Source organism: Kosakonia oryzae (assembly GCF_001658025.2).
Lineage (GTDB): Bacteria > Pseudomonadota > Gammaproteobacteria > Enterobacterales > Enterobacteriaceae > Kosakonia > Kosakonia oryzae.
In genome coordinates this window covers 4,994,655-5,109,997 of the sequence record NZ_CP014007.2, presented here as the reverse complement: position 1 = coordinate 5,109,997, position 115,343 = coordinate 4,994,655, and the positions used below count along the sequence as shown (strand labels likewise).

General features: G+C 54.5%; 102 protein-coding genes and 1 riboswitch (1 of these 103 only partly in view). Of the genes, 68 read left to right on the top strand and 34 right to left on the bottom strand.

All coding sequences use genetic code 11. The annotated features are described in order from the left end of the window. Positions 1–247 carry the 3' portion of an isocitrate lyase gene (aceA, locus tag AWR26_RS24200; protein ID WP_043955757.1) on the top strand. Its footprint begins 1,058 nt before the window's first position, so only the last 247 of its 1,305 coding nucleotides appear in the window; its start codon lies beyond the left edge, outside the window; the stop codon is at positions 245–247. Positions 248–338: 91 nt separating this feature from the next. Further along, a complete protein-coding gene (gene aceK, locus AWR26_RS24195) occupies positions 339–2,087 on the top strand; it encodes a bifunctional isocitrate dehydrogenase kinase/phosphatase (RefSeq protein ID WP_064568835.1) in 1,749 nt (582 codons plus the stop codon). Positions 2,088–2,091: 4 nt separating this feature from the next. On the opposite strand, the gene AWR26_RS24190 is transcribed toward aceK, so the two are convergent. Together AWR26_RS24190 and iclR are read right to left on the bottom strand one after the other, a co-directional pair. After that, positions 2,092–3,114 (bottom strand): hypothetical protein, encoded by a 1,023-nt coding sequence (locus AWR26_RS24190; RefSeq protein ID WP_139227937.1) that lies wholly within the window; start codon positions 3,112–3,114, stop codon positions 2,092–2,094. A 174-nt stretch (positions 3,115–3,288) separates the two neighbouring features. After that, positions 3,289–4,113 carry a glyoxylate bypass operon transcriptional repressor IclR gene (gene iclR / locus AWR26_RS24185; RefSeq protein WP_043955751.1) on the bottom strand — a complete coding sequence of 275 codons (825 nt, stop codon included), beginning with the start codon at positions 4,111–4,113 and terminating at the stop codon, positions 3,289–3,291. Positions 4,114–4,308: 195 nt separating this feature from the next. Between iclR and metH the strand changes: the two genes are divergently transcribed. The 5 genes from metH to rluF all read left to right on the top strand — a co-directional run bounded on the left by metH (position 4,309) and on the right by rluF (position 12,303). Then, positions 4,309–7,995, top strand: a complete 3,687-nt coding sequence (gene metH / locus AWR26_RS24180) for a methionine synthase (RefSeq protein ID WP_064568833.1) — start codon at positions 4,309–4,311, stop codon at positions 7,993–7,995. A gap of 241 nt (positions 7,996–8,236) precedes the next feature. Continuing rightward, entirely contained in the window at positions 8,237–9,046 is an 810-nt protein-coding gene (locus AWR26_RS24175) for a hypothetical protein (protein ID WP_007372396.1), read from the top strand. After that, positions 9,030–9,497: a hypothetical protein gene (locus AWR26_RS24170; protein WP_064568832.1), complete on the top strand. Its 468-nt coding sequence runs from the start codon at positions 9,030–9,032 to the stop codon at positions 9,495–9,497. The genes AWR26_RS24175 and AWR26_RS24170 overlap by 17 nt, the downstream gene beginning before the upstream one ends. A gap of 173 nt (positions 9,498–9,670) precedes the next feature. Next, positions 9,671–11,302, top strand: coding sequence for a Na/Pi cotransporter family protein (locus AWR26_RS24165; RefSeq protein WP_064568831.1), 1,632 nt, complete (start codon positions 9,671–9,673; stop codon positions 11,300–11,302). 137 nt (positions 11,303–11,439) lie between these two features. Beyond that, positions 11,440–12,303, top strand: a complete 864-nt coding sequence (rluF, locus tag AWR26_RS24160) for a 23S rRNA pseudouridine(2604) synthase RluF (protein WP_064568830.1) — start codon at positions 11,440–11,442, stop codon at positions 12,301–12,303. Here the strand turns inward: rluF and AWR26_RS24155 are convergent, their stop codons facing one another. Beyond that, complete coding sequence (locus AWR26_RS24155) at positions 12,304–12,576, bottom strand: DUF3811 domain-containing protein (RefSeq protein WP_043955739.1); 273 nt, start codon at positions 12,574–12,576, stop codon at positions 12,304–12,306. It lies immediately after the preceding gene. 176 nt (positions 12,577–12,752) lie between these two features. On the opposite strand from AWR26_RS24155, the gene AWR26_RS24150 reads away from it, so the two are divergent. After that, the gene (locus AWR26_RS24150; protein WP_064568829.1) at positions 12,753–13,106 is read left to right on the top strand and encodes a type II toxin-antitoxin system RelE/ParE family toxin; all 354 of its coding nucleotides are present in this window, start codon (positions 12,753–12,755) and stop codon (positions 13,104–13,106) included. Next, the gene (locus AWR26_RS24145; protein ID WP_064568828.1) at positions 13,103–13,441 is read left to right on the top strand and encodes a helix-turn-helix domain-containing protein; all 339 of its coding nucleotides are present in this window, start codon (positions 13,103–13,105) and stop codon (positions 13,439–13,441) included. Before AWR26_RS24150 ends, AWR26_RS24145 begins: the two co-directional genes overlap by 4 nt. Before the next feature lie 49 nt (positions 13,442–13,490). Here the strand turns inward: AWR26_RS24145 and panS are convergent, their stop codons facing one another. Then, on the bottom strand, positions 13,491–14,432 hold the full coding sequence (gene panS, locus AWR26_RS24140) for a ketopantoate/pantoate/pantothenate transporter PanS (RefSeq protein WP_064568827.1): 942 nt from the start codon (positions 14,430–14,432) through the stop codon (positions 13,491–13,493). Between the two features lie 94 nt (positions 14,433–14,526). Continuing rightward, positions 14,527–15,876, bottom strand: coding sequence for a lysine-sensitive aspartokinase 3 (gene lysC / locus AWR26_RS24135; RefSeq protein ID WP_007372404.1), 1,350 nt, complete (start codon positions 15,874–15,876; stop codon positions 14,527–14,529). 91 nt (positions 15,877–15,967) lie between these two features. Further along, a riboswitch (Lysine riboswitch) is annotated at positions 15,968–16,163 on the bottom strand. Between the two features lie 627 nt (positions 16,164–16,790). On the opposite strand from lysC, the gene pgi reads away from it, so the two are divergent. The 5 genes from pgi to AWR26_RS24110 all read left to right on the top strand — a co-directional run bounded on the left by pgi (position 16,791) and on the right by AWR26_RS24110 (position 22,668). Next, complete coding sequence (gene pgi / locus AWR26_RS24130) at positions 16,791–18,440, top strand: glucose-6-phosphate isomerase (protein WP_064568826.1); 1,650 nt, start codon at positions 16,791–16,793, stop codon at positions 18,438–18,440. 454 nt (positions 18,441–18,894) lie between these two features. Then, positions 18,895–19,137: an exopolysaccharide production protein YjbE gene (gene yjbE / locus AWR26_RS24125; protein ID WP_007372406.1), complete on the top strand. Its 243-nt coding sequence runs from the start codon at positions 18,895–18,897 to the stop codon at positions 19,135–19,137. Positions 19,138–19,202: 65 nt separating this feature from the next. Further along, positions 19,203–19,841 carry a YjbF family lipoprotein gene (locus AWR26_RS24120; RefSeq protein WP_064568825.1) on the top strand — a complete coding sequence of 213 codons (639 nt, stop codon included), beginning with the start codon at positions 19,203–19,205 and terminating at the stop codon, positions 19,839–19,841. Then, positions 19,838–20,575 carry a capsule biosynthesis GfcC family protein gene (locus tag AWR26_RS24115; protein ID WP_064568824.1) on the top strand — a complete coding sequence of 246 codons (738 nt, stop codon included), beginning with the start codon at positions 19,838–19,840 and terminating at the stop codon, positions 20,573–20,575. Before AWR26_RS24120 ends, AWR26_RS24115 begins: the two co-directional genes overlap by 4 nt. Before the next feature lie 2 nt (positions 20,576–20,577). Further along, complete coding sequence (locus tag AWR26_RS24110) at positions 20,578–22,668, top strand: YjbH domain-containing protein (protein ID WP_064568823.1); 2,091 nt, start codon at positions 20,578–20,580, stop codon at positions 22,666–22,668. Positions 22,669–22,703: 35 nt separating this feature from the next. Here the strand turns inward: AWR26_RS24110 and AWR26_RS24105 are convergent, their stop codons facing one another. Together AWR26_RS24105 and AWR26_RS24100 are read right to left on the bottom strand one after the other, a co-directional pair. Beyond that, positions 22,704–23,165 carry an acyltransferase gene (locus tag AWR26_RS24105; RefSeq protein ID WP_064568822.1) on the bottom strand — a complete coding sequence of 154 codons (462 nt, stop codon included), beginning with the start codon at positions 23,163–23,165 and terminating at the stop codon, positions 22,704–22,706. 10 nt (positions 23,166–23,175) lie between these two features. Further along, the gene (locus tag AWR26_RS24100; protein WP_064568821.1) at positions 23,176–23,685 is read right to left on the bottom strand and encodes a GNAT family N-acetyltransferase; all 510 of its coding nucleotides are present in this window, start codon (positions 23,683–23,685) and stop codon (positions 23,176–23,178) included. A gap of 138 nt (positions 23,686–23,823) precedes the next feature. Between AWR26_RS24100 and psiE the strand changes: the two genes are divergently transcribed. Then, positions 23,824–24,234 carry a phosphate-starvation-inducible protein PsiE gene (psiE, locus tag AWR26_RS24095; RefSeq protein ID WP_064568820.1) on the top strand — a complete coding sequence of 137 codons (411 nt, stop codon included), beginning with the start codon at positions 23,824–23,826 and terminating at the stop codon, positions 24,232–24,234. A 202-nt stretch (positions 24,235–24,436) separates the two neighbouring features. Here the strand turns inward: psiE and malG are convergent, their stop codons facing one another. From malG to malE, 3 genes are all read right to left on the bottom strand, one after another. Next, positions 24,437–25,327: a maltose ABC transporter permease MalG gene (gene malG / locus AWR26_RS24090; protein WP_064568819.1), complete on the bottom strand. Its 891-nt coding sequence runs from the start codon at positions 25,325–25,327 to the stop codon at positions 24,437–24,439. A gap of 10 nt (positions 25,328–25,337) precedes the next feature. Next, the gene (gene malF / locus AWR26_RS24085; protein WP_064568818.1) at positions 25,338–26,882 is read right to left on the bottom strand and encodes a maltose ABC transporter permease MalF; all 1,545 of its coding nucleotides are present in this window, start codon (positions 26,880–26,882) and stop codon (positions 25,338–25,340) included. 187 nt (positions 26,883–27,069) lie between these two features. Next, positions 27,070–28,260 (bottom strand): maltose/maltodextrin ABC transporter substrate-binding protein MalE, encoded by a 1,191-nt coding sequence (malE, locus tag AWR26_RS24080; RefSeq protein WP_064568817.1) that lies wholly within the window; start codon positions 28,258–28,260, stop codon positions 27,070–27,072. Between the two features lie 371 nt (positions 28,261–28,631). On the opposite strand from malE, the gene malK reads away from it, so the two are divergent. The 5 genes from malK to ubiA all read left to right on the top strand — a co-directional run bounded on the left by malK (position 28,632) and on the right by ubiA (position 33,767). Further along, entirely contained in the window at positions 28,632–29,741 is a 1,110-nt protein-coding gene (malK, locus tag AWR26_RS24075; protein WP_064568816.1) for a maltose/maltodextrin ABC transporter ATP-binding protein MalK, read from the top strand. A gap of 77 nt (positions 29,742–29,818) precedes the next feature. Next, complete coding sequence (locus AWR26_RS24070) at positions 29,819–31,147, top strand: maltoporin (protein WP_043955715.1); 1,329 nt, start codon at positions 29,819–29,821, stop codon at positions 31,145–31,147. A 111-nt stretch (positions 31,148–31,258) separates the two neighbouring features. Then, positions 31,259–32,206 (top strand): maltose operon protein MalM, encoded by a 948-nt coding sequence (malM, locus tag AWR26_RS24065; RefSeq protein WP_064568815.1) that lies wholly within the window; start codon positions 31,259–31,261, stop codon positions 32,204–32,206. A 181-nt stretch (positions 32,207–32,387) separates the two neighbouring features. Further along, positions 32,388–32,885 (top strand): chorismate lyase, encoded by a 498-nt coding sequence (gene ubiC, locus AWR26_RS24060; protein WP_064568814.1) that lies wholly within the window; start codon positions 32,388–32,390, stop codon positions 32,883–32,885. Between the two features lie 12 nt (positions 32,886–32,897). After that, entirely contained in the window at positions 32,898–33,767 is an 870-nt protein-coding gene (gene ubiA / locus AWR26_RS24055; RefSeq protein ID WP_035889711.1) for a 4-hydroxybenzoate octaprenyltransferase, read from the top strand. Positions 33,768–33,871: 104 nt separating this feature from the next. On the opposite strand, the gene plsB is transcribed toward ubiA, so the two are convergent. Further along, complete coding sequence (gene plsB, locus AWR26_RS24050; protein ID WP_064568813.1) at positions 33,872–36,295, bottom strand: glycerol-3-phosphate 1-O-acyltransferase PlsB; 2,424 nt, start codon at positions 36,293–36,295, stop codon at positions 33,872–33,874. 132 nt (positions 36,296–36,427) lie between these two features. On the opposite strand from plsB, the gene AWR26_RS24045 reads away from it, so the two are divergent. From AWR26_RS24045 to AWR26_RS24030, 4 genes are all read left to right on the top strand, one after another. Continuing rightward, the gene (locus tag AWR26_RS24045; RefSeq protein ID WP_064568812.1) at positions 36,428–36,796 is read left to right on the top strand and encodes a diacylglycerol kinase; all 369 of its coding nucleotides are present in this window, start codon (positions 36,428–36,430) and stop codon (positions 36,794–36,796) included. A 108-nt stretch (positions 36,797–36,904) separates the two neighbouring features. Further along, positions 36,905–37,519: a transcriptional repressor LexA gene (gene lexA / locus AWR26_RS24040; protein ID WP_007372425.1), complete on the top strand. Its 615-nt coding sequence runs from the start codon at positions 36,905–36,907 to the stop codon at positions 37,517–37,519. A gap of 76 nt (positions 37,520–37,595) precedes the next feature. Then, on the top strand, positions 37,596–38,930 hold the full coding sequence (dinF, locus tag AWR26_RS24035) for an MATE family efflux transporter DinF (RefSeq protein ID WP_064568811.1): 1,335 nt from the start codon (positions 37,596–37,598) through the stop codon (positions 38,928–38,930). 165 nt (positions 38,931–39,095) lie between these two features. Continuing rightward, a complete protein-coding gene (locus tag AWR26_RS24030) occupies positions 39,096–39,305 on the top strand; it encodes a CsbD family protein (RefSeq protein ID WP_007372427.1) in 210 nt (69 codons plus the stop codon). A gap of 108 nt (positions 39,306–39,413) precedes the next feature. Here the strand turns inward: AWR26_RS24030 and zur are convergent, their stop codons facing one another. Then, positions 39,414–39,929: a zinc uptake transcriptional repressor Zur gene (gene zur / locus AWR26_RS24025; protein ID WP_007372428.1), complete on the bottom strand. Its 516-nt coding sequence runs from the start codon at positions 39,927–39,929 to the stop codon at positions 39,414–39,416. A gap of 282 nt (positions 39,930–40,211) precedes the next feature. Between zur and traF the strand changes: the two genes are divergently transcribed. Further along, positions 40,212–41,528 carry a conjugal transfer protein TraF gene (traF, locus tag AWR26_RS24020; protein WP_064568810.1) on the top strand — a complete coding sequence of 439 codons (1,317 nt, stop codon included), beginning with the start codon at positions 40,212–40,214 and terminating at the stop codon, positions 41,526–41,528. A gap of 40 nt (positions 41,529–41,568) precedes the next feature. On the opposite strand, the gene ycaC is transcribed toward traF, so the two are convergent. Continuing rightward, a complete protein-coding gene (ycaC, locus tag AWR26_RS24015) occupies positions 41,569–42,192 on the bottom strand; it encodes an isochorismate family cysteine hydrolase YcaC (RefSeq protein WP_043955702.1) in 624 nt (207 codons plus the stop codon). Positions 42,193–42,425: 233 nt separating this feature from the next. Between ycaC and dusA the strand changes: the two genes are divergently transcribed. Beyond that, positions 42,426–43,445 (top strand): tRNA dihydrouridine(20/20a) synthase DusA, encoded by a 1,020-nt coding sequence (gene dusA, locus AWR26_RS24010; RefSeq protein ID WP_064568809.1) that lies wholly within the window; start codon positions 42,426–42,428, stop codon positions 43,443–43,445. 134 nt (positions 43,446–43,579) lie between these two features. Continuing rightward, positions 43,580–43,822 carry an envelope stress response protein PspG gene (gene pspG, locus AWR26_RS24005; protein WP_043955698.1) on the top strand — a complete coding sequence of 81 codons (243 nt, stop codon included), beginning with the start codon at positions 43,580–43,582 and terminating at the stop codon, positions 43,820–43,822. 189 nt (positions 43,823–44,011) lie between these two features. Here the strand turns inward: pspG and AWR26_RS24000 are convergent, their stop codons facing one another. Continuing rightward, positions 44,012–44,995, bottom strand: a complete 984-nt coding sequence (locus tag AWR26_RS24000) for a quinone oxidoreductase (protein WP_064568808.1) — start codon at positions 44,993–44,995, stop codon at positions 44,012–44,014. A gap of 59 nt (positions 44,996–45,054) precedes the next feature. Between AWR26_RS24000 and dnaB the strand changes: the two genes are divergently transcribed. The 6 genes from dnaB to AWR26_RS23970 all read left to right on the top strand — a co-directional run bounded on the left by dnaB (position 45,055) and on the right by AWR26_RS23970 (position 50,743). Then, complete coding sequence (dnaB, locus tag AWR26_RS23995) at positions 45,055–46,461, top strand: replicative DNA helicase (RefSeq protein ID WP_043955694.1); 1,407 nt, start codon at positions 45,055–45,057, stop codon at positions 46,459–46,461. 142 nt (positions 46,462–46,603) lie between these two features. Further along, positions 46,604–47,683: an alanine racemase gene (gene alr, locus AWR26_RS23990; RefSeq protein ID WP_064568807.1), complete on the top strand. Its 1,080-nt coding sequence runs from the start codon at positions 46,604–46,606 to the stop codon at positions 47,681–47,683. A 105-nt stretch (positions 47,684–47,788) separates the two neighbouring features. Then, positions 47,789–48,982 carry an aromatic amino acid transaminase gene (gene tyrB / locus AWR26_RS23985; RefSeq protein WP_064568806.1) on the top strand — a complete coding sequence of 398 codons (1,194 nt, stop codon included), beginning with the start codon at positions 47,789–47,791 and terminating at the stop codon, positions 48,980–48,982. Between the two features lie 193 nt (positions 48,983–49,175). Further along, on the top strand, positions 49,176–49,886 hold the full coding sequence (aphA, locus tag AWR26_RS23980) for an acid phosphatase AphA (protein WP_064568805.1): 711 nt from the start codon (positions 49,176–49,178) through the stop codon (positions 49,884–49,886). 69 nt (positions 49,887–49,955) lie between these two features. Further along, positions 49,956–50,372 (top strand): secondary thiamine-phosphate synthase enzyme YjbQ, encoded by a 417-nt coding sequence (locus tag AWR26_RS23975; RefSeq protein ID WP_064568804.1) that lies wholly within the window; start codon positions 49,956–49,958, stop codon positions 50,370–50,372. Positions 50,373–50,374: 2 nt separating this feature from the next. Then, a complete protein-coding gene (locus AWR26_RS23970; protein WP_064568803.1) occupies positions 50,375–50,743 on the top strand; it encodes an MmcQ/YjbR family DNA-binding protein in 369 nt (122 codons plus the stop codon). Between the two features lie 3 nt (positions 50,744–50,746). On the opposite strand, the gene uvrA is transcribed toward AWR26_RS23970, so the two are convergent. Beyond that, positions 50,747–53,572 (bottom strand): excinuclease ABC subunit UvrA, encoded by a 2,826-nt coding sequence (gene uvrA / locus AWR26_RS23965; RefSeq protein ID WP_064568802.1) that lies wholly within the window; start codon positions 53,570–53,572, stop codon positions 50,747–50,749. A gap of 262 nt (positions 53,573–53,834) precedes the next feature. On the opposite strand from uvrA, the gene ssb1 reads away from it, so the two are divergent. Then, positions 53,835–54,359 (top strand): single-stranded DNA-binding protein SSB1, encoded by a 525-nt coding sequence (gene ssb1, locus AWR26_RS23960; RefSeq protein WP_043955685.1) that lies wholly within the window; start codon positions 53,835–53,837, stop codon positions 54,357–54,359. Positions 54,360–54,420: 61 nt separating this feature from the next. Here the strand turns inward: ssb1 and AWR26_RS23955 are convergent, their stop codons facing one another. From AWR26_RS23955 to AWR26_RS23940, 4 genes are all read right to left on the bottom strand, one after another. Further along, a complete protein-coding gene (locus tag AWR26_RS23955; protein ID WP_064569105.1) occupies positions 54,421–54,957 on the bottom strand; it encodes a chorismate mutase in 537 nt (178 codons plus the stop codon). A 167-nt stretch (positions 54,958–55,124) separates the two neighbouring features. Next, on the bottom strand, positions 55,125–55,898 hold the full coding sequence (locus AWR26_RS23950; protein WP_064569104.1) for an amino acid ABC transporter substrate-binding protein: 774 nt from the start codon (positions 55,896–55,898) through the stop codon (positions 55,125–55,127). A gap of 24 nt (positions 55,899–55,922) precedes the next feature. After that, the gene (locus AWR26_RS23945) at positions 55,923–56,690 is read right to left on the bottom strand and encodes an amino acid ABC transporter ATP-binding protein (RefSeq protein WP_064568801.1); all 768 of its coding nucleotides are present in this window, start codon (positions 56,688–56,690) and stop codon (positions 55,923–55,925) included. Next, the gene (locus tag AWR26_RS23940; protein WP_007372446.1) at positions 56,668–57,363 is read right to left on the bottom strand and encodes an amino acid ABC transporter permease; all 696 of its coding nucleotides are present in this window, start codon (positions 57,361–57,363) and stop codon (positions 56,668–56,670) included. The genes AWR26_RS23945 and AWR26_RS23940 overlap by 23 nt, the downstream gene beginning before the upstream one ends. Before the next feature lie 376 nt (positions 57,364–57,739). On the opposite strand from AWR26_RS23940, the gene AWR26_RS23935 reads away from it, so the two are divergent. The 11 genes from AWR26_RS23935 to AWR26_RS23890 all read left to right on the top strand — a co-directional run bounded on the left by AWR26_RS23935 (position 57,740) and on the right by AWR26_RS23890 (position 73,462). Beyond that, positions 57,740–58,504 carry an IclR family transcriptional regulator gene (locus tag AWR26_RS23935; RefSeq protein ID WP_064568800.1) on the top strand — a complete coding sequence of 255 codons (765 nt, stop codon included), beginning with the start codon at positions 57,740–57,742 and terminating at the stop codon, positions 58,502–58,504. Between the two features lie 61 nt (positions 58,505–58,565). Next, on the top strand, positions 58,566–60,158 hold the full coding sequence (locus AWR26_RS23930) for an OPT/YSL family transporter (RefSeq protein ID WP_064569103.1): 1,593 nt from the start codon (positions 58,566–58,568) through the stop codon (positions 60,156–60,158). A gap of 24 nt (positions 60,159–60,182) precedes the next feature. Next, the gene (locus AWR26_RS23925) at positions 60,183–61,121 is read left to right on the top strand and encodes a DUF1177 domain-containing protein (RefSeq protein WP_064568799.1); all 939 of its coding nucleotides are present in this window, start codon (positions 60,183–60,185) and stop codon (positions 61,119–61,121) included. 1 nt (position 61,122) lies between these two features. After that, positions 61,123–61,803 carry an AroM family protein gene (locus AWR26_RS23920; RefSeq protein ID WP_064568798.1) on the top strand — a complete coding sequence of 227 codons (681 nt, stop codon included), beginning with the start codon at positions 61,123–61,125 and terminating at the stop codon, positions 61,801–61,803. 12 nt (positions 61,804–61,815) lie between these two features. After that, positions 61,816–62,508, top strand: a complete 693-nt coding sequence (gene pepE / locus AWR26_RS23915; RefSeq protein ID WP_064568797.1) for a dipeptidase PepE — start codon at positions 61,816–61,818, stop codon at positions 62,506–62,508. Positions 62,509–62,934: 426 nt separating this feature from the next. Further along, positions 62,935–65,151: a type VI secretion system Vgr family protein gene (locus AWR26_RS23910; RefSeq protein ID WP_064568796.1), complete on the top strand. Its 2,217-nt coding sequence runs from the start codon at positions 62,935–62,937 to the stop codon at positions 65,149–65,151. Between the two features lie 10 nt (positions 65,152–65,161). After that, positions 65,162–66,712, top strand: coding sequence for a hypothetical protein (locus AWR26_RS23905; RefSeq protein WP_064568795.1), 1,551 nt, complete (start codon positions 65,162–65,164; stop codon positions 66,710–66,712). Beyond that, positions 66,709–66,837, top strand: a complete 129-nt coding sequence (locus tag AWR26_RS25845; protein WP_007372454.1) for a hypothetical protein — start codon at positions 66,709–66,711, stop codon at positions 66,835–66,837. Before AWR26_RS23905 ends, AWR26_RS25845 begins: the two co-directional genes overlap by 4 nt. Positions 66,838–66,846: 9 nt before the next feature. After that, positions 66,847–70,908, top strand: coding sequence for an RHS repeat-associated core domain-containing protein (locus AWR26_RS23900; RefSeq protein WP_064568794.1), 4,062 nt, complete (start codon positions 66,847–66,849; stop codon positions 70,906–70,908). Positions 70,909–70,910: 2 nt separating this feature from the next. Continuing rightward, complete coding sequence (locus AWR26_RS23895; protein WP_074922560.1) at positions 70,911–71,342, top strand: hypothetical protein; 432 nt, start codon at positions 70,911–70,913, stop codon at positions 71,340–71,342. Between the two features lie 257 nt (positions 71,343–71,599). Next, positions 71,600–73,462 (top strand): fibronectin type III domain-containing protein, encoded by a 1,863-nt coding sequence (locus AWR26_RS23890; protein WP_064568793.1) that lies wholly within the window; start codon positions 71,600–71,602, stop codon positions 73,460–73,462. Positions 73,463–73,499: 37 nt separating this feature from the next. Here the strand turns inward: AWR26_RS23890 and AWR26_RS23885 are convergent, their stop codons facing one another. The 3 genes from AWR26_RS23885 to AWR26_RS23875 are packed head-to-tail and all read right to left on the bottom strand — an operon-like array spanning position 73,500 to position 76,055. Then, entirely contained in the window at positions 73,500–74,267 is a 768-nt protein-coding gene (locus AWR26_RS23885; protein ID WP_007372458.1) for an inositol monophosphatase family protein, read from the bottom strand. A gap of 10 nt (positions 74,268–74,277) precedes the next feature. Then, positions 74,278–75,300: a LacI family DNA-binding transcriptional regulator gene (locus tag AWR26_RS23880; RefSeq protein WP_064568792.1), complete on the bottom strand. Its 1,023-nt coding sequence runs from the start codon at positions 75,298–75,300 to the stop codon at positions 74,278–74,280. Continuing rightward, positions 75,297–76,055: an MBL fold metallo-hydrolase gene (locus AWR26_RS23875; protein WP_064568791.1), complete on the bottom strand. Its 759-nt coding sequence runs from the start codon at positions 76,053–76,055 to the stop codon at positions 75,297–75,299. Before AWR26_RS23875 ends, AWR26_RS23880 begins: the two co-directional genes overlap by 4 nt. Positions 76,056–76,208: 153 nt before the next feature. Between AWR26_RS23875 and AWR26_RS23870 the strand changes: the two genes are divergently transcribed. The 5 genes from AWR26_RS23870 (at position 76,209) to AWR26_RS23850 (ending at position 81,184) form a co-directional block, all read left to right on the top strand. After that, positions 76,209–77,195 (top strand): ABC transporter ATP-binding protein, encoded by a 987-nt coding sequence (locus AWR26_RS23870; protein ID WP_064568790.1) that lies wholly within the window; start codon positions 76,209–76,211, stop codon positions 77,193–77,195. Between the two features lie 34 nt (positions 77,196–77,229). Beyond that, positions 77,230–78,375, top strand: a complete 1,146-nt coding sequence (locus tag AWR26_RS23865; RefSeq protein WP_064568789.1) for an ABC transporter substrate-binding protein — start codon at positions 77,230–77,232, stop codon at positions 78,373–78,375. A 64-nt stretch (positions 78,376–78,439) separates the two neighbouring features. After that, on the top strand, positions 78,440–79,273 hold the full coding sequence (locus AWR26_RS23860) for an ABC transporter permease (protein ID WP_064568788.1): 834 nt from the start codon (positions 78,440–78,442) through the stop codon (positions 79,271–79,273). Next, positions 79,270–80,091, top strand: a complete 822-nt coding sequence (locus tag AWR26_RS23855) for an ABC transporter permease (RefSeq protein WP_064568787.1) — start codon at positions 79,270–79,272, stop codon at positions 80,089–80,091. The genes AWR26_RS23860 and AWR26_RS23855 overlap by 4 nt, the downstream gene beginning before the upstream one ends. Positions 80,092–80,752: 661 nt before the next feature. After that, positions 80,753–81,184, top strand: coding sequence for a hypothetical protein (locus AWR26_RS23850; RefSeq protein ID WP_064568786.1), 432 nt, complete (start codon positions 80,753–80,755; stop codon positions 81,182–81,184). Positions 81,185–81,340: 156 nt separating this feature from the next. Here AWR26_RS23850 and AWR26_RS23845 read toward each other — a convergent pair whose 3' ends face one another. Continuing rightward, positions 81,341–81,622, bottom strand: a complete 282-nt coding sequence (locus tag AWR26_RS23845; protein WP_064568785.1) for a YjcB family protein — start codon at positions 81,620–81,622, stop codon at positions 81,341–81,343. A 528-nt stretch (positions 81,623–82,150) separates the two neighbouring features. On the opposite strand from AWR26_RS23845, the gene AWR26_RS23840 reads away from it, so the two are divergent. Together AWR26_RS23840 and AWR26_RS23835 are read left to right on the top strand one after the other, a co-directional pair. Next, complete coding sequence (locus AWR26_RS23840; RefSeq protein ID WP_064569101.1) at positions 82,151–83,557, top strand: GGDEF domain-containing protein; 1,407 nt, start codon at positions 82,151–82,153, stop codon at positions 83,555–83,557. A 339-nt stretch (positions 83,558–83,896) separates the two neighbouring features. Continuing rightward, a complete protein-coding gene (locus tag AWR26_RS23835; RefSeq protein ID WP_064568784.1) occupies positions 83,897–85,468 on the top strand; it encodes an EAL domain-containing protein in 1,572 nt (523 codons plus the stop codon). A gap of 19 nt (positions 85,469–85,487) precedes the next feature. Here the strand turns inward: AWR26_RS23835 and AWR26_RS23830 are convergent, their stop codons facing one another. Then, on the bottom strand, positions 85,488–87,941 hold the full coding sequence (locus AWR26_RS23830; RefSeq protein ID WP_064568783.1) for an autotransporter outer membrane beta-barrel domain-containing protein: 2,454 nt from the start codon (positions 87,939–87,941) through the stop codon (positions 85,488–85,490). A gap of 339 nt (positions 87,942–88,280) precedes the next feature. Beyond that, on the bottom strand, positions 88,281–88,604 hold the full coding sequence (gene soxS / locus AWR26_RS23825) for a superoxide response transcriptional regulator SoxS (protein WP_017459478.1): 324 nt from the start codon (positions 88,602–88,604) through the stop codon (positions 88,281–88,283). An 81-nt stretch (positions 88,605–88,685) separates the two neighbouring features. Between soxS and soxR the strand changes: the two genes are divergently transcribed. The 11 genes from soxR (at position 88,686) to AWR26_RS23770 (ending at position 98,851) form a co-directional block, all read left to right on the top strand. Further along, positions 88,686–89,144 carry a redox-sensitive transcriptional activator SoxR gene (gene soxR / locus AWR26_RS23820; RefSeq protein WP_064568782.1) on the top strand — a complete coding sequence of 153 codons (459 nt, stop codon included), beginning with the start codon at positions 88,686–88,688 and terminating at the stop codon, positions 89,142–89,144. 266 nt (positions 89,145–89,410) lie between these two features. Further along, complete coding sequence (locus AWR26_RS23815; RefSeq protein WP_064568781.1) at positions 89,411–90,079, top strand: glutathione S-transferase family protein; 669 nt, start codon at positions 89,411–89,413, stop codon at positions 90,077–90,079. Between the two features lie 300 nt (positions 90,080–90,379). Continuing rightward, entirely contained in the window at positions 90,380–91,729 is a 1,350-nt protein-coding gene (gene ghxP / locus AWR26_RS23810) for a guanine/hypoxanthine transporter GhxP (protein ID WP_043955634.1), read from the top strand. A gap of 136 nt (positions 91,730–91,865) precedes the next feature. Continuing rightward, positions 91,866–93,512 (top strand): Na+/H+ antiporter, encoded by a 1,647-nt coding sequence (locus tag AWR26_RS23805; RefSeq protein WP_064568780.1) that lies wholly within the window; start codon positions 91,866–91,868, stop codon positions 93,510–93,512. 116 nt (positions 93,513–93,628) lie between these two features. After that, complete coding sequence (locus AWR26_RS23800; RefSeq protein ID WP_064568779.1) at positions 93,629–94,480, top strand: MurR/RpiR family transcriptional regulator; 852 nt, start codon at positions 93,629–93,631, stop codon at positions 94,478–94,480. Between the two features lie 251 nt (positions 94,481–94,731). After that, complete coding sequence (locus tag AWR26_RS23795; protein WP_043955629.1) at positions 94,732–95,568, top strand: transporter substrate-binding domain-containing protein; 837 nt, start codon at positions 94,732–94,734, stop codon at positions 95,566–95,568. A gap of 2 nt (positions 95,569–95,570) precedes the next feature. Next, positions 95,571–96,203 carry a DUF1989 domain-containing protein gene (locus AWR26_RS23790; RefSeq protein ID WP_064568778.1) on the top strand — a complete coding sequence of 211 codons (633 nt, stop codon included), beginning with the start codon at positions 95,571–95,573 and terminating at the stop codon, positions 96,201–96,203. Further along, a complete protein-coding gene (locus AWR26_RS23785; protein WP_064568777.1) occupies positions 96,187–96,834 on the top strand; it encodes an urea carboxylase-associated family protein in 648 nt (215 codons plus the stop codon). Before AWR26_RS23790 ends, AWR26_RS23785 begins: the two co-directional genes overlap by 17 nt. 3 nt (positions 96,835–96,837) lie before the next feature. Next, positions 96,838–97,488 (top strand): amino acid ABC transporter permease, encoded by a 651-nt coding sequence (locus AWR26_RS23780; protein WP_064568776.1) that lies wholly within the window; start codon positions 96,838–96,840, stop codon positions 97,486–97,488. Further along, positions 97,488–98,156 (top strand): amino acid ABC transporter permease, encoded by a 669-nt coding sequence (locus AWR26_RS23775; protein WP_064569100.1) that lies wholly within the window; start codon positions 97,488–97,490, stop codon positions 98,154–98,156. The genes AWR26_RS23780 and AWR26_RS23775 overlap by 1 nt, the downstream gene beginning before the upstream one ends. Positions 98,157–98,170: 14 nt before the next feature. Continuing rightward, entirely contained in the window at positions 98,171–98,851 is a 681-nt protein-coding gene (locus AWR26_RS23770; protein ID WP_064568775.1) for a DUF1989 domain-containing protein, read from the top strand. Positions 98,852–98,865: 14 nt separating this feature from the next. On the opposite strand, the gene AWR26_RS23765 is transcribed toward AWR26_RS23770, so the two are convergent. Beyond that, the gene (locus AWR26_RS23765) at positions 98,866–99,780 is read right to left on the bottom strand and encodes a LysR family transcriptional regulator (RefSeq protein WP_064568774.1); all 915 of its coding nucleotides are present in this window, start codon (positions 99,778–99,780) and stop codon (positions 98,866–98,868) included. A 163-nt stretch (positions 99,781–99,943) separates the two neighbouring features. After that, positions 99,944–100,735, bottom strand: a complete 792-nt coding sequence (gene attM / locus AWR26_RS23760) for an AttM family quorum-quenching N-acyl homoserine lactonase (RefSeq protein ID WP_064568773.1) — start codon at positions 100,733–100,735, stop codon at positions 99,944–99,946. Between the two features lie 163 nt (positions 100,736–100,898). Here attM and AWR26_RS23755 point away from each other — a divergent pair, with 163 nt between their 5' ends. From AWR26_RS23755 to AWR26_RS23745, 3 genes are all read left to right on the top strand, one after another. Further along, positions 100,899–101,786: a LysR family transcriptional regulator gene (locus AWR26_RS23755; protein WP_064568772.1), complete on the top strand. Its 888-nt coding sequence runs from the start codon at positions 100,899–100,901 to the stop codon at positions 101,784–101,786. A gap of 281 nt (positions 101,787–102,067) precedes the next feature. Continuing rightward, a complete protein-coding gene (locus AWR26_RS23750; RefSeq protein WP_064568771.1) occupies positions 102,068–102,499 on the top strand; it encodes a VOC family protein in 432 nt (143 codons plus the stop codon). A gap of 121 nt (positions 102,500–102,620) precedes the next feature. Continuing rightward, on the top strand, positions 102,621–103,145 hold the full coding sequence (locus AWR26_RS23745; RefSeq protein ID WP_064569099.1) for a GNAT family N-acetyltransferase: 525 nt from the start codon (positions 102,621–102,623) through the stop codon (positions 103,143–103,145). Between the two features lie 101 nt (positions 103,146–103,246). Here AWR26_RS23745 and AWR26_RS23740 read toward each other — a convergent pair whose 3' ends face one another. Both AWR26_RS23740 and yajD read right to left on the bottom strand, forming a co-directional pair. After that, positions 103,247–104,185: an omptin family outer membrane protease gene (locus AWR26_RS23740; RefSeq protein ID WP_064568770.1), complete on the bottom strand. Its 939-nt coding sequence runs from the start codon at positions 104,183–104,185 to the stop codon at positions 103,247–103,249. A 194-nt stretch (positions 104,186–104,379) separates the two neighbouring features. After that, positions 104,380–104,727, bottom strand: a complete 348-nt coding sequence (gene yajD, locus AWR26_RS23735; RefSeq protein ID WP_043955614.1) for an HNH nuclease YajD — start codon at positions 104,725–104,727, stop codon at positions 104,380–104,382. A 484-nt stretch (positions 104,728–105,211) separates the two neighbouring features. Between yajD and AWR26_RS23730 the strand changes: the two genes are divergently transcribed. Next, positions 105,212–105,694 carry a hypothetical protein gene (locus AWR26_RS23730; protein ID WP_064568769.1) on the top strand — a complete coding sequence of 161 codons (483 nt, stop codon included), beginning with the start codon at positions 105,212–105,214 and terminating at the stop codon, positions 105,692–105,694. Positions 105,695–105,924: 230 nt separating this feature from the next. Here the strand turns inward: AWR26_RS23730 and actP are convergent, their stop codons facing one another. The 3 genes from actP to acs all read right to left on the bottom strand — a co-directional run bounded on the left by actP (position 105,925) and on the right by acs (position 110,089). Then, positions 105,925–107,574, bottom strand: a complete 1,650-nt coding sequence (gene actP / locus AWR26_RS23725; protein ID WP_035886906.1) for a cation/acetate symporter ActP — start codon at positions 107,572–107,574, stop codon at positions 105,925–105,927. Then, positions 107,571–107,882 (bottom strand): DUF485 domain-containing protein, encoded by a 312-nt coding sequence (locus AWR26_RS23720; protein WP_043955607.1) that lies wholly within the window; start codon positions 107,880–107,882, stop codon positions 107,571–107,573. The genes actP and AWR26_RS23720 overlap by 4 nt, the downstream gene beginning before the upstream one ends. A 248-nt stretch (positions 107,883–108,130) precedes the next feature. Further along, entirely contained in the window at positions 108,131–110,089 is a 1,959-nt protein-coding gene (acs, locus tag AWR26_RS23715; RefSeq protein ID WP_064568768.1) for an acetate--CoA ligase, read from the bottom strand. Between the two features lie 687 nt (positions 110,090–110,776). Between acs and gltP the strand changes: the two genes are divergently transcribed. After that, positions 110,777–112,090, top strand: coding sequence for a glutamate/aspartate:proton symporter GltP (gene gltP / locus AWR26_RS23710; protein ID WP_007372496.1), 1,314 nt, complete (start codon positions 110,777–110,779; stop codon positions 112,088–112,090). A 33-nt stretch (positions 112,091–112,123) separates the two neighbouring features. Here gltP and AWR26_RS23705 read toward each other — a convergent pair whose 3' ends face one another. Together AWR26_RS23705 and AWR26_RS23700 are read right to left on the bottom strand one after the other, a co-directional pair. Further along, the gene (locus AWR26_RS23705; protein ID WP_064568767.1) at positions 112,124–113,320 is read right to left on the bottom strand and encodes an MFS transporter; all 1,197 of its coding nucleotides are present in this window, start codon (positions 113,318–113,320) and stop codon (positions 112,124–112,126) included. A gap of 118 nt (positions 113,321–113,438) precedes the next feature. Next, positions 113,439–115,169 (bottom strand): penicillin-binding transpeptidase domain-containing protein, encoded by a 1,731-nt coding sequence (locus AWR26_RS23700; protein WP_064568766.1) that lies wholly within the window; start codon positions 115,167–115,169, stop codon positions 113,439–113,441. Between the last annotated feature and the right edge of the window lie 174 nt (positions 115,170–115,343).

Below are 115,343 nucleotides of genomic sequence, written 5' to 3'. Positions count from 1 at the left end.
CGGTATTCACAGCATGTGGTTCAACATGTTCGACCTGGCCCACGCCTATGCGCAGGGCGAAGGGATGAAACACTACGTCGAGAAGGTACAGCAGCCGGAATTCGCCGCAGGCAAAGAGGGTTACACCTTCGTTTCTCACCAGCAGGAAGTTGGTACGGGCTACTTCGACAGGGTCACCACCATTATTCAGGGCGGGACCTCATCGGTGACCGCGCTGACAGGCTCGACCGAAGAAGCGCAGTTCTGATTGTCGATACCCGGCAGGCAAAAGCTGCCGGGTTTGCGGCTCCTCCGGATAACGCTCTCCGGCAACACTTTGCCCGACATGAGGACAAAAGATGTCGCGTGGCCTGGAACTACTGATTGCACAAACCATTCTGCAAGGCTTCGATGCGCAATATGGGCGCTTCCTGGAGGTCACATCCGGCGCCCAGCAGCGTTTTGAACAGGCGGACTGGCAGGCTGTACAGCAGGCGATGAAGCAGCGCATTCATCTTTACGACCATCATGTTGGCCTGGTGGTGGAGCAGTTACGCTGCATCACCGACAGCCAAAGCCCCGACGCGGCATTTCTGCTGCGGGTTAAAGAGCATTACACCCGGCTACTGCCGGATTACCCCCGTTTTGAGATTGCCGAAAGTTTTTTTAATTCGGTCTACTGCCGCCTGTTCGATCATCGATCATTAACGCCGGAACGCTTATTTATCTTTAGCTCGCAGCCGGAGCGTCGCTTTCGCACCATCCCGCGCCCGCTGGCGAAAGATTTTTGGCCGGAACGCGGCTGGGAAGCGTTACTCAGTAAAGTGCTGACGGATTTACCGCTGCGCCTGCCGTGGCAGGATAAAACGCGCGATATCGGTTATATCACGGCGCATCTGCAGGAGGCTTTCGGCCCCGAAGTGCTGGCGAAATCGCATCTGCAAGTGGCAAATGAACTGTTTTATCGCAATAAGGCGGCCTGGCTGGTTGGCAAACTCGTTACGCCACAGGCAACGTTGCCCTTTTTGCTGCCGATCCACCGCACGGATGAAGGCGAACTGTTTGTCGATACCTGTCTGACCACGCCTGCCGAAGCCAGCATCGTGTTTGGCTTTGCCCGCTCCTATTTTATGGTTTATGCGCCGCTGCCCGCCGCGACGGTGGAGTGGCTGCGGGAGATCCTGCCGGGCAAAACCACCGCCGAGCTGTATATGGCGATTGGCTGCCAGAAGCACGGCAAAACCGAAAGTTATCGCGAATACCTGAACTACATCCGTGCCAGCAATGAGCAGTTTATTGAAGCGCCGGGCATTCGCGGCATGGTGATGCTGGTCTTTACGCTGCCGGGCTTTGACCGGGTATTTAAAGTGATCAAAGACGTTTTTCCTCCGCAAAAAGAGATGAGCGCGGCGCATGTTCGCGCCTGTTACCAGTTGGTCAAAGAGCACGATCGCGTCGGTCGCATGGCCGATACGCAGGAATTTGAAAACTTTGTGCTGGAAAAAAGGCAAATCTCGCCCGCGCTGATGGCGTTACTGCTGGAACAGGCTCCGGGTAAAATTACCGATCTCGGCGACAGTATCGCTATCAGCCATCTCTACATTGAGCGGCGCATGGTGCCGCTGAACATCTGGTTTGAGCAGGTCAAAGGTCAGCAACTGCGTGATGCAGTGGAAGAGTATGGCAACGCAATCCGCCAGCTTGCCGCCGCTAATATTTTCCCCGGCGATATGCTATTCAAGAACTTTGGCGTCACCCGTCATGGCCGCGTCGTGTTCTACGACTACGATGAAATTTGCTATATGACCGAGGTGAATTTCCGTGATATTCCGCCGCCGCGTTACCCGGAAGATGAATTGAGCGCTGAACCCTGGTACAGCGTGGCGCCCGGCGATGTTTTTCCGCAGGAGTTTCGCCACTGGCTGTGCGCCGATCCAGAAATCGGCCCGTTGTTTGAGGAGATGCACGCCGATTTATTGCGCGCCGATTACTGGCGGGGGCTACAGGAACGCATCCGACAGGGACACGTGGAAGATGTCTATGCCTACCGTAAGCGCCAGCGCTTTAGCATACGCTTCGGCGCTGGCACCTTACGGCAGGCGGGCTGAGCGCTTAGTGGACGTGCAGGTTGAATTGCAGCACGTTATAAGCGGCGTAGCTAAAGAACAGTAAAATCGCGAGCGTCAGCAAAAAGGCGAGCGTACTCGCGCTGGCGGTGCGGAACAGGTGCGTTTTGCGCGGCGTCAGTAAAAGCGCGACCAGCGGGAAAATAAACACCAGATGGCCAACAAAGTCGGTAATGCCAAACGGAATAAAGGCCAGCACCACGATGATGGCAAACAGCCCGATACAGGCGTAACCTGCCAGTCTGCCGCTGAAGATATGCCAAATCAGACATAATTCCACGAAACCACAGGCACGGACAAAGAACTCCCAGTTCAGGCCCATGGCCAGATAGCTATGCGTTGTCAGCAATTGGTAATACAAACCAGGATGCAGGAATTTCTCAATCGCTCCCCACAGGAATGAGTAGCAAAGAATCAGACGCAGAAATTCCAGTTCTTTGCCGTACGCCTGCTGTTTCAGGGTGCTCTGGGTAATTAAATAAACTGCGATACCAATGAAGATAAAATAGTCCAGCATATGGTTCGCACCATAAAGCTGCACGGCATAGAGATAGAGCAGAATAATTAAGAAGCCGGAGAAAAAGCTCGTTTTTCTCGAAAATGCGGTAAGCGCAATAATAAGGTGAACATATCTAAGCCACGGATTAGCAACGACCAGCTCCGGGGTCAGAATAACCTGCGGGAAGAATGCGCCCAGCACCAGGAAAAAGAGTGCTGCACCCCAGCGAATAATCTGCGGGACGTAATTATGTGCATGATTTAAAAAGGGATGGCAGCGGTGGCAATCGATAAACGAAGGCAGTTTTCTGTCGAGTACCGATGTCGCAAATATTACTGCCGTTGAAAATGCCAATAATAACCAGAAGCTCATCGCACCGGTCAATGATGTTATCGATAGCGGCGTTTGCTCAACGCCATAATTAACGAACCACTTCACATGCGCCATTGCGGAAAAGGGCAAGCACATAATGATAGATGCCAGAATGCGGGCTTTACTCTTCATCATCATAATCTCATGAAAAAACGTGCCGACACGGTGCCATCGCCCTGGTGTGACGACAATGAGATAACCCTTTTATGACTGGAGATAATCTCCCCCGCGAGTTGAGACGATTCTTGTCGCAGGGGAGATAAATAAGTTGCAGGGTTTATTCGATGGATAAGGAGGTAATAATGAAAGTAATTAACGCATTCCGCCGTAGGCCAGCGTCACCTCTTTTGCGCCGCGAATGACCATGGCGCCCAGTTCGGTGACGCGGTCGTCAGTCATACGCGATATTGGCCCGGAGATAGAGATCGCCGCGAACGGCTCGCCGTGTTCATCATAAATACAGGCGGCAACGCAGCGCAGACCCAGCGCATGTTCTTCATCGTCAAAAGAGTAGCCGCGCTTGCGCGTCTGGGCGAGATCCTCTTTCAGATGCACTGGCGACACCAGCGTCGCGTGGGTATAGGCGTGCAGCCCCTGGCGGTGCAGCAGATCACCGACCTGCTCATCATCCAGCCGTGCTAAAAAGGCTTTACCTGCGCCGGAGGCGTGCATCGGTAGCTTGCCGCCGATGGGCGCGGACATCCGCATTAACTGGGTACACTGCACCTGATCGATAATAATGGCCTGATGATCGCTTTTATCCAGCACGGCAAGATTGACCGTCTCACCGGATTCTTCCATCAGCTTACGCAGGATGGGATGCACAATCGCCATCAGGTTACGGCTTTGCAGGAAGCTACTGCCGACAATAAAAGCATGTGCGCCGACCGCCCAGTGGCCCAGCTCGCCAACCTGACGGACAAAGCCCAGTTGCTGCATGGTAGTAAGCAGTCGATGAGTAGTGGAATTGGGTAAACCGGCCTGTTGCGCCAGCTCCGTCAGCGCGACGCTGCCGTGGGATTCAGCGATCCATTCCAGCAGTTTCAGACCACGGGTCAATGACTGGACTTGTCCGCCGGCCGGAGCGGCTGGCGCGGTGGCTTTTCTGCCACGTTTTGCGGGAACGGAAGCGACCATCGGCTGGCTCCTTTTTCTGTATCGTGGAAATCATTTTCGTTTTGACTCAGTATAACGTAACTCCGTGGCAGACTGATCGGATGAGTGAAGCTGAACATCTCTCATGTTAATCCGCTGCCGCTTTTCCGTTCTGCCACTTTGTGCCAGTATGTTTTGCTGGCCTTTTGGCCTCATTGAGCCTTGTCGGGAGCACGTGTGAGCAGCAAAGTTGAACAACTGCAACAGCAGTTAAATGAACGCATTCTGGTTCTGGACGGTGGTATGGGTACCATGATCCAGAGCTATCGTCTGAGTGAGCAGGATTTTCGCGGCGAGCGCTTTGCCGACTGGCCCTGCGATCTGAAAGGAAACAACGACTTGCTGGTGCTCAGCAAGCCGGACGTGATAACCGCCATCCATGACGCCTATTTTGCGGCCGGCGCGGATATCATCGAAACCAATACCTTTAACTCAACGACCATCGCCATGGCGGATTACCAGATGGAATCCCTGTCGGCGGAAATCAACTTTGCCGCAGCGAAACTGGCCCGCGCTTGCGCCGATAAATGGACCGCGCAAACGCCGGAAAAACCGCGTTACGTGGCCGGTGTGCTTGGCCCGACTAACCGCACTGCTTCTATCTCCCCGGATGTCAACGATCCGGCGTTTCGTAATATCTCCTTCGATCAGCTGGTGGAGGCCTACCGCGAATCAACCAAAGCGCTGGTGGAAGGCGGAGCTGACCTGATCCTGATCGAAACGGTGTTTGATACGCTCAACGCCAAAGCGGCGATCTTTGCCGTTAAAGAAGAGTTTGATGCGCTGGGTATTGAGCTGCCGATCATGATTTCCGGCACCATTACCGATGCGTCCGGGCGTACGCTCTCCGGCCAGACGACTGAGGCATTTTACAACTCACTGCGCCATGCCGATGCGCTCACTTTCGGCCTTAACTGCGCGCTGGGGCCAGACGAGCTGCGCCAGTACGTGCAGGAACTGTCGCGCATTGCCGAATGCTACGTCACCGCGCACCCGAACGCCGGTCTGCCGAACGCCTTTGGCGAATACGACCTTGATGCCACCACCATGGCGACGCAGATCCGCGAGTGGGCGGAAGCCGGGTTCCTGAATATCGTCGGCGGTTGTTGCGGCACCACGCCGGAACATATCGCTGCCATGAGCAACGCTGTTGCCGGGCTGCCGCCGCGTAAACTGCCGGAAATTCCGGTAGCCTGCCGTCTTTCCGGCCTTGAGCCGCTGAATATCGGCGATGACAGTCTGTTTGTGAACGTCGGCGAACGGACTAACGTTACCGGCTCCGCTAAATTCAAGCGCCTGATCAAAGAAGAGAAGTACAGCGAAGCGCTGGACGTGGCGCGCCAGCAGGTGGAAAGCGGCGCGCAGATCATCGATATCAACATGGATGAGGGGATGCTCGACGCCGAAGCGGCGATGGTGCGTTTCCTCAATCTGATTGCTGGTGAACCGGACATCGCCCGTGTACCGATCATGATCGACTCCTCGAAGTGGGAGGTGATTGAAAAAGGGCTGAAATGCATCCAGGGCAAAGGCATTGTTAACTCCATCTCCATGAAAGAAGGGGTTGAGCCGTTTATCCATCATGCGAAACGCGTGCGCCGTTACGGTGCGGCGGTGGTGGTGATGGCCTTTGATGAAGTGGGCCAGGCGGATACTCGCGCGCGCAAAATCGAGATTTGCCGCCGCGCCTATAAAATTCTCACCGAAGAGGTAGGATTCCCGCCGGAAGACATTATCTTCGACCCGAATATCTTCGCAGTGGCGACCGGGATTGAAGAGCACAACAACTATGCGCAGGACTTTATCGGCGCCTGTGAAGATATCAAACGCGAGCTGCCGCATGCGCTGATCTCCGGCGGCGTGTCGAACGTCTCCTTCTCCTTCCGCGGTAACGATCCGGTACGTGAGGCAATTCACGCCGTCTTCCTTTATTACGCTATTCGCAACGGCATGGACATGGGGATCGTAAACGCCGGTCAGTTGGCGATTTATGACGATCTGCCTACCGAGCTGCGCGATGGCGTTGAGGATGTGATTCTTAACCGTCGTGACGATGCCACGGAGCGCATGCTGGATCTGGCTGAGAAATATCGCGGCAGTAAAGGCGCGGATGAAGGTGCGCAGGCGCAACTGGCCGAATGGCGTAGCTGGGATGTGAAAAAGCGCCTCGAATATTCGCTGGTGAAAGGTATTACCGAATTTATTGAGCAGGACACCGAAGAGGCCCGTCAGCAAGCCGCTCGCCCGATCGAGGTGATCGAAGGGCCATTGATGGACGGTATGAACGTGGTCGGCGATCTGTTCGGCGAAGGTAAGATGTTCCTGCCGCAGGTCGTGAAATCTGCCCGCGTAATGAAACAAGCGGTTGCTTACCTGGAGCCGTATATCGAAGCCAGCAAAGAGCAGGGTAAAAGCAACGGCAAGATGGTGATCGCCACCGTGAAAGGCGATGTGCACGATATCGGCAAAAACATCGTAGGCGTGGTATTGCAGTGCAATAACTACGAAATCATTGATCTCGGCGTGATGGTGCCGGCCGACAAAATCCTCAAAACTGCGCGTGAAGTGAATGCTGACCTGATTGGCCTTTCCGGGCTGATTACGCCGTCGCTCGATGAGATGGTCAACGTGGCTAAAGAGATGGAGCGCCAGGGGTTCACCATTCCGCTGCTGATCGGCGGCGCGACCACGTCGAAAGCGCACACGGCGGTGAAAATCGAGCAGAACTACAGCGGGCCAACGGTCTATGTGCAGAACGCCTCGCGCACCGTCGGCGTCGTGTCGTCGCTGCTGTCGGATACGCAACACGATGAGTTTGTCGCCCGCACCCGCAAAGAGTATGAAACGGTGCGCATCCAGCACGCGCGCAAAAAACCGCGCACGCCGCCGGTGACCTTGCAGGCCGCACGGGAAAACGATCTGGCTTTCGACTGGGCCAGTTACACACCGCCGGTGGCGCATCGCCTCGGCGTACAGGAAGTCACGGCCAGCATCGAGACGCTGCGCAACTATATCGACTGGACTCCGTTCTTTATGACCTGGTCGCTGGCGGGCAAGTATCCGCGCATTCTGGAAGATGAAGTGGTGGGTGAAGAGGCGAAGCGTCTGTTTAAGGATGCGAACGAGATGCTCGATATGCTGGGCGCGGAAAAACAGCTTAATCCGCGCGGTGTGGTCGGGCTGTTTCCGGCAAACCGCGTCGGCGATGACATCGAAATCTACCGTGACGAAACCCGCACGCAGGTGCTGACGGTCGGTTGCCATCTGCGTCAGCAGACCGAAAAAACCGGTTTCGCCAACTACTGCCTGGCCGATTTTGTCGCGCCGAAACAGAGCGGAAAAGCGGACTACATTGGCGCTTTTGCCGTGACCGGCGGGCTGGAAGAAGATGCACTGGCGGAGGCTTACGATGCCGCACACGATGATTACAACAAAATCATGGTGAAAGCGGTGGCTGACCGTCTTGCAGAGGCGTTTGCCGAATACCTGCATGAGCGGGTACGTAAAGTGTACTGGGGCTATGCGCCAAACGAAAATCTCAGCAACGAAGAGCTGATCCGCGAAAACTACCAGGGAATTCGCCCCGCGCCGGGCTACCCTGCGTGCCCGGAGCACACCGAAAAAGGCACTATCTGGCAGTTACTGGATGTGGAAAAACATACCGGTATGAAGCTGACAGAATCTTACGCCATGTGGCCGGGTGCCTCGGTTTCCGGCTGGTATTTCAGCCATCCGGACAGCAAGTATTTCGCCGTCGCGCAAATTCAGCGCGATCAGGTGGAAGATTATGCGCGGCGTAAAGGCATGTCCGTGTCAGAGGTTGAGCGCTGGCTGTCCTCGAATTTAGGTTACGACGCCGACTAACCGCAATACATTGCAGAGCAACGGGGCATTATTTAATGCCCCATTTTTTTTCATCACTTTTCATAAAATCTTCACTAAGCAAACATAATACAAATTGAAACTAAGAACATTCTTAAAAGTGGATATTTTCTTAGACCGTTGTTCCTCTTCATGCGTATGATGGGCGTTGGCTCACAGGCAAGATTGCTTCCTTTTTTTGCAGTTCATTCGTTTGTCATAAATTTAACTTAGGTATTATAAAATGGATATTTATGATATAAGAAAAAGAAATCTATTGCCGAAGGATTATGAAAATATCCTTGCGCCGGACATCGCGAAAAATATTATCAGAAAGGAATATTTTATCGAAAGTAGTCCTAATAATGTCCTTGGAAGTATCGATGGCTATAGCATTAAAAAACACCACGGCTTTAAATATGGTTTACCGCACGATCCATTAGGTCATCAAAAAGAGAAATATATTGATAGTCTGGTGGACCGGGGCGTGGTAGTGGTGATGCGGCCAAATGTTAGCGCCCGCAACCGCTTCTACTATCCATTTTTTATTGCGGAAAACGGCGCGCTGTTTTGCGTACAGGAGATGTCGTTTAATGCCGTCTATATCAGAACCATACTGAACGGTTTTAAAGACAGCGTGGCGATTCACGGCACGCCTGCGCCAACCCGCAGCAGCTTTGTGCCGGTAACGGCGGAGTACGGCCCCGGCTACTGGAAGACCAGCGAGACGGACTTCCACGGCGTTAAAAATGCGGCGGTGATGCTACTCAACCGCGCAACCAGTATGGGCGACCAGGGGCGTGTATTTGGCTCGGATGGCAAAGATTATATGAATACCTCGCGGGATAAAATTCAGCTGTGGACGCCCATTCCAGACAGCGTGACGTCAGATACCCGGGAAATCCTGTATAATCGTTCGGTAATCAGGCGCTATGGCGATAAGCGATCGATAAGTCAAAAATATCTCGAAGGTGATGATGCCTGGACGCAATCGGGTAAATCATGGCAATGGATTCCTGGGGTAAGGGATGAAGATTATGAGTTTAAAAAATAAGATATACCTGTTCTGGGGGATTATGGATGTACTGGCATTGGCCGGATATTTATTTTTCTCACTACAGGGTGGGAGTATTCCTTTTTATTCCGACATCCATGGGTTTTATACCAACTACGCGCAATTAGGCGTAGGTGGTTTAACCGGTGGGCTGATCCAGTTGCTGTTCTTTATTAATATTGTACTGATCGTTTCATTAGCATTTTCTGGCTGGTGGATGATAGTCAAAAAGGATATCAATAATATCTTTTTAATCGTTCAGGAAATTGGCCGGGTATTTTCGTTGAAATGCTCCATTGCGCTAATCCCGCTGATTATGCATTTTTCTGATGTGCGTTCTCCGTGGATCGCCATCCTGCTGTTTGTCCTGTCGGAGGTGGTTAAAATTGGCTCTATTATGTGGATTAAACGAAATGATGAGTCGCAGGCCATGGATGCCGCCAGCCGCTAAGCGCTAAACCCCATCATTGTCACAAAACCGTCATTTTTCCTTACAACTCGCAGGATGCTTAAGCGGCGTTCTGCGCTATTCCTGGTTTTAACACCTTATACTTAAACCATAATGTTGTGGTTATCTCTCCGCAGATAGCCAGCAACGCATAACAATAAGGAGGATCCCACTCAGTGCTGACTTTGCTTCATCTGTTATCTGCTGTTGCCTTGCTGGTATGGGGTACCCATATTGTCCGTACCGGTGTGATGCGCGTCTTTGGCGCCCGTTTACGGACGGTGCTCAGCCGCAGCGTGGAGAAAAAACCGCTCGCCTTCTGCGCGGGTATCGGCGTGACCGCGCTGGTACAGAGCAGCAACGCGACGACCATGCTGGTGACATCCTTCGTGGCGCAGGATTTAGTGGCGCTGACCCCGGCGCTGGTGATTGTACTTGGTGCCGATGTCGGGACCGCGCTGATGGCGCGTGTGCTGACCTTCGATCTTTCATGGCTGTCGCCGCTGCTGATTTTTATCGGCGTGATTTTCTTCCTCGGCCGCAAACAAACCCGTGAAGGACAACTGGGCCGCGTCAGTATTGGCCTCGGGCTGATCCTGCTGGCGCTGGAACTCATCGTGCAGGCGGTGACGCCAATCACCCAGGCAAGTGGGGTTCAGGTGATTTTTGCCTCGCTGACGGGTGATATCCTGTTGGATGCACTGATTGGCGCGGTCTTTGCGATTATCAGTTATTCAAGCCTGGCCGCCGTACTGCTGACGGCAACGCTGGCTGCCGCCAGTATTATTTCGTTTCCGGTGGCGTTGTGCCTGGTGATTGGTGCCAACCTGGGTTCTGGTCTGCTGGCGATGCTGAACAACAGTGCGGCTAATGCCGCAGCCCGCCGGGTGGCGCTCGGCAGCCTGCTGTTTAAGCTGGTAGGCAGCCTGATCATTCTGCCGTTTGTCCATGTGCTCGCCAGTTCGATGCAAAAACTGCCGCTGCCGGAAGCGGAACTGGTGATTTACTTCCACGTTTTCTACAACCTGATCCGCTGTCTGGCGATGGTGCCGTTTGCCGGGCCGATGGCGCAATTTTGTAAACGCATTATTAGCGATGAACAGGAGCTGGATGCGCGTCTGAAACCCAAACATCTCGACAGTTCTGCGCTGGATACGCCGACGCTGGCGCTGGCGAATGCCGCGCGCGAAACGCTGCGCATGGGCGATGCGATGGAGCTGATGCTGGAAGGTTTGCATAAAGTGATGCACGGCGAGCCGCGGCAGGAGAAAGAGCTGCGCAAGCTGGCAGATGACGTCAACGTGCTTTATACCGCGATCAAGCTCTATCTGGCGCGTATGCCGAAAGAGGAGCTGGCGGAAGAGGAGTCAAAACGCTGGGCGGAAATTATCGAGATGTCGCTTAACCTGGAGCAGGCTTCCGATATTGTCGAGCGGATGGGCAGTGAAATCGCCGACAAATCGTTAGCCGCACGACGCGCTTTTTCAGGGGAAGGGCTGAAAGAGCTGGATGCGCTGCATGAACGGTTGGTGGGGAATCTGAAACTGGCGATGTCGGTGTTTTTCTCCAGCGATGTCACCAGCGCCCGTCGTCTGCGTCGCAGCAAACACCGCTTCCGTATTATGAACCGGCGCTATGCGCATGCGCACGTTGATCGACTGCATCAGCAAAACGTTCAGAGCATTGAAACCAGTTCGTTGCACCTTGGTCTGCTGGGAGACATGAAACGACTCAACTCCCTGTTCTGCTCGGTGGCCTATGGCGTTCTGGAACAACCCGATGAAGATGACGATCGCGACGATAATTAATCCCCGCCGTGCCACCCGGCACGGCGTCTAAAAACCCCGGTTTTTATCGGGTTAGTGCACAAATTCATTTACGCACGATAAAAATCCATTTTTTCTCCTCTTAAAGCCAGTTATATTCCGCTTTTACAGGAGAGTTTATGCTGCCAACCCAATCAACACGTTTAAACAAATATATCAGCGAAAGCGGGATTTGCTCGCGTCGTGAGGCCGATCGTTATATCGAGCAGGGCAATGTTTTTATCAACGGCAAGCGCGCCGGGATCGGCGATCAGGTTGTTGCCGGAGACGTTGTCAAAGTGAACGGTCAACTTATCGAGCCGCGAAATGCAGAAGATCTGGTATTTATCGCGTTGAATAAACCGGTTGGCATTGTCAGTACCACTGAAGACGGCGAAAAAGACAATATTGTTGATTTTGTTAATCATAGCAGCCGTATTTTCCCCATTGGTCGTCTGGACAAAGATTCACAGGGGCTGATTTTTCTCACTAATCACGGCGACTTAGTGAATAAAATCCTGCGTGCAGGTAACGACCACGAAAAAGAGTATCTGGTGACCGTCAACAAACCGGTGACCGATGAGTTTATTCGGGGTATGGGCGCGGGCGTGCCGATCCTCGGTACGGTAACCAAAAAATGCAAGGTTAAGAAAGAAGCGCCTTTCACTTTCCGCATCACGCTGGTGCAGGGGCTGAACCGCCAGATCCGCCGCATGTGCGAGCATTTCGGTTATGAAGTCACGAAGCTGGAACGCACGCGTATTATGAACGTCAGCCTCACCGGGCTGCCGCCGGGCGAGTGGCGCGATTTAACCGACGACGAATTGATCGCGCTGTTCAAACTGATTGAGAACTCATCCTCAGAAGCGAAGCCGAAAGCCAAAGCAAAACCGCAGGCGGCGAAAAAACCTGCCGTCAATGTTGCGAAGCCCGAAGAGAAAAATCGGGGCAAACCGGCAGGTAAACGCTTTACCCAGCCGGGGAGAAAGAAGAAAGGGCGCTGATTAGCGTCTGCCGCGCGTTGAGGTATTCGCCGACCAGGAAAAGGTCGTGCTCTCATCGGGTTTGTAAGCCTGCTGTTTTTTAACCTTGCGGGCTTTCTTCACTTCCGCTTCACGCTGCTCCATCAGCTTATCGATGTACTCTTTTTTCACATGATTCGCTTCAGAATTGCTGAGCGGGCGTCCATGCGCGATGCGGGCGCGATCGAGCAGGGTTTTTAGCTCCCGTTGTTCGCTCTCCGTCATCTCTTTTTGCGTCAGTCTGGTCAGGGCCATGGGATTCTCTCCTCGGGAAGTGCAACGAGTGTACGCGATGCGGCCAGGTAAAGCATGCGTAATGGCGCATAAACGCTGGAAAGCGCTTCGCATATTTGTCGGAGCGTGGGTGACAATGGCTGACGTCGGCGTAACATCATGCAGATTTGGTATAAAATTTTATACAAGGATGTGTTATGCTGGAGTTGCGACCTGCCCTAAAGCCCATCATTTGGCTGGGTTCGTCATACAAGGACTTATGTGCTTTTCCAGAAGATGTTCGCAAAGATGCGGGCTATCTGCACAAAATTCAGGCTGGCCTGGAAGCGTCGGACTGGAGAGTGATGGCTGAGGTTGGCGCTGGCGTGGCGGAAATCCGGCTTCGCAATCACGCAGGCGCGTTCCGCGTTTTTTACCTGGCCAGGTTTGAAGATGCGCTGTATGTTTTGCACTGTTTTCATAAAACGTCTCAGCGCACTTCGCTCTCAGATAAGGCGATAGCCCGTACCCGCTATCGCGCATTGGTTGAGCATTACAGGAATCAAAAATGAAAACGACAACAGAAAATCTGATTGGTCATGTGACCCCGGCCGGTGCCAATATTTTTGCGGAACTGGGTTTTGCACCTGAAACCGCAAATGCGCTTGCGCAGGATGCGGAACGAGAGGTCATCCAATTGCTGAGTATTAAACGGCAACTGATGCAGGAAATCGCCGGCTGGATAGCTGAAAACCACCTCAAACAGGCGGAAGTAGCCGCCAGACTCAATATTTCTCGCCCTCGCGTCTCCGATGTGGTTAATCAAAAAACCAGTAAATTTACCATTGATGCCCTGGTCACCATGCTGAGTAAACTCGGTAAGCCGGTGACGATTACGGTTGGGTAAAAAATTAATCTGCCGGATGATACGTTTTTATCCGGCAGTGGTTGCTCTGTTACCCCTCTTTCACCGCATCCGCGTTGCGCCCGTCGACGGGTTTACCGGACCAGTAACCCGCCAGCAGCGAGCCAGAGAGGTTATGCCAGACGGAGAACAACGCGCCAGGCAGTGCGGCGAGCGGGGAGAAGTAGATTTTACCCAACGCGGCGGCCAGACCTGAGTTTTGCATGCCCACTTCAATCGCCAGCGTGCGGCAGGTGGATTCATCAAAGCCGAACAGGCGTCCGCCCCAGTAACCGCCCAGCAAACCGATGCTGTTGTGCAGAATCACCGCGACAATCACCACCAGGCCAACCGAGGCGATATACGCCGCAGAACCGGCCACTACCGCGCTGATGATCGCCAGAATACACACCATCGAGAAGGCGGGCAGATACGGTTCGACCGCTTTCACCACGCGCGGGAACAGGTGATGCACAATCAACCCCAGCGCTATTGGGATCACCACAATTTGCAAAATACTCAGCAGCATACCCATCACATCCACCTGGATATGCGCATCGACGTACAGGCGCGTCAGCAGCGGCGTCGCGATCACACCGACCAGGGTTGAGACGGAAGAGATGGTGACCGACAGCGCGACGTCGCCTTTTGCCAGGTAGATCATCACGTTCGACGCCGTACCGCTGGCGACGCTGCCGACCAGCACCATTCCGGCGGACAAATCTGGCGGCATCTTAAAGAGCAACGCCAGCAGCCATGCCGCCAGCGGCATCACCAGATAGTGCAGGAAAATGCCCGCGGCGACCGGCGCCGGGCGAGAGAGCACGCGTTTAAAATCATCGAGTTTCAGGTGCACGCCCATGCCGAACATAATCAGCATCAGCAGCGTGCTCACCCACGGACCGATGGCGACGAAGGTGGGTGGGAAGTAATAAGCGAGGACGGAAAGCAGCAGCGCCCATAACGGGAACAGCCGCGTCAGTGTTGCGAGCATGTGAGGAATTCCTTGCGATTGTTGTGTTGTGTTTTTTTATAAAAAGGCCGGGTTCGTGCCCGGCCATAGTTATTGTTTATCGTGCTAAGGAATTTTATTCAAACAAATTATGATGCAGCTTCTGTACAACCTGCTCCGCTTCGGCGCCAGGCACCAGGAAGCAGAGGTTATGGCTGGATGCGCCGTAGCAGATCATGCGAATGTTGAACGGGTCGAGCACGCCAAACACCTCTTTCCCCACGCCGCAGGCTTTCGACAGCTCATTGCCGATCAGCGCCACCAGCGCCAGGTTCTCTTCGACTTCCACGCGGCACAGCGATGACAGCTCGGTCAGCAGCGACTGGGTCAGCAACGTATCGCCGGTTGACGTTGAGCCGGTGGTATCCAGCGTCAGCGCCACGCTCACTTCGGAGGTGGTGATCAGATCGACAGAGATATTGTGTCGTGCGAGGATGCCAAACACTTCGGCCAGGAAGCCACGTGAGTGCAGCATGTTCAGGCTGTGCAGCGTCAGCAGCGTTTGTCTGCGGCGCAGCGCCAGTGCGCGGAACAGCGGTGGATTAGTGGTTTTGTTGCATACCAGCGTGCCGCCCGCTTTCGGGTCTTTGCTGGAGCCGACAAATACCGGAATGTCGCTGCGCACGGCAGGCAACAGAGTGGCCGGATGCAGCACTTTCGCGCCAAAAGTGGCCATCTCAGCCGCTTCTTCAAAGGCGATTTCATCAATGCGTTTTGCTGCCGGAACGACGCGCGGATCGGTGGTATAGATGCCCGGAACATCTGTCCAGATATCCACACGTGAGGCGTGCAGCGCTTCACCCAGCAGCGCTGCCGTATAGTCGCTGCCGCCACGGCCCAGCGTGGTGGTACGGCCTTTGGCTTCGCTACCGATAAAGCCCTGGGTGATGATTAACCCTTCGCTGAGGCGCGGCGCGAGTTGCTGGGCGGAAAGCTCAGCCAGCGCGGCGACATCCGGCTCGGCACGGCCAAAGCGATCGCTGGTACGCATGACTTTACGCACGTCAAACCACTGCGCCTGAACGTTACGTTCACGCAGCACTTCAACAAACAGCAGAGTCGACATTAATTCGCCGTGGCTCACCAGCTCGTCGGTCAGGGCCGTAGAGGTCGCCAGCGAGGCGGCTTCCGCCAGGGTGGTGATATTTTCCAGCAGGCGTTCGATCTCTTCACGAATCACGGAAGGATTCGCCATACGTTCCAGGATATCGAACTGAATTTTGCGGATAGCGTCGAGTTTTACGAAGCGCTCGCTGGCTTCCAGCCCTTCAGACAGGGCAACCAGCAGATTGGTCACGCCCGCAGAGGCGGAGAGAACAACCAGACGGACGCTGGCATCGGCAAGCACCACGTCCGCACTGCGGTTCATGGCATCGTAATCGGCAACACTGGTGCCGCCAAATTTGGCGACAACTAAACTCGTCATAACAACCTCGTGTCAGGGGATCCAATATTCAGCCTTGGCACAAGGAAAGAGCGAAAAACAGGGGTGGCGCAGATAGCAAAACAACTACGTTTTCCCCAGAAGCGCTCCACCTTGCGAAACGCCCGACTGCGAACGTTTCTGGTGACAACCCAGAGGATTCAGCCTCTGTAGCCGATAACGAACGCTGCCAGGCGTTTTGTTATCTCGGCGTTGCTCCCCCTCAGGTGTTTTCTTCAGTCTGGCACTTCGAACACCGTGTACCTGGGCAACGCGCCTCTTCTGGCTATTACCTTCGCCTTTCACGCTGTGGCGGTGTTGGCTGCCTTCACTTACCCCGGTCACTTACCGATGTAAGCTCCCGGGGATGCGTTCAGTTGCCGCCTGGCCACAACGCGAAATGCGTTGGTAATACTTACCTTCGCTTGCCGCGCTGTGGCGGTGTTGGCTGCCTTCACTTACCCCGGTCACTTACCGATGTAAGCTCCCGGGGATGCGCTCAGTTGCCGCCTGGCCACAACGCGAAATGCATTGGTAATACTTACCGTCGTCTCTCGCGCGAAAGCGGCGTTGGCTCGGGTAACTTAAAACTGGCCGGTGGCGGTATGCGTGGCGGGCCTACATACTCTGTAGGCCGGATAAACGCAGTGCCATCCCGCAAGCTTCTTCTGCGCTCGCGCGCAAGAAGTGTGGTTATAAATAAAGGGTTAGCGGGGGCGCTGTCAACGCCGGGATTATGCGGATTTTTCATGCGGCTTTCGCAATCAGTAAAATGGCTTATGTTATGCGGATAATCGGCCATTTTCGCCGTGCTTGAGCCGCAGAACAGAGGGGCAGGCACAAAAACCATCACAATTTTCCCCGGCAGGCGCTACAATCGACCGCAGTCACAATTCTCAAATCAGAAGAGTATTGCTATGAAAAACATCAACCCAACGCAGACCTCTGCCTGGCAGGCATTACAAAAACACTACGCTGACATGAAGGATGTCACTATCGCGGATCTGTTCGCGAAAGACGGCGACCGCTTTAGTAAGTTTTCCGCAACCTTCGATGATCTGATGCTGGTGGATTTCTCCAAAAACCGCATCACGCAAGAGACTCTGGACAAGCTGCTGGCGCTCGCCAAAGAGACCGAACTGGCAGCGGCCATTAAATCCATGTTCTCCGGCGAGAAGATTAACCGCACCGAAGATCGCGCCGTCCTGCACGTTGCGCTGCGTAACCGTAGCAATACCCCGATTCTGGTTGATGGCAAAGATGTGATGCCGGAAGTGAACGCTGTACTGGAGAAGATGAAAACCTTCTCTGAAGCGATCATTTCAGGCGCCTGGAAAGGCTATACTGGCAAACCAATCACTGACGTGGTGAACATCGGTATTGGCGGCTCCGACCTCGGTCCGTTTATGGTCACCGAAGCGCTGCGCCCTTACAAAAATCACCTGAACATGCATTTCGTTTCTAACGTCGATGGTACGCATATCGCCGAAGTGCTGAAAAAAGTGAACCCGGAAACCACGTTGTTCCTCGTGGCCTCTAAAACCTTCACCACCCAGGAAACCATGACCAACGCCCATAGCGCGCGCGACTGGTTCCTGAAAACTGCCGGTGACGAAAAACACGTTGCGAAACACTTCGCCGCCCTCTCCACCAACGGTAAAGCGGTTGGCGAGTTTGGTATCGATACCGCGAACATGTTTGAATTCTGGGATTGGGTGGGCGGCCGCTACTCGCTGTGGTCTGCCATCGGTCTGTCGATCATCCTCTCCGTGGGCTTCGACAACTTTGTTGAGCTGCTCTCCGGCGCTCACGCCATGGACAAACACTTCTCCACCACGGAACTGTCGAAAAACCTGCCGGTGCTGCTGGCGCTGATCGGCATCTGGTACAACAACTTCTTCGGTGCTGAAACCGAAGCTATCCTGCCGTACGACCAGTACATGCACCGCTTTGCCGCCTACTTCCAGCAGGGCAACATGGAATCTAACGGTAAATACGTTGACCGTAACGGCCACGCCGTGGATTACCAGACCGGCCCGATTATCTGGGGTGAACCGGGCACTAACGGTCAGCACGCGTTCTATCAGCTGATTCACCAGGGAACCAAAATGGTGCCGTGTGATTTCATCGCGCCGGCCATCACCCACAACGCGCTTTCCGATCATCACCAGAAGCTGCTGTCTAACTTCTTCGCACAGACCGAAGCGCTGGCGTTTGGTAAATCCCGCGAAGTGGTTGAGCAGGAATACCGTGACCAGGGTAAAGATCCGGCCACGCTGGAACACGTTGTGCCGTTCAAAGTATTTGAAGGCAACCGTCCGACCAACTCCATCCTGCTGCGTGAAATCACGCCGTTTAGCCTCGGTGCATTGATTGCGCTCTACGAGCACAAGATCTTCACTCAGGGCGCTATCCTCAATATCTTCACCTTTGACCAGTGGGGCGTGGAGCTGGGTAAACAGCTGGCGAACCGCATTCTGCCTGAGCTGGGCGATGATAAAGCCATCTCCAGCCATGACAGTTCAACCAACGGTCTGATTAACCGCTACAAATCCTGGCGCGGCTAATCGAACCACCGACAAAGCGTCGCTCCGGCGGCGCTTTTTTTTTGCCTGCCGAATATATTAATCCCCTGTGCATATATATTGGTTCCGGCTTTCCACAATATATATAAGCGATTCTGATATTGATATTTTCCCTTTGCTAAATTAGGGAGAGGTGATGATTCTCTGCGGCAGATATCGGGGATCAGGTTTATCTGAAAAAGCTGTCATTACTTCCAGTCATTGCTATACATTTTAGGACTAGCCTTATTGTATCAACCTTTCGTCATTATTTAATCATTTGAATTACATCACATTTTTATGTAATTACTTTCTCAGGTGTACCTTATTTGCCAATTCTCCTAAAAGATTCCCCGCTATTTCCCGTTGCGTAATTCATCTGCTTTAGTTGTGTATACTCGATATCGCCTGAGTTTTTTCAGGTAAATCTCCATTCATTCAATGAAGGGAAATTGATATGAAAAAAGTCCTGTATGGCATTTTTGCCATATCCGCGCTTGCGGCGACTTCTGCTTTTGCTGCACCGGTGCAAATCGGTGAAGCGGCAGGGTCGGCAGCGACCTCTGTCTCGGCAGGTAGTTCTGCTGCGACGAGCGTCAGCACCGTAGGGTCCGCGGTGGGTGTCGCGCTGGCGGCAACCGGTGGCGGTGATGGCTCCAACACGGGAACCACGACCACCACGACCACAAGTACTCAGTAATCACGGGTACATTAACTATAACCACACTTCGGTGTGGTTATTTCCGCCCCTCTCGGAGAAGAGTCGTGAAGCGACCTGGTATTATTTTAATTTGCCTGCTGCTTCAGGCATGTTCTGGCCAAATCAAAGGCCTGGGAAATTCACTGTGGGATAGCGTTTTTGGCGTGCCAGGCGTGCAGCTGACAGATGAAGACATTCTCAACATGCCCTATGCCAGCCAGTACATGCAGCTTAACAACGGCCCGCAACTGTTTGTGGTGCTCGCTTTCGACGAAAACGGTCAGCAGAAATGGGTAACGCAGGATCAGGCGACCATCGTGACGCAGCATTACCGCATCGTAAAAACACAACTCAGCGGCGATAACCTGATTGAAGTGAATAACCTGACATCCGATCCGCTGGCAAAACCGAATCAAATTATTGATGGTGCAAGCTGGACGCGCACCATGGGCTGGACGGAGCACAAACAGGTGCGCTATGCCACCGCGCACTCCGTCTTCCACTGGAACGGCACCGACACCATCAAGCTGGCGAATGATGTCACTGCGGTGCGTATTCTCGACGAGGATGTCACCACAGACGAGAAGAGCTGGCGCAACCGCTTCTGGGTGGATGACGCCGGGGTAATCAGGCAGTCGGAGCAGTATCTGGGCGCAGACTGGTTCCCGGTGAAGACCACACTGATTAAGGCGGCTAAACAATGACGATGCGCACTTTTCTTCTGTTATTAGCCAGCCTCGCTTCTCCGCTCGCGCTGGCCACTGGCACGGTGAATGTTTACATCGCTGGCGACAGTAAACCGAAAACGTTATCCAACGCCGCGCGTTTGAGCGATCTGGTCGCACAACCCCGGCTGGCAGAGAGCTGGTGGCCCGGCGCCGTCGTCAGTGAACGTCACGCCACGCAGGCGGAGCAGGCCCGGCATCAGGTGTTGTTAACGCGCCTGAGCACGCTTGCTGCTGACGAAAGCGGTAACACTGCCGCCGCCATTAATTCACTGCGCCAGCAGTTGCAGGCGGTGAAAGTGACCGGCCGGCAGATCGTCAATCTTGACCCGGATTACGTTCGTACGCACCGGCTGGCGAACCGTCCACTGGAGGGTGAATACTCGCTGTGGGTGGGCCCGCAACCGGCCACGATTACCGTGGTAGGGCTGATTAGCAGCCCAGGGAAAAAACCGTTTACACCAGGCAGGGATGTGGTGAGTTATCTGGATGATATGAGCCTGCTCAGCGGTGCGGAACGCAGCTATGCATGGGTGATTTATCCCACCGGCCAGACACAAAAAGTGCCGGTTGCTTACTGGAACCGCCGCCACGTAGAGCCGATGCCCGGCAGCGTGATTTTCGTTGGCTTTGCACCGGGGTTGTGGAGCAACGAATATGACGAACTGAATGCCGACATCCTTCAGTCCCTGACGCATCGGATACCGGAATAATAATGAAAAAATCGTTTGTAATAAGCCTGTTGGCGCTGGGAATTAGCGCAGCCTGTCACGCAGAATCTTATCCTGAACCGGTGGGACCCTCCCAGTCGGACTTTGGCGGCGTGGGATTGCTGCAAACACCGACCGCACGCATGTCGCGCGAAGGCGAACTGAGTTTTAACTACCGCGATAACAATCAGTACCGTTTCTATTCTGGCTCGATACAGCTTTTCCCGTGGCTGGAAACGACGCTACGTTATACCGACGTGCGCACACGCAAATATAGCTCGGTGGAAGCCTTCTCCGGCAATCAGACCTACAAAGATAAAGCCTTCGATGTGAAACTGCGCCTGTGGCAGGAAGGCTACTGGCTACCGGAAGTCTCCCTCGGCGCGCGGGATATCGGCGGTACAGGGCTGTTTGACGGCGAATATCTGGTCGCCAACAAAGCCTGGGGGCCGTTCGATTTCTCCCTCGGTATTGGCTGGGGCTATCTCGGCACCAGCGGCAATATCAAAAACCCGCTCTGCTCTTATGACGAGAAATACTGTACGCGCGACACCAGCTACAAACAGGCGGGCTCCACCGATACCAGCCAGATGTTCCGCGGCCCGACGGCTCTGTTTGGTGGGGTTGAATATCAGACCCCCTGGAACCCGCTGCGTTTAAAACTGGAGTATGAAGGTAACAACTATCAGCAGGATTATGCCGGGAAACTGCCGCAGCGCAGCAAAGTGAACGTTGGCGCGATTTACCGCATTACCGACTGGGCCGACATCAACCTGAGCTATGAGCGCGGCAACACCTGGATGTTTGGTTTTACCCTGCGCAATAATTTCAACGATTTACGTCCCGCTTACAGCGATGCGCCGCGGCCGAAGTATCAACCGCAGCCGCAGGACGCGATCCTGCAACATGCGGTGGTGGCTAATCAGCTTACTCTGTTGAAATATAACGCCGGTTTTGCCGACCCGCAGATCCAGGTGAAAGGCGATACGCTCTATGTGACCGGTCAGCAGGTGAAATACCGTAACACCCAGGAAGGGATTGAGCGGGCAAACCGTATCATCATGAATGACTTGCCGGATGGCATTCGCACGATTCGCGTGACGGAAAATAGCCTTAATATGCCGATCGTCACCACTGAAACGGATGTCGCCAGCCTGAAGCGCCATCTGGAAGGGGAACCGCTGGGGCAGGATACAGAACTGGTGCAGAAACGGGTTACGCCGATTGTGCCGGACAGCACAGAGCAGGGCTGGTATATCGATAAATCGTCGTTCGATTTCCATATCGATCCGGTGTTGAACCAGTCGTTCGGCGGCCCGGAAAGCTTCTACATGTACCAGGTTGGCGTGATGGCAACCGCCGACTGGTGGTGGACCGATCATTTACTGACCACTGGCAGCCTGTTCGCCAACGTGGCTAACAACTACGATAAATTCAGCTATACCTCCAGCGATTCGGCATTACCGCGCGTGCGTACCCGCGTGCGTGAATATGTGCAAAATGACTACTACGTCAACAACATGCAAGCGAACTACATGCACTACCTGGGGAATAATTTCTATGGTCAGGTGTATGCCGGTTATCTGGAAACCATGTTTGGCGGCGCGGGGGCTGAATTGCTGTGGCGTCCGGTCGATAGTCACTGGGCGTTCGGTATTGATGGCAACTACGTGAAACAGCGCGACTGGCGCAGCCCGCAGGACATGATGAAGTTCACCGATTACAGCGTGAAAACCGGCCACTTCACCGCGTACTGGACGCCGTGGTTCGCCGACAATGTGCTGATTAAAGCGAGCGCCGGGCAGTATCTGGCAGGGGATAAAGGCGTTACGCTGGATGTCTCGAAACACTTTGATAGCGGCGTGGTCATTGGCGCGTATGCCACGAAGACCAACGTTTCGGCGGCGCAGTATGGGGAAGGGGAATTCACCAAAGGGGTGTATATCTCTGTTCCATTGGATCTGTTCACGACCGGCCCGACCCGCAGCCGCGCTGCCGTTGGCTGGACGCCGTTGACGCGTGATGGCGGCCAGAAACTGGGCCGTAAGTTTGAGCTTTATGATATGACCAACGATAAGACGATCAACTTCCAGTAACCCTCCACCCCCCTCTCCGCCGGAGAGGGGGCTTCTCACAGCCGCCGCAGCAACCGCGCCGGATTTCCCGCATAAACCCCTTTCTCATGCAATGATTTTGTCACCACGCTGCCCGCGCCGATAACGCAACCATCGCAAATGGTGACGGCCAGGATCGTGGCGCCGCTACCGACAGAAACATCATTGCCAATCACAATGCGCCCCCAGCTTTCGCGATCGGGATTGGGCTTGCCGTCGCGGAACATATCGTTCGCGAACATCACGCCGTGGCCGATAAAGCAGCGCTCGCCGAGAGTCACGTATTCGCAGATGAAGCTGTGCGACTCAATTTTGCTCCCCTGGCCAATTCGCGTATGTCCCTGTATTTCCACAAACGGGCCGACAAACACATTGTCGCCGAGAATGCAGTCATACAAATTGGCGGGTTCATAAATCACCACGTTTTCGCCGCAGGTTACGTTGCGGATGGCGGACTGGCGCACGGTAGCGACAGGCATGCTGACTCCTTTAGAGCGGTTTACAAAGAATATGCAGCGTACTTTGCTGAGAAGGGGTACTAAACAAGGTCTCTTTCAGGTGCGTGAATCCCTGGCGGAGATAAAAGCGCTGGGCGTTGGGATTCGCATCGAGAACCTCCAGCCAGAGCGCGGTTTCGCCACGGCTTTTCGCCATACGCGCGATCTCCGTCAGCAGCGTTTCGCCGTAGCCACGGCCGGTTTTTCCCGGCAGAAAATAGAGCTTATGCAGCAGCGTTCCCACAGGGCCATGGTCATCGACTGCGCGATGCCAGGAGACTTTGGCAAAGCCAACCGGCGAGGGATCGCTGGCGATGAACCAGCAACTTTTTTCATCCTGTAAGCTCTGTTGCAGCACCGGCACGGCATACTCTTGCCGGAGAAAATCCTGTAATTCGCTCTGCTCACGCCACAGATGAGCAAAGTGGTGCATGTAGCTGGCAACGCCCATTTCGCTGATTAACGCCGCGTCGTCCACGGATGCTTTACGCAGGGTAAGCATGCTCTTTTTTCCTCTTACATAAAAACGGCTAGCCAGACATGTGACCACGTGCTGTCACAAAAGATAAGTAAATAATGTAGATCCAGATCACATTTTTACGTTATACAGGGAATTCCCCACATAAAATGAGGTGCTGTTATGACGTCGCTAACTCGTCCACGCGCTGAGTTTGTTTCTGCTATTTTGCAGACCGTGCTGAACCTGGGTCTGCTGAGCCTGGGGCTGATCCTGATTGTTTTTCTGGGCAAAGAGACGCTGCATCTGGCGGATGTACTGTTTTCGCCGGTACAGACCAGCAAGTATGAGCTGGTGGAAGGGCTGGTGGTCTACTTCCTTTACTTCGAATTTATCGCACTGATTGTGAAGTACTTTCAGTCCGGTTTCCATTTTCCGCTGCGCTACTTTATCTATATCGGCATCACCGCGATCGTGCGGTTGATCATCGTCGATCATCAGTCGCCGATGGATGTGCTGATCTACTCTGCGGCGATCCTGCTGCTGGTGATCACCCTGTGGTTATGTAACTCCAAACGGCTAAAGCGTGAATAAAAAAAGGCGGCCTTTTGGGCCGCCAACGACTTCACAAGTTAAGTTGAGGGTGCAGTGGCAACGCCTGTCATCTTTCGGGTGATAGCTGTGTTGGCTTCCTTTACTCACCCCAGTCACTTACTTCAGTAAGCTCCAGGGGATTCGTGCAGTCGCCGCCTTGCTCTAACCCGAAATACTTAGGGCGTGATAACAACGATGAAAGTTAACCTTTTACTCCGCCTGCGGTCAGGCCGTTGACCAGCCAGCGCTGCGCCAGCAGGAACACCAGCGTAATCGGAATGGCGGAGAGCACCGCCGCAGCGGCAAAATCGCCCCACAGATAGTTTTGCGGGTTGAGGTATTGCTGCATGCCGACCGCCAGCGTGTAGCTGTTGACATCGCGCAGCAGCAGCGAGGCCACCGGAACTTCGGTGATGGCCGCGATAAACGACAGAATAAACACCACCGCCAGGATCGGCACCGACAGCGGCAGCAGCACCAGGCGAAACGCCTGCCACGGCGTAGCGCCATCCAGCGCAGCGGCTTCTTCCAGCGAGCTGTCGATAGTTTCGAAATAGCCCTTGATCGTCCACACATGCAGCGCAATCCCGCCAAGATAAGCAAAGATCACTCCACCGTGCGTATTCAGGCCGATAAACGGCACGTACTGTCCCAGACGATCAAACAACGCATACAGCGCCACCAGCGACAACACCGCCGGGAACATCTGGAAAATCAGCATCCCTTTTAGCAGTGTCGCTTTGCCGGGAAAACGCATACGGGCGAACGCGTATGCGCAGGTAGTGGAGAGCGCGACAATGCCCACGGCAGTAATGGCGGCGATTTTCACCGAGTTCCACAGCCACAGCAGCACTGGGAACGGCGGCGGCGTAACGCGACCGTCGGCGTGCTCGACGCTAAAGCCGAGCGCCAGCCGCCAGTGCTCCCAGGAGATGTTATCCGGGATCAGGCTGCCGGTAGCGAAGTTACCTTCACGCAGCGAAATGGCGACCACCATCAGCAGCGGGAACATGATGGCGGCAATAAACACCAGCAGTAACACATGGGTGATAAACAGCCGCAGCTTCTGCGATTTTGCCTGCACCATAGCCATATCGTCCTCCTTAATCGAATTTCATGCGCGTGGCTTTCAGGTTGACGATAGCCAGCGCGCCTACCAGCAGGAAAATCAGCGTGGCGATAGCGGCGGCAAGCCCAAAGTCCTGACCGCCGCCACCTTCAAAGGCGATGCGGTAGGTGTAGCTCACCAGCAGGTCGGTATAACCCGCCGGAGTGGTGGTGCCGATGCGGTCCGGCCCGCCGTTGGTCAACAACTGGATCAGCACGAAGTTGTTAAAGTTAAAGGCAAAGCTGGCGATCATCAGCGGCGTCAGCGGCTTGATCAGCAGCGGGAAAGTGATGCGGAAAAAGTTCTGCAACGGCCCGGCGCCATCCATTGCCGAGGCTTCATACAGATCGTCCGGGATCGCTTTCAGCAGACCCATGCAAAGGATCATCATGTAGGGATAGCCAAGCCAGGTGTTAACGATCACGATCATCGCGCGGGCGGTGGTCGGATCGCTGAACCAGGCTGGTTTAATGCCGAACAGCGCGCTCAGCATCATGTTGATCTCACCGAAGCTCTGGTTAAACAGCCCTTTAAAGATCAGGATCGAGATAAACGATGGCACCGCGTAAGGCAGAATCAGCAGCACGCGGTAAATCGCTTTGCCTTTCAGCGACTCCCACTGCACGACGCAGGCCAGCACCATACCGACAGCGACGGTCAGTACGACGGTCAGCACGGAGAAGATCACCGTCCAGATAAAGATCTCGATAAACGGTTTCTGGATACCTTCATCGGTAAAGACGCGAGTGAAGTTATCCCAGCCGATGGTCACCGTATAACCAGGGCTGAGTTTTTCGCTGCCCCAGCTACCGTCAGCATTAACCGCCTGGTAGAAACCGATGTGGTTATTTGGCCGGTATTTAGCGCCGCTCTGGTTGTTGGTCAGCGTACCGTCCTGCGCGAGCTGGTAGAGCGGGCGCGTGCCGGAAAACTGGCGCAGCGAGCTCATAATCACTTTGCTTTCGTCCGGCAGGATGGCGGTAAGCTGGTTCAGCGCCTGGCGATTTTGCGTAATGACACGCAAATTCGCGCGCTCACCGGTCGGCAGCGCTGGCACCTCTTTCAGAGCCAGTTGCTGTTCACCACCAGGTTTAAAGGCGTCGGAGAGATAATTTTTGCCGCTGTCGCCATCGGTGAGCGCCAGCCGCCATTCATCCCCTTCCGGATAAAGACCAAAATTGTAGGCTTTTCCCGCCTGGAAGGAGCGATCGAGCAGCACCTGCTGCGCGCGTTCCTGCGTTAACTGGTTGGTACTGCTGTAGTTGGTAAAGGCGATGGCGATCGTACAGATCAGTGGGAACAGGACGAACAGCCCCATCCCGGCCATGCCCGGATAAACATAGCGCCAGGCGTAGGTTTTACGGTTGGCGAAAATATACAGGCCCGCCGAACTGAGCACGAGCGTGGTAATGGCGAAAAGGTATTCCCCCTGGGCATACATCATAACGACAAGGTATGCCACCAGCAGCCCGATCAGAGTAATGACGGTCCAGGCAAGCTGTGGGCTTTGCCACCAATGGCGCTTCTTTACAACATCCATGGGGATTTCCTCTCTACGCGGCACTTTTCACGCTGTCTCTTTGTTGGCCAGGGTTGGGTGCCCCAGCCACTTACGTTGGTAAGCGCTGGGGATACACAACTTTGCCGCCGCGATCTGCGTGAATCATGCCGTGTATACAACTGTCCAGGTTGCCTTATCCTTTTCCGGGGATAAGGCATTCACATTTTTACTTGGTAATACGGCCTTGCGCGTCTTTCAGTGCAGCATCCACAGTTTGACGATCGCTCACGGCATTGATAACAGCGGTGCGGGTTGCATACCAGAAGGCGGCCATCTGCGGGATGTTCGGCATAATTTCACCGGTTTTTGCGTTAGCCATAGTGGCGGCAATGCGCGGATCTTTCGCTAACTCATCCTGGTACGATTTCAGCGCTACGGCGCCCAGCGGTTTGTCCTTGTTAACATCCGCCAGACCGGCATCGGTCAACAGGTAGTTTTCCAGGAACTCTTTCGCCAGCTCTTTGTTCGGGCTGGCGGCGTTAATGCCTGCGCTCAGCACGCCAACGAACGGTTTGGATGGCTTACCGTGGAAGGTGGGCAGCGGTGCGACGCCGTAATTGATCTTGCTCTTATCAATGTTGGCCCATGCCCACGGACCATTGATGGTCAGCGCGGTTTCGCCTTTGTTGAACGCCGCTTCAGCGATGGAATAATCCGTGTCGGCATTCATGTGTTTATCTTTAATCAGCTTGACGAGGAAGCTGAGGCCCGCTTTCGCGCCTGCATTGTCAACGCCGACATCTTTCACATCGTATTTGCCGTTTTCATACTTGAACGCGTAACCGCCATCGGCAGCAATCAGCGGCCAGGTGAAGTACGGTTCTTGCAGGTTAAACATCAGCGCGCTCTTACCTTTCGCTTTCAGCTGTTTATCCAGCGCCGGGATCTCTTCCCAGGTTTTCGGCGGGTTCGGTACGAGGTCTTTGTTATAAATCAGCGACAGCGATTCGACAGCAATCGGGTAAGCGATTAACTTGCCGTTGTAGCGCACCGCATCCCAGGTGAAGGGGAACAGCTTGTCCTGGAAAGCTTTGTCCGGGGTGACTTCTGCCAGCAGGCCAGATTGCGCGTAGCCGCCAAAGCGGTCGTGCGCCCAGAAGATAATGTCCGGGCCATCGCCGGTCGCAGCAACCTGCGGGAATTTCTCTTCCAGTTTGTCCGGATGTTCAACCGTCACTTTAATGCCGGTATCTTTCTCGAATTTCTTACCCACTTCGGCAAGGCCGTTATAGCCTTTATCGCCATTGATCCAGATAACCAGCTTACCTTCTTCGATTTTGGCGAGGGCAGAGGCGGAGAACATCATCGTCGCCAGTGCGGACAATGCGAGGATGCGTGCGCCTGTTTTGATTTTCATATATCCCGTCCTATTTGGTGATGTGCTCGTGGATACGTGCAAGGTGGTCTGACGGGATTAGTCTCCTTTTTTGACAAGTACTTCTCATCCTCCTTATCCCTACGCCCCTGGGGCGATTTGTGTGATCTGTGTTACATAGATTTTCGTTATGTGTGTCAGCGCACATAAAAAAGAGCCGATTTTTGCAGGTTCCATCACGAAAATGCCTGTCACCTGGCGATATGGGGTGCAGAGCAAACCTTCTCATCCTCCCGCCTCCTCCCCCATAAAAAACCGCAGGGGTGGAGGATTCGCCCGCTGTATCGATGCCCCATAGTCAGCCCACGTTGAATGTTTCTGTTGGTGACAGGTTGTAACGAAGGGAGAAGGGCATGGCGAGCGTACAGCTTCGTAACGTAACGAAAGCCTGGGGCGATGTAGTGGTCTCTAAAGAGATCAATCTCGACATTCACGAAGGTGAATTTGTGGTGTTTGTCGGCCCGTCAGGCTGTGGTAAATCGACGCTGCTGCGCATGATTGCCGGGCTGGAAACCATTACCAGCGGGGAGTTGTTTATCGGTGATACCCGCATGAATGATGTTCCCCCCGCCGAACGTGGCGTCGGGATGGTATTTCAGTCCTACGCGCTTTATCCGCACCTGTCGGTAGCGGAAAACATGTCTTTCGGCCTGAAGTTAGCGGGTGCGAAAAAAGAGATCATTAAATCGCGCGTCACTCAGGTGGCGGAGGTGTTGCAACTGGCGCACTTGCTGGAACGCAAACCGAAAGCGCTCTCTGGCGGCCAGCGCCAGCGCGTGGCGATTGGTCGCACGCTGGTGGCTGAACCCAGCGTCTTCTTACTTGATGAACCCCTTTCCAACCTTGATGCCGCGCTGCGCGTGCAGATGCGTATTGAGATCTCCCGTCTGCATAAACGCCTTGGCCGCACGATGATTTACGTCACCCACGATCAGGTCGAAGCGATGACGCTGGCCGACAAGATTGTGGTGCTGGACGCCGGTCGCGTGGCGCAGGTCGGGAAACCGCTGGAACTCTATCACTACCCGGCTGACCGCTTTGTTGCGGGCTTTATTGGCTCGCCGAAGATGAATTTCCTGCCGGTAACAGTGACGGCCACCGCCATTGAACAGGTGCAGGTTGAGCTGCCTAACCGCCAGCAGGTTTGGCTGCCGGTGGACAGCGCCAATGTGCAGGTCGGCGCGAATATGTCTTTGGGCATTCGCCCGGAGCATCTGCTTCCAAGCGACATCGCCGATGTCACGCTGGAAGGGGAAGTGCAGGTCGTAGAACAGCTTGGTCACGAAACACAAATTCATATCCAGATCCCCGCAATACGCCAGAACCTGGTCTACCGCCAGGCTGACGTCGTGCTGGTAGAAGAGGGTGCCACATTCGCTATCGGCTTGCCGCCGGAGCGCTGCCATCTGTTCCGTGAAGATGGCACCGCCTGCCGCCGGTTACACAAAGAGCCAGGCGTTTGAGCGTACCCCAAAAAAAACTTACACCAACCCTTTCAGGGCCAGGTGTAAACAGAAAAGCAATGATCTCAGGAGATAGAATGATGATTACTCTGCGCAAACTACCCCTGGCTCTCGCCATTACCGCAGGCATTTTGTCTGCGCAGGCGGGCGCCGTCGACTTCAAAGGTTACGCGCGTTCCGGCATCGGCTGGACCGGCAGCGGCGGCGAGCAAAAATGCTTCCAGGCGACCGGTGCAGGTGCTAAATACCGTCTCGGTAACGAATGTGAAACCTACGCAGAATTAAAACTCGGCCAGGAAGTGTGGAAAGAGGGCGATAAGAGCTTCTACTTCGACACGAACGTGGCTTACTCCGTATCACAGCAAAATGACTGGGAAGCCACCAGCCCGGCCTTCCGTGAAGCGAACGTGCAGGGTAAAAACCTGATCGACGCGCTGCCAGGCGCCACCATTTGGGCCGGTAAACGCTTCTACCAGCGTCATGATGTGCACATGATCGACTTCTACTACTGGGATATCTCCGGCCCGGGCGCAGGTCTGGAAAACATCGATCTTGGCTTCGGTAAACTCTCTCTGGCAGCAACCCGTTCTTCTGAAGCGGGCGGTTCTGTCACCTTCAGCAGCCCGGGTGTTTATGACGTGGTTAAAGATACCGCTAACGATGTCTTCGACGTGCGTTTAGCTGGTCTGCAGACTAACCCGGACGGCATGCTGGAACTGGGCTTCGATTACGGTCGTTCAAACAAAACCGACAATTATCGCTATGTGAACAGCGACAATTCGAAAGATGGCTGGATGTTCACTGCTGAACATACTCAGAGCATGCTGAAAGGCTACAACAAGTTTGTTCTGCAGTACGCGACCGATGCCATGACCACGCAGGGTAAAGGTGTTCCGCAAGGGACTTACCAATCCGGCAGCTTTGACGATTTCGTCGGTGGTAACAACGACGGCAAATTGTGGCGCGTGCTGGATCACGGTGCAATCACGCTGAGTGATAAATGGGACCTGATGTATGTCGGTATGTACCAGAAACAGGATCTCGATTCTAAACTCGGCACCGACTGGTGGACCGTGGGCGTTCGTCCAATGTACAAATGGACGCCAATCATGAGCACCCTGCTGGAAGTGGGCTACGACAACGTGAAATCCCAGCAGACTGGCGACAGAAACGGCCAGTACAAAATCACCCTTGCACAGCAATGGCAGGCAGGCGACAGCATCTGGTCTCGTCCGGCAATCCGTATTTTCGCTACCTATGCGAAATGGGATGAAAAATGGGGCTACATCAAAAACGGTGATTCTGTAACGCGCTTCGCTGCTTCGAACGACTCTGGTTTCACCACCACCAGCCGTGGCGACAACGATGAGTGGAGCTTCGGCGCACAGATGGAAATCTGGTGGTAATCCACGCTTAACCTGACGTAATGACCAAAAGAGGGGCGCAAGCCCCTCAACCCTTGGGTCAGCGCGCTATTGCCTGGCGTTCGCTGTTCCCGTGCAGAAAAGGTGATAACAATGAAAATGAAAAAAAGTCTCGTCGCCCTGTGCCTGACCGCCGGTTTACTGGCGGGCGCTCCCGGGGTTAGCTTCGCTGATGTCAATTTTGTCCCGCAAAACACCACTGCCGCGCCGTCAATTCCGGCATCGGCATTACAGCAACTGACCTGGACGCCGGTCGATCAATCGAAAACACAGTCCACGCAACTGTCAACCGGCGGTCAACGCCTCGATGTGCCAGGTATTAGCGGCCCGGTTGCGGCGTGGAGCGTACCGGCGAATATCGGCGAATTGACGCTGACGTTAACCAGCGAAGTGGATAAGCAAACCAGCGTATTTGCGCCGAACGTGCTGATTCTTGATCAGAACATGACGCCTTCAGCCTATTTCCCCAGCGAATACTTTACCTACCAGGAACCCGGTGTGATGAGCGCCGATCGCCTGGAAGGGGTGATGCGCCTAACGCCGGCGCTGGGACAACAAAAAATCTATGTGCTGGTCTTTACTACAAACAACGACTTACAACGCACCACAAAATTAATCGATCCGGCAAAAGCCTATGCCAAAGGCACCGGCAATGCGGTACCGGATATTCCTGATCCGATCGCGAAGCACGGCACTGACGGGAAACTGACGCTGAAAGTGAAAAACAGCAGCGGTTCCAGCGTGCTGGTCGGCCCGCTGTTTGGCTCTTCCGGCCCAAGCCCGGTCACCGTGGGTAACACTGCAGCGCCGGTCTACAGTGCACAACCTGCGCTGGTAGCGGCTCCGGCTGCTGCGCCTGCGCCAGCCGCGAAAAGCGAGCCAATGCTGAATGATACGGAGAGTTATTTCAATCAGGCCATCAAACAGGCTGCTGCCAAAGGCGATATTGATAAGGCACTGAAATTATTGAATGAAGCTGAACGCCTCGGGTCGAAAACCGCCCGTGCCACTTTTATCAGCAGTGTAAAAGGCAAGGGGTAACCCATCCCCGCACTGCCGATATTTTGCAGTAACTGGTGCGTCGCCTGGCGCACCCTTTTTCCGGCGCAGATGCGCGCTGTTGCGCATCTGTTGCGCTGATGAAAACCGTTTGAAGTTTCCCCGCACGAGCCTGCCTGTTCTGCGATACACTATTGCTACGTTATGTACCGGAGAGTAAGGCATGTCACACCCTGCGCTTACGCAATTGCGTGCGCTGCGCTATGTAGACGCAATACCCGAACTGGAACCGCAACTGCTGGACTGGCTGTTGCTGGAAGATTCCATGACCAAACGTTTTGAGCAGCAAGGTAAAAAAGTCAGCGTCACATTGATTCAGGAAGGCTTTGTCACGGCGGATGAGATTGCGCCTGAACGTGCGCATTTACCGGAAGAGGCACGTTACTGGTTACGGGAGATCATCCTTTGCGCAGATGGCGACCCCTGGCTTGCCGGGCGCACCGTCGTGCCGGAATCAACCCTGAGCGGCCCGGAAATGGCGTTGCAACGGCTGGGCAATACGCCGCTTGGGCGATATCTCTTTACCTCTTCAACGCTTACGCGTGATTTTATTGATATTGGCCGTTATGAGCAGCTGTGGGGACGGCGTTCCCGCCTGCGTCTGGGGGGGAAACCCTTGATGCTTACAGAACTGTTTTTGCCTGCGTCACCGCTGTACTAAGAGGAAAATAGAATGGAGTGGAGTCTCACGCAGACTAAGTTGTTAGCCTTTCACAGGCTTATGCGTACGGACAAACCGATTGGCGCGTTGCTGCTGCTGTGGCCAACGCTGTGGGCGTTATGGGTGGCAACGCCTGGCGTGCCGCCGCTGTGGATTTTACTGGTGTTTGTTGCGGGCGTCTGGCTGATGCGCGCGGCGGGCTGCGTGGTGAATGATTACGCGGATCGCAAATTCGACGGGCATGTTAAACGCACGGCGAACCGACCGCTGCCCAGCGGCGCGGTCACGGAAAATGAAGCGCGGGTGCTGTTTGTTGTTCTGGTGCTGCTGGCCTTTGCGCTGGTGCTGACGCTGAATATGATGACCATCCTGCTGTCGGTGGCGGCGCTGGCGCTGGCGTGGGTTTATCCATTTATGAAGCGCTACACGCATCTGCCGCAGGTGGTGCTCGGCGCGGCATTTGGCTGGTCAATTCCGATGGCGTTTGCTGCCGTCAGTGAATCTGTGCCGCTAAGCTGCTGGACTATGTTTTTCGCCAATATTCTGTGGGCGGTGGCTTACGATACCCAGTACGCCATGGTTGATCGCGATGATGATGTGAAGATTGGCATCAAATCGACGGCGATTTTGTTTGGTCGTTACGACAAGCTGATTATCGGTATTTTGCAAGTTGCCGTGCTGGCACTGATGGCGTCTATTGGCTGGCTGAACGGGCTGGGCTGGGCGTATTACGCTGCGGTACTGGTGGCGGGCGTGCTGTTTGTTTATCAACAGATCTTGATTGCGGGACGCGAACGCGATGCCTGTTTTAAAGCGTTTATGAACAACAACTACGTGGGGCTGGTGCTGTTTTTAGGGCTGGCTTTTAGTTACCTGCACTGAATCTAAAAACTGCCGGATGCGGCTGCATGTTATCCGGCCTGCGAGGTTATCTCATCCCACAGGCCGGATAAGCGCAAGCGACATCCGGCGGCGACTTTCCTGGCTTACACTTCCGCTTGCGTCGCGCTTTCAATCGTCAGACGCACATCCGACGTTATCAAGTCTGCCAGCATCTGGTAAACGCCCAGCGTCCGCGTCGGGTCTGCATCGCCGCTGTCGCTGATATACCCTTCATCACGCAGCGTTAACACCAGCGTGGAGAATACCGCTTTGTCGAAGAATTCCGGCGCGTTGATGCCGTGCAACACCGACAGACGTTGCGCCAGCGTGCGGCTCTCTTTTTCCAGCGTGCTGCGGTTCATTGACGGTGTGTTGCCAAGCAGCCAGAAGGTGATGGCATAGCGCTGTAACGTCTCGCGCGCGCCGGCGGCCAGCAGTTGCAGCGTCCGCGAGTGGGCCGGATTGATGCTCAGGCGATCGTCTTTGACGGTAATTAAGCCCTGGCGCAGCAGTTCTTGCGTCAGGTTTTCCAGCACTTCCGCCAGCTCGGCTTTTTCCCAGCGCAGGAACAGCTCGGCTTTCAGCAGCGGATAGAGCAGCTCAACGTGGCGCAGAATATCGCTGCGGGAGATGGCGCGATGCTGGGTCACGATCGCCGCCATCAGCGACGGCAGCATCAGCATGTGGGCAATGTTGTTGCGGTAATAGGTCATCAATACTGCCTGCTCACGAGGCAGAATAATGATATCGCCGATGGTGTCTTTCTCGACTTCGAACTTGTTCATCTGCAACGCGTGGTCGATAAGCGCGTCGGCGCTGGCGGCAGGCGTTGTTGAATCCGGCGAGTAAGGCACATTGCGCATCAGTTCGAGGTAGCAACTGAGTTGTTCGGTTAACTGCTCACGCGTCAACGAACGCTGGCGCGAAGCCAGCAGCGCCGTACAGCACAGGTTCATGGCGTTAGCCGCACCGGCATTGTTAATGCGAACCATCAAATCGGCGGCAATGTTATTCACCGTCGGCGTCAGCCATGCCGGGCGAATCGCTTCGATGGGATCGATAGACTCGCGCCAATCCGGAACGTGGTGGTTCAGGTAGTTCATCAGCGGAATGGGTTCACCGAAGTTCACATAACCTTGCCCCAGGTTACGCAGCTTGCTCAGCCCGCGCACCATCTGCAGCAGGCTCTCTTTCTCTTTGGTAGCGCCGCGCAGCTCTTTCGCATAGGTACCCACCTCCATCACATGCTCATAACCGATATAGATCGGCACCAGCGTGATAGGGCGCGTACCGCCGCGCAGCATCGCCTGGATGGTCATCGACAGCGTACCGGTTTTCGGATCCAGCAAACGCCCGGTACGTGAACGACCGCCCTCGACGAAATACTCGACCGAATAACCGCGGCTGAACAGCTCGCCCAGATATTCGCGGAATACGGTGGAGTAGAGTTTGTTGCCTTTAAAGGTACGGCGAATGAAGAAGGCACCCAAGCGGCGGAAAATCGGCCCGGCGGGCCAGAAGTTCAGGTTGATGCCTGCGGCGATGTGCGGCGGCACCAACCCCTGGTGATAGAGCACATACGAGAGCAGCAGATAGTCCATATGGCTGCGGTGGCAGGGCACATAGACAATCTCGTGGCCGTCGTGCGCAAGCTGGCGCACGCGTTCGGCGTTGTGTACGTTGATCCCCTGATAGAGACGGTTCCAGGTAAAGCCGAGGATACGGTCGGTCAGACGGATCATTTCGTACGAGAAGTTGGCGGCAATCTCTTCCATTAGCGCGATAGCGTTTTGCTGCGCTTTGTCGTGAGAGATTTTTTTGCTGCGTGCTTCGTCTTCGACCGCACGGGCAATCGCTTTGGAAGAGAGCAGCTTATTGAACAGATCCTGACGCGCCGGCAGACGCGGCCCTACGGCGGCCAGGCGCTGTCGCGCGAAGTGCATACGCGCCACGCGCGCCAGTTTCTGCGCGATAATTTTATCGGTGCCGTGCTCGGTCGCCATGCGGCGCAGGGAGACGGGCGGCGAGAAGCGCACAAAGCTATCGCGGCCAAGCCAGGAGATAGCGAAGAATTTCTGGATACCGTTCAGCATGCGCAGCGGCGGATTAATCTCGCCTTTCTCACGCCCTGGAGAGCGGCCAAACATTACCGATACCGGCACCATTTGCACATCCAGATCCGGATGGCTGCGGTGTAAATCCAGGTAGTCGTGGAACAGTTTGATGGACTCTTCTTTCGGCGTGTAATAAGTAAACACGCGCGGACCGCCATGAATGAACACGAAACGCGGTAGCAGTACGCCGTCGATTTCCAGGGGTTCCAGCGGATCGGGCAGTTCGTGCGCCAGACACTGAGCACGCAACGTCATCAAATCTGCCTTAGAGTTATAAGGCAGCACGTACATAATAGGACGTGAAGTATCGAGACCCAGTTCCTGTGCAGGTTCTGCAGGTATCGATTTACTCTTTACCAGTACACTTAATGGTAAATTCAGTAATTTGTAGTAAATTCGTGGCCAACCGGACATAAAAGATGAAAAGCCTCTGGTTAATAATAGTGCCATTGCGCCGCAAGAATATCAGAAAGCGCATGTAATTTCTGTTGTACCTCAGTACGCTGATGTAGACATTGACGTTTATTACATAAAAAGGTTCTTTTCATGGCCAATAATACCACCGGAATTACCCGAATCATTAAAGCAGCAGGTTACTCATGGAAGGGCGTTCGCGCTGCATGGATCAATGAAGCCGCCTTCCGCCAGGAACTGTTAGCCGTTGTTTTAGCTATCATTATTGCTTGCTGGCTGGACATTGACACGGTCACACGGGTATTGCTGATTAGCTCGGTGTCGCTAGTAATGATTGTTGAAATCCTAAATAGTGCAATTGAAGCTGTCGTAGACCGAATTGGTACTGAATTTCACGAACTTTCCGGTCGGGCGAAGGATATGGGCTCGGCGGCAGTGCTGATGTCGATCCTGCTGGCGCTGTTTACCTGGATCTCGCTTCTCTGGGCGCATTTTCGATAACGCTTCCAGAAATCGATAACACCCTGGTTTTTTGCTTAAATTTGGTTCCAAAATCGCCTTTGACTGTATATACTCACAGCATAACTGTATATACACCCAGGGGGCGGGATGAAAGCATTAACGGCCAGGCAGCAAGAGGTGTTCGATCTCATCCGCGATCGGATCACCCAAACCGGTATGCCACCAACGCGTGCGGAAATCGCACAGCAATTGGGGTTCCGTTCCCCAAATGCGGCTGAAGAACACCTGAAAGCGCTTGCGCGCAAAGGGGTTATCGAAATCGTCTCCGGCGCATCGCGTGGTCTGCGTCTGCTGCTGGAAGAAGAAGAGGATATCGGTTTACCGCTGATTGGCCGCGTTGCTGCGGGTGAACCGCTGCTGGCGCAACAGCATATCGAGGGTCACTATCAGGTCGATCCCGATCTCTTCAAACCTCATGCGGATTTCCTGCTGCGCGTCAGCGGTATGTCGATGAAAGACATCGGTATTATGGACGGCGACCTGCTCGCAGTGCATAAAACGCAGGATGTGCGTAATGGCCAGGTGGTCGTCGCACGTATTGATGATGAAGTTACCGTGAAGCGTCTGAAAAAACAGGGTAACACCGTCGAACTGCTGCCGGAAAACAGCGAGTTTTCCCCGATCGTCGTCGATCTGCGCGATCAAAACTTCACCATTGAAGGGCTGGCGGTTGGCGTCATCCGGAATGGTACCTGGCTCTAACGCCTGTTCTTTCCGCAGCGACACATAACAACGTGGCGCTGCGTAATACAATTTTCCCCGTTGATTCGACATTGCCATGCCGTTGCTGAACGCATCTGACAGAGCACTGTGGCGGCTTGCGCTGCCCATGATCTTCTCCAATATCACTGTTCCGTTACTGGGGCTGGTGGATACCGCCGTGGTCGGGCACCTGGATAGCCCTGTTTACCTCGGTGGGGTGGCGATCGGCGCAACGGCAACCAGCTTTTTGTTTATGCTGCTGCTGTTTTTGCGGATGAGCACAACCGGTCTTACGGCACAGGCGTTTGGCGCAAAAAACGCACCTGCGCTGGCGCGCGCGCTGGTACAACCGCTGTTACTGGCGTTGTTGGCAGGTATGTTAATTATGCTGCTGCGTACGCCGCTCATCGATCTGGCGCTGCACATCACCGGCGGGAGCGAAGCTGTACTGGAACAAGCGCGGCGCTTTCTCAATATTCGCTGGCTGAGTGCGCCAGCGTCGTTGGGAAATCTGGTGTTGCTCGGCTGGTTGCTGGGCGTGCAGTATGCCCGTGCTCCGGTGATCCTGCTGGTGGTGGGGAATCTTCTCAACATTGTGCTCGACCTGTGGCTGGTGATGGGTCTGCACATGAATGTGCAGGGAGCCGCGCTCGCCACCGTTGTGGCTGAGTATGCGACGTTCGCCATCGGCCTGCTGATGGTGCACCGCGTGTTGGTGATGCGCGGCGTCCCCCTGTCTGTGCTTAAAAATGCCTGGCGCGGCGGTATGCGGCGCTTATTAGCGCTTAACCGCGATATCATGCTGCGCTCACTGCTTTTGCAGCTCTGCTTTGGCTCAATCACCGTACTGGGCGCGCGTCTTGGCGGCGAGACGGTCGCGGCGAACGCGGTGCTAATGATGTTTCTCACCTTTACCGCGTACGCGCTGGATGGTTTTGCCTATGCGGTCGAAGCGCATTCCGGGCAAGCCTACGGTGCGCGCGATGGCAGCCAATTGATGGAAGTCTGGCGAGCTGCGTGCCGCCAGGCCGGGCTGGTGGCGCTGTTCTTTGCGGCGATTTATGCGCTGGCAGGCGACAACATTATTGCCTTGCTGACTTCACTTCCTGCTCTGCAGACGCTCGCCGGGCATTACCTGTTCTGGCAGGTAATTCTGCCGCTGGTGGGCGTGTGGTGCTACTTGCTGGATGGCATGTTTGTCGGTGCCACGCGCGCTGCGGAGATGCGTAACAGTATGGCGATTGCCGCTGCCGGGTTCGCTGTCACGCTGCTGACGGTCCCGGTGCTGGGCAATCACGGTTTATGGCTGGCGCTGACCGTCTTTCTCGCCCTGCGCGGGCTTACGCTTGCCTGGCTGTGGCGTCGCCACTGGCGTAACGGCAGCTGGTTTTCCGACGCGAATCCTTCCTGATACTGCCAGGCTTTTTGCCGGTTTCCTCGTCTCGCTTATGCTGTTTTTAACTATCGTGGTGGTTAAAGATTCCGAATAAAAATCGATTGCCGGAATCCTTAACTACAATAATCAGTACGTTCAGCAGAACGATTACCTATTTAACCGAACGATAAGGAGTCAACGATGAATAAAGACGAAGTCGGCGGTAACTGGAAACAGTTCAAAGGCACTGTTAAAGAAAAATGGGGCAAACTGACCGATGATGATATGACCATCATCGAAGGTAAACGTGACCAGTTGGTGGGTAAAATCCAGGAACGTTACGGTTATGCCAAAGATCAGGCGGAGAAAGAAGTTACAGATTGGGAAACGCGTAACGACTACCGCTGGTAGCCTGCACATCCCCTCAATGTGCTAACCCTCTACAGGCTACTCTGCCCGAAGGTACAAGGATGTACCACCCCTCCAGCTGTTTTATTTACCGTTTCGTTCAAACAAAGATTAACGTGGCTTTTTCTTCACCTGAACGGTGTGGTCATGGTGGCAATGGTCGTGATGACGGCAGGACTCCACTTCGACACAGTCTGCACATAAGCCGTGAGCTTCAATCACATTATGCCGCAGAGCAAAGCCCATCTTTGCCGCCAGCGCATGCATAATATCTTCCACGCCTTCCGCCTGCTCTTCCTTTACCGAACCGCAGCGATCGCAAATAAACATTGCGGACGTGTGCGTCGGCTGGTCAAAAAGATGGCATAACACGTAGCTGTTTGTTGATTCGACTTTATGTACGAACCCTTGTTCCAGCAGGAAATCAAGAGCGCGGTACACCGTCGGCGGCTTGGCCTGCGGTTCGCTTTCACGCAGCAGATCGAGCAGATCGTACGCGCTGATGGCGCTTTGTTGCAGGCTGAGTAATCTCAACACTTCAAGACGCTGAGGAGTCAGGCGCACATTGCGCTGCACGCACAGCTTTTCAGCCTGCGCTAACATCTCTTGCGAAGTGGTCTTATCCATAGGCGCTCTCCGGGTGGGGAAATACAAGCCATACACTTTACCATGTCCTGCCGAAAACGCCGAGATCGTGGCCAGTAATCTCCATTTCACTGGATCGCTTCCCGAAATGGATTCCTTCATCTATAAATAGTGATAAGCGTCACTTAAAACAATAATATCCGGGTACTTACGGGTATTCCGGCAATTTAGCTTCTTTTTCTTACGTTATTCACAGCAATAGTGCATTCCTGTTTGTGCGAATACTTACAGGCTTAAAACTCATCTGGCTACGAGACGCATACTGTGGAAAAAAAACGTAAACTTTCGCTGGTCGCGATCGCTGTCTCCTTTTTTGTGTCAAATCAGGCAGGGGCAGCCAATACCTGGGCAGAAGCACGTAATGATGCAATGGGGGGAACGGGCGTTGCATCTGCGAACTATGGCAGCGGGCCATTAATTAACCCGGCACTGTTAGCAAAAGCAAAACCCGATGATGATATTACCGTCATCCTGCCGAGCGTACAGGCGCAAATTAGCGACAAAGATAATCTGCGCGACGAGATCGACAACATCAATGACAAAATCGATGGCTACAAAGATGTTGTCGATAACCTCACCGCTGCGGAAATTATTGCTAATCCGCTCGGTACGGTAAGGCAATTTCAGGGCGCCGCAGGCGATTTGGCGAATGAGCTGGAGTTTCTGAGAGGGAAAACAGCGCAGGCCAAAGCCGCCGCCGGTATCGCGGTAAGCATTCCCAACGATGTCCTTTCCGTGGCGTTTGTGACGAAAGCTTACGCCCATGCGCGTGTCACGTCGGCAATCGATCAGCAGGATATTGACTACCTGCGTAGTATTGAGAACAGCACCGCCGTCGCCGCCGGTGAAGCGCTAAAGGCGGTGGTATCACCGGATGGCAGCGACGAAATCACCAAAAACCTCAACTCAACCGCTTCAGGCCGTGCGGCTATCGTCTCGGATTACGGCATTGCGATGGCCCGCCAGTTTGATGTCGGTGGCGTACCGTTATCCGTTGGCGTGACGCCAAAATTACAGAAAACCTGGGTTTACAACTACACAGCCTCGATTTATGACTACAAAAGTAGCGACTGGAACAGCAGCCGCTACCGTACCGACGATACCGGCTTCAACGTGGATGTCGGCCTGGCTGCGGATTTCGGCGAGAACGTGACAGTCGGTTTGACCGGTACAAACTTGATCTCCCGTGACATTGATACCAAAGACATTCGTATCCGCAACGGCAGAACGGGCGATGTGGTGAGCTACAAAGATACTTACCAGATTAGCCCGGTCGTGACGGCGGGGGCGGCATGGCATAACGATCTGCTGACGCTGAGCGCCGACGGTGATTTAACCGAGACTAAAGGCTTTAAGAGCGAGAAAAATTCCCAGTATGTTGGCGTGGGTGCGGAAGTGCGTCCGCTGAGCTGGCTGGCCGTGCGTGCGGGTTACCGCGCGGATGTGAAAGGGGATGATAAAAATGTCTTTACCGGCGGTGTTGGATTTGCGCCATTTAACCGCGTACATATCGATTTGATGGGCCTGGTTGGCGAAGATGAAACCTGGGGGGCCGGGGCGCAACTTAGCGTGACTTTCTGATGAGTAACCGGAGGCTTTGCGCCTCCGGTTTTATCGGCACTTATTGGCCGGTGAGTTTGTTATAGCTGGTCATCAGGTTACGGTAATCAGGAATATGGTTGGAGAGCAATGTTGCCAGACCTTCCATATCATTGCGCCAGTCACGTTGTAATTCGCAAGCTGCGCCGAACCATGTCATCAGCTGTACGCCTGCCTGGGTCATCCGATCCCATGCAGCATAACGAGTAATTTCATTGAATGTTCCTGAAGCGTCGGTAATAACAAACACTTCATACCCTGCTTCAATCGCGGATAACGCCGGGAAAGCAACGCAGACTTCTGTCACCACTCCGGCAATAATCAGCTGCTTTTTCCCTGTTGCTTTGACGGCATTAACAAAATCTTCGTTATCCCAGGCATTGATATTACCCGGTCGGGCAATATAGGGCGCATCCGGGAATAGCTCTTTCAGTTCTGGAACCAGCGGGCCATTCGGTCCGGTTTCAAAGCTTGTCGTTAAAATAGTTGGCAACTTGAAAAATTTGGCCAGATCGCCCAGTGCCAGGACATTGTTTTTGAATTTATCAGGATCGATATCTCTTACCAGCGATAACAAACCCGCCTGATGATCGACTAACAAAACGGCTGCATCAGTTGTATCGAGACGAACATATGGTGTAGGCATAATTACTCCCTGTTTCGGTGGATAGGAGTTCACTGCTGCTGGGTGGGACTCCGTTTGCGTAAAAAAATATAGGTAGGGAGCCCCGCATCAACAAGTGAAGGGAGGTCTTTTCAGGCGTTTCACAATTATTGTGATACAATTGGAAACCTCATTGATTTATTGTTTTTGCTCACCGGCGGAATAGCGGTGAGTGCCCCCTCTTTTTTTGAAAATCAAAGCACGGTAATTCTGAAATGACTAACGGCAGCCAAGCCAGCGTAATGCCTGTAAATTCTGACAATCACTGGTATGGGCGGTTCAGCGTCGCACCGATGCTCGACTGGACGGACAGGCATTGTCGTTACTTCCTGCGCTTGCTGTCGCGCCAGACACTGCTTTACACCGAAATGGTGACCACGGGTGCCATTATTCATGGCAAAGGTGACTATCTGGCATACAGCGAGGAAGAACACCCGGTGGCGTTGCAACTGGGCGGCAGCGATCCGGCGCAGCTTGCGCACTGTGCGAAGCTTGCGCAAGTGCGCGGTTACGATGAGATCAACCTTAACGTTGGTTGTCCGTCAGATCGCGTGCAGAACGGGCGTTTTGGTGCCTGCCTGATGGGCGAAGCGCAACTGGTGGCGGACTGCGTGAAAGCGATGCGCGACGTGGTTTCTATTCCGGTGACGGTAAAAACCCGTATTGGCATCGACGATCAGGATAGCTACGAATTCCTCTGCGATTTTATTGGTACTGTAGCCGGTAAAGGCGAGTGTGAAAGCTTCACCATTCATGCCCGTAAAGCCTGGCTCTCTGGCCTGAGTCCAAAAGAGAACCGCGAGATCCCGCCGCTGGATTACCCGCGCGTCTATCAACTTAAACGCGATTTCCCGCACCTGAAGATGGCGATCAATGGCGGCATAAAATCGCTGGAAGAAGCCAAAGCCCATTTGCAGCATATGGATGGGGTTATGGTCGGGCGCGAAGCCTATCAGAATCCGGGAATTCTGGCCGCTGTCGATCGGGAGATTTACGGTGCTGATGTTGTGGATGCCGATCCTGTCGCCGTGGTTCGCGCAATGTATCCCTACATTGAACGCGAATTGAGCCAGGGCGCTTATCTTGGTCATATCACGCGTCATATGCTCGGATTATTCCAGGGGGTGCCGGGCGCGCGTCAGTGGCGCCGTTATCTGAGTGAAAATGCGCACAAAGCGGGCGCTGATATCGCGGTAGTGGAGCACGCGCTAAACCTGGTAGCGTCGAAGCGTTAAAATTTCACTAAAAGATGGTCAAATTCACTAAGCCCTGCACAGCGTTGCAGGGTTTTTTTATTGTAAAATCAAAAGATTATTTTTGGCATGCTTCTTGTAATGCAAAAGGTATTAGTGATTCCCAGGAGAAGATCATGCTGGAACTACTGTTTATTATTGGCTTTTTTGTCATGTTGCTGGTGACCGGCGTTTCGCTGCTCGGCATTATCGCCGCGCTGCTGGTTGCCACCGCAGTCATGTTTTTGGGCGGCCTTTTTGCTTTGATGATCAAGCTGTTGCCCTGGCTGCTGCTGGCTGTGGCGGTAGTCTGGGTGATTCGTACCATCAAAGAGCCGAAGGTTCCACGTTATCAACGCAATAACCGCTGGCGTTACTAAAGTATTGAGTGGTTCGTCACAACCCTGAGACATTTCCAGCAGCATTGCTTAGAACCGAATAGGATTTAGATATTAAATCTGTCACTATCGCGGCGTTAACGAATTCATCGCGCTGTACCCTACAATGCAGCCGAACTAAAAAAAGAAAGGGCTTCCTGCGGGAAGCCCTAATTCTTTCTGAGTCTTACCTCACGGGATCAGCAGGCTTGAGCCTTGCGTGGCCCGGCTCTCCAGCGCTTCATGCGCCCGTTGCGCATCTTTCAGCGCGAACTTCTGGTTGTCGGCCACATCCACTTTAATCACCCCGCTGGCGATCAGCGAGAACAGCTCATTGCTGGCTTCCTGTAGCTCTTCGCGGGTGGTGATGTAGCCGTTCAGGGAAGGGCGGGTAGCATAAAGGGAGCCCTTCTGGTTGAGAATACCCAGGTTCACGCCGGTGACCGGCCCGGAGGAGTTGCCGAAGCTGACCATCAACCCACGACGATGCAGGCAGTCGAGGGAAATTTCCCAGGTATCTTTACCCACCGAGTCATATACCACACTGACCCTTTTCCCGTCGGTCAGCGCTTTAACACGTTCAACCACATTCTCTTCGCTGTAGTTGATCACCTGCCAGGCGCCGGCTTGCAGTGCACGCTGCGCTTTTTGCGCCGAACCTACGGTGCCGATAAGCTTCGCGCCCAGCGCTTTCGCCCACTGACAGGCAATCAGCCCGACACCGCCCGCCGCTGCGTGGAATAAAAAGATCTCATTGGGTTTGATGTCATAGGTTTTGCGCAGCAGGTAGAACACCGTTAGCCCCTTCAGGAACGAGGCGGCGGCTTGTTCAAAGGAGATGGCGTTTGGCAGGACGGCCACTTTGTCTGCCAGAACGTTATGCACCGAACTGTACGCGCCGAGCCCGGATTGCGCATACACCACGCGATCGCCGACCTTAATATGCGTGACATTACTGCCGACTTTACTCACCACACCTGCGGCTTCGGTGCCCAGCCCGCTTGGCAACGCGGGAGGCGGGTATAAGCCGCTGCGAATGTAGGTGTCGATGTAGTTGATGCCAATGGCTTTATTTTCCACCTGCACCTCGTTTTCCGCCGGAGCTGCGGGGGTAAATTCCACCGCGCTGAGCACGTCGGGGCCGCCATGCTTGTGAAATTCTATTCGTGTCGCCATGCTTCCTCCTGATGTGATAATCTTTCGAACCATTCATAACCCGGATAGCTCCATTCACTATGGCAGGAAATAAACCCTTCAACAAACAGACTGAAACCCCTGACAGACAGGTCGAGGGGATGAAAGTGCCTCCACATTCCATCGAAGCGGAGCAGTCGGTGTTGGGCGGTTTAATGCTGGATAATGAGCGCTGGGACGACGTCGCCGAGCGCGTCGTAGCCGAAGACTTTTATACCCGTCCGCACCGCCATATTTTTACCGAGATGCATCGCTTGCAGGAGATGGGGAAACCTATCGACCTGATCACTCTGGCGGAATCGCTGGAACTGCAAGGGCAGCTGGATATTGTCGGGGGCTTTGCCTATCTGGCTGAGCTATCGAAAAATACTCCAAGTGCGGCGAACATCAGCGCTTATGCCGATATCGTGCGTGAACGTGCTGTCGTTCGCGAGATGATCGCGGTAGCCAATGAAATCGCTAACGCCGGTTTCGATCCGCAGGGGCGCACCAGCGAAGATCTGCTCGACCTGGCAGAATCGCGGGTATTTAAGATTGCCGAAAGCCGCGCCAATAAAGACGAAGGCCCAAAAAATATCGCCGATGTGCTTGAGGCAACCGTTTCGCGCATCGAGCAGCTTTTCCAGCAGCCGCATGATGGCGTCACGGGCGTAAACACTGGCTATGAAGATCTCAATAAAAAGACGGCCGGTTTGCAGCCGTCGGATCTGATTATTGTTGCCGCCCGTCCATCGATGGGTAAAACAACATTTGCCATGAATCTCGTCGAAAATGCGGCGATGTTGCAGGATAAACCGGTTCTTATCTTCAGTCTGGAGATGCCATCAGAACAGATTATGATGCGTTCTCTGGCGTCGCTGTCGCGCGTGGATCAGACGCGCATCCGTACCGGCCAGCTTGACGATGAAGACTGGGCGCGCATCTCCGGCACCATGGGGATCCTGCTGGAAAAACGCAATATCTACATTGATGACTCTTCCGGCCTGACACCGACGGAAGTGCGTTCACGCGCGCGGCGTATTGCCCGCGAGCACGGCGGGATAGGCCTGATTATGATCGACTACCTTCAGTTGATGCGCGTGCCGTCGCTTTCCGACAACCGTACGCTGGAGATCGCCGAAATCTCCCGCTCGCTGAAAGCGCTGGCGAAAGAGTTGCACGTGCCGGTGGTGGCGCTGTCGCAGCTTAACCGCTCTCTGGAACAGCGCGCCGATAAACGCCCGGTCAACTCCGACCTGCGTGAATCCGGTTCTATCGAGCAGGACGCCGACTTAATCATGTTTATCTATCGTGACGAGGTTTATCACGAAAACAGCGATTTAAAAGGCATTGCAGAAATCATTATTGGTAAGCAGCGTAACGGGCCGATCGGTACGGTACGTCTGACCTTTAACGGGCAGTGGTCACGTTTTGATAATTATGCCGGGCCACAATACGACGATGAATAAATTTTCGTCATCCTTCGCGCCGCAGGAGCGTTGACGGCGCCCGCCCACCCCGGGCACCAGGTTTACTAAGGCCTGGGGATTCCCGGGCTCGTCGCCTTCCTGCAACACGAATGATTCAGAAAATTGTTTTTTGAGGAAAAACATGCAAGCGGCAACCGTAGTAGTTAACCGCCGCGCTCTGCGACACAATCTGCAACGTCTGCGCGAGCTGGCTCCCGCCAGCCGACTGGTTGCAGTCGTGAAAGCGAACGCCTATGGACACGGTCTCGTAGAGACCGCGCGAACGCTCCCCGATGCCGACGCTTTTGGCGTTGCCCGTCTCGAAGAAGCCCTGCAACTGCGCGCAGGGGGAATCACACAACCGATCCTGTTGCTGGAAGGTTTTTTCGCCGCCAGCGATTTGCCCGTGCTGGCAGAACAGCAACTCGAAACGGTGATCCATAGCCCCTGGCAACTGGAGGCGCTGGAAACGGCCACGCTGCCTGCGCCGGTCACGGTGTGGATGAAACTGGATACTGGCATGCATCGTCTTGGCGTGCATCCTCATGAAGCTGAGGCGTTTTACGCGCGTCTCTCCGGCTGCAAAAACGTCCGCCAGCCGGTGAACTTCGCCAGCCACTTTGCCCGCGCCGATGAACCGGAGTGCGGCGTAACGGAACGCCAGTTGGATATTTTTACCACCTTTACCGAAGGTAAACCGGGCCTGCGTTCGATTGCCGCTTCTGGCGGCACTTTGCTGTGGCCGCAGTCGCACTTTGATGCCGTGCGCCCCGGCATCATTCTCTATGGTGTTTCGCCGCTGGAGAACAGACCGTGGGGAGCGGATTTCGGCTTTCAGCCGGTGATGACGCTGACTTCCACGCTGATTGCCGTGCGCGACCACAAATCAGGAGACGCGGTCGGTTACGGCGGTACCTGGGAAAGCGCGCGCGACACCTGCTTAGGTGTGGTGGCGATGGGATATGGTGACGGTTATCCGCGCGCTGCGCCTTCCGGCACGCCCGTGCTGGTCAACGGACGCGAAGTGCCGATCGTTGGCCGCGTGGCAATGGACATGATTTGTATCGATCTCGGCCCGGATGCGCGTGAGCGCGTCGGTGATAGCGTGGTGCTGTGGGGCGAAGGTTTGCCCGTCGAACGTATCGCTGCCATCACCAAAGTGAGTGCTTACGAACTTATAACGCGCCTGACCGCCAGGGCGTCACTGAAGTACCTCGACTAAACGTTTTGCGCTTTCCTGCACGGGAAAGCGCTACCCCTCTCGATCTTCCCCGGCTTCCGGTTTATTGTGTGGGTCTGGCCGACTGTAAACCTGGAGAATACACGCGTGTTTCAAAAAGTTGACGCCTACGCTGGCGACCCGATTCTCTCCCTCATGGAGCGTTTTAAAGAAGATCCCAGAAGCGACAAAATTAACCTCAGCATCGGGTTGTATTACAACGAAGATGGCATCATTCCGCGCCTGCAAGCGGTGGCTGAAGCCGAAACGCGCCTGAATGCGCAACCGCACGGCGCATCGCTCTATCTGCCGATGGAAGGGCTGAACAGCTATCGTCACTCCATTGCGCCGCTGCTGTTTGGCGCCGATCACCCGGTGCTGGCGCAAAACCGCGTGGCAACTATCCAGACGCTGGGCGGTTCCGGCGCACTGAAAGTCGGCGCGGATTTCCTGAAACGCTACTTCCCCAACTCCGGCGTCTGGGTCAGCGATCCGACCTGGGAAAACCACATCGCCATTTTTGAAGGCGCTGGATTCGAAGTAAGCACTTACCCCTGGTATGACGATGAGACCAACGGCGTACGTTTCCCGGCGCTGGTGGAAAAACTGAATACCCTGCCGGAACAGAGCATTGTGTTACTGCATCCGTGCTGCCATAACCCGACCGGCGCGGATCTGACTAACGCCCAGTGGGACGAGGTGGTCGGCGTGCTGAAAGCGCGCAATTTGATCCCGTTCCTCGACATCGCTTACCAGGGCTTTGGCGCAGGTATGGAAGAAGACGCTTACGCTATCCGCGCGATTGCCAGCGCCGGGATGCCTGCGTTGGTCAGCAACTCGTTCTCCAAAATTTTCTCCCTGTATGGCGAGCGTGTCGGCGGCCTTTCCGTGGTGTGTGAAGATAGCGAAGCCGCAGGTCGCGTGCTGGGACAACTGAAAGCCACCGTCCGTCGTAACTACTCCAGCCCGCCAAATTTTGGTGCGCAACTGGTGGCGACCGTGCTCGGTGACGCGACGTTACGGGCGCTCTGGCTGAAGGAAGTGGAAACAATGCGCACGCGCATTCAGGCGATGCGCCAGCAACTGGTACAGGTGCTGAGTGAAGCCGTGCCGGGCGGGGATTTCGACTACCTGCTTAAGCAGCGCGGGATGTTCAGCTACACCGGACTGAGCGCGGCGCAGGTCGATCGTCTGCGCGAGGAGTTTGGCGTTTACCTGATCGCCAGCGGTCGCATGTGTGTTGCCGGTCTGAACAGCCGCAACGTGCAACGCGTGGCACAAGCATTCGCCGCAGTAATGTAAGCACCCGCTCACTTTTTAGTTTCCCTGGCCTTCTGCCCACGGGCAGAAGGTCATTATCCCCACGTTTTCTCTCATTATCCGCGTAATTCGCAGAAAATCCTTTGTTTCATCTGCCGCCAGGGTTAAGGTCGGATAACATTTCGACCATTCGCACTATTTATGAATATAACGAACTGATAATTTAGGGATAAAGATGCGAACGATCACTCGCCTTTTCGGCGCCGCCTGTTTATGGCTGGCTTCAGGTAGCCTTGCGGTTTACGCCTCCGCACCTTCTCCGGTTGCGGATGGCACCAACATCATCAAACTGGCCGAGCAGGCACCGGTTCACTGGGTTTCTGTGGCGCAAATTGAAAGCTCTTTGGTGGAGCGCCCGCCAATGACGGTCGGGTTTGATATCGACGATACGGTACTCTTCTCCAGCCCCGGTTTCTGGCGCGGCAAGAAAACCTGGTCCCCGGAGAGCGATGATTATCTGCACAACCCGGCGTTCTGGGAAAAAATGAATAACGGCTGGGATGCATTCAGCATTCCCAAAGAGGTGGCGCGTCAGTTAATCGCCATGCATGTGAAACGCGGCGACAGCATCTTTTTCATTACCGGCCGCAGCCAGACAAAAACGGAAACCGTGACGAAAACGTTGCAGGAGGATTTTCTGATCCCGGCCGCGAACATGAATCCGGTGATTTTTGCCGGTGATCAACCAGGGCAGAACACCAAAATTCAGTGGCTGAAGGAGAAGCACATCCGCATTTTCTACGGCGACTCGGACAGCGATATCGCCGCCGCGCGTGCGAGCGAAGCCCGGCCAATCCGCATTCTGCGTGCCGCGAATTCCACCTATAAGCCATTGCCGCAAGCAGGTGCTATGGGGGAAGAGGTGATCGTCGATTCAGAGTTTTAAGCGCCGGATTTGCCCTTTTGCCGATTTGCAGCACACTTAAAAACGGCCTCTTTGCAGAAGGAACAGTCGATGTGGTATCAACAGACGCTTACGCTCGGCGCGAAATCGCGCGGGTTTCACCTGGTCACTGATGAAGTGCTGGAGCAAATTCGCGAACTTCCCCGCGTGCAGGTGGGTTTGTTGCATCTGTTGCTGATGCACACGTCAGCTTCCCTTACCCTGAATGAAAATTGTGATCCCACGGTGCGCGACGATATGGAGCGCCACTTTTTACACGCAGTGCCGGACAATGCACCCTATAAGCACGACTACGAGGGGCCGGATGATATGCCCTCGCATATCAAATCCTCAACATTGGGTGTTTCACTGCTGCTGCCGGTCAGGAATGGGCGCGTGCAGTTAGGAACGTGGCAGGGGATCTGGCTGGGAGAGCATCGTATCCACGGCGGGTCGCGCACGATTATCGCGACACTACAAGGGGAATAAAGATGACAATTTCGGAGTTGCTGCAGTATTGCATGTCCAGGCCTGGTGCGGAACAAAGTGTGCACAGCGACTGGAAAGCCACGCAAATCAAGGTCTCAGATGTGCTGTTTGCGATGGTGAAAGAGGTGGACGGTCGCCCGGTGGTGTCGTTGAAAACCAGCCCGGAACTGGCGGAACTGCTGCGTCAGCAGCATGAAGATGTGCGCCCAAGCCGCCATCTGAATAAAGCGCACTGGAGCTCGGTATATCTCGACGGTTCGCTGCCTGATTCGCAGATTTACTATCTGGTGGACGCTTCGTATCAGCAGGCGATGGAGCTGGTACCGGAAAATATCCGGCACCAGCTTTATGAAGGATCAACCCGCTCGTAGCCGCTATTTCAGCATCGGTTTAAGGAATCGCGCCGTGTGCGAGGCTTCGCATTCGGCGACGGTTTCCGGCGTACCGGCAACGAGGATTTCACCGCCGCCGCTGCCCCCTTCCGGGCCGAGATCGACAATCCAGTCCGCCGTTTTAATCACGTCCAGGTTGTGCTCAATCACCACGATGGTATTACCCTGATCGCGCAACTGATGCAGCACGTCCAGCAACTGCTGGATATCGGCAAAGTGCAGACCGGTCGTCGGTTCATCGAGGATATAGAGCGTTTGCCCGGTGCCGCGTTTCGACAACTCGCGCGCCAGTTTCACGCGCTGCGCCTCGCCGCCGGAGAGCGTGGTGGCCGACTGTCCCAGACGAATATAGGTCAGCCCGACATCCATCAGCGTTTGTAACTTACGCGCCAGCGCCGGAACGGCATCAAAGAATTCACGAGCTTCTTCGATGGTCATATCCAGCACTTCATGGATGGTTTTGCCTTTGTATTTGATCTCCAGCGTTTCGCGGTTATAGCGTTTGCCTTTGCACTGATCGCACGGCACATAAATATCCGGCAGGAAGTGCATCTCCACTTTGATAACGCCGTCGCCCTGACAGGCTTCGCAGCGGCCACCGCGCACGTTAAAGCTGAAGCGCCCTGGCGTGTAGCCGCGCGAGCGTGATTCCGGCACCCCGGCGAACAGTTCGCGCACTGGTGTAAAGACGCCCGTATAGGTTGCCGGGTTGGAGCGCGGCGTACGGCCAATCGGGCTCTGGTCGATGTCGATCACTTTGTCGAAATGTTCCAGCCCCTGAATATCGCGGTACGGCGCAGGTTCCGCGATGGTGGCGCCGTTGAGCTGGCGCTGGGCGATCGGAAACAGCGTATCGTTGATCAGCGTCGATTTCCCGGAACCGGAAACGCCGGTGATACAGGTGAACAGACCCACCGGCAGCGTCAGGGTGACATTTTTCAGGTTGTTGCCACGTGCGCCGGTCAGCTTGAGCATTTTTTCCGGATCGGCGTTCACGCGCTGTTTCGGCAGCTCAATTTTACGTTTGCCGCTCATGTACTGGCCGGTCAATGATTCCGGCACCGCCATAATATCTTTGAGCGTCCCTTCCGCGACGACCTGGCCGCCATGCACGCCCGCGCCAGGACCGATATCAATCACGTGGTCGGCCGCGCGGATGGCATCTTCGTCGTGTTCGACGACAATCACCGTGTTCCCCAGATTACGCAGGTGGATCAGCGTACCGAGCAGGCGCTCGTTGTCGCGCTGGTGCAGACCGATGGACGGCTCATCCAGCACGTACATGACGCCCACCAGGCCGGCGCCAATCTGGCTCGCCAGACGAATACGCTGCGCTTCGCCGCCGGAGAGGGTTTCCGCCGAGCGGGAAAGCGTCAGGTAGTTCAGGCCGACGTTAACGAGAAACTTCAGGCGATCGCCAATCTCTTTCAGCACTTTTTCGGCAATCTTCGCCCGCTGACCGGAAAGTTTCAGGTTATTGAAGAAGTCCATCGCATGGCCGATGCTCATGTCGGAGATGGTCGGCAGCGGCGTATTTTCAACGAACACATGACGCGCTTCGCGACGCAGACGCGTTCCTTCACAGGAGGCGCAGGGGCGGTTGCTGATAAATTTCGCCAACTCTTCGCGCACCGCGCTGGATTCCGTCTCTTTGTAGCGGCGCTCCATATTATGCAGCACGCCTTCGAACGGATGACGACGCACGGAGGTGTCGCCGCGATCGTTCATATATTTGAATTCAATTGACTCTTTACCGGAACCGAACAGCACCACTTTTCGCACGCTGTCATTCAGGCTTTCCCACGGCGCTTCCACATCGAATTTGTAGTGATCCGCCAGCGATTTCAGCATCTGGAAATAGTAGAAATTACGGCGATCCCAGCCGCGGATCGCGCCGCCAGCCAGCGACAGTTCCGGGTTCTGGATCACGCGGTCCGGGTCAAAATATTGCTGTACGCCGAGGCCGTCGCAGGTCGGGCATGCGCCCGCCGGGTTATTGAACGAGAACAGGCGCGGCTCCAGTTCACGCATGCTGTAGCCGCAAATCGGGCAGGCAAAGTTGGCGGAGAACAGGAGCTCTTCCGCGCTGGCATCGTCCATATCGGCGACCACAGCGGTGCCGCCGGAGAGTTCCAGCGCGGTTTCAAACGATTCCGCCAGGCGCTGCGCCAGATCGCTGCGTACTTTAAAGCGGTCAATTACCACTTCAATGGTGTGTTTCTTTTGCAGTTCCAGCGTTGGCGGATCGGAAAGGTCGCACACTTCGCCGTCGATACGCGCGCGGATATAGCCCTGGCTTGCCAGGTTTTCCAGCGTTTTGGTGTGCTCGCCTTTACGCTCTTTAATCACCGGTGCCAGCAGCATCAGGCGCTTGCCTTCCGGCTGCGACAGCACGTTATCCACCATCTGGCTGACGGTTTGCGCCGCCAGCGGCACATCGTGATCCGGACAGCGCGGCTCGCCAACACGGGCGTAGAGCAGACGCAAATAGTCGTGGATCTCGGTAATGGTCCCGACGGTGGAACGCGGGTTGTGCGAGGTTGATTTCTGCTCAATCGAGATCGCCGGCGACAGACCTTCAATATGGTCAACGTCCGGTTTTTCCATCAGCGATAAAAACTGACGGGCATAGGCGGAAAGCGATTCAACGTAGCGGCGCTGTCCTTCGGCGTAAAGCGTGTCGAAAGCCAGTGAGGACTTACCAGAACCCGACAGCCCGGTGACGACAATCAGTTTGTCGCGCGGGATGACGAGGTTGATGTTTTTGAGATTATGGGTGCGGGCGCCCCGTACTTCTATCTTATCCAATCCATTCACCTTTTACCCGGAGGAACGTTTTGCCCGGTGTGTTTGAAGGACAACCGGCGATCACAAACGGCTAATTATGACACAATTTAACCTGTTTGAATATACAGTATTGGAATGCATCTCATGATGAGATGTGCAACAATGTGCCATGAGTGCGATATCTCCGGAACATGCTTCGCAGCTATCAAACTGCTACATGGAAATGGTACACTCGCGCGTTTACACTACTAAGAAACGTATTAACGTATCAGGAGACTCGAACATGGCCAGCAGAGGCGTAAACAAGGTGATTCTCGTCGGTAATCTGGGCCAGGACCCGGAAGTACGCTATATGCCGAGTGGTGGCGCAGTTGCCAACATTACGCTGGCTACTTCCGAATCCTGGCGTGACAAGCAGACCGGCGAAATGAAAGAGCAGACAGAATGGCACCGCGTTGTGCTGTTCGGCAAGCTGGCGGAAGTGGCCGGTGAGTATCTGCGTAAAGGCTCTCAGGTTTATATCGAAGGCCAGCTGCGTACCCGCAAATGGACCGATCAGTCCGGTCAGGAAAAATACACCACGGAAGTGGTGGTAAACGTGGGCGGCACCATGCAGATGCTGGGCGGCCGTCAGGGCGGCGGTGCACCGGCAGGCGGCGGCCAGCAGCAGGGCGGTTGGGGCCAGCCTCAGCAGCCGCAGGGCGGCAACCAGTTCAGCGGCGGCGCGCAGTCTCGCCCGCAGCAGTCTTCCGCTCCGGCACCGTCTAACGAACCGCCGATGGATTTTGACGACGACATCCCGTTCTGATTTCGCTTTTCAGCGCGCGTTAATCAGAACGAAAAAGCCCTGCTTCGGCAGGGCTTTTTACTTAATCTTTCAACGAAATCCCTTTCATTGTTTCCCAGATCCTTTGCTTATCCTGCTCGTGTAAATTCTTTTGCTGCACAACCTGCATAAATGCCTTCCGGTCCTGTTCCGTCAGAGGTTGCCCGGACTTTAATCGTGCCGCCACACTTTGCAGAATACGATGGCTAAGTTGGCCGATTTGTGTGCGCACATCCTGAAGCGGGCGAGGCTGCCAGCCCGTTTCCGGCGCGGCCAGCCAGTCGGCGCGATAGCGATACTGAATCGCCTTGGCGGCGTCCATCTGCGCCTGAATAAATGGCCTTACGCTCTCGCCTTTTAATCCCAGCGAATCAGCATCAGCAAGGGTACTCTCCAGCACCTTTTCCTCTTGCTGTAGATCTTCAATCGCCTGGTGATGCTGCGCTTTATAGCCAGCAACATCTTTCATCCAGGACAACCGTTCATTGATCAAATTGCCAATCGAAGGCGCTGAAGCTGCTGTAGCAGAGAACGTTGAGGCAGCGAGAAGCAACACGGCTGTATAGAGCTTGTACGGCATCATAAATCTCCGACATCGATAAACAGGATGCCTCTGGTGACGTTTCCGGCCCGTTGAAGAAACGTTTCGCAGAAAGCGTAGCTGGCGCATTTTACAGCCATGTGATGATAAAAAAACCGTAAACCCGATCCGGGCTTACGGTTCTCTTTTACAGCGGAGTTAAAAAATTACTTCGACACGTCCGCACCGAAGTATTTCTGGGAAATACGTTCGTAAGTGCCGTCGGCCTTGATCTCTTCCAGCGCTTTATCAATCGCCGCTTTCAGTTGCGGGTTGTTTTTGCGCAGCAGCACGCCGGATTTCTCGGCATTCTCTTCTGTGGCGATGATTTTCACCGGCGCAGACGGTTTATGTTTTTTGAAGTCGAGGAACGACAGGTTGTCGTTGATGGTAGCATCAGCACGGCCCTGCACCACCAGATCGATAGACTGGTTAAAGCCGTCGGTCGGCACAATTTCCGCGCCGTATTTACGCGCGATCTGGGCGTAGTTACTGGTCAATGAATGGGCTGACTTTTTGCCTTTCAGATCGGCAAAACTTTTAATGCTGCTATTTTTATCATTGATGATCAGTACTGCTTTAGAGGCAATGTACGGCTCGGAAAAGTCGAATTTCTTCTCGCGTTCCGGCGTAATACCCACCTGGTTGATCACCACGTCATAACGGTTCGCGTCGATACCGGCGATCAGGCCGTCCCATTTACCTTCAACGAACTGCGGGTTCACTTTCAGGCGTTTGGCGATTTCACGGCCAATTTCTACGTCAAAACCTTCCAGCGTGCCGGAAGCATTGTGGAAAGTGAACGGTGGATAGGTACCTTCAGTACCGATTTTCAGTACGCCAGCGGACTGAATTTTTGCCAAATCATCCTGCGCCAGCGCTGCGTGGGCAAAACCAAGCTGCATAATCCCGGCTACGACTAATGTTGCGAGTGCTTTCATCTGCATTACCCTATGTTGTTTTAATTAACTCGCCCCGGCTTCCGGGAGCGCTGTGCTTAAAGAGGCGATAAACTCCGCGGTACGGGGTTTCTTCGCATGTAAAAACAAATCGTTAGCGGAGCCGGACTCAACAATTTCCCCGGCTTCCAGAAATACCACCTGGCTGGCGATATTCGCTGCCAGACGCAAATCATGGGTCGCCATGATCATCGTGGTGCCTTCCAGCGCCAACTGGCGCAGCACGGCGACCACTTCGCCGGAGAGTTCAGGATCGAGTGCGGAAGTCGGTTCATCGCACAGCAGAACCGCCGGTGACGGCGCCAGTGCACGGGCAATCGCCACGCGCTGCTGCTGGCCGCCAGAGAGCGTATTCGGCAGAGCATCGCGTTTGTGCAGCATGCCGACTTTATCCAGCAACTCTTCACCACGGCGGCGAGCGCGTTCGCGATCCCATTTATGCACCGTAACCAGCCCTTCTGTAATGTTGCCGAGGGCGGTCATATGCGGAAACAGCGCGAAGTTCTGAAACACCATGCCGGTCTGGCGGCTGATGCGGCGAATATCCTGGCCTTTGATCCGCGCGTCCGGCGCGAATGTGATGCGCTCTTTGCCGATGGTCAGCTCCCCGGACTGGGGAATTTCCAGCAAATTAATGCAGCGCAATAAGGTGCTTTTCCCGCTGCCTGAAGGGCCAATCAGCGTGGTTACCGTGCCTTCTTCAATCGTTAAATTGATGTCCTTCAGCACCCGGTTGCCGTCGAAACTTTTTTCAATGCTGGAGAGCGTTATCATTGACCTGGCCTTTTACTGTCGTACCCGCTAATTTCCGCTCCAGCTTCTCTTGCAAATGCGATAACACAGAACTGAAGAACAGATAAATAATTGCCGCTTCGCTGTACAGAATCAGCGGTTCATAGGTCACCGCCGCAATTTGCTGCGCGGCAAGAAACATCTCCGGCACGGTGATCACCGACGCCAGCGAAGTATCTTTTACCAGTGAAATAAAGGTGTTAGAGAGCGGCGGCACGGCGATGCGCGCGGCCTGCGGCAGAATAATACGCCGCAGCGACTGCGCCCAGGTCATGCTGATGGAGTGGGCGGCTTCCCATTGCCCTTTCGGCACGGCCAGCAGCGTTGCCCTGATCACTTCGGAAGTATACGCGCCAATATTGACGGTAAAGCCAATCACCGCCGCAGGGAAGGCATCAATGGTGATCCCGGCGCTCGGCAACGCGTAGAAAATCAAAAATAGCTGCACCAGCAGCGGCGTACCGCGAATCAGCCAGACGTAAAACCGCACCACCGGCTTTAAAAAAGCCGGGCCGTACAGGCGCAAAAGCGCAACCACAAACCCGAGCGACAGCCCAAGAATAAAAGAGATCAGCGTTAAGGGAATGGTGAATTTCAGCCCTGCGGAAAGCATCGGCCAGAAAGAATCAATCGCTAAGGGTAACCATGTTGGCACTGCACACCTTCCGGACGGAGCATCTTGCCAGAAATTGCTGGCGGAATATTTTATTAGCCCGGCTTAATTATTTGAGGGCTGGATTAGTGCGAATTATATTCTTTGCGTCGTGTGCGAAAACAAATATATACGAATAACGTTATACGAAAAAAAGCTAAGCCATTCTTTTTTGATACAAGCCCGCCGTCGTTACCTGCCGCTTTATTGCACTGTTTGCGTGAAATGTCGCCATTAATGCACCTTTTTTGATCGTTGATTTGGTGCGTGAATTTTGATCGGTTTTACACGTTGTCTCTAAATTCAGTTGCTTACACGCTGGCACTCTTCTTGCAGTTCCATTTAATGAAACTTAAGTCCCATTTTATGAGACCGCACCATGTCCATTTTAGAAACGACAGCCAACATCCTGAAACTGATGGTGGATCTGCAAAGCGGCATCCGCGTGAGCGATGTCATTACCCACCTCGGTATGCCCAAAAGTACCGCCTCACGCGTGATGAGCCAGCTTGAGTTCTGGGGCTATCTGGAAAAGGACGAAAGCCAGGGCACCTTTCTGCCTGGCCCGTTGATTATGTCGGCTTCGCATCTCGTCAGCCGCCAAATCACTCTGAGCGATCACGTTGATGCGGCGCTGCGCAACCTGTGCGAACGCACGGGATACACCGGCTATATCTCGATGCTCGATAACCAGGAAATCCTTGTGCTGCGGGTGATCCACGGCCGTCAGGCGCTACCGGTTGTGACCTGGCCGGGTTCCCGCTCGCCGGCATGGGGAACCTCGACCGGCCGCGCGCTGCTGGCGCGTCTTTCCGATACACAACTTCATGATTTTTTTGCCAGCCCGCTGGTGGTATCGCAACTTAGCGGTACACAGCAAGACGTCAGCATGCTGGTTGCTGCCGTGGCCCGTACCCGCGATGCCGGTTACGCAACGGCCGTTAATGAATCGGTTGCCGACACGGCTTCCGTCAGTTGCGCAGTAGGCGACCCGGCCACTCACGAAGCCGTGGCGTTCTGCCTCTCCTTCCCTCAACACCTTGCTACCCCTGAAGAGTTGCAACGGATCGCGACATTACTGAAAGAAGCTGCCCTCACCATCGCCGGAAAAACCGGCGACACGCTGGTGACCAGCTCGCTTTGATTTTTCCTTTTTTGCCAATACCAGGAGAATAACCGTGAGTCAGACTGTCTCATCCGAAACGCTGCCGGAACAGAGCGAGAGCCATCCGCGCGCTTTTGCCCCGGCCACATTGCTGTTGCTGCTGGTGCTCAGCATCTTCGGCGCCGTGATTGGCGTGCAACTGCTAACCACGCTGGGGGTAACGCCGAATACGGCAATCATCGGCGCGATGGCAGCGATGATTATCGCCCGCATTCCACTCCAGTGCTTCGCCCGTTTCCGCTCCATCCATATTCAAAACCTGGCGCAAAGCGCGACGTCGGCGGCCACTTTTGGCGCGGCGAACTCGCTGCTGCTGCCCATTTCTATTCCGTGGCTGTTTGGTCATAACGAAATGGTGATGCCGATGTTTATCGGCGTGGCGCTGGCGATGTTGCTGGATGGCTGGCTGCTCTATCGCCTGTTTAATACGCGCATCTTCCCGGCCGAAGGTGCCTGGCCGCCGGGAATTGCGGCGGCAGAGTCGATTAAAGCGGGCGATCAGGGCGGCAAACAGGCGGCGCTGCTCGGCACCGGCATGGTGATCGGCGCTGTTGGCTCGTGGTTCAAATTCCCGATGGCGGCGCTGGGTACGGCGTTTATCGGCAATATCTGGGCGCTGGGCATGCTTGGCGTTGGCTTCCTGCTGCGCGGTTATTCCGGGCCGCTGTTCGGCATTGATATCAACAAACTCTACATCCCGCACGGCGTGATGGCGGGTGCGGGCGTGGTGGCGTTGTTCCAGATTATCCGCCTGATCCGCCAGAGCAACGGCCAGAAAGCAGCGATGCATACCGCCGAGGACGCGCTGCCGCAGGCGCAAAATGAGCAGATCGGCAAAACCATCCGCTTAGGCGCGCTCGGCTTTATGGCGATTTCAGTGCTGATTGCGCTTGGTAGCGGTCTGTATGCCCATCTCTCCCTGCCGTGGCTGGTGGCATTTATGGTCTACGCCGCTTTCGCCGCCTTTCTGCATGAAATGATTGTGGGCCTTGCCGCCATGCACTCCGGCTGGTTCCCGGCCTTTGCCGTGGCGCTGATCACTTTGCTGATCGGTATTTTGATTGGCTTTCCGCCACAAGCGCTGGCGATGCTGTGCGGTTTCTCCGCCGCCACCGGCCCGGCGTTTGCTGATATGGGCTACGACCTTAAGGCCGGATGGATCCTGCGCGGTAAAGGCGAACATACCCGTTTTGAGCTGGAGGGCCGCCGCCAGCAACTGCTGGCCGCCATGCTGGCCTTTGTCGTCGCCATGCCGGTGGTGCTGTTTATTTTCCGCGACTACTTCTCGCAGGGGCTGGTGCCGCCGGTGGCAAAAGTGTACGTCGCCGCCATCAACGCTGGCGTGTCGTTTGATATCGCCAAATCGCTGCTCATTTGGGCCATTCCAGGTGCCATTATCCAGTTGATCGGCGGCCCCGGCCGTCAGATGGGCGTGCTGCTGGCTACAGGGTTGCTGATCAATAACCCGCTGGCAGGTTGGGCGGTGATGATCGGTATTGCCATCCGCGCGGTGGTGCTGCGCATTGGCGGCGAGCCGATGCGTAACAAAATCGAGGTGCTGGCGGCGGGTTTGATCGCCGGAGACGCCCTGTTCAGCTTCTTTAATTCCGTCCTGCCGGGCGGCAAAAAGTAATCACGCAATTCCAGAGAAAATATTATGAGCTTACAACAAACGTTACAGGTCTTTGAGTTACTCGACAGCGCATATGCCAGCGGCGACAAGGTGAAAACTCTGCTGGCGGGTTACAGTAATCTGCAGGTGAGCGTGAAAGCGGTCAGCGGCCCGAAAGGCAGCACCGACTTCGTTAAAATCGTCATTCCAGGTACGGAAGGAAAACGTCGCGGCGGCAGCGCACCGACGCTGGGGATTGTCGGGCGACTGGGCGGTATTGGTGCACGTCCGGGGCGAATTGGGCTGGTCTCCGACGCCGACGGCGCCGTGGCGGCGATTGCCAGCGCGCTGAAACTGGCGGAGATGCAGCGCCAGGGCGATAGCCTGCCAGGCGATGTGATTGTCACCACCCATATCTGCCCGGATGCGCCAACGCGCCCGCACGAGCCGGTTGATTTTATGGATTCGCCGGTCGAAACCGAAGACATGAACGAGCAGGAAGTCTCCGACGAAATGGATGCGGTGCTATCGATTGATACCACCAAAGGCAACCGCATTATCAACCATAAAGGCTTTGCCATTTCGCCGACGGTCAAAGCGGGTTACATCCTGCGCGTGGCGGAAGATCTGCTGCGCGTCATGGAAATGACCACCGGGCAACTGCCGGTCACTTTCCCGATCACCACCCAGGACATCACGCCGTACGGTAATGGGGTTTACCACCTGAACAGCATTCTGCAACCGTCGATTGCTACCGCCGCGCCCGTGGTTGGCGTGGCGATTACGGCGGTAAGTGTTGTGCCGGGCTGCGGCACCGGGGCGAGCCACGAAACGGATATCGCGCTGGCCTGTAAGTTTGCCGTAGAAGTGGCGAAAGAGTTCACCCGTGGCACCTGCCAGTTCTTTGATAAAGCGGAATACCAGCGCCTGCTCGATCTGTACGGTTCGCTGGCGCATCTGCAAAAACGTCAGCCGGGAGTGTGAAATGGCGATCCGCAAAATCGGTACGCTGACCATCGGCCAGGCACCGCGCAGCGACATCACACCCATCCTCGATGCGGCGTTACCTGCGCAGGTAAGTTGCCAGCACGCCGGGGTGCTGGATGGGCTGGATGATGCCGCCATCGCGGCGCGTTTTGCGCCACAACCTGGCGATGCATTGCTGACTTCGCGCCTGCTGGACGGGCGAGCGGTGGTGATGGGCAAACCGGCGGTCGGCGAAGCGCTGCAACAGAAGATCGACTGGCTGGAAGCGCAGGGCTGCGAGATCATCGCTATTCTTTGTACCGGCGAATTTCACGGTTTGAGCAGTAAAAAAGCGTGGTTGATCGAGCCGGATCGGATCCTGCCGCCGACGCTGAATGCACTGGTCGGAACGCGTCGCGCCGGGATCCTGGTGCCGCTGGAAGCGCAGATCGCCAGCGAGCTGGAGAAGTGGCGCGGTGCCGCGCAAACGCCGGTGTTTGCCGTTGCCTCGCCCTATACCGCCAGCGAAGACGAGATTGCCGCCGCCGCCCGCTCGCTGCAAGCGCAGGGCGCGGAAGTGATTCTGACCGACTGCATGGGCTACACCGCCTGGCATCAGGCGATCTGCGCCCGCCACGTCCCGCTGCCCGTTGTATTATCGAATAAACTGCTGGCCGATCTGCTAGGCAATTTGCTGTAAAAGGAGAGGGTTATGGATTTGCTGTTACTGAGCAATTCGGTGCTGCCCGGCACCGAATATCTGCAATATGCGCTGCCGCTGCTGAAAGCGCAGCTTGGCGGGCGTCGCAAGGTGGTGTTTATTCCCTTCGCGGGCGTGACGCAAGGCTTTGATGCCTATACGGATAAAGTCCGTCTGGCGCTGGCGGAGCTGGATCTGTCGATCACCGGCATTCACAGCGTGGACGACGCGCCTGCGGCGATTGCCGCCGCAGAAATTGTGATGGTTGGCGGCGGCAACACGTTTAACCTGCTGAAAAATTGCCGCGAGCGCGGGTTGATCGAACCGATCCGCCAGGCCGTGAACAACGGTGCGCTGTATGTTGGCTGGAGCGCCGGGGCGAATCTGGCTTGTCCGACGATCCGCACCACCAACGATATGCCGATTATCGATCCGGGCGGGCTGGATGCGCTCAATCTGGTGCCGTTGCAGATCAACCCACACTTTACCAACGCGCTGCCCGCCGGGCATCAGGGTGAAACGCGCGAGCAGCGCATTCGCGAGCTGCTGGTGGTGGCACCGGAGCTGGAAGTGATCGGTTTACCGGAAGGAAGCTGGATCGCGGTACAGGGCGGCCACGCGCAGCTCGGCGGCGACAAACCGGCCCTGCTGTTTAAAGCCAGCCAACCGGCCATTACGCTGGCTGCCGGTCACCGCTTTTTCTGAAATCGACAATGGCCCGCTGGCGGGCCATCTCTTTATTTTCCGGCATATAATTAAAATTACCTAAAATAACCTACGTAATTATTTAATTGTTGGCATTGAAGATAATATTGCTATCTCAAAATATATGATACGCGATTAATATGTTGGCTGAATCGCATAACCTAATAACCATGAATAAAATGCGTAAATAACCGCTGGTCTTTATTTTCAATGCCTTATCATAAATGTATGAAAATGGGATGATTCTTAACTACCAATCGCTGCAAGTTTCAACTATATCCAGTTAATATCGCCCGTAATAAATTATTATCGGTTAGCAGGGAATAATACCCGCACCGCAAAAACGCTATTTTATATTTACCTGCGCTGAAGGCGTGGAAACACCTCTTCGCCCGGAATATTCGCCTCTGCAATAAAGGAACACGTATGGTTAACCGGATAACCGTTCTGTCATCCTCCGGAAGTGATTCGCTCTTATTCTGGACGTTTAAAGGGGAAGAACAGCTCTCCACGCCCTTTCGCTTTCAGGTCGAGCTGCTGAGCAAAGATTTCACCCTCGATCGGCAAAAACTGCTGGGCCAGGAGATGACGGTGGTGATCCCAACGCAGTTGGGAACGACGCGCTATCTGAGCGGCAAAGTCACGGCGATCTCTGCGCGCTCGGAAGAGCTGGATGGCACGCGCTATGCGGTGTATCAGGCGACCCTTGAGCCGGATTTCTGGCCGATGATGCGCGATCGCAACTTCCGTATTTTCCAGCAGCAGCGCGTACCGGACATCGTCAGCACCCTGTTTTCCGAATACCAGGTAAAAATTGAAAACAAACTGACGCGCAGCTATCGCCAGTGGGATTACTGCGTGCAGTACGCCGAGAGCAGTTTCCATTTTATCAGCCGTTTGCTGGAGCTTGAGGGCATCAGCTACCTGTTCCGCCACGGCAAAGAGGGACACACGCTGGTACTGATGGATGATTACGCGCAAGCGGAGGCGTTTCCCGGTTATGAAGTGATCCCGTGGCATGCGCAAAGCGGCGGCGGTGCGGTGAATGAAGAGGGCGTCAGCCAGTTACTGGCGCGGCATATCGTTACGCCTGGCCTCTACAGCACCGACGATTACGACTTCCGCAAGCCCCATGCCTGGATGCTGCAAACCCTGCAAAACCCCGTTTCACCAACGCCCGGGAAAATCGATGTCTATGACTGGCCAGGCCGCTTTGTTGAGCATGGCGACGGCGAATCTTATGCGCGTATTCGCCAGCAATCCTGGCAGGCGGAACAGCAGCAAATGCAGGGCAGCGCGACGGCGACCGGTATTGCGCCGGGGCACACCTTTACGCTTATCCGATCCCCTAACGATGCCGACAACGCGCAGTGGCTGGTGGTGGGCGCTCGCTATGATTTTGCCGAAAATCAGTATGCTTCCGGCGATGTTGGCGAGACGCAGCAGCGCATCGACTTTACCGTCATTCCGGCCTCTACGCCGTTCCGCCCGGCCGCTGTCACCGACTGGCCGCGCACCTACGGGCCGCAAACGGCAAGAGTTGTGGGGCCGGCGGGTGAGTCGATCTGGACGGACAAATATGGCCGCGTCAAAGTGAAATTCCACTGGGATCGGCAAAGCCAGGGCGACGAGAACAGTTCCTGCTGGGTACGTGTTTCCAGCGCCTGGGCCGGGCAAGGCTACGGCGGGGTGCAGATCCCGCGCGTTGGTGATGAAGTGGTGGTCGATTTTATTAACGGCGAGCCGGACAGACCCATCATCATTGGCCGCGTCTACAACGAAGCCAGCATGCCGCCGTGGGCGCTGCCAGCGGCGGCCACGCAGATGGGTTTTATGAGCCGTTCCAAAGATGGCTCGCCGGATAACGCCAACGCCCTGCGCTTTGAGGATAAACCGGGCGCTGAGCAGCTCTGGCTGCATGCCGAACGCAACATGGATACGGAAGTCGAAAACGACGAAACCCATGATGTCGGCAGCAACCGCACTAAAATCGTCGGCAAAGACGAAACCAGCCACATCAAGCAGAACCGGACGCGCACCGTCGATGGCAATGAAACCATCACCGTCGGCCAGGATCGCAGCAAAACCATCAACGGTAATGAAACCACCACGGTGCAGCAAAACCGTATCGAGAGCGTGAAAGGGAACGAAACCCTGAGCGTGGAACAAAACCGCGATGAAACCATTACCGGCAACCACACCACCACGGTGAAAAGCAACAATACCGGCACTGTTGAAGGTAATCAGACGTTGACGGTGGTCCAGGATCGCACCCGCAGCGTGCAGGGTAATGAGACGGTTAGCGTCCAGCAAAACCGCACTGTGCAGGTGACCGGCAACCAGACGCTGGAAGTGACCGGTAACCGCACTGTCACCGTCAGCAGCAATGAGACGCGCACGGTGACGCAAAAACAGGACGTCAGCATCGGTGCCGGACGCACGTTGAGCATTACCGGCGGCGATACCCGGTTCACCCAGGGCAGCGTGGCCGACAGCGCGACGGACACCTTCCGCATCAACGTAGGTGAGAGCGGCATTCTGATTGGCAACGGCAGCGTGGAGATCACCGCTGGCGGATCGACCATCACCATTAATGCCGCCGGGGTGATGGTCAATGGCAAGAAAATTGAGCTGAACGCCTGATGGGGATGCCATGAACGCCAGCAAAAACCCCAGTGAAAAGGTGATGAGCGAGCTGGAAGTAAGCTGGCTGGAGGCCAGCGAAGATACCGCCGCACGGCTGTTTATCTGGCGTGTTCCGGCAAATGGCGAATCGCTGCTGGATGCTTTTTTCGCGCTGCAACAGCATCCGCAGGGGCGTTCATTGCCCGATCTGTTCCTCAGCTTCAACACGCCTTTTGAAACTGGATACAGCTATAGCGAGGCGCTGGGCCGCGAATTCGTTGAGCAGTATGAAGCGACGCCCGATGCCGCTTTCTGGGATGCCGAACCCTGGTTACCCTGCCACAGCGCCGGGCAGTTACGCAGCCTGTTGCAGAGCTTCGCCGAACAGTTTACCGACGATCTGCGTTATCTGGTGCTGGTGCTGAAACCTTCCGCTGTCAGCGATGAGAGCGCCATGCTGCGCTGGCTCCATCGCTGGCTGGAACAGGGCGCTGACGCGCCGCGCCTGTTATTGATCGACACCGTTGAACAGCCGATCTGGCAGCCGCTGTATACCGCGAATTCGCGCCATGTCCGGCTGATTGAGGATCGGATTGATGGCATGAAGGTCATGCACCAGACCGCGCAGCAGCAGACCGACGCCGATGCCGACCGTTTGCTGTTCCGCCGTTATCTGGCCGATGCCATGTTGCTGCTGGAAAAAGGCAGCGCCGCGCAGGTAGCGGCGCGCGGCAGCCTGGCGCTTGCCATCGCGCAGCGTCGCGGCTGGGCGGATCAGCAGGCGATGATGCATAACCTGATCGCCGGCGGCTGGCTCAAAGGCCGCGACCACGCGCAGGCGGTGGAGCATTACCGCCAGGCGCAAAGCATCTCCGGTGAGGTGCCCGATCCGGCGGTAAAAGGGCAGTTGCGCACGCAAAGCACCTTTGGCGAGGCGGGTGCCTGGTTCTCCAGTAAAGACTATCTTCAGGCGGCGAAAATCTATCGCCAGGCAGCGCTTGAGGCGCAGGCTATTCCGCATCCGCTCTTTGCGATGGAGGGCTGGCGGATGTGCGGTTTTTGCCTCTGGCTGTGCGGGCATCGCCCGGCGGCAATGGAAGAGTACGCCCGCGCCATCCAGGCGGCGGAGCCTGTGCCGATCACGGAACGCGGGCAAACCACCTTGCCGCTGGTGTTCCTGGATTTGCTGCGTATGCATGACAAGCGGCGAACCGAAGCCCTGGAAGCCTGCGCCACGCGTTGGCTGGCGGAAAAACAGAAGCTTATTGCGCAGGCGGAAGCGCAACTGCCGTCCGCGCCAGCAGTGGAACAGGTTCGGCAGGCCGACAGCCGTTTGCAATTACAACTTGAAGCGACCTTTACGCTGATCCGTGAAGAGCGTGAAAACCTGATCCGCCGCGGCGATGAGAGCTTTCGCCGCGTTATCCGGCTGGCGCGTGAGAAGCTGCATCCGCACTGGAACGGCCTGCCGGAAATCGCCCATCCTTTTGATGCGCCGCCCGGCGAGTGGCAACGCCTTCCCGCGTGGGGAGAGCGCGACGCATCGTTAACTGATACTGCAGGAAGCAACCCGCTATGAAAAATCGCATCATCATTATTGTGGTCGTCACCGTGCTGGCGCTGCTCTTTTTAAGCCTTTCTGAGAGCGACCTGGCGACCGAAGTTCGTACTTTCCTACGCGCGCTGCTGCGTGCCATGTTCTGAGGTTAAGCAATGCACTCCGGCGCGCACTTCGATCCACAGCTCGGGCTGGATATTCATACCTACCCGTGGCCGCTGCCAACGCCGCACATCGGCATCGTTTTTGATGTCTTCGACTATCTGCCGCTGATTGGCACCACGGTTCACGTTAACAGCATCAAACGCGCCAGCGCCGGAACGGGAGGGATGGCGGTGCATATTCCGGTGGGCGGCGCGTGGATCCCGCCGCTGCGCGCGCCGGGCGGCCCGCAGATTGAAGACGAGCTGTTTATGGGCAGCAAAACTGTTTCGGTGGATGGCGAGCCGTTTTCCCGCATTGGCATGCCGGTGCTGAGCTGCAACATTATTGGCCTGATCCCGCCGTTTCGTCTTAAACGTGCTACCAAACCGAAACCGCTTTCGCTGACGCTGCCGCTAACGTTTAACCTCGCGCTGCCCAACAATGTGATTGTCGGTGGGCCACCCACCATCAACCTGATGGCGCTGCTGATGCGCGCCGGGTTAAGCGGTCTGGGAAAAGGGTTTAAAAAACTGAAAAAAACGCCGCAGTGGCGGCTGTTTATGCGCCGTTTCCGCAAGCTGCGGCAAAAACTGTTTCGCAATATGGACCCCGGCTTCCTGAAATGCCGGGTGCTGCGCGCCGAGCCGGTGGATATCCGCGACGGCAGTGTCAGCCTGGAGCAGATGGATTTCCTGCTGCCGGGCAGGTTGCCGCTGGAGTGGACGCGCAGCTATACCTCGTCCGACACGGAAATAGCAGGGATGTGTGGTTACGGCTGGTCCACCCCGGCGGATACCCGCCTTGAGGTGCTCGCCGATGAAGGCGTTGCCCTGCTGACGCAGGCGGAAGGGATGACGCTGTTTGCCGCGCTGCCGCAGGCGGATGGCCGCGAACAGGCGATTACCGGCCTGCCGGACGGGAGCCGCCTGTGGCGCGAAACGCGCGATGGCGAAGTGTGGTGGCGAATCGAGCAGGAGAGCGGCCCGGAGCTGCATTTCAGCGGTCAACAGGGCGTGTTGCCGCTACGCAGGCTGGCGGATCGTAACGGTAATGGCTGGGCGTTTGACTGGAACGGCGATGAATTGCAGCACATTCGCGAGTTCAGCCACGCGGGAGCGACCGGGCGCGAAATCCTCGTCACCTGGCAAAACGATCGGCTGCTGGCGCTGCGTTTGCGCAATACGCTGGATGGCGAGATAACCCCGCTTACGCGCTATGAATATGATGCGGATAACCAGCTTAGCGCCGAAATCGATGCGCTGTCGCACCCGCGCCACTTCTTCTGGCAGCAGCGCTATCTGATAAGCCATGTGGATCGCAACGGTCAGGGGTTCCATTACCAGTACGATGATGCCTGGCGGGTGATTCATGCCTGGGGCGATGGCGGCGTTTGGGATTATCGTTTTGCCTGGCACGAGCTGCTTAACGAAGTGGAAATAAGCGATTCGGCGGGCAATATCTCGCGCATTACCTTTGATGAAAACGGCTTGCCGATCGCGGAAATCGATCCCACCGGCGGCAATACGCTGTTTCGCTACGACGATTTTGGCCGCACGGCGGAGTTGGTGGAGCCGGATGGCAGCACCTGGCGCTGGGAGTATGACGAGCGCGGGCAGATGGTTGCCGAACACCTGCCTGATGGCAGCGTCGTACAGGCGAGCTATGACGACTGGGGCGATCTGATTGCGGTAACGGATGAGCAGGGAGCCAACTGGCGCACGCAGTTCGATAGCTGCGGGAATCTGGTGGCAGAAATTGACCCAACGGGCGTTACGTCGCGTTATCACTATGATGCGTTCGGCCAATTGACCACCGCCGAGATTCCTGGCTCTCCGCTAACCCATTATCACTATGATCGATTTGGTTTTTTAAGCGCTGAGCGCGTTGCTGGCGGCGGCGTGACTCGCTTTCGCTACTCGGTGCGCGGTACGTTGCAGGAGCGCATTGATGCCGATGGCGGCGTCACCCGTTTCCACTGGGATATGAAAGACCGGCTGGTCGCCACAGTTGATCCGGCGGGAGGCGAAGTGCGCGTCAGCTATGACCGGGAAGATGAGCCGCTGCAATTTACCGACGAGCAGGGGCGAGTAACGCGGTTTCGCTATACCGGCACGGGAATGCTTGCCGCCTGCGAAACGCCGGATGGCGCAACGCTCGGCTATCAGTACGACGCCGAAGATCGCCTGCTGGCGGTGATCAACCAGAACGGCCAGCGCTGGCAGTTCACCCGCGATGCGCTGGGCCGGGTTACGGCGGAGAGCGATTACTGGGGACAGGTAACGCGCTATGGCTGGGATAAAGCCAGCCGCTTGATTCACCGCGAAGATCCGCTCGGGCGTGAAGTTCGCTACGGATACGATCGCGCCGGGAGGCTCTGCGAGCGGCGCAGCGGCGACACGTTACAGGCGACGTTTCATTATGATCCCTGCGGGCGCATGGTGCTGTGCGAAAACCCGTGGCGGCGGCTGGTCTGGCGCTATGACCCCGCCGGGCGATTACTGTGCGAGGAGCAGGACGGCTTCCAGTTGCGTTACGGCTATGACCCGCGCGGGCTGCTGATCTCGCGCGAGAGCGACGGCGGGCACCGGGTGCGTTATGGCATGGATGAGCATGACAGGCTGAGCGAGGTGCAACTGAACGACGATGCGCCAATACGTTTCACTTACGATGCCTGCGGACGCAGAGCCAGCGAGCAGCTCGCCGACGACATTGAACGCCGTTATCGCTACGATCGCCTTGGCCGCTTAACGTCGCAGCAGGTGCTGCAAAACGATTTACCGCTGTTCGCCAGCGGCTTTGCTTACGATCGCACCGGCAACCTGACGCTGCGTGAAGACAGCCAGTGGGGCAGCGATCGGTATGCCTACGATCCGGTGGGGCGGCTGGCGGCGCATACCGCACCGGATGGCGTGCTGCGTCAGTTTGTCCATGACGCAGCGGGCAATACATTGCAGACGCAGATCCGCGATGTGAACGACAGCGCGGGCGGCTGGTTCCGCGAAGGCCTCCACCAGGGGACGCGCTATGTGTTTGACCGCGCCGGCGAACTGCGCCAGCGTCGTGACGTGCAGAACGAGGGCGAAAAAGAGGACTTCATCTGGGATGAGAATCGCCAGATGATCGCCGTACGTAAGGGTAACGAGCAGGTGCGTTATGGTTATGACGGCCTGGGACGGCGTGTTTTCAAACAAACCGCCAGTGAAACACGCTGGTTTTACTGGCAGGAGGATGCGCTGGCGGGCGAGACAGTCACCGCCACCCCGCAGCCGCTGGCGGCGCTGAGCATCTTTGATACCGGCGGGCGACTGAAGCGGCAAAAAGCGCAGGCGCAACTGTTCTGCACCCTGCGCGAGTACATCTACTACCCTGGCGGTTTCCGGCCGCTGGCGCTATTAACGCAGGAAAACGGGCAGAAGCAGAGCTGGCACTATCACTGCGATCCGAACGGTGCGCCAGTGCGCCTGACCTCGCCCGGCGGGGAGATTGTCTGGTCGGAAAGAAGCGGCGCCTGGGGCGAAAAAGGCGAGGTTTATGCCAGCCGCATCGATAACCCGCTGCGTTTCCAGGGGCACTATTTTGATAGCGAAACCGGGCTGCATTACAACCGCTATCGCTATTACGATCCGGCGATTGCCGCCTATATCAGCCAGGATCCGCTTGGGCTTGCCGGAGGGCTCAATGTTTACGACTATGTGATTGCCCCGCAGACGTGGATCGATCCTCTCGGCTTAAAATGCTGGAATACCGCGCGGCGCGATTACTGGAAAGCTGAGGCCAAAGCCGCGCCGAAAGGCATGTACTCTTCAGTGAATATGTTGCGTATGCGATTGGGGTTAGCGCCGCGCATTCGGGTGGAGGAGTACCACTTTAAGACCCGGCGTATCAGAACACGGAATGTGTCGCTGGAACTGAACCACCGCATCTGGCCGCAACGGTCGGGCAAAAACGTCGATCTTCCCTATAACCTGGAGAAGGTGACGCCCTGGGAGCATGCCGCGAAGGATCCTTACAGGCATACTGGCTCCCGATTGATTAAAATTGTTCAGGATGTTGGCAACTATACGGGACGCTAAATATGACACTTAACGAATTCATGCACACTGAAAGCTACGCGAACTATCTGGATGCGCTGGATCTGGCGCTGCCGGAAAAAATTGACCGCGTGACGCCGGTTCATGATTTTATTATTGAGGTGGATAATGAATCTTTACAGCAAGCCGCCGTTAGCTTTGATGAACTGGATGCATTAATAAAAAATGATCGTGAAAAAACAATTGCCTGGATCGTTAAGAAGAATGAAAAATATTTAGAAACCGGCGGCGAAGATAATATTGTCAATAAAGCGCCGCAGATTAATTTCCCGATTGGCCATTTGATTGAGTATCGCCTGCTTGAACGTAATCCCGAGGGGCTGGTGGATTACATCAAAGCGATAGGTATTCCAGGCGCGAAGAAATATGCAAAAGAGCTCAGTACGCTCTATGCAGAAGTACAGGAAAGTAAATAATATTTCTCCGCTCAATATTTTTTATGTCTGGCCTGATATTTTTTAATATCGGGCCGCTGTAATTATAGCGTTTCCCCTGCTGTGAATTAATCACTGAATATCCGATAGAGAATTCTCAACCGAAAGGGAAAGATCCCGCATTGCGAATATCCGTTTCCTATAATGAAAACTCCGAAATAAAATGTAATATGTCGGCGTTGTTTAGAGGTACGTTAACCAGTAGCAAAAAACTGATTATTAAGAGATGAGGAATTAGAATGAAAGGGATTTTTAAGCGCAATCGAATTTGTGCTGGCCTTGCATTAGCTGGCATGGTTGGTTTTAGTGGTCACCTTTTTGCTGCAACGGATTATGCGGATACGATGCCTTCTATTGAAGGTAAAAAAGTGCTGGTCGGTTACTGGCACAACTGGGATCAGGGTTTCTCTGGCGATTACGCTCAGGGCTACCCGTTAAAGATGGCGCTGAAAGATACGCCGAAAGAGTATAACGTTGTGATGGCGGCCTTTATGAAATCCCCTGGTGGCGCTGCGATGCCGACCTTCGTTCCTTATTACGGCACCGATCAGAGCTTCCGTGAGGAAATTGCTGCGCTGAACGAACGTGGTCAGGCGGTTCTGCTGTCGCTGGGCGGCGCAGATGCTCATATTGAACTTCATGAAGCAAATGGCGACACCGAAAATCTGGCCAATGAAATTATTCGTCTGGTTGACGTGTATGGCTTCGATGGTCTGGATCTGGACCTTGAGCAGAGCGCCATTAAACTGGCGGATAACGAAACTGTTATTCCTGCTGCACTGAAAAAAGTTCGCGCGCACTACGAACAGCAGGGCAAGCACTTTATTATCAGTATGGCACCGGAAATTCCATATCTGACCAAAGCTAACCCGCAGTATCAAAATTATATTGAACGTCTCGATGGATATTATGACTTCATCGCGCCGCAATATTACAACCAGGGCGCATTCGGCATTGGTTTCCAGCCAGACGATACCAGCACCGACGGCTGGTGGGTAAACTATGCGCAGAATGACGACGCTAAAAAATATGAATTCCTTTACCACTTCAGTAAAGAAATTATCACCAATAAACATGGTTTGTCCGCGGTTAAAATTCCGTCCAGCAAACTGGTTATTGGCCTGCCAAGTAATACTTCTGCTGCGGCAACCGGTTTTGTAAAAACGCCGGAAGATGTTTATCGCGTATTCGCGGATATGGAAAAAGAAGGTCTGCCGTTAAGAGGCTTGATGACCTGGTCTATTAACTGGGACGAAGGCGATAATGTTAATCACCAATCCTTTAACGGCCAGTTCCGTAAAGCGTATACCAATCTGATCCATGATGGCGGCGAAATGCCGGCACCGGAAGAAGATACCACGGCACCAAGCGTACCGTCTGACGTACAGGGCACCAGCACGGCGACTTCTGTGCAACTGAACTGGAAAGCCTCTACCGATGACACGGGTGTTCATCACTACAGCGTATTCCGTAACCAGCAGAAAGTGGCTGACGTCAACACCACGACCTTTGTAGACAATAATCTGCAAGCGGAAACGGAATACCAGTACACCATCGTGGCTGTCGATGCAGCAAACAACGCTTCTGCCGCCAGCGCAGTTTTCAAAGTGAAAACGCAGGCTGCACCGGCTGTTGATACCGAAGCGCCGTCCATCCCGACCGGCATGGGTACTGTCGAAGTCACTGACTCTACCATCGCTCTGCAATGGAAAGCGGCAACCGATAACGTCCATGTGACCGGTTACCAGCTGTTCCGTGATGGTAAGCTGATCGCTTCTCCGACCACCTCTGCTTATGTGGATAAAGGCCTGCAGCCGGAAACTATCTATCAATATCAGGTGCTCTCTCTTGACGCTGCGGGTAACAAATCCGGGATGTCTGAGAAGCTGGATGTGACGACCAACGCAAAAGTTGAGTCCGCTTACCCGGCTTATCAGGAAAACTTCCCTTATGCCGCAGGTGATATTGTGACCGGTACTGACGGCAACGCTTACCAGTGCAAACCGTGGCCGTACACCAGCTGGTGTTCCGGCGCGGCCTTCGCCTACGCTCCGGGTACCGGTAGCGCCTGGGATATGGCCTGGGATAAAGTTTCCAAATAATGATGTTACGCCCCCGCTTGCCGGGGGCTTTTTCGTTTTAACCGTTGGGCAGCAGAACCGGCTGCAGACGTTTCCACACCGCCGGGCTTGCCGCCCACGCATTGTTGCCCTGCGTCAGGCCATCACTGGCGAGAAAATCGTTGTGCATGCCTCCTGCTTCCTTAATCAACGCCAGACCGGCCAGCGCATCCCAGCTATGCAGATGGGCTTCAAAATAGCCATGCACCTGGCCTGCGGCAACATGCGCCAGCATCAACGCGCCTGCGCCAAAACGGCGGTGCTCAATACCATGCTCAAACAGGGTTTCAATGGTTTGCGTATAGTCGCGTGGCGGGGTACGGCTTGAGCGACCCAGCCCCAGAACTACCGCTTCCGGTGACGGCTCGCGGATCGTCAATTTCTGCTCGTTTAAGTACGCGCCTTTGCCCGTTTGCGCGAAGAAGAACTCGTTGCGATCGGGGGCGTAAATGATGCCCAGCTCAATGTTATGCGCGCGGACATAGGCGACGGAGATGCACCAGTAATCCATGCCGAGGATAAAGTTGGTGGTACCGTCGATCGGATCGATAACCCAGATACCGTCGCTTCCCGGTTCCAGCCCGCGTTCTTCGCCGAGCAGGCCATCCTGCGGGCGCTGCGTTTTCAACCATGCGCGCAGCTCATTTTCCACATACACATCCGCCTGGGAGACAAAATCCTGGCGGCCTTTCTGCTCAATCGTTAGCCCGTTATCGCGAAGTTGCTTCGCTTGCTGGCCGAGACGACGAATCAACGCGCAGAGCGCGTGGGTAAACTCTTCTGTCATAGCGGAACTCTTAGCCAATGCGTGGCGATGTTTGTCGGTGAATCAATTCCACCTTAACCCACTCAACGCGGGAAGGCTGTAAGGGATTTTTGGCTCGCTCCAGCAGGCGCGTTAACGCCCGGCGCGAGATCTCCGCCACATCCTGATGCAGCGTCGTGAGCTGGTAACTGAACTGGCCGCTTTGCGGCGTATTATCAAAGCCTATCAAATGGAAATCGTGCGGCGCGAATTTCCCGCGCTGGCGCATGCCGTCGAGAAAACCGCAGGCCAATTGCGCATTGGCGCAGAAGATCCCTTCCGGTAATTCGTCTTCATCATTGAGCGCAGCCTGCCATCCGCCGTCGTAGCCCTCTTCGCTGGCGCTTATCCAGCGCAGATGCTGCTGTGTATCAACGCCCAGTTGTTGCAGCGCCCGCTCAAAGGCCTCGCCGCGCATCACGCCTGCCCACGTAGAGCCACGGTTGATCAGCCAGCCGAAACGGCGGCAACCCACGTGAACCAACTGTTCGGCGGCCAGTTGTGCGCCGCGCTGGTTATCCGAGCAGACAAAATCGACAAAGGGGATATCGGGATGGCGATTGATGCCGACCACCGGAATCTGCTGGCTGACGCACTCGTTGACGATGGCTTCTGGCGGCTTGCCGGAAGTAACAATTACGCCGGAGACGCGAAACTGAGTGAAACGGCGCAGCGTGGTGACCAGATCCTGCTCGCCGGTAATTTCGGTAACCAGCGCCTGGTAGCCACGCCGCTGGATTTCGTGCAGTAACCCCTCCAGCAGGCTGCTGCGAAACGGATCGCCAATGCGCGCCACAATCACGCCAATCAGATGGCTGCGCTGGCGATTCAGCCCCTGCGCGAGAAAATTGACCTGATAACCCAGCTCCTGCGCGGCACGCAGTACTTTCTCTTTGGTTGCCGGGGAGATGCTGCCGTTGCTGCTTAATGCGCGCGACACCACGGCGCGGGAGACGCCCGCCCGTTTCGCCACGTCTTCCGCCGTAACGGCCTGTTTGCGGATTGCCTGACTCAAATGCTCCCCTCCGCGCGGCGCGTAACCGCAATGCGCATGCCATCTTCGCTGACAAACAGCCCCTGATGCGTAAGGCAGGCCTGCGCCAGTGCCGGGCGCGCGGCGTCATTGCAGTGATACAACCCCAGCGCCGGTAAACGCAGTTGGCTAAACAGTGCCTGGCAGCCGGGAAAATCGCCGTGCGAGGCGTCACTGGTCAGCGGCGTCATGGAGGCACACTCCTGAAACGCCAGATCCGCATGATGCATCAACGCGATGCTCTCCGGCGTCGGGCGTCCGTCGCCGCTGTAGAACAGCGCCACGCCGTCTGCTTCAATGCGCAGCGCAAGATTGGGAATTTCATGATGCGTAAACGCCGTACTCACTTGCCAGCCGTGCCAGCGCCACTGCGGTTCGCTGTCGCGCCAGTCGATGTCGAAACAGAGCGTGGTGTCTGGCCAGTTGGCGAGGCTTGCCAGTTGCATCAATACCGGACGCTGTTCGCGCTGCGACCAGATAATCAGCGGTTTGCTGCGCTGAAAACTTTTCCAGTAATTCAGCAGCGCCGTCAGCCCGGTGCAGTGATCCGGGTGGACATGGGTGAAGTACATCGCGTCGATGGCATTCACATCAAGGCCGCGCTGCCACAGCGCGCGTGGGATGGTGGGGCCGCAATCAATCAACCACTGGCGGTTTTCACGGTCGATCACGCGCAGCGCGGAGGTATTTTGTTGCAGCGAGAAGGCGCTGCCGCAACCCAGAACATCTATTTCCATTTCGCTTCACCAAAATTATCGCGGACTTAATCAAACTGTCACAAATAGACGACAAAGTAGGCTCACATAATGTCGCTGCAAAGTTGCATTTTTTTTACAAATAAATGAACACGTGTTCATCGTTGAAAAAGATGTCGAATAAAAGGATCGCCCATGAGTTATTTGCAAATTAATAAGCTGAAAATTGGCTACGGCAATAACATCGTTCTCCACGATATTCATTTGGCGGTGGAGAAGGGCGAGATGATCGCATTACTCGGGCCTTCAGGTTGCGGAAAAACCACGCTTCTCAACGCGTTATGCGGATTCGTGCCCGTGCGTTCAGGAACTATCGCCATCAACGGTCGGGATATTACGCACAGCACGCCGGAGCAGCGAAATATCACCATGGTTTTTCAGAGTTATGCGTTGTGGCCGCACTTTACCGTCGCACAAAATATTGGCTATGGCTTAAAAGTGCGTCGCCTGAAAAAAGAAGCGATTCAACAACGGGTGCAGGAATTATTAAAAATCGTCAACCTTGAAGGTTATGCGGATATAAAAGTGACTGCACTTTCCGGCGGCCAGCGTCAGCGCGTGGCACTGGCGCGCGCACTGGCGATTGAACCGGACGTGCTGGTGCTGGATGAGCCGCTGTCGAACCTCGATGCCAAAGTGCGCCTCAATGTGCGCCATGAAATTAAAGCGCTGCAAAAGAAGCTTGGCTTTACCTCGCTGATCGTCACCCACGATCAGCAGGAAGCGCTGGTAATGGCCGATCGCATTGCGGTACTGAATAGCGGGCGTATCGAGCAAATCGGTACGCCGGAAGATATCTATCACCGCCCGGCAACGCCGTTCGTGGCGGATTTTATGGGCGCGGATAACTGCCTGGCGAGCGCGGATGACGGGGGCAAAACCCTCTATTTTCGCAGTGCGGATGTCACCATTCACGCCGCTTCGACTCAGCCTGCGCCGCAGGGGTTAGTGCTGGAGGGCGTGATTGAAGAGAGCGCGTTTCTCGGCCACCAGTACCGGCACAGCGTGCGCTGCGATGGGCAACTTTTGCTCGCCGATTCACCGCAGTTCTGGCCGGCGCAAACGCCCGTGGTGCTGCATATTCCGCAACCGGCGCTGCATCTTTTTGAACAACCTTTGTAATGCCAACCGACACACTTTTTCCTGGGGATACATCATGTCCGTAAAAACGAAACTTGCTGTCACAGCCGCACTCTGTTTGGGGGCTCTGCACGCCGCGAACGCCGAAACGGTTCTCAATGTTGCAACGGCGGGCGACCAAAATATGGTGGACTATGTCAAAACCTGGCTGGGGCCGAAATTTGAAGCCGCGCATCCGGGCGTAAAAGTGCAGGTGATCGGCACCGGGCCGGGCGATGCCGGGTCGAATAAGATCATCGAAAAACTGACGGCGCAGCAGCAAAGCGGCGCGAAAAGCTGGGATATCGACGTCGCCGTGGTGCATCAGAACGCCGGGGGACAACTGGTTGAAAAAGGGCTGCTGGACAAATATCGCCCGGCTGTCAGCACCGGCAGCATGGTGACGGCGGAAAACGCGAAAAATGCGCTGGGCGTGAATGTTGATGGCTACGTGATGCCGATGTTCTTAAGCCAGACGGCAATTGCTTATAACAGCGATCTTGTCAAAACGCCGCCGAAATCCTACGACGAACTGGTGCAGTGGTCAGAGAAAAACCCGAAAGCCTTTGGTTATAACGGCATTAAAAATGGTATGTCCGGCGTGAGCTTTGTCGTGGGCTGGATGTATGCCTACGGGACCAGCGCGGATCGTCTTACCGCACAGCCATACGATAAAGGCGTGGAAAAAGAGTGGACCCAGGCTTACGCCAAACTGAAAGAATTCAACAAGAACGTCACCTTTACGCCAGGCAACGCCGGGACGCTGGATATGCTGAGCCGCGGTGAAATCACCATGGGCCCGGTGTGGGTCGATATGTTCTATAGCTGGAAAGATCAGGGCAAGCTGCCGCCGTCGATCAAACTGGCGTTAATTGCGCCGGGTATGCCAGGACAGCCGATGTACTACGTGGTGCCGGCGCATGCCGCGCAGGCCAAACTGGCGCAGGAATTTATTGCGCTGGCGACCAGCCCGGAAGTGCAGGCGCAGGGGATTGTGAAGCAGTTCAACTGGTATCCGGGGATTGACGCGAAATACGTCAAAGCGAAGCTGGATGACGCCACCTGGCAGAAACTGTTCGCGGAAATTTCACCGCAAGATCTGGCGAAATACGGCAAAAACTTCCCGATTACCCACTACTTTGACGACATCAAAGAGGGTTACGAGAGCCAGGTTTCGAACTGATGGATGTGGATGCCCGGAGGTTGTTGGCCCGGGCATCTTTTTACGGCGATAACTCAGGTTTACCATGCGACACGCGATGAAATATTTACTGCTGGTGGCTCCGGCGACGCTGTTGATAGCGGTGTTTTTCCTCTGGCCGCTGGGCTTTTCGTTGATCTCCGCCTTTACCGGCGAGGCAGGGCAACTGACGCTGGCGCATTTTGCTAAAGTGTTGGCGCTTTATTCGAATGACATTCTGTTTACCGTGATTGTTGTGCTGACGTCGCTGGCGATCCTCGCGTTGCTGTCGATCAGCATCGCGGCAATCATTGTGCTGTCGCCATTTCGCGGCATCGTCAAAACGCTGGCCTTTTTGTACCGCCTGCCGCTGTTTATTCCCTTTATTGTGACCGCGCAAATGATGCGCACTTTTCTGGCGAAAAACGGCCTGATGAATAATGTGCTGGTCGCCGCCGGGGTGATGACGCCGATGGAGACCACGTCGCTGCTCGGCTGGAGCGGGATCATTATTACGTTTGTCTGGAAACAGATGGCTTTCACTACACTGCTGATTTGTGGCGCGATGTCGGCGGTCGATCCGGCGCATATTCTGGCAGCAAAAAACCTGGGCGCTTCTCGCCTGCGCATTCTGTTCGACATTATTTTGCCGCAGGTGCTGCCGACAATTGGCGTGGCGATGGTGCTGTCGACCGTGACGATGATGTCGGTTCTCTCTGTGCCGCTGATGATCGGCACCGGTACGCCGACGATGATGACGGTAGATATGGCGTTTCGCGTCAACTCTTACGGTGATTACCCGGTCGCCAACGCCATGGGCGTCATTTCGTATCTGATTTGCGCGCTGCTTTCCTGGTTCTACTTACGCCATAGCCTGCAGGCGAAAGGAGCGCAGTCATGAAGACCTTCCGAGAAAAGCTGCGCGGTAGTTTTCTGCTGCAAACGCTGCTGCTGACATTTCTGGTGCTGGCGCTGTTCGGCCCGCTGCTGAATCTGCTGATCTGGACGGTGGCGGAGAGCTGGTTCTTCCCGCATACGCTGCCGAGCCAGTGGGGGCTGAAATACTGGAGCCAGGTGTTTAGCCCATATAGCGATGTTTCGGGTTCGCTGTCGATAAGCGTGTTGATTGCCGTGCTGGCGGTGCTGGTTTGCCTGCTCATCTCTGTACCGGCTGGTTATGCGCTTGCCCAGCGCGGTATGCCGTGTCGTGCGTTCTTTATGCTGCTGTTTCTGATCCCGCAGGCGTTTCCTAATCTGACGGTGTATATGAACGTGGCGCGGCTGTTTTATCAATGGGGGCTAAATGGCACGATTGCCGGCGTGGTGCTGGTGCACAGCGTACATGGGCTGATGTATTCCATCTGGATAAGCGTCGCGGCATTTTCATCGCTCGATCCGCTGCTGGCGCGCGCGTCGCGCAATTTGGGCGCCGGGCCGGTATATACGTTTTTCCATATTATTCTGCCGCAGGCCGCGCCGGGGCTGATTGCCGCCAGCATCTTTGTGTTTCTGGAATCGCTGGATGAGTTTACCGCTACCTTCTTTGTCGGCGCGCCGGATATTACCACGCTGCCTATTTTGCTTTATACCGCCAGCATGTCGGGCAACTACCAGGTGTCGTCGATCACCGCGCTGATCCTGCTGGTGCCGTCGGTGCTGTTTATGCTGGTGATCCACAAGTTTATGCGCCCCGAGATGCTGTCGAAGCTGGGGAAATAAGCGGGCAGGTTGCACTAAAAATGACGGGCTCCGTAAGGCAACCCGTCACTTCAGATTCCGACAAAAATAAAGGCCATCGCACGGCGAATAACATCGCGCCGGGCGTTATTGACGCCATTTGTGGGTGAGGTTTTTTCCGGTTCGACGAGACGAAACAGCAGCACACCGATGGCGAAAGTGCTGCCTCAGTGTCAATCGCTCTTAAGCTTTAAGTGCGCTAGCCGGGCCAACACCATCAAAGCATGAAAAATCGTACTCAGACATCCCGCGGGCAGTCATGACGCTAACATATCCGCTGTCGGTGTGGCCGATATCTCACCGGGTCAAGGCTACTTCAACGCCGACAGCCGCGCCATTATTCTAAAACAAGCACAGTTCCGTAATCATGCTGAAGTACAACCGTTCTCTGTGCAGATGCTGGTATTATTGATTCCACCCCAAAATCTTAAGATGAATTTAGCGTTTTAATTTTCAAATATAAAAGAAAAGACTCTTAAGAAAAAATCATTTCTGGCGACATTGATGGCGCATTAGATATATTGAGTTATGAATGGGCAATCCTTCCACCAGGCAGATCTGGTCAGTCTGCAAAATCAAAACGGGAAGGACTGACCTTCATCTGGATATTGGATATATTACAACTGTTATGGAGTCATAAATAATGAAAATTTGGCCTTTTATTCTGTTATTCATTTCCGTGACAACGCATGCAAACTCAAATTTTGGTAGGTGGGGTACTACTTGTGATGATGATGGTTTCTCTATCAATATCAATGACAAACCCAATTCACTTATTGTTAATGATAATCAGATAGTTATAAATATACATGCAAAGGAAATCGATAAAAATAAAATTAATATTTACTATGATAGTGTTGCAGATCTTGGCAGAGGTGGCATGAATTTCGACTGGAAAAATATAAGCCAGATAAAACCGGTAGCAGAACTTAGCTTTATCAAGCAAAAAGGGGAGTTGCGCTGGAAAGGATTTTACGACAATAAGAGATCAAAATATTTTTGGATTTCTGATCCCGATTTCGTACAGTCTTATTCTGAAGGTGGTGTTATTAAGTTACATAAGTGTGGAATTTAATCCTCACCTATACTATTTCTTCTCGTTTTGTCTCTTTTACCCGGCGCTGGCGGGTAAATATTACGGTTTTCGTTGAGGTAGTTCGCTACCCGATAGTTTCCCCGCCAGAACGCAGCCATCTGCAGACAAAAAAAGCGCCCGCAGGCGCTTTTTTTATCAGGTAATGACCATCGGCCAGTCTGGCGGGGCTTTACTCGAGACGTCCGCCATGGCCTGCACCACGTTGTGCCAGATGTTGGTGAGATCCATTACTGTAATGCCCAGCAGACCGGTCGCAAACCAGCACGCCGCCGCTAAACCCATGCCGCTGCTGATCACTGCCAGACCGATATAATCAGCCCGACGGAAGCGAATATTCAGCGTGCTGGCCATAAACATCAACACTGCGCTCAATAACTGCCAGCGCAACAGAACCACGCTGGTGGTAAAGGTAGCCATGAAACCATCCTCAGAAAGAATCGAATACCGGGCGGACCAGGCGTTACGCACGAGTGGCAAAGATGACGCAGAAGTCCGCAGAAGTAGTACAACAATGTGAAACGGCATGGCCGTTTCAAGAATGTGTGAACTGTATCACATTTGATGATTTATTCGCCAGTGGAAAAAGCATCTTTTGCAGGTGATTCCTACTAATTTTGGTGGGGGTAATCACGACTTTTCGCCAGAATATATTGCTTAGCACTTGCGGGAATTAACTCTGAAATTATTCATATATTAAAGTGATATTTAGCAACCTAATTGCCACAATATTTACAGTACGCAGAACATATATTATGCTTGTGTTGTAAGCTTTATTTACCTGTTGATGGTTATTCAGGCTTCTGATCTTTATCGATATATTCTTTCTTGTCACGGTTTATGCGCGGCGCGCGTTTACGTTACGTGACAACTGTGGGCGCGTGTTTTTTCTTCCTGATTAAATCATCGCAGGCCGGTGTGGTGTTAATAACCTGCGAAAAGAAAAAAATGAAAACAGAGAATTTAGCCGTTTCTTTAGGAGACGGTGCTGCGGCGTTGACGCTTCTGGCGAAGTTGATGCCGTGGCTCGCTGCACAACGCTCCATGGAAGATATATTATCGGTCATCAATGCGTCCCTGGGCGCGCATCTTGCCTGGGTGGTGATCGAGCAGGACGACGCATGGCAGATAGCCTGCAACGGAGAGGTGGCGTGTACGCTCCGCGATGCACAGACCCTGCTGGAACAGTTGCAACTGCGTCGTAATCAGCGCGCATGGCGCGTTATATGTTGGCGACGGCATGTCGGGAAATTATTATTTCCGACACAGTCATTCACCACCAATAAATTGCAAAGCGGCATATTATGTAAGCTGAATTATAGAGATACGAGTGTCAAAGGTTATTTCTTTTTAGCGTTTGCCTATCCTTTGCCTTCACTGTCAATAATCAAGAACGTGGTTATTATTCTGGTGGAGAAGCTTAAAGATTATATGGAGGAAATTCTTGTCAGAGAACGTGCCGCTAAAGAAATGCAGCGCGTCGTGACGCAATATAAAGCACTGTTCGATCGTGCCCCGGTTTTAATGAATTCTTTCGATAAAACGAATCGCTGTATTTTATGGAATGGCGAATGTGAACGTTTATTTGGCTGGAATATTAACGAGCTTAATCAGCAGCCCGATCCATTAGCACTCTTTTTCCCCGATCCGGAGATGCGCCAGAAAATTCGCTCTTCGATTAATACTTCGCCCGCCGTCGATATGCATGAGTGGCATCCGATACGGCGCGATGGCCAGGTGCTGACCGTGCTTTGGTCAAATATTTTACTGCCTGACCGCTCGATCCTGAGTATTGGCCTGGATATCACCGAGCGTAAAAAAGTGGAGCGGCAACTGGAGAAAAAAGCAACGATTGACGATTTGACCGGCTGCTATAATCGTTTCGCTATGCTACGGAAGTTAAAGGAGGCGCTGGTACAGTGCAAACCTGAGGATTCCCGTAGCCATTTCAGTCTGTTAATGCTGGATCTGGACCACTTCAAAAATATCAATGATCGCTGGGGACATCTGACGGGCGACGCAGCGCTGGTGCATTTTTGTGACCAGATTCGTGAGCATAGCGATCCGTCTTATCTCTTTGGTCGCCTGGGTGGTGAGGAATTTCTGATTTTGATGCCGCACGCCGATCGTAAAAATGCGCTGCGTTTTAGCCAAAAAATTCGTGCGGCATTAGCCCGTTCACCGTTGTTAAGCGGCTGTGAAAAGATCCCATTATCCTTTAGCGCAGGTTTAGTATTCGTGTGCGGAGAGCAGACAGATACTTCAGTTTTACTTACGCTTGCCGACAACGCGCTGTACGATGCAAAACGTAACGGACGCAGTAAAACAGTGGTCGCCAGCGCTTTTTATAAATAAATACGCAAAGATGAAGGAATGTCATTCATTAGATGAAAAAATACCCGACAGGCTGCACCATTTTTTATCCTGCGGTGAGTTTGGCTTAATCAGGGATACTGTGTTGTATTAAGTGAAAACACCCCATAACGAATGGATAAATATTTTCCTTAATATAAACATTGGGCGCACTTTGAGTTTACCTTACGGTCGAATATTCTCGTCATAACCAAATATTAGGTTTTTAATGAGAAAAGTCAGTTGCTAATGTCGTGTGATTCATGCAACGTAATCACCTGTTTATCAAAGCATCCTGCCGTACATTAAAAAGGCACAATAAATGCGTGGATATAGGCGGACATGAATCATAGCGTGCGTCGCAAGATGCTCAGAGTCGTCGGGATCATCATAGGAGTCATCCTGCCGGTGATGCTGTCGCTATGGTTTGCACATATCCGAGCAGTAAATGAAACTGCCTCCCAGCTCCGTTCTTTTGCCCAACTGGCGTTAAATAAAACTGAAGTGGTTATCCAGCAAGTGGATAGCGTTCGTGCCGCGGCGGAAAAATTTCACGGTCAGATATGCTCGCTGGAGCATCGTAAAGCGATGCTGGATATTGTGCGCAGCAGTTTGTATGTTGCCGATCTCATTTATGCGCATGGCGACCAATTTTTATGCTCCAGCGTTATTGTCCCCGCGCAATCGTATGCTATCGCGCCCGCAGAGTATAAACGCTCGCCAGACATTGCTATTTATTATTACCGCAATACCCCATTTTATGCCGGTTATAAAATGGTCTATATGCGGCGCGGTAATTACGTTGCGGTGATCAATCCTCTTTCCTATAGCGATGTCGCATCGGAAGATAACTCGCTGGCTTATGGCGTCTACGACACCGTGAGCGAATTATTTTTCTCCCTCAGTAAAAGCGCGCCCCTGGAGACGCTGAAGAAGCTGATTCACAACAAGGTATCAACCTTCCAGCAGGACGGGCGTTTTTACACCATTGCGCATTCGGATAAACGTCCGATTGCTATTATTGTTTCGACCTCTAATGCGCACTATTTTCAGGCGCTGTATCGTCAGGTGATGCTGCTGCTACCGCTGGGGCTAATTTGCAGCGTGCTCCTTTGTTTCGTGTGGTCACGAACACGACAAGAATTTAACTCGCCCCGCCGTATGCTCCACCGCGCGTTAACCAAACGCCAGCTTCGACTCCACTATCAACCGATTATCGATATTAAAAATGGCACCTGCGTCGGCGCTGAGGCGTTGTTACGCTGGCCGGGTTTTAATGGCCAGGTGATGAGCCCGGCGGAATTTATTCCGCTGGCGGAAAAAGAGGGGATGATCGAACGCATCACGGATTATGTCGTCGATGAAGTGTTTAGCGATCTCGGCGACTTCCTGGCGGTGGTGCCGCATCTTTATATTTCGATTAACTTATCGGCTGCGGATTTTCACTCTTCGCGTCTTATTTCACTGATTTCCAATAAGACCAGGGAACATGCGGTACGCGCGGAGCAGATTAAGATCGAAGTTACGGAGCGCGGGTTTATCGATGTGCCAAAAACCACGCCGGTGATTCAGGCGTTTCGTCAGGCGGGTTATGAAGTGGCGATTGATGATTTCGGTACCGGCTATTCCAACCTGCACAACCTCTATTCGTTGAATGTTGATATCCTGAAAATCGACAAATCTTTTATCGACACGCTGACCACCAACAGCACCAGTCATCTGATTGCTGAACATATTATTGAGATGGCGCAGAGTCTGCGCCTGAAGATTATTGCCGAAGGGGTGGAGACGGCAGAGCAGGTAAGCTGGCTGCTGAAGCGCGGCGTACAGTTCTGCCAGGGCTGGCACTTTGCCAGAGCGTTGTCGCCTGATGACTTTAAACTCTGGGTGCGGCATCCGCCCTCATTAAAATGATGGCGGGCCGCGTACCCCATCAGAAGAACAGTTTTACCTCCAGCATTGCCGACGTTTCCCGATCGCTTTTATTCCCGGCCTGCACGCCCACGCTGCCGCGCAGTGAGAAATTCTGCGTAAACTGACCCTCTACTCCCGTTTTCATTTCGACTGCATTATGGCTGTCCGTTAGATCAACCCGCGTGCCATCAAGAGATGCGCCGAACTTCCTGGTGTTATGCAGCCAGTTCACTTCGGCGAAGGGCTGAAAGGTGCGATGCAGGTTTTTATCCAGCGTAAGGTGTCCATACAGCCGCACACCAGCGCGTGTCTGCACGTTGTTGCTCCCTTTGTTTTCGACCACGGTGCCGTTGGCCTCAGTAAGCGAATTCGCCTTGACGCCCATCCAGGTCAGTTGCGCCTTTGGCTGAAGATAGAGACCGTTATTTCGGCTGCCCACCAGTTGCCAGCTATAGCCGGATTCAACCGCCGCCGTGAAGCCGCGGGATTTCCAGGTCTCGGTTTCCAGCGTATCGCCGGAAAGGGTGTTATCGAACCAGTTGTACTGCGCCCAGCTATCTACATATGCACCTTCGCGCGTGTCGTTATTCTGCAACCACGTTGCGTAAATACCTGCGCTGTAACCGCTGATAATGCTGCTTGCGTGGTTACCGTTATAGCGGTTTTGTGCGTGGCTCTTTTCCCTTGCGTAGCCTGCCATAATGCCCAGTTGGTAACGTTCTTTATCCGTGTTCCACTGGGCAATGTTGCCGCCTAACTGTGCAACATAGCGATTGCTGCGGATATCAAGTTGGTTGCCTGGCGTGAACTGGCCGCTATAACCGCCGGTATTACGCAGCCACAGGCCGGATGCTGTCTCCTCACCGTTCGCCTGGCGATCTTGCAGGCGCGTAGCAAACAGGCTGTTGGCCGCCGCCAGGTTGGTGCCATACAGGCCGGCTTCCGGGCGTATCGCGCTACTTCCCAGTGCAGGAAGTGCGCTGGTCAGAGACCAGTAGGTTGCCGTCTGGTCTTTGGCGCTTTGCAGCGTGTAATCGTATGCGCCAGCGACTATACGATCGCCCTGACGGAACTCGCCGTCAGTTTTCCCGACCACGGCAATCAGCCCGCTACCTTCTATTGCGCTGGCGCGCCTGCCGCCCAGGCGCTTGACCTGTACGCGCGTACTTCCGCTGAGATCGCCCGCAATAACCATCTGGCCTGTGGCTGCGGGATCGCTGCTCTGTGTGGCATTAAAAACGAGTGTACTGCCGCTGATTCCTTCGTAATTGCCTTTAATAATCAGCGTGTTGATCTCTTTTTCTCTACCGGTAGAGAGTGTTCCGGCATTTTTCAGGCTGCCCTCAATAACCGCATCGCCATTTATAATAATCCTGGCGTTATTGACGACGGCTTTTGTGGCGTCCTTCATCAGTAGCGTGGCGTTATCAAGCACGATTGCGCCCTGATTTATCTGAACCTGCTCAAAACCCCCGGAGGTTTGTTTATCTTTCAGCGTCCATATGGCATCCCCCTCTTTTTCCAGATAATTAATACCGGTGATCGCGCTGCTATTGCTGGCATTAATATCGTCCGTATTTAAAAACCGTGATAATGAAAGGGAGGAGTCGCCGTTACCGCTTAATACCAGCCTGTTATTTCTGACGGTATTATTTTTACTGTCATAAGCGTCATCAATATTGACCGCACCGTCAATCTGCCAGCCTTTTTCAAGCGTCAGGGTAAACGATCGTTGTCCATTCACACCGATAGCAAAATAACCGGCATCTGTTGCTGAAATAAGCCCTGAGTTGATGATGTTAACATCACTATTCTCCGTAGCAAAAAAGAGGGTTTTTCTGGCGCCGGAAATTTCACCCGTATTACTGACATTTATTTTATTTGCGCTGATGGGGTAAAAGTGCAGAACACCATAATTATCTGAATGCATCGTGCCGCTGTTGTTGATATTCACATCGCCGTCCCGTGCGGAGTGCAACAGAATGAGGTCATTGTCGGTGGTGAGCATCTTCCCCCTGTTGATTAAGCTGAAGGAGGAAGCCTCGCCTAACGAGGCGGAAAACAACGAGTTCATCACTAAAGTACCCTTGTTTTCCATGTGCAGAGTGGCGTTTTTCTGCGGTGTGAACAGGAACAACCCTCCCTCGCTGTAAACCTCACCGTTATTCACCAGAGAGAGGGAACCACTATAATCCGCACTAAAAAGAACATCAGTTAAATAAATTGTTGAGTTGTTTTTTATTGAAATATCCGCATCTTCTTTTTCTACCACAATAACATCCTGGCCGATGTTGGTTATTTCATCGAGTACAAAGTCAATGCGTTTATTATCATTGACCGAACCAGCAGCGTTAATGCTTTTTATTCGGTTTTTTTCCGGCGGCGTGTAGGCCGTTACCGCTATTGTACTGGTGGTCCATAGTGCAGTAATAACGGCAATAAATACTTTATTGAAAGCATGATGGAGAAGCATATTCATTCCATTGATAAATGTATTAAAGCTACAGGCGTGCAGACCTGTGAATATTTAATGAGGTTCGTCGGTAGAGTGAACTGACGGACTTTATAATAAATTTTCTATTTTATAAGCGTGGAAAACAATCAATGGTGAGGTAATTAGGAATTTTAATTCCGGCGTTACTGAGAAAACGGAATTATTTCAGGAAATGCAGTAATTCAGAAAAATAGTGACAAAAAGGTTAATAAGAGAGGCAGTCTGTTTATCGCTGGCGAAGGGGGATACGGCGGTAAACCTGGGCGGGCGGTGAAGATTTATCACACCTGCTCGCCCTGAATGCTGTTTTGAGAGTTGTCAGGCCTGGTGCCGGTAATCGCTGGGGGTGCGATCGAATTCACGGCGAAACACCCGCGAAAAGGTCTGCTGCGAGACGTACCCTAAATCCATCGCAATATCAAAAATAGGGCGTTGCGTGGTGCGCAGCGCTTCGGCTGCCAGCAGTAATCGGCGCTGGCGAATATAGTCGCCCAGCGTTTGATGCATCACGGTACGGAACATTCTCTGTAGATACCACTTTGAATAACCTGACTTTCTGGCGACTACATCAATGTTCATTGGTTGGTCGATATGTTCATCAATCCATTCGATAAGCGTCTGAATAATTTGCTGATGGGACATAAAGCTTCCTCATTTCCCGATTCGTCGTTTTGTCTGGGAGCGAGTATAATTCCTCAAGTTAACTTGAGGTAAAGAGGTTTTATGGAAAAGAGAATGCCACGCATTAAAGCGCTGCTCAGTCCCGGAGAAGTGGCGAAACGTAGCGGGGTAGCTGTCTCTGCGCTGCACTTTTATGAGAGCAAAGGGCTTATCAAAAGCCAGCGCAATAGCGGCAATCAGCGGCGGTATACCCGCGATGTGCTGCGCTATGTGGCGATCATCAAGATTGCCCAGCGCATTGGTATTCCGCTGGCGACCATCGGCGAAGCGTTTGGGGTTTTGCCGGAGGGGCACACCCTGAGTAAAAAAGAGTGGAAGCAGCTGTCGTCGCAATGGCGGGAAGAACTGGACCGGCGTATTCATACGCTGGTTGCACTGCGTGATGAGCTGGATGGCTGCATCGGCTGCGGCTGTTTGTCACGCAGTGAATGCCCGTTGCGTAACCCTGGCGATCAGTTGGGGCAGCAGGGCACCGGCGCGCGCTTGCTGGAAGATGACTGAAACGCGCAAAAAACTAAAGCGCCCGTTGGGGCGCTTTAGTCGTTTTCCGGTCTTTGTCTTTCTCTCTATCCCGTTCTTTTACAGGAGGGTTTCCCCCGACATCAGCACCCCTCAAGTATGTTGGAGGTTCCGGATTGTGCTGACACTTTTAGTGTAGTTCCCTTATGTAAAACTGCTACTTTTTTGCTCACTTTTTTTCAGGATATTTCCTCCGCCGTTTCGCTGATTTCCTATAGTTAATGCGTCAATCCGCACAGGAGTAAACCATGCTTACGGTGCATCACCTGAATCAATCGCGCTCGCAGCGCATTCTCTGGGCTTTGGAGGAGCTGGGCGTGCCGTACCAGATCGTCCGTTATCAGCGTGAAAAAACCATGCTGGCACCCGAATCACTAAAAAAAATTCACCCGTTGGGCAAATCGCCGGTGGTGGAAGATAACGGGCTTATCATCGCTGAGTCCGGCGCGATTCTCGAATATTTGCAGGAAACCTACGATCCGGAACACCGGTTTGCGCCGCAAGCGGGAAAAAGCAAACAGGATTACCGCTTCTGGCTGCATTACGCCGAAGGTTCGCTGATGCCCCTACTATTGATGAAACTGATAATGACACGCCTTAGCAAACCGCCTGTACCGTTTGGCGTGCGCAGCGTCGGTAAGCTGCTGGCGAGCGGCGTGGAGAAAGCCTTTCTCAACCGGCAACTGGAAACCCACGCGCGCTTTATTGAAGCGGAACTGGCACAACATAGCTGGTTTACCGGCAATCAGCTCAGCATGGCGGATATACAGATGAGTTTCCCCGTATTCGCGCTGCTGGCGCGCGGCGGTGTGGATGATCTTCCCAATTTACGGGCGTGGAAAAAGCGGGTGGAAAGGCGTCCGGCCTGGCAGCGGGCGATTGTCCAGGGTGGGCCGTTTGATTTCCCCGGCGGCTAAGAATGTTCGTAATATGTTGCAAAGTTGCGCACCGACGATAACGTTTGCGCATCGTCCGCCTGGATCTTCGCCGCTATAAGCAAAATTTAGCAAAAAGCGGCAAAGTTCAGTTGAAAAGCGCCATATAAACGCTGGATAATCGTTTGCCTTTTTTTGACCACTCGTTGTATGCGCGGAGTTAAACGTTTGCTTTTTTGTGGCCCCTTACCACAACGCAGCACAGGGAGATGACGTTTAACCGGCAGTGGACTGTCCACCACGCAATACAATGCACAATAAAATTCTCAGGGGATGTTTTCTATGTCTACGCCTTCTGCGCGTACCAATGGTTCGCTTGACGCACTGTTTAAAATTTCTGCCCGCGGCAGTACCGTTCGTCAGGAAATCGTTGCCGGTTTAACCACGTTCCTCGCGATGGTCTATTCGGTGATCGTGGTGCCTGGCATGCTGGGTAAAGCAGGTTTCCCGCCTGCTGCAGTTTTCGTCGCCACCTGTCTGGTCGCCGGTGTTGGCTCCATTGTGATGGGGCTGTGGGCGAATCTGCCGCTGGCCATCGGCTGCGCTATCTCTCTGACCGCGTTCACCGCTTTCAGCCTGGTACTGGGTCAGCACATCAGCGTACCTGTTGCGCTTGGCGCGGTGTTCCTGATGGGTGTGCTGTTCACCATTATCTCTGCGACCGGCATCCGTAGCTGGATCCTGCGCAACCTGCCGCATGGCGTTGCGCACGGCACCGGTATCGGTATCGGCCTGTTCCTGCTGCTGATTGCCGCAAACGGTGTTGGCCTGGTGATCAAAAACCCGCTGGACGGTCTGCCGGTTACACTGGGCCACTTCGCCAGCTTCCCGGTGATCATGTCGCTGATTGGCCTGGCGGTGATTATCGGTCTGGAAAAACTGAAAGTGCCGGGTGGCATTCTGCTGACCATCATCGGCGTTTCCATCGTTGGCCTGATTTTCGATCCGAGCGTGCACTTCTCCGGTATTTTCGCTATGCCGTCGCTGAGCGATGACAAAGGCAACTCGCTGATCGGCAGCCTGGATATCGTGGGTGCGCTGAATCCGGTGGTGCTGCCGAGCGTACTGGCGCTGGTGATGACGGCGGTGTTTGACGCCACCGGTACTATCCGTGCGGTCGCGGGCCAGGCCAATCTGCTGGATAAAGACGGCCAGATCATCGATGGCGGCAAAGCGCTGACCACCGACTCCCTGAGCAGCGTCTTCTCCGGTCTGGTCGGCGCGGCGCCGGCTGCGGTGTATATCGAATCGGCGGCAGGTACGGCGGCAGGTGGTAAAACAGGTCTGACCGCGATTACCGTCGGCGTGTTGTTCCTGCTGATCCTGTTCCTCTCTCCGCTCTCTTATCTGGTTCCGGCGTACGCCACCGCGCCAGCGCTGATGTACGTGGGTCTGCTGATGCTGAGCAACGTGGCGAAAATTGATTTTGCTGACTTCGTGGATGCGATGTCCGGCCTGATCACCGCCGTGTTCATCGTGCTGACCTGTAACATCGTTACCGGCATCATGATCGGTTTCGCCTCGCTGGTGATTGGCCGCGTGGTTTCCGGTGAGTGGCGCAAGCTGAACATCGGGACTATCGTGATTGCGGTTGCGCTGGTTGCCTTCTATGCAGGCGGCTGGGCAATCTGAGCCATAAAGGATTCCCTAATGGGCGACTCCGGTCGCCCATTTTTTTTGCCCACAGCCCGGTTTCTTTGCGTTAAGCTGAATGCTCTGGCCTCAAGGTCTGAGACCGCTATAACAAAACATCGCAAACAGGGAACGCATGGAAATATTTTTTACCATTCTTATCATGACGCTTGTGGTGTCGCTCTCGGGCGTCGTCACGCGTGTACTACCTTTTCAAATCCCGCTGCCGTTGATGCAAATCGCCATCGGCGCACTGCTGGCCTTTCCTACGTTTGGCCTGCATGTCGAGTTCGATCCGGAACTGTTTCTGGTGCTGTTTATCCCGCCGCTGCTGTTTGCTGACGGCTGGAAAACGCCAACGCGCGAGTTTCTCGAGCATGGCCGCGAAATCTTCGGCCTTGCGCTGGCGCTGGTGGTGGTCACCGTGGTGGGGATCGGCTTTTTAATCTACTGGATGGTGCCTGGCATTCCGCTGGTGCCTGCTTTCGCGCTGGCGGCGGTGCTGTCGCCAACCGATGCGGTGGCGCTCTCCGGCATTGTCGGCGAAGGGCGCATTCCGAAAAAAATCATGGGTATTTTGCAGGGCGAAGCGTTGATGAACGACGCTTCTGGCCTGGTGTCACTGAAATTTGCCGTCGCCGTGGCGATGGGGACGATGGTTTTTACCGTCGGCGGTGCCACGGTCGAGTTTCTGAAAGTGGCGATTGGCGGCCTGCTGGCTGGCTTTGTGGTGAGCTGGCTGTACGGCCGTTCGCTGCGCTTTCTCAGCCGCTGGGGCGGTGATGAACCGGCCACGCAAATCGTGCTGCTGTTCCTGCTGCCGTTTGCTTCTTATCTGATTGCAGAACATATCGGCGTTTCCGGCATCCTGGCCGCCGTTGCGGCGGGGATGACTATCACCCGTTCCGGCGTTATGCGCACCGCGCCGCTGGCGATGCGGTTGCGCGCTAACAGCACCTGGGCGATGCTGGAATTTGTCTTTAACGGCATGGTGTTCCTGCTGTTAGGCCTGCAACTGCCGGGCATCCTGGAATCATCACTGGTGGCGGCGGAAGCCGATCCGAATGTCGAAACCTGGATGCTGTTTACCGATATCGTGCTGATTTATGCCGCGCTGATGCTGGTGCGTTTTGGCTGGCTGTGGACGATGAAGAGATTCAGCCTGCGTTTCTTACATAAAAAGCCAATGGAGTTCGCCTCCTGGAGCGATCGCGAACTGCTGATCGCCACCTTCGCCGGGGTTCGCGGGGCCATCACGCTGGCCGGTGTGCTTTCTATTCCGTTGCTGCTGCCCGGCGGCGATGTCTTCCCGGCCCGTTACGAGCTGGTGTTCCTTTCCGCCGGGGTGATCCTCTTCTCGCTGTTCGTTGGCGTCATCGCGCTGCCGTCGCTGTTGCAGCATATTGAGGTGCGCGACCATGCTCAGCAGTACAAAGAGGAGCGGATGGCGCGTGCGGCGACGGCCGATGTGGCGATTGTCGCGATCCAGAAAATGGAAGAGCGCCTGGCAGCGGATGCTGAAGAGAATATCGATAACCAGTTGCTGACGGAGGTCAGCTCGCGGGTGATTGGTAATCTGCGACGCCGCGCGGATGGGCGCAACAACATCGAAAGCTCACTGCAGGAAGAGAATCTGGAGCGCCGTTTTCGTCTGGCGGCGCTGCGCTCTGAACGCGCCGAGCTTTACCACCTGCGCGCCACCCGGCAGATCAGCAACGAGACGCTGCAAAAACTGCTGCACGACCTCGATTTGCTGGAAGCGTTGCTGCTGGAAAATAAATAATCTCCTTTCGGGGCGGGCTTTCCCGCCCCTTTTCCCCGTGCCATAAAAATCTAAAATTCTGATGACATCCGGGCCTGCTCTGTGCAGGATGAGGTTTTTCATTTCAGGGAATTACCATGAGTGCAAAAACGGCATCGCTAGAAGGCCGGATCCGACAGCACTGGGATCAACTCTCCAGCCACGAGCAGCGGCTGGCCGATGTGCTGCTTGCCGCTCCTGGACAGCTGGCGATGAACACCGCCACCGAGCTGGCGCAAAGCGCAGGCGTTTCCAAAGCCACCACCACTCGTTTTTTCCGCCATCTTGGTTATGAGAGTTATGACGCGGCACGCCGCCAGGCGCGCGAAATGCAAAGCAGCGGATCGCCGCTCTATCTGCAAGCCGCGCCGGGCGCTTCGCCGATGGACAGCGTGATGCAGCAGCATCTGGAAAAAGAGATCGCTAACCTGGTGAACAGCTACCGCACGCTGGATAGCGCGCAGTTGCAGGAGGCGATTGCCGCCATTGCCCAGGCGCGTCGCGTGGTGGTGATGGGCTGGCGGCACAGCCAGACCATTGCGCAGTTGATCTATCGCGACCTGGTACATGTGCACTCTGATGTGCGCTTGCTGCCACGGCCTGGCGATTCGCTGGCTGAACATCTGGCGGCGCTCGGCCCGCAGGATGTGGCGATCTGCGTTGGTCTGCGGCGGCGGATGCCCGCGCTGGATGCCGCCATGAGCGCGCTGGCGGAACGGCAGGTGCCGATGCTTTACCTGGCGGATGTGCTCTCCGGCAAACCGGCACGCCATGCGCAATGGGTGGTTCGCTGTCACACCGACGGCAGCATGCTGTTTGACAGCACCGTTGCCCTCTCCGGCGTGTGCAATCTGCTGTGTTCGCTGGTGGCCCGCCAGATGGGCAAAAGCGGCAACGATCACCTCGCGCAGGTTGAAGCGTTGCATCAATCCCTAGACGAACTCGAATAACGCCCCATTCTGGCGCAGATTGCGCCAGAGTTTTCCCCAAAAGAGTGCTTATTGCCTTTCCCCGGCTGGCGTCGCATCGCTTTGTGAGAAACGTTAGAAATACAAATCAAAATTTAAGAAACAAATGTTTCTTTATGATTTCATGAGGAAAAGGCGTTTCTCATGGTGATCGGTTAAACCGTGGTGAAAAAACTGGCACAAAAAGTGCTCACCTGAAAAAGACATTTCACCAACACCAGGGAAACACCACAATGAAAAAAACAGCACTGCTGATCGCCGCTCTTCTTTCCGTGGGCACACTGGCGCAGGCACAGGCCGATACGCTGTCCGACATCAAGAGCAGCGGCAAAATGACGGTCGGCATCGACCCCACTTTTCCACCGTATGAATACACCGACGATAAAGGCGAGATCACCGGGTATAGCGTGGCGATCATGCAGTCGTTCGCCAAAGATCTCGGCGTGAAACTGGAATTTCAGAAAACCGCGTTCAGCGGCATTTTACCGGGGCTGATTTCCGGAGCGTTCAATGCCGAAGGTTCCACGCTTAATGTGACGGCCGAGCGTGCCAAAAAGGTACTTTTTACCGTGCCTTACAGCAAAACGGTGAACGGCGTTCTGGTGCGTGAGGATGAAGCGAAAGCCCTGAGCGGCAAGCCGCTGAGCCCGGAAAGCCTCTCTGGCTTGCGCGGCGCGGTGAAAACCGCCAGCGTGCCGGAGCAACTGCTTAAAGGCTTTAATAGCGAGCTGAAAAAAGCCGGGAAAAAACCGATCACCATCATCAGCGTCGATTCCCTCGATCAGACCGTCAGCACGCTGATGACCAAACGCGCCGATTTCGTCTATGACGACATTTCAGTGCTGGCTCCGGTGGTGAAAAAGTATGCCGGTAAAGTCGCGCAGGTGGGTGAAGTTGGGCCGTCGCAATGGATGGCGTGGGCGACGCGCAAAGAGGACAGCAGCCTGAACAAAGCCATCAGCGACCATATTCTGGCGATGCAGAAAAGCGGTCAGTTGACCCAACTGCAACAGCAGTATCTCGGCACCACCTTTACCGTTCCGGCCAGTGATTTCATTCCTCAGGAGTAATTATGTGTCAATCCCACCTGACGGTTCCGGCGGGCCACGGCAAAACCTTCCGTGTGCGTAAAGGGCAGTTTATTACCGTTATCGACAGTGAAGGGCAGCAGGCCGCCGATTTTGTGGCGGTCAATGCTGACAATCTGAACGAGAAGTTATCGCCGGTGCATACCCGCCAGCAGTTGCGCTCACTCTTTTTTGAACCGGGCGATGCCCTGTGGTCGAGTGAGAATCGCCCGATGCTGCGCATCGTTGCCGACACGATTGGCATTCACGATGCCAACGTACCGGCCTGCGATCGGACGCGGTTTAGCGTTGATTTCGGTGTTGAAGGGCATCGCAACTGCGTGGATAACCTGCTCGAAGGGATGAAAGCGCACGGCGTGACGTACTTTACGTTGCCGGAGCCATTCAACCTGTTTCAGAACGGCCCGGTTACCGCCGACGGGCGTATGGAAGTGACCGATCCGCACAGTAAAGCCGGGGATTACATCACTTTTGAAGCCCTGTGCGATCTGATTTGCGCTGTCTCATCCTGCCCGCAGGACATCATTCCTGGCAACGGGTTGCAGGTGACGCCGATTGATATTCGCATCAGCGACCACTTCCCCACAGAGGAGAAGCTCCATGTTGTTAATGCGTGAGGAATTTGCGGAAAACGCGATACGCCCGCTGGCGGCACCGGTGGATATCGCCGCCGGAAGCGTTGGATCGATTCGCGTACTGCGCGGCCAGTTATTGCGCATCACGGCAATGGGCGATGGCGCAGTGGCGTCGCTGTTTGGCTTTAGCGTGGAGGATCCGGCTGTCTGGCTCTCGGTGCATCACACGCGGGTATTTAGCAATAGTTATCTGCTCGGTTCCGGTATGCGCATGGTCAATAACCGTCGTCGCCCGATGATGGTGCTAGGTAAAGATCGCGTGAAACGCCACGACCTGTTGCTGCCTGCATCAACCCGCGCGTTTCTGGCGGAAAAGGGCTATGACGGCGAAGGGTGCATTGAAGCCGTCAGCGCAGAACTGGCGCGGCGGGGGATGAGCGTGCCGAAACTGCCCGATCCCATCAACCTATTTATGCATGTCCGCTTAACGCGCGACGGCCGCATTGTGCCGGAAACCAACCTCACGCAGGCTGGCGACAGCATTACCTGCCGGGTGGTGATGGATACGCACTTTATTGTCTCCGCCTGCAATACCGGCATTGAGGGGAATGATAAACCCGCGCCGCTGCGGTTGTCGGTGGCGGAAAACCTGACCGGCTTTGGCCCGGAGTAATCCATGGGGCTGGATCAACAGGTACTGGCCGCGCTGCCGGAGTTAGGGCGCGGGTTGCTGATGACGCTGCTGTTAACCGTGCTGGCGTCGCTGGTGAGCGTGGTGATGGGGCAACTCGGCTGCTTCCTGCAACTGCGCCGGGCCTGGATCTGGCGAACCTTCGGCCGCTTGTATGTCAGCCTGATGCGCGGGACACCCGCGATTGTGCAACTGTTTGTGGTGTTTTTTACCCTGCCGAAACTGGGGCTTGGCGGGCAACCGTTGCTGGCGGCGGTGCTGGCGATCGGTTTAAACAGCGGCGCGTATGTTGCTGAAATCCTGCGCGTTAACCGGCGTCTGGTCACGCACGGGCAACTGGAAGCGGCGCGGACGCTGGGGCTAAACCGCCTGCTCACCTGGTGGTATGTCATTAATCCGCAGGTGCTGCGTGCCAGTCTGCCGATGCTGGTGAATGAGTTCACCATTCTGCTAAAAACCACGCCGCTGGCCTCGGTGGTGGCGCTGACTGAGCTGACCTTTGCCGGGCAGATTGTCATCGCGCGTACCTATGAAGCCACGCAAGTGCTGTTGCTGGTGGCGGCGGGATATCTGTTGATTGCGCTGCCACTGACCACGCTTGCACGGCGGCTGGAAGCGAAACGGAGGCCGGCATGATGGACTGGCAGGCCATTATTGATGCGCTTCCTTCACTGGGTGAAGGGATGGCGGCAACGTTGCAACTCTGCGCAATGGCGGCGATCTGTTCGCTGCTGTGGGGAGCGTTAATGGCGGCGGCGTTAATGCGGGCGTCGCGCTTCTGGCAGCGGCTATTGCGGGTGTACAGCAACATCACGCTGGCGCTGCCGCTGCTGGTGGTGATTTATCTGCTCTACTTTGTGCTGCCGGAGTATGACATCACGCTCTCATCGCCGGTGGTCGGCGTGCTGGCGTTAACGCTCTATTACGCGCCCTATATTGCGCAGGTGATCCGCGCGGCCATTGAAGCGTTGCCCAAAGGGCAGTGGGAAGCCTGCCGGGTTCTCGGGCTCAGCCGCCGCGAGCAACTGCGCGATGTGGTGCTGCCGCAGACCCTGCCGCAGATGCTGTCGCCGCTGGTTGGTCTGATGATCGGCCTGATTAAAGATTCAGCCCTGCTGTCGATTGTCTCGGTACAGGAGTTTATGTACGCCGCCAAACAGGCGATATCGGAAACCTATGCGCCGCTGGAGATCTACCTGACGGTCGCGCTCTGTTACTGGCTGCTGAACAGTCTGCTTGACTGGCTGGCGCGCCATTTTGAATTCCGTATGACGCGCTATCGTCGCGGCATGCAACATGAATAAACCAGGAGAGAATCATGTCTGCTGAATTGCAGCACCGTGAGGTGGTTACGGTTCCGGCACGTTACGGCAAAGCCGTGCGCTTAAATAAAGGGGAAGCGGTGCAGGTGATCAATCTGCATGGTACGCAGGTGGTGGATTGCTGGGCCTATAACGCCAGCGATGTCAGCGAATATATGTGCATGGAAGCGACAAGGGTATGGAACCAGCGCCTCAACCCGCGCGTGGGCGACAGCTTTATCACTGACCAGCGCCACCCGATCCTGACGCTGGTGGCGGACACTTCGCCAGGCGTACACGACACATTTATGGCCGCCTGCGATGCCCGCCGTTATGAACTGTTGGGCTGTACTGAGCCGCATCGCAACTGCCATGACAATCTGCACGAAGGGATGGCGGAACTGGGCGTGACGCTGCCCCATGGCAATCTCGCGTCCTTCAATATTTTCATGAATATCCAGGTGCAGCCGGATGGTATTACCCTGAAGACGCTGCCGGTCGTGACGAAACCTGGGGATTACATCATTCTGCGCGCGGAGATGGATTGCTATGTGGCATTTTCCGCCTGCCCGCAGGATATCGTCAGCATTCAGGGGCAGGGAGATAACACCCCGCGCGATGTGGAGGTGCGTATTCTGACGGCAGGATTTCCGCAGGTGAATCTGCAAGGTCCGTGGGTGCCGGGCAACGCCGCCTGAGTGATGCCGGGAAGCTACGCTTTTCCTGCAGGCAATGATGACGCGCCAGGCTCAAGCCAGAACCCTTCACAACAGCTTAACCACGCCTGCGCACTGTGGGAAAGATAGACGCCTTCGCGCCAAATCATCCCCAGTTGCCAGCGTAACTCGCTCTGCAAAGGAAGCCAGCGCAGGGTTTGTTTATCCAGCCGCTGGCAAATCGGCTCCGGCAGAATGGCTATGCCGACGCCTGCCTGCACCATCGCCGCCAGAAAATCCCACTGCCCGCTCCGCACGGCGATGCGCGGCTTCACGCCGTGCTGATTGAACAACTGCATCAACTGGCGGCTGAGGGCAAAATCTTCGTTGTAGATAAGCAAAGGGTGCTCGCCTAACTCTTCCGGCGTGACCGCTTCATGTTTCAGCCAGATGCCGGAGCGCGGCACCAGCACACACATTGGGTAGCTGAACAGCGGCATCGTCGCTAAGCCGCTGTCATCTTCAACCGGCAGCGCGGTCATCGCCAGATCCAGCTCGCTATTGCTTACCGCATGCTGCACCGTCAGACCGCCAAATTCGGCAATTTTCAGCTCGACGCCGGGATAACGCTGACGAAACAAGCTGATCGGCCCGGCCATCAGCATGCCCACCATTGGCGGAATGCCGAGGCGCAACAGGCCTTTGTTCAGATGGTTGATATCGCCAAGCTCCGTTTCTAATTGCCGGAATTCGGCGAGGATCGCCATGCCGCGCTCAAATACTACGCGGCCGGTATCGGTCAGCAGTAATTTGCGGCCATCGCGGATCAACAATGTGCAGTTGAGTTCATCCTCAAGATTTTTCAGCATCTTGCTGATGGTCGGTTGGGTGACGAACAGGCGCTCCGCCGCGCGGGTGAAACTTTGCTGGCGTACCACCTCGACAAAATAGCGCAGCGTTCTGATGTCCATAATGATTTCCTGGAACTCGGGATGCGATGAGTTTAATTCATTTCGCCAATGGAAGGGCGCTCTCTGTACTGCTCCTGCAGCCAATTTATTGGCAAACGGATATAAGAGATATATCACGTCTGCCCTGGTGCGGTTACTGGTTCCGGCGGCGTTGTATATCGGGTTAGTTATACCCCTCGGTTTTCATGACATAACGTGGCCAGATATCTGGATCGTGGCCTGGGATAATCTCTGCATTGTGCATTTCTGTTAACGCCCTGAGTTTTGCGACCGAACGTGCCGCTTCACTGGCGGAAGTCATCAAACCGGGCAGGGCTTTATCGTAAAAATGGTCGAGTGTATAAGCGGCGTCGATCGCAAGAGTAAATGTCCTTCCGCTGGGAAGTGAGACGATGAAGGACTGATGCCCTGGCGTATGGCCGGGTGTGAAAAAGGCCTGTAAAACACCATCGCCGTACAGGTCAAAACCGTCTGTTTCCAGGCCTTTCAGGAAGTGCCATTTCAACCCTTTACGATCAAAATCCTGCCGACAATACGCGCCAGCCGCAAACCAGTCCGGTGAAAAGGCATAGTCATACTCCTCGCGTTGCACAATATGCGTAGCCGCAGGAAAGCGACCAATAGCCCCTGTATGGTCAGCGTGGAGATGGGAGAGTAAAACATAACGCACGGATTCCGGTGATATGCCCAGATTCGTCAGTTGACTGGCACAACCCTGATCGGCATCCATGATGGGCTCATAGTGTTCAACGGCATTTCCCCAGTAGCCATGAGGATTGTTCAACCCTTCGACAGCCAGGCCACCGTCAATAACGGTATTGCCCTGCGGATGTGTCAGTAAAAACCAGGGAACGGGAATGACGTAGCTGTCACCCTTGCCCTGATTCATCCTGATGTCATGATATTGGCAACGCTGGTGACCCGACTGCAGAATATAAAGTTTTATTTCTGACATTGATCTTTACCTGTGGAATTCAATGAATTTATGTCTCTGTCACGCCATGAGCCGCGACAGGAAATCTATTGTCCGCGACGTCAAAAACATCAGGTAGAGATGAGCAGCCACTATCATTTATCGGTTTTACCAATATAATCCCAGCATGGATCTCCTTACGGCAATGCGCATTTTCATTCGGGTGGTCGAGCGGGGAAATATGTCTGCCGCCGCCCGGGATCTCGGCATCGGACAACCGGCGGTCAGTGAACGGATCGAGCGTCTGGAAGCTCATCTTGGTACGCGCCTGTTGCGACGTCACACGCGTCGAATGTCCCTCACCAGTGCCGGCACTCTGTTTTATGAACGCAGTAAAAGTGCTGTCGCTGCGGCAGAACATGCGCTGGCAATCGTCAATCCTACAAATTCGCTTCACGGAACGCTGCGTATCGCCGCGCCCTATGGAGCCGGAGAAGCCTTGCTGATGCCCGCCCTGATAAAACTTCAGGCTGAATATCCCGATCTGCAAATAGAGCTGATACTTAATGATCTTGTGACGGATCCGGTTACGGAAGGCGTTGATATTTCATTGCGTCTGGGGGAGATGGGGGAAGGGTATTATATTGCCCGTCAGTTAGGCCGCGTGGGGCGTTTACTGGTAGCCTCGCCCGCTTATCTCCATCGCCATGGCTCGCCGGGTTCGCCCGCTGAACTTGTCCGGCATGCCTTTGCACGCGTAGCGGGCTTGTTTATGAACAACCATGTTGCCCTGATAGCACCTGATAAATCATTACTCAGTGTGCCCGTGAAGATAACATTCAGTACCAGCCACTGGCGGCCATTGCATACTGTTCTTCTGGCCGGAAGTGCCATCGGGGTCTTGCAATCTCCCGTGTGCAGGCAAGATATTGCGCAGGGGAATCTTGTGCCAGTTTTACCCGACTACGTCGTTCCGCCGTTCAATGCCTACCTGCTTTATCCGCCAGCAAACATCATTTCGGCCGAAACCCGAATATGCGCAGCTTTCCTTGAAAACGAACTTCGCGCCAGCCTTGCAGACTTAGCCGCTTAAAACAAAAATAAGCGCCTGTGGCTAAAAAGAAATCCGATATCCCCTTTTTCATACCCTACTGAGTTTTTCCTGGCGCGACGTCAACATTATTAATATGCGCCACGGGAGCCGTGACTCAGGGTAATTTCCCATTGCAGAAACCGGACATGCAGAGCTCATAACCTGACCTCCTGTGCCACTACAAATTTTAGTGGCCTGTATAGCTTAACTTGCATATTGACCCAAAGTTAACTTGAGCTTTTATGATGCCTGCCACGAGCTAATAAGGAGTTATTCTGGGTATGAAAGATATTGATGTGGGATTTACACATGTTGCATTTATGGTCAGGGATTTGGACAAAAGTATTGCTTTCTATCGCCGCTATGCTGGCATGGAGGTGATACATCAGCGCGAACCCGGCGTCCCGGATGCCCGCAAGGTTGCATGGTTAAGCGACCATACACGCCCATTTGCGCTGGTTCTGGTGCAGGCGGACAATATAACTGATACCCCGCTGGGTAATTTTGGTCACCTTGGCGTTGCCTGCGCAACTCGCGAAGAAATTGATCGTAAAACCGCTATGGCAATCGCTGAGGGTGTATTAAGGAAAGCACCGGAATATCTGGGTGATCCCGTCGGTTATTATGTTTTCTTTGCAGATCCTGACGGAAATACCTTAGAACTTTCATTTGGGCAACGTGTTGGGCTTGAAGCAATACGGGCTTCCCATTAGCCCAGCGTTTAATTACGGATATGTGTGCGGGGTACATTTTCAATGTATCGACATCATCGTTTAACGTTGCCGAATAAATTCCAGCCAATAAAGAACCGTCGATAAGGGAGAAAACATGGCACTGGTGTTGCCGCTACAAACTCAACAATTATTATTGCGCAAGTTGAAACCTGCCGATCTGCCGCAGCTTGCGCACTACCGCGACAAGCCTGACGTCGCCCGTTTCCAGAGCTGGGAGCATTATACTTTGCAGGATGCTGAGAAATTATACGCGCAGCAGCATTCGCTGGTGTTCAACAGCGATGAAACCTGGTATCAGCTTGCTGTTGAACGGCGGGAAGATGGCGCACTGATAGGGGACATCGGTATCCATTTTTTTGATGAGGGGAGACAGGCTGAACTGGGCATGACCTTTGATGTGGGATATCAGAAGCAGGGATATGCCCGGGAGGCAATGCGTGCCCTTATCGCGCTGCTTTTTAATGATTTTGCAAAGCACCGGCTTACTGCAGTGGTTGACACCCGTAATACACGTGCCGTGAACCTTCTGGAAAAACTGGGTTTTCGCCGCGAAGCACATTACCGGCAGAACATTTTTTTTAAAGGGGCGTGGGAGGATGAATATCTTTATGCGCTGCTGAATTAAGAAATTAATCAACAAGGCTGCCCCCTTTATTCGGGCATCTTGAATGAAAAAGGCCCCGTCAGGAGCCTGATATTTTTTAAAGATATACGCGTTGCGCTGCTTCAGAAGCGATATTGCAGACCGGCTGTAACGGTATAGTTATTGTTAGAAATGCCGGCAGCATCTCCGCCTATAGAGGCTGATTCGCCACTGTTAGTATCAATAATTTGCGTACCGCCTTTGCCTTCTTCAAAACGGCTATAGGCGAATTCAGCAAAAACTTTGGCCTGCGGTGTGACGTAATATCCGGCATCAATTGATGCACCGTAATAGCGTGAACTTGACGTTTTCTCACGGAAAGTCAAGTCGCGCATATAGTGCTCGTCGTTATCATGAGCGCGGACCCAATCACTGAATTTAAACAGCGCGTTAAATTCAAAGTCATTAAAACGATACTGGCCAGCAAGGCCAATGTATGGCATAGAGAAACGCTGGCTATAACCAATACCACGTTCGCCTGCCGGGAAATTCCCGACATTTGTCCCGTTATCGTAATTGTAAGAACCACCGGTAGCGGTCCAGCTGAAACGCGTTTCCTGATAACCTGCCGTTACACCCGCTTTATAGTTCTCGCCCTGGAATATCCAGCCTTTAACATTGAGATCGTATTCATTGGCATAATTAACATGCGTAGCCGGATGGGATGAGTGGTCTGTCCATGCGGATTGCTTGTCATCCAACCAGTCATAATCATCCATATGACCGGACCCAGATGCCATAGATGTCCAGCCGCGGGCGTTCAGTGTCAGAAAAGAGTATGCATCCCAGGAAATATCGCCTTTCAGAATGGCGACATTCTTGAGTTTCCAGTCGAGTTGGCTGATTTTACGCCCAGTGACTTCGTCGTAAACCATCTCATGGGATTTCCCGCTCAGCATCCCACCCGAGGCTGAAACCGTTAAACTCTCCGGGGAAAAATTCGGCGTAAATTGCGCCGGTTCTGCATAAACTGCTCCTGAAAACACGGCCATCATCATCACTGCAACACTACTTTTTTTCATTTTTATATCCCTAAGGCAAATTTAATCAATGAGTTGCGAGTGAATAGTAAAAGTCATACAAATAACAATCAACTGCCAGTTTTGGTAATTTTTTGCAAACTTATGTCAAGAGCAAGGGACCGGCTGGATTCAATCTGCAAGCAGACGAAGTGCCGCACACCGACCGTTTTTTGCCGAAAGAGACGCTGCTGGCACTACTTCTTCTTGTTAAGCATAGACTTTAAATCGGCAAACGGATTATAGGTTGCTGCACCGACATCTTTTTGCGCATCTTCACCCGCCACCACGGTGGTGCCGTACTGATCCGCTTCCGTGTATTTCGAGTGTTCGTGGTCATGGCAATACAGACACAATAACTCCCAGTTGCTGCCATCTTCCGGGTTATTGGTATGGTCATGATCGATATGGTGAACCGTCAATTCACGCAGGTTTGAATAAACAAACTCCCGCGAACAGCGTCCACACACCCACGGGTAGATTTTTAGTGCTTTCTCACGGTAGCCGCTTTCCAGCCGCGCGTAGTTTTTTGGGATCAAAGCCATTGCCGATGCCGCCTGTTACAAAGAGATAGTTTGATAATATCCCATAATAGAACAGAAAGAGACGGGGGCATCATCGTTTTGCCACACGTGTGATGACGGAAGAGAGAACATGGGCTGACTCCGGCCTGAAGCCTCTGTTCGGGAGATTATTCGCTGCTGTAAATCGACTCTTTCCGGTCAATCCCCTTTATTACCGCCATGCTATTGCATTAAAAACGCCATTTATCGGGCTAAAGGACCTACGCCAAAAGCCTGATTTCTTTTCTTATTAATGCTGTTACTTTTAAAACTGTTATTTGCTTGATGAACCGGTTGGTTATACAGCGTAAATCGGCGTGTTCCGCTTATTTCCTCTTAATAAACCGATTTGCTGTGCAAATAAAAAATCACTAACACCCTTGATGTGTAAAACGTTCGTATTACAACCCTAATGACAGAAACGCATTCTGTTGCGGGCGTGTCATTGCCATGAGGAGATAAAAATATGTCATCTGTTTATTATCGTGGAGATAAACGCGAGCTTGCCGAAATCCAGAAAACGGGATTCCAGCCACAAATAGTGTCGTGCAGAGGGCGAACGCCAGGCCAGGCGATTGCCTATATTCAGAAGATTATTAAAGACAATAATTATAAGAGCCTTTCGGATATTGGCGCTTATATCATCAGTAATGCAAAAGGCGATTCCGTCTCCGCCTCGTGTATTCTCGATGGCGCCTCCTATGGTACTTATAAATATCAAATCACCGTTCCGGCTAATGCTCTGTATTTTGAATTTAAAACCGATGGCAGTGTGGGCGCGCAACTGGAAAATCAGGGAAGCATGTCCGGGCGCAAACCGTACTATATTTTAACGGATGTTAACCCGGATTTAAGTCAATACGTTATTGTCGGAACAAGAACGGTCACGCAGGAAGCCACATTTTTTACGGATATACCCAGCGACTGGATCTCGTTAATAACAGAATAGATTTTCCACCGATTTATAATTGATACGTACAATGCTTTTTCAGGATTAAAAACCTGAACGTTATCTTCTATTGTTGCATTGCCGCTGGCTGCCTCGACAGCGGCATGCTTTGTTTTTCGAGGGAAGGCCGAATTCCGGCGCTTTTATGAATGTGTCGGCGCAACCTGGATTGCGGGTGGCGTCGGCGGAACCAATATGATCCCCGGCCATGGCTGACCGGGGCAGGGGGATTAATGTGCGCGACCCTGTTCGATACCAATACCGGTCTGCGAGCGAATAAACTGCGCGCGGAACTGCTCGCGCTCCAGCTTGCCCGCTTCGGTGTTGTCGGTAGCGGAGAAGATCCAGATACCGATAAACGCCACGGCAATCGAGAACAGCGCCGGATACTCATACGGGAAGACCGCGGTGGCGTGGCCGAGGATCTGTACCCAAATGGTCGGGCCGAGGATCATCAAAATCACCGCCGTCAGCAGGCCAAGCCAGCCGCCGATCATCGCACCGCGCGTGGTCAGTTTCGACCAGTACATCGAGAGCAGAATAATCGGGAAGTTGCAGCTTGCGGCAATGGAGAAGGCCAGGCCGACCATAAAGGCGATGTTCTGCTTCTCAAACAGAATGCCCAACAAAATGGCGACCACGCCGAGCACCAGCACGGTGATTTTGGATACCTTCAGCTCCTGGCGCTCGGTCGCGCCTTTACGGAACACGTTGGCGTAGAGATCGTGCGAGACCGCCGACGCGCCCGCCAGCGTCAGCCCGGCGACCACGGCCAGAATGGTGGCGAATGCCACGGCGGAGATAAAGCCGAGGAACAGGTTGCCACCAACCGCATCGGCAAGGTGAACCGCTGCCATATTGTTGCCGCCAATCAACGCGCCCGCTGCATCTTTAAACGCCGGATTCGCGCCGACCAGCATGATCGCGCCAAAGCCGATGATAAAGGTCAGAATATAGAAGTAACCCATAAAACCGGTGGCGTAGAACACACTTTTACGGGCTTCACGCGCATCGCTGACGGTGAAGAAACGCATCAGGATATGCGGCAAACCGGCGGTGCCGAACATCAGGCCCAGGCCTAACGACAGGGCGGAGATCGGATCTTTCACCAGCCCGCCAGGGCTCATGATTGCCGCGCCTTTCGGGTGTACCGCCATCGCTTCGGTGAACAGGTTATTGAAGCTGAAACCAACGTGTTTCATCACCATAAAGGCCATGAAACTTGCGCCAAACAGCAGCAATACCGCTTTGATAATTTGTACCCAGGTGGTAGCGAGCATGCCGCCGAACAGCACATACAGCACCATCAGCACGCCAACCAGTACCACGGCGACGTGATAATTCAGGCCGAACAGCAGCTCGATCAGCTTCCCGGCCCCCACCATCTGCGCAATCAGATACAGCGCAACCACCACCAGCGAACCGCAGGCGGAAAGGGTGCGAATCGGCCCCTGTTTCAGGCGGTACGAAGCCACGTCGGCGAAGGTATAGCGGCCAAGGTTGCGCAGCCGTTCGGCGATCAAAAACAGGATAATCGGCCAACCGACAAGGAAGCCCAGCGAGTAAATCAGCCCGTCGTAGCCGGAGGTGTATACCAGCGCGGAAATCCCAAGAAAGGAGGCCGCCGACATAAAGTCACCGGCGATCGCCAGCCCGTTCTGAAAACCGGTAATATTGCCGCCTGCGGTGTAGTAATCATTACGCGAACGCACGCGTTTCGACGCCCAGTAAGTGATGTACAGGGTGAGCGCCACGAAAATCACAAACATGATAATCGCCTGCCAGTTGGTTGGCTGGCGTTGTACCTCGCCGGTAATGGCATCGGCGGCGTGCGCCGTGAAAGGAAGTGTGGCGGCCAGCGCCGTCAGGACTCGTTTCATGATGCTTTTACCTCGCTCAACACGGCTTTGGTCAGACGATCAAACTCACCGTTTGCCCGCCAGACGTAGACGCCGGTCAGCACAAACGAAATGACAATCACGCCAATCCCAATCGGGATGCCGCGCGTCACGCTGGTGCCTTCGTGAAGCGGCGTACCGAGCCAGTGCGGCGCAAAAGCGATCAGCAGAATAAAGCCGACGTAGATAATCAGCATGATGATGGAAAGGAAAAAGGCAAACCGTTGCCGTCTTGCAACTAACTCCCTGAAATGCGCACTGTTTTCTATCTGTTGATAAATATTATTCATCACAGAATTCTCCAGAGGTCTCCCCGTTGTCTTTCGCGCCGCCGGTTCGTTGGCCGCACGTGCCCACCCCGGTGACACAGTTAGCTGTGCTCCCGGGGATGTGCGCGTTTGCCGCCTTCCTGCAACACGAAATCCATTGAGGACTGTAGGGTGAGGTGATTGTTTCCTCTCCTTATAAGGAGAGCGTTATGGTTTTGTTTGTCAGCCGGATAATGACCGGGGCCTTATCCGGCAGGGTGCTACGATTATTAAGACGGCATGGTAATGGCCTGCTTCTCTTCGAGCAGTTTTTCCACGACGCCAGGATCGGCGAGCGTCGAAGTATCGCCGAAGTTACTGGTATCGCCCGCCGCGATTTTGCGCAGGATACGGCGCATGATTTTGCCGGAGCGTGTTTTCGGCAGCGAATCTGTCCAGTGCAGTACATCCGGCGTTGCCAGCGGGCCAATCTCTTTACGTACCCAGTTACGCACTTCGGTGTAGAGTTCCGGCGACGGTTCTTCACCGTGATTCAGCGTGACATAGGCATAAATCGCCTGGCCTTTGATGTTGTGCGGAATACCCACTACGGCGGCTTCGGCGATTTTCGGATGTGAAACCAGCGCCGATTCAATCTCGGCGGTGCCCAGACGGTGACCGGAAACGTTCAGCACATCGTCCACGCGGCCGGTGATCCAGTAGTAACCCTCTTCGTCACGACGCGCGCCGTCGCCGCTGAAGTAGCAGTTTTTGAAGGTGGAGAAGTAGGTCTGTTCAAAGCGCTCGTGATCGCCAAACAGCGTACGCGCTTGGCCAGGCCAGGAGTCGGTGATCACCAGGTTACCTTCGGTCGCGCCCTCAAGCGCATTCCCTTCGTTATCCACCAGCGCCGGTTGTACGCCAAAGAACGGATGGGTTGCCGAACCGGCTTTCAGGCGCGTTGCGCCGGGCAGCGGGGTGATCATAAAACCGCCGGTTTCCGTCTGCCACCAGGTGTCCATCACCGGGCATTTACCGTTGCCGATCTTCGACCAGTACCACTCCCACGCTTCCGGGTTAATGGGCTCGCCCACGGAACCGAGAATGCGCAGCGAAGAGCGGTCAGTGCCCGCGATGGCTTTGTCGCCTTCGGCCATCAGCGCGCGGATCGCCGTCGGTGCGGTATAGAGAATATTGACCTGGTGTTTATCCACCACCTGGCTCATTCGCGCCGGGGTTGGCCAGTTCGGTACGCCTTCAAACATCAGTGTGATAGCGCCGCAGGCCAGCGGCCCGTAGAGCAAATAGCTGTGGCCGGTTACCCAGCCGACATCGGCCGTACACCAGTAAACGTCGCCCGGATGATAATCAAAGACATATTTAAAGGTCGTTGCGGCATAAACCAGATAACCGCCGGTGGTGTGCAGCACGCCTTTCGGTTTGCCGGTCGAGCCAGAGGTATAGAGGATAAAGAGCGGATCTTCCGCGCCAACTTCCACCGGCTGGTGCTGGTCGCTGGCTTTTTCGGTCAGCTCGTTCCACCACAGATCGCGGCCAGCGTTCCAGTCGATTTTGCCGCCGGTACGTTTCAGAACCACAACGTGTTCAACGCTGTTAACGTTCGGGTTTTTCAGCGCATCATCGACATTTTTCTTCAGCGGAATGTTACGACCGGCGCGCACGCCTTCGTCGGCGGTGATCACCAGCCGGGAGCTGGAATCGATAATGCGTCCGGCGACGGCTTCCGGCGAGAAGCCGCCGAAAATCACCGAATGCACCGCGCCGATACGGGCGCAGGCGAGCATGGCGACTGCCGCTTCTGGCACCATCGGCATGTAAATCGCGACAACATCGCCTTTCTTAATCCCGAGATCGACCAGCACATTGGCAAACTGGCATACGCTGCGATGCAGCTCACGGTAGGTGATTTTTTTACTCTGGCTGGCGTCATCGCCCTCCCAGATAATGGCCGTCTGGTCGCCACGTTCGGCGAGATGGCGATCGAGGCAGTTGGCGGCCAGGTTTAATGTGCCGTCTTCATACCATTTAATTGAAATATTGCCGGGTGCGAAGGAGGTGTTTTTCACCGTTTTATACGGTGTAATCCAGTCAAGGATCTTTCCCTGCTCGCCCCAGAATGTGTCAGGGTCGGTGATGGATTGCTGATATTTGGCTTCATACTGCTCCGGATTGATCAGGCAACGTTCCGCAATATTGGCGGGAATATCGTGTTTATGTATTTGGCTCATGGCAATTGCTCTCCTTGTAAGATGTTAATAATATGTCACAAGAACGTTAATTGTAGGGCCTTTACAAGCTTTGTTTACTATTTGAGCGATAGATCACGCATTGATGATATTCAGGAAAAATCAGCAAAATAAATGTGCTGGTGGAATGCAGAAATGAAAAATAGCGGCAGGGAGAAGAAAAATGACTCATAACAGCAGGTTATGGAATGTGACGGTTTGATTACGCTTAATAGGGTTGCAGAATAACGCGCTGTGGCAACCTGCTGAAAATACACTGCGGAACCAATAGCGTTGTAATTATTTTTATCAGGTACTATTCACTGCGTTAATGACAAATAGCAGACGAAATTTCCGGTATGAAGCGACCTCTGAGACATTTCTAATGATTAAAAAATGCGCAAATGAACAAATTTTGCGGAATAATTTCCTGACGGAAATATTAGAATTCAGCGGGTTGAAAATTTTTGCATAACAAATACTTATTGTTAATAACTGAAATAAAAGACGGTTTTTAGATAAAAAATCAGTCAAACCCCCTCCCGGTATAGGGTTGCGCGTTACACCCTGCAAATGATACTGATAATGCGCGTTAAAAACCCCCGCAATACCGTGCGACGTTAATCATACCCTTTCAGTATGTGTCGTTCCCGAGCATGGAATGGCGCTTCATTGAGGAAGTCTGTAGTGATGAAAAACATGAAAATCAGCCTGGCCTGGCAGATTCTGCTAGCCCTTGTGCTGGGTATTCTTCTGGGTAGTTACCTGCATTATCACAGCGACAGCCGCGAATGGCTGATTGCAAATCTCCTGTCTCCGGCGGGCGATATCTTTATTCACCTGATCAAAATGATCGTGGTGCCGATTGTTATCTCGACGCTGATTGTCGGGATTGCTGGCGTGGGCGACGCGAAACAGCTTGGCCGTATTGGCGCGAAAACCATCATCTATTTCGAAGTGATCACTACGGTTGCGATCGTGCTCGGTATTACGCTGGCGAATGTGTTCCAGCCAGGGGCGGGGATCGATATGTCGCAACTGGCGACGGTGGATATTTCGAAATACCAAAGCACCACTGCCGATGTGCAAAGCCACGCCCACGGCCTGATGGGGACGATTCTGTCGCTGGTGCCGACCAATATCATCGCCTCGATGGCGAAGGGCGATATGCTGCCGATCATCTTCTTCTCGGTGCTGTTTGGCCTGGGGCTGTCATCGCTGCCGGCATCGCACCGCGAGCCGCTGGTGACCGTGTTCCGTTCTATTTCCGAAACCATGTTTAAAGTCACCCATATGGTGATGCGCTATGCGCCGGTCGGCGTGTTCGCGCTGATCTCGGTAACGGTGGCGAACTTCGGTTTTGCCTCGCTGTGGCCGCTGGCGAAGCTGGTGATTCTGGTTTACTTCGCGATCCTGTTCTTCGCGCTGGTGGTGCTGGGCATTGTGGCGCGCATCTGCGGGCTGAGCATCTGGATCCTCATCCGCATCCTGAAAGATGAGCTGATTCTGGCCTATTCAACCGCCAGTTCAGAGAGCGTGCTGCCGCGTATTATTGAAAAAATGGAAGCCTACGGTGCGCCTGCCTCCATTACCAGCTTCGTGGTGCCGACCGGTTACTCCTTTAACCTCGACGGTTCAACGCTGTACCAGAGTATTGCCGCCATCTTTATTGCGCAGTTGTACGGTATCGATCTGTCGCTGTGGCAGGAGATTATCCTCGTGCTGACGCTGATGGTGACCTCGAAAGGCATCGCGGGCGTTCCGGGCGTCTCTTTCGTGGTATTGCTGGCGACGCTGGGCAGCGTCGGTATTCCGCTGGAAGGGCTGGCCTTTATCGCCGGTGTTGACCGTATTCTCGATATGGCGCGTACCGCGCTGAACGTGGTGGGGAATGCGCTGGCGGTGCTGGTCATTGCCAAGTGGGAACACAAATTCGACCGCAAAAAAGCGCTGGCCTACGAGCGCGAAATGCTGGGCAAATTTGATAAAACCGCCGGTCAGTAAACTGCTCAATCCCTCCTTCACGGAGGGATTTTTTTATCCCTTTACCGTGCGGCTTTTGCCCATCATCGCCAGAAAACCCGCCACCACCGGCACCAGCGATCCCCACAGTACCGCATTCCAGCCGAAGGCATTGAGCAGCGCGCCGGAGGAGAACGAGCCGACAATCATCACGCCAAAGACAATAAAGTCATTCAGCGACTGGACGCGGGTTTTCTCTTCCGGGCGGTGAAACTCAATGATCTTTGCCGAAGCGCCGGTAAAACCAAAGTTCCAGCCGATGCCAAGCAAGATCAGCGACAGCCAGTAATGCAGGATATCAGTGCCGAGCAGACCGGCGAGCACTGAGAGGGCGGTGAGTAATAATCCCGCAGCGCCAATGCGGCTGGCGCCAAAGCGCTGAATCAATTTGCCGGTAAAAAAGCCCGGCCCGTACATCGCAATCACATGCCACTGAATGCCCAGATTCGCCGCCTGCTGAGAAAGACCGTGCTGATGCATCGACAGCGGCGCGGCGGTCATCAGGAAGTTCATCACCATATAGGCCACCGCGCCGCCAAACACGGTGCGACGAAAGCCCGGCAGACGGGCGATTTCGTGAAGCGGGCGACCGCCGTACTGCGCGTGAGCGGTAACGGCAGGGGATTTCACGCCGAGCAGTACCGTTGCGGCCATCGCCGCGACCGCTGCTTGTGCAAGAAAGGTGACGGCAAAAGTATGTTCCGGCCAGGCGTTCATGGTGCCGGTGACCAGCATCGGGCCAAGTACGCCCGCTACGACGCCGCCGCCCATCACCAGCGACAATGCCCGCGCCCGTCGTTCGCTGCCTACGCCATCGGTGGCGGCAAAGCGAAACGAGAGCGCAACGGCCGCGTACGCGCCGCCGAAAAAAGCCGCCAGGCAGAACAGGGAAAAGGAGCCGATCACGACCGCCAGCGAGGCCAGTAGCCCGGTCAACACGCCCGCGCCCGTGCCGGTCATAAAGGCCGCCCGTCTGCCCCGTCGGCGAGCCAGCGCACCAAACGGCAGAATGCAGGCCGCCATCCCCAAAACAAAAACCGTGACGGGCAGCGTTGCCAGCGTGCTGCTGGGCGCGAGGGTATTACCAACTATCGCGCCGGTGGCGTAAAAGACGACCGAGTTAGCGCCAGCCAGCGCCTGTGCTGTCGCGAGACGCGCAATGTTATGGTTCTGCTGGCTGACCGGTAATTCTGCTTCTGTGGAGTTCAACAACGACGCTCTCGTTATCAGGAGATGATGTTGATGACATTACACTACCGGGCGGTTTGTCACACCTGTCAGACGTTACGTCTCGCCATGACACGTGTGAGCCGCCTTAAACGCGGCGGCATCAGGATGCATTTACGGAGGGTTTATTGCTGATGGCATCAGGCGCGATATTCATATGTTTCAGTACCGGGCCGATGATTTTGCCGAAAATCGGCGCCGCGACCGAGCCACCAAAGTGATCGCCCACTGTCGGATGGTTAACCATCACCACCAGCGCCACTTCCGGGTGGCTGGCGGGGGCAACGCCTGCGGTGTAGTTGACGTAGCCGCCATCGTACTTCCCATCGGTACCCATTTTTTCCGCCGTACCGGTTTTGGTGGCGAGCTGATAGCCCGGTACTGCCGCACGTAAACCTGATCCGCCGGGTAAAACATCGCTTTCCATCATATACACGACGGTTTTCGCGGTGGCCGGATTAGCGACTCTGACGCCCATCACCGGCGGCGTGACTTTAGTGATGGAAAGAGGGCGATAGATACCGAACGAGCCCAGCGTTGCATATTCCCGTGCGATCTGCAGTGGCGTTACGCGTAGGCCGTAGCCAAAAGAGAACGTTGCGCGTTCAATATCGGCCCAGCGCTGGCGGTGTAAGGGAAAGTAACCCACACTCTCGCCCGTTAAGCCTAGCCCGGTAGGTTTGCCGAGGCCAAACGCCTGGTAGGTATTCACCAGCGCCTGAGCAGGCATGGCAAGCGCAATGTGGGACGCGCCCGTATCGCTCGATTTCTGCAAAATGCCGGTTATCGTCAGACGCGGCCAGTGCCCGACATCCCGTATCAAATGTCCGTTTACGACGTAAGGCGAGGTATCAAGAACCGAGTTCGGTTGAATTAAATGGCGCTCCAGCCCTTCGAGAACCACCAGCGGTTTCACGGTTGAACCCGGTTCATAGCTATCGTTAATGGCCGTGTTGCGCATTTGCATCGGGGTGGCGCTTTCGTAATTGTTGGGATTAAACGAAGGGTAAGACGCCATTCCCAGAATCTCGCCGGTGTCGATTTTCACCAGCACAGCCGCACCTGAATCTGCTTTGTTGAGCAGTACGCCATCACGTAATGCGCTGTAAAGCGTGTATTGATCGAACTTGTCGATGCTGAGCTGAACGGTTGGCGGTTGCTGCGGCGGTTCGTAATTGACCACGGAAATCAGGTGGCCGTCACCGTCCTGGCGGTACTCTTCCTGGCCCGGTTTGCCTTCAAGAATGGTGTTATAACTTTTTTCCAGCCCATTCAGCCCCGTGTTATCGGCGCCCACGATGCCCAAAAGCGGCGCGGCAGCTTCCCCCATCGGATAAAAACGGCTGTCGTCATATTCGGTCGTGATCCCTTTCAGATGCAGCGCGGCAATATCTTTGGCGATACCCAGTTCGATTTTTCGGCCCAGGTAGAGGAAGTGCTTCGTGGGATTCGCCGTAAGCTGCGCCCGCAGGGCTTGCGGGCTGACATTGAGTGCCGCGGCGAGGTAAGCCCACTTCGGGCTGGTAAAATCAGGATTCGCTTCGAGAATGCGTTTCGGATCGGCAATGATGTCGCGCGAGGGAACACTCAAGGCTAACGCCTGGCCGTCACGATCCACCAGCGTTCCGCGGTTGGTCGGTAGCGTAATGGTGCGTAATGAACGCTGATCGGCTTCATGCTCCAGCATCGGGTGATTGAGCAGTTGCAGGTCGGCAACGCGTGCCAGCAGGAGTGCTAAAAACACCAGAATCACAAGAGAAAGCAGGTGATACCTGTTCAGGTTAAATGAGGAACTGGGGTGATCTTCTCTGCGGTGTTTTTTTACAGGGGGCATGGGGTTTCGCGGCAATCGTCAATAAGCATATTCTCCTGTTAGTTATAGGTAAACATGGCAACAGATGACAGAAGAACTGTGTTTCAGTTCGTTAATAACGATGATTTTTCAGGAAGTTGGTTGCGGCGCTGCCCATTCGTGGCGTGACTAACGGAAGATAAATAAAAAAGCGGA

What these genes read in the sequence shown, in the direction of transcription:
- pepE (WP_064568797.1), top strand. Translation starts at nt 61,816, where the DNA reads ATGGATTTGCTGTTACTGAGCAATTCGGTGCTGCCCGGCACCGAATAT.
- acs (WP_064568768.1), bottom strand. Translation starts at nt 110,089, where the DNA reads ATGAGCCAAATACATAAACACGATATTCCCGCCAATATTGCGGAACGT.
- AWR26_RS23775 (WP_064569100.1), top strand. Translation starts at nt 97,488, where the DNA reads ATGGACTGGCAGGCCATTATTGATGCGCTTCCTTCACTGGGTGAAGGG.
- AWR26_RS23895 (WP_074922560.1), top strand. Translation starts at nt 70,911, where the DNA reads ATGACACTTAACGAATTCATGCACACTGAAAGCTACGCGAACTATCTG.
- AWR26_RS24150 (WP_064568829.1), top strand. Translation starts at nt 12,753, where the DNA reads ATGCTGGAGTTGCGACCTGCCCTAAAGCCCATCATTTGGCTGGGTTCG.
- ghxP (WP_043955634.1), top strand. Translation starts at nt 90,380, where the DNA reads ATGTCTACGCCTTCTGCGCGTACCAATGGTTCGCTTGACGCACTGTTT.
- malG (WP_064568819.1), bottom strand. Translation starts at nt 25,327, where the DNA reads ATGGCTATGGTGCAGGCAAAATCGCAGAAGCTGCGGCTGTTTATCACC.
- attM (WP_064568773.1), bottom strand. Translation starts at nt 100,735, where the DNA reads ATGTCAGAAATAAAACTTTATATTCTGCAGTCGGGTCACCAGCGTTGC.
- AWR26_RS23835 (WP_064568784.1), top strand. Translation starts at nt 83,897, where the DNA reads ATGAATCATAGCGTGCGTCGCAAGATGCTCAGAGTCGTCGGGATCATC.
- AWR26_RS24115 (WP_064568824.1), top strand. Translation starts at nt 19,838, where the DNA reads ATGACGATGCGCACTTTTCTTCTGTTATTAGCCAGCCTCGCTTCTCCG.
- AWR26_RS25845 (WP_007372454.1), top strand. Translation starts at nt 66,709, where the DNA reads ATGAAAAATCGCATCATCATTATTGTGGTCGTCACCGTGCTGGCGCTG.
- soxR (WP_064568782.1), top strand. Translation starts at nt 88,686, where the DNA reads ATGGAAAAGAGAATGCCACGCATTAAAGCGCTGCTCAGTCCCGGAGAA.
- AWR26_RS23720 (WP_043955607.1), bottom strand. Translation starts at nt 107,882, where the DNA reads ATGAATAATATTTATCAACAGATAGAAAACAGTGCGCATTTCAGGGAG.
- AWR26_RS23855 (WP_064568787.1), top strand. Translation starts at nt 79,270, where the DNA reads ATGAAGACCTTCCGAGAAAAGCTGCGCGGTAGTTTTCTGCTGCAAACG.
- AWR26_RS23845 (WP_064568785.1), bottom strand. Translation starts at nt 81,622, where the DNA reads ATGGCTACCTTTACCACCAGCGTGGTTCTGTTGCGCTGGCAGTTATTG.
- pgi (WP_064568826.1), top strand. Translation starts at nt 16,791, where the DNA reads ATGAAAAACATCAACCCAACGCAGACCTCTGCCTGGCAGGCATTACAA.
- AWR26_RS23730 (WP_064568769.1), top strand. Translation starts at nt 105,212, where the DNA reads ATGTCATCTGTTTATTATCGTGGAGATAAACGCGAGCTTGCCGAAATC.
- AWR26_RS23770 (WP_064568775.1), top strand. Translation starts at nt 98,171, where the DNA reads ATGTCTGCTGAATTGCAGCACCGTGAGGTGGTTACGGTTCCGGCACGT.
- malF (WP_064568818.1), bottom strand. Translation starts at nt 26,882, where the DNA reads ATGGATGTTGTAAAGAAGCGCCATTGGTGGCAAAGCCCACAGCTTGCC.
- gltP (WP_007372496.1), top strand. Translation starts at nt 110,777, where the DNA reads ATGAAAAACATGAAAATCAGCCTGGCCTGGCAGATTCTGCTAGCCCTT.
- rluF (WP_064568830.1), top strand. Translation starts at nt 11,440, where the DNA reads ATGCTGCCAACCCAATCAACACGTTTAAACAAATATATCAGCGAAAGC.
- AWR26_RS23950 (WP_064569104.1), bottom strand. Translation starts at nt 55,898, where the DNA reads ATGAAAGCACTCGCAACATTAGTCGTAGCCGGGATTATGCAGCTTGGT.
- soxS (WP_017459478.1), bottom strand. Translation starts at nt 88,604, where the DNA reads ATGTCCCATCAGCAAATTATTCAGACGCTTATCGAATGGATTGATGAA.
- yajD (WP_043955614.1), bottom strand. Translation starts at nt 104,727, where the DNA reads ATGGCTTTGATCCCAAAAAACTACGCGCGGCTGGAAAGCGGCTACCGT.
- malK (WP_064568816.1), top strand. Translation starts at nt 28,632, where the DNA reads ATGGCGAGCGTACAGCTTCGTAACGTAACGAAAGCCTGGGGCGATGTA.
- AWR26_RS23700 (WP_064568766.1), bottom strand. Translation starts at nt 115,169, where the DNA reads ATGCCCCCTGTAAAAAAACACCGCAGAGAAGATCACCCCAGTTCCTCA.
- AWR26_RS24175 (WP_007372396.1), top strand. Translation starts at nt 8,237, where the DNA reads ATGGATATTTATGATATAAGAAAAAGAAATCTATTGCCGAAGGATTAT.
- AWR26_RS24155 (WP_043955739.1), bottom strand. Translation starts at nt 12,576, where the DNA reads ATGGCCCTGACCAGACTGACGCAAAAAGAGATGACGGAGAGCGAACAA.
- ssb1 (WP_043955685.1), top strand. Translation starts at nt 53,835, where the DNA reads ATGGCCAGCAGAGGCGTAAACAAGGTGATTCTCGTCGGTAATCTGGGC.
- lysC (WP_007372404.1), bottom strand. Translation starts at nt 15,876, where the DNA reads ATGACGAGTTTAGTTGTCGCCAAATTTGGCGGCACCAGTGTTGCCGAT.
- aphA (WP_064568805.1), top strand. Translation starts at nt 49,176, where the DNA reads ATGCGAACGATCACTCGCCTTTTCGGCGCCGCCTGTTTATGGCTGGCT.
- AWR26_RS24105 (WP_064568822.1), bottom strand. Translation starts at nt 23,165, where the DNA reads ATGCCTGTCGCTACCGTGCGCCAGTCCGCCATCCGCAACGTAACCTGC.
- malM (WP_064568815.1), top strand. Translation starts at nt 31,259, where the DNA reads ATGAAAATGAAAAAAAGTCTCGTCGCCCTGTGCCTGACCGCCGGTTTA.
- AWR26_RS23805 (WP_064568780.1), top strand. Translation starts at nt 91,866, where the DNA reads ATGGAAATATTTTTTACCATTCTTATCATGACGCTTGTGGTGTCGCTC.
- zur (WP_007372428.1), bottom strand. Translation starts at nt 39,929, where the DNA reads ATGGATAAGACCACTTCGCAAGAGATGTTAGCGCAGGCTGAAAAGCTG.
- ubiC (WP_064568814.1), top strand. Translation starts at nt 32,388, where the DNA reads ATGTCACACCCTGCGCTTACGCAATTGCGTGCGCTGCGCTATGTAGAC.
- pspG (WP_043955698.1), top strand. Translation starts at nt 43,580, where the DNA reads ATGCTGGAACTACTGTTTATTATTGGCTTTTTTGTCATGTTGCTGGTG.
- AWR26_RS24045 (WP_064568812.1), top strand. Translation starts at nt 36,428, where the DNA reads ATGGCCAATAATACCACCGGAATTACCCGAATCATTAAAGCAGCAGGT.
- dusA (WP_064568809.1), top strand. Translation starts at nt 42,426, where the DNA reads ATGACTAACGGCAGCCAAGCCAGCGTAATGCCTGTAAATTCTGACAAT.
- AWR26_RS23800 (WP_064568779.1), top strand. Translation starts at nt 93,629, where the DNA reads ATGAGTGCAAAAACGGCATCGCTAGAAGGCCGGATCCGACAGCACTGG.
- psiE (WP_064568820.1), top strand. Translation starts at nt 23,824, where the DNA reads ATGACGTCGCTAACTCGTCCACGCGCTGAGTTTGTTTCTGCTATTTTG.
- AWR26_RS23910 (WP_064568796.1), top strand. Translation starts at nt 62,935, where the DNA reads ATGGTTAACCGGATAACCGTTCTGTCATCCTCCGGAAGTGATTCGCTC.
- AWR26_RS23935 (WP_064568800.1), top strand. Translation starts at nt 57,740, where the DNA reads ATGTCCATTTTAGAAACGACAGCCAACATCCTGAAACTGATGGTGGAT.
- AWR26_RS23860 (WP_064568788.1), top strand. Translation starts at nt 78,440, where the DNA reads ATGCGACACGCGATGAAATATTTACTGCTGGTGGCTCCGGCGACGCTG.
- AWR26_RS23755 (WP_064568772.1), top strand. Translation starts at nt 100,899, where the DNA reads ATGCGCATTTTCATTCGGGTGGTCGAGCGGGGAAATATGTCTGCCGCC.
- AWR26_RS23790 (WP_064568778.1), top strand. Translation starts at nt 95,571, where the DNA reads ATGTGTCAATCCCACCTGACGGTTCCGGCGGGCCACGGCAAAACCTTC.
- AWR26_RS23955 (WP_064569105.1), bottom strand. Translation starts at nt 54,957, where the DNA reads ATGCCGTACAAGCTCTATACAGCCGTGTTGCTTCTCGCTGCCTCAACG.
- iclR (WP_043955751.1), bottom strand. Translation starts at nt 4,113, where the DNA reads ATGGTCGCTTCCGTTCCCGCAAAACGTGGCAGAAAAGCCACCGCGCCA.
- AWR26_RS23925 (WP_064568799.1), top strand. Translation starts at nt 60,183, where the DNA reads ATGAGCTTACAACAAACGTTACAGGTCTTTGAGTTACTCGACAGCGCA.
- AWR26_RS23890 (WP_064568793.1), top strand. Translation starts at nt 71,600, where the DNA reads ATGAAAGGGATTTTTAAGCGCAATCGAATTTGTGCTGGCCTTGCATTA.
- AWR26_RS23785 (WP_064568777.1), top strand. Translation starts at nt 96,187, where the DNA reads ATGTTGTTAATGCGTGAGGAATTTGCGGAAAACGCGATACGCCCGCTG.
- dnaB (WP_043955694.1), top strand. Translation starts at nt 45,055, where the DNA reads ATGGCAGGAAATAAACCCTTCAACAAACAGACTGAAACCCCTGACAGA.
- AWR26_RS23885 (WP_007372458.1), bottom strand. Translation starts at nt 74,267, where the DNA reads ATGACAGAAGAGTTTACCCACGCGCTCTGCGCGTTGATTCGTCGTCTC.
- AWR26_RS23830 (WP_064568783.1), bottom strand. Translation starts at nt 87,941, where the DNA reads ATGCTTCTCCATCATGCTTTCAATAAAGTATTTATTGCCGTTATTACT.
- AWR26_RS23875 (WP_064568791.1), bottom strand. Translation starts at nt 76,055, where the DNA reads ATGGAAATAGATGTTCTGGGTTGCGGCAGCGCCTTCTCGCTGCAACAA.
- AWR26_RS24100 (WP_064568821.1), bottom strand. Translation starts at nt 23,685, where the DNA reads ATGCTTACCCTGCGTAAAGCATCCGTGGACGACGCGGCGTTAATCAGC.
- ubiA (WP_035889711.1), top strand. Translation starts at nt 32,898, where the DNA reads ATGGAGTGGAGTCTCACGCAGACTAAGTTGTTAGCCTTTCACAGGCTT.
- panS (WP_064568827.1), bottom strand. Translation starts at nt 14,432, where the DNA reads ATGCTCGCAACACTGACGCGGCTGTTCCCGTTATGGGCGCTGCTGCTT.
- AWR26_RS24070 (WP_043955715.1), top strand. Translation starts at nt 29,819, where the DNA reads ATGATGATTACTCTGCGCAAACTACCCCTGGCTCTCGCCATTACCGCA.
- lexA (WP_007372425.1), top strand. Translation starts at nt 36,905, where the DNA reads ATGAAAGCATTAACGGCCAGGCAGCAAGAGGTGTTCGATCTCATCCGC.
- alr (WP_064568807.1), top strand. Translation starts at nt 46,604, where the DNA reads ATGCAAGCGGCAACCGTAGTAGTTAACCGCCGCGCTCTGCGACACAAT.
- AWR26_RS23740 (WP_064568770.1), bottom strand. Translation starts at nt 104,185, where the DNA reads ATGAAAAAAAGTAGTGTTGCAGTGATGATGATGGCCGTGTTTTCAGGA.
- AWR26_RS23765 (WP_064568774.1), bottom strand. Translation starts at nt 99,780, where the DNA reads ATGGACATCAGAACGCTGCGCTATTTTGTCGAGGTGGTACGCCAGCAA.
- AWR26_RS23750 (WP_064568771.1), top strand. Translation starts at nt 102,068, where the DNA reads ATGAAAGATATTGATGTGGGATTTACACATGTTGCATTTATGGTCAGG.
- AWR26_RS24145 (WP_064568828.1), top strand. Translation starts at nt 13,103, where the DNA reads ATGAAAACGACAACAGAAAATCTGATTGGTCATGTGACCCCGGCCGGT.
- malE (WP_064568817.1), bottom strand. Translation starts at nt 28,260, where the DNA reads ATGAAAATCAAAACAGGCGCACGCATCCTCGCATTGTCCGCACTGGCG.
- yjbE (WP_007372406.1), top strand. Translation starts at nt 18,895, where the DNA reads ATGAAAAAAGTCCTGTATGGCATTTTTGCCATATCCGCGCTTGCGGCG.
- plsB (WP_064568813.1), bottom strand. Translation starts at nt 36,295, where the DNA reads ATGTCCGGTTGGCCACGAATTTACTACAAATTACTGAATTTACCATTA.
- AWR26_RS23900 (WP_064568794.1), top strand. Translation starts at nt 66,847, where the DNA reads ATGCACTCCGGCGCGCACTTCGATCCACAGCTCGGGCTGGATATTCAT.
- AWR26_RS23945 (WP_064568801.1), bottom strand. Translation starts at nt 56,690, where the DNA reads ATGATAACGCTCTCCAGCATTGAAAAAAGTTTCGACGGCAACCGGGTG.
- AWR26_RS23865 (WP_064568789.1), top strand. Translation starts at nt 77,230, where the DNA reads ATGTCCGTAAAAACGAAACTTGCTGTCACAGCCGCACTCTGTTTGGGG.
- AWR26_RS23815 (WP_064568781.1), top strand. Translation starts at nt 89,411, where the DNA reads ATGCTTACGGTGCATCACCTGAATCAATCGCGCTCGCAGCGCATTCTC.
- ycaC (WP_043955702.1), bottom strand. Translation starts at nt 42,192, where the DNA reads ATGCCTACACCATATGTTCGTCTCGATACAACTGATGCAGCCGTTTTG.
- AWR26_RS23905 (WP_064568795.1), top strand. Translation starts at nt 65,162, where the DNA reads ATGAACGCCAGCAAAAACCCCAGTGAAAAGGTGATGAGCGAGCTGGAA.
- aceK (WP_064568835.1), top strand. Translation starts at nt 339, where the DNA reads ATGTCGCGTGGCCTGGAACTACTGATTGCACAAACCATTCTGCAAGGC.
- AWR26_RS23780 (WP_064568776.1), top strand. Translation starts at nt 96,838, where the DNA reads ATGGGGCTGGATCAACAGGTACTGGCCGCGCTGCCGGAGTTAGGGCGC.
- AWR26_RS23795 (WP_043955629.1), top strand. Translation starts at nt 94,732, where the DNA reads ATGAAAAAAACAGCACTGCTGATCGCCGCTCTTCTTTCCGTGGGCACA.
- actP (WP_035886906.1), bottom strand. Translation starts at nt 107,574, where the DNA reads ATGAAACGAGTCCTGACGGCGCTGGCCGCCACACTTCCTTTCACGGCG.
- AWR26_RS23975 (WP_064568804.1), top strand. Translation starts at nt 49,956, where the DNA reads ATGTGGTATCAACAGACGCTTACGCTCGGCGCGAAATCGCGCGGGTTT.
- AWR26_RS24110 (WP_064568823.1), top strand. Translation starts at nt 20,578, where the DNA reads ATGAAAAAATCGTTTGTAATAAGCCTGTTGGCGCTGGGAATTAGCGCA.
- AWR26_RS23850 (WP_064568786.1), top strand. Translation starts at nt 80,753, where the DNA reads ATGAAAATTTGGCCTTTTATTCTGTTATTCATTTCCGTGACAACGCAT.
- AWR26_RS23840 (WP_064569101.1), top strand. Translation starts at nt 82,151, where the DNA reads ATGAAAACAGAGAATTTAGCCGTTTCTTTAGGAGACGGTGCTGCGGCG.
- dinF (WP_064568811.1), top strand. Translation starts at nt 37,596, where the DNA reads ATGCCGTTGCTGAACGCATCTGACAGAGCACTGTGGCGGCTTGCGCTG.
- AWR26_RS23870 (WP_064568790.1), top strand. Translation starts at nt 76,209, where the DNA reads ATGAGTTATTTGCAAATTAATAAGCTGAAAATTGGCTACGGCAATAAC.
- AWR26_RS24170 (WP_064568832.1), top strand. Translation starts at nt 9,030, where the DNA reads ATGAGTTTAAAAAATAAGATATACCTGTTCTGGGGGATTATGGATGTA.
- AWR26_RS23920 (WP_064568798.1), top strand. Translation starts at nt 61,123, where the DNA reads ATGGCGATCCGCAAAATCGGTACGCTGACCATCGGCCAGGCACCGCGC.
- AWR26_RS23970 (WP_064568803.1), top strand. Translation starts at nt 50,375, where the DNA reads ATGACAATTTCGGAGTTGCTGCAGTATTGCATGTCCAGGCCTGGTGCG.
- AWR26_RS24000 (WP_064568808.1), bottom strand. Translation starts at nt 44,995, where the DNA reads ATGGCGACACGAATAGAATTTCACAAGCATGGCGGCCCCGACGTGCTC.
- AWR26_RS24190 (WP_139227937.1), bottom strand. Translation starts at nt 3,114, where the DNA reads ATGATGATGAAGAGTAAAGCCCGCATTCTGGCATCTATCATTATGTGC.
- AWR26_RS24030 (WP_007372427.1), top strand. Translation starts at nt 39,096, where the DNA reads ATGAATAAAGACGAAGTCGGCGGTAACTGGAAACAGTTCAAAGGCACT.